Annotated in this window: 102 protein-coding genes, 1 tRNA gene and 7 pseudogenes (2 of these 110 running past the window's edge); 47 read left to right on the top strand and 63 right to left on the bottom strand. The window is 67.2% G+C overall.

Annotated features, from left to right (window positions below; all coding sequences use genetic code 11):
- The 3 genes from MF407_RS06915 to MF407_RS06905 all read right to left on the bottom strand — a co-directional run.
- Positions 1-1,177, bottom strand: partial view of an HAD-IIA family hydrolase gene (locus tag MF407_RS06915; protein WP_006590959.1) — the 5' portion only. 62 nt of this gene lie to the left of the window's left edge; 1,177 of the gene's 1,239 nt are visible here — the first part of the coding sequence; the start codon lies at positions 1,175-1,177; the stop codon falls past the left edge of the window.
- A gap of 290 nt (positions 1,178-1,467) precedes the next feature.
- On the bottom strand, positions 1,468-2,100 hold the full coding sequence (locus tag MF407_RS06910; RefSeq protein WP_017824194.1) for a recombinase family protein: 633 nt from the start codon (positions 2,098-2,100) through the stop codon (positions 1,468-1,470).
- Between the two features lie 99 nt (positions 2,101-2,199).
- Positions 2,200-3,414: a TniQ family protein gene (locus MF407_RS06905; protein WP_239701842.1), complete on the bottom strand. Its 1,215-nt coding sequence runs from the start codon at positions 3,412-3,414 to the stop codon at positions 2,200-2,202.
- Between the two features lie 10 nt (positions 3,415-3,424).
- Between MF407_RS06905 and MF407_RS06900 the strand changes: the two genes are divergently transcribed.
- The 3 genes from MF407_RS06900 to MF407_RS06890 are packed head-to-tail and all read left to right on the top strand — an operon-like array spanning position 3,425 to position 4,658.
- Complete coding sequence (locus tag MF407_RS06900) at positions 3,425-3,562, top strand: hypothetical protein (RefSeq protein ID WP_239701841.1); 138 nt, start codon at positions 3,425-3,427, stop codon at positions 3,560-3,562.
- Complete coding sequence (locus MF407_RS06895) at positions 3,559-4,314, top strand: cation transporter (protein ID WP_239701840.1); 756 nt, start codon at positions 3,559-3,561, stop codon at positions 4,312-4,314. Before MF407_RS06900 ends, MF407_RS06895 begins: the two co-directional genes overlap by 4 nt.
- Positions 4,311-4,658, top strand: a complete 348-nt coding sequence (locus tag MF407_RS06890; RefSeq protein ID WP_239701839.1) for a DUF3703 domain-containing protein — start codon at positions 4,311-4,313, stop codon at positions 4,656-4,658. The genes MF407_RS06895 and MF407_RS06890 overlap by 4 nt, the downstream gene beginning before the upstream one ends.
- 455 nt (positions 4,659-5,113) lie before the next feature.
- On the opposite strand, the gene MF407_RS06885 is transcribed toward MF407_RS06890, so the two are convergent.
- Together MF407_RS06885 and MF407_RS06880 are read right to left on the bottom strand one after the other, a co-directional pair.
- Complete coding sequence (locus tag MF407_RS06885; RefSeq protein ID WP_205744812.1) at positions 5,114-6,013, bottom strand: nucleotidyl transferase AbiEii/AbiGii toxin family protein; 900 nt, start codon at positions 6,011-6,013, stop codon at positions 5,114-5,116.
- Positions 6,010-6,597: a hypothetical protein gene (locus MF407_RS06880; protein ID WP_205744813.1), complete on the bottom strand. Its 588-nt coding sequence runs from the start codon at positions 6,595-6,597 to the stop codon at positions 6,010-6,012. The genes MF407_RS06885 and MF407_RS06880 overlap by 4 nt, the downstream gene beginning before the upstream one ends.
- Positions 6,598-7,002: 405 nt before the next feature.
- Between MF407_RS06880 and MF407_RS06875 the strand changes: the two are divergent.
- Positions 7,003-7,569 (top strand): annotated as a pseudogene (locus MF407_RS06875) (integrase core domain-containing protein); the annotation flags it as partial.
- 437 nt (positions 7,570-8,006) lie between these two features.
- On the opposite strand, the gene MF407_RS06870 reads toward MF407_RS06875, so the two are convergent.
- Both MF407_RS06870 and MF407_RS06865 read right to left on the bottom strand, forming a co-directional pair.
- Positions 8,007-8,672: a TrkA family potassium uptake protein gene (locus MF407_RS06870; protein ID WP_205744811.1), complete on the bottom strand. Its 666-nt coding sequence runs from the start codon at positions 8,670-8,672 to the stop codon at positions 8,007-8,009.
- Entirely contained in the window at positions 8,665-10,023 is a 1,359-nt protein-coding gene (locus tag MF407_RS06865; protein WP_129627508.1) for a potassium transporter TrkG, read from the bottom strand. Before MF407_RS06865 ends, MF407_RS06870 begins: the two co-directional genes overlap by 8 nt.
- 160 nt (positions 10,024-10,183) lie before the next feature.
- On the opposite strand from MF407_RS06865, the pseudogene MF407_RS06860 reads away from it, so the two are divergent.
- A pseudogene (locus MF407_RS06860) lies at positions 10,184-10,288 on the top strand (IS481 family transposase); the annotation flags it as partial.
- A gap of 57 nt (positions 10,289-10,345) precedes the next feature.
- Here the strand turns inward: MF407_RS06860 and MF407_RS06855 are convergent.
- A complete protein-coding gene (locus tag MF407_RS06855) occupies positions 10,346-10,786 on the bottom strand; it encodes a hypothetical protein (RefSeq protein ID WP_239701838.1) in 441 nt (146 codons plus the stop codon).
- Between the two features lie 66 nt (positions 10,787-10,852).
- Here MF407_RS06855 and MF407_RS06850 point away from each other — a divergent pair, with 66 nt between their 5' ends.
- From MF407_RS06850 to MF407_RS06840, 3 genes are read left to right on the top strand one after another with little or no spacing between them, the layout of a single operon-like run.
- Complete coding sequence (locus MF407_RS06850; RefSeq protein WP_239701837.1) at positions 10,853-11,410, top strand: hypothetical protein; 558 nt, start codon at positions 10,853-10,855, stop codon at positions 11,408-11,410.
- A gap of 45 nt (positions 11,411-11,455) precedes the next feature.
- Complete coding sequence (locus MF407_RS06845) at positions 11,456-11,602, top strand: hypothetical protein (protein ID WP_168990308.1); 147 nt, start codon at positions 11,456-11,458, stop codon at positions 11,600-11,602.
- A gap of 24 nt (positions 11,603-11,626) precedes the next feature.
- The gene (locus MF407_RS06840; protein ID WP_129627517.1) at positions 11,627-12,004 is read left to right on the top strand and encodes a WhiB family transcriptional regulator; all 378 of its coding nucleotides are present in this window, start codon (positions 11,627-11,629) and stop codon (positions 12,002-12,004) included.
- 141 nt (positions 12,005-12,145) lie between these two features.
- Here the strand turns inward: MF407_RS06840 and MF407_RS06835 are convergent.
- From MF407_RS06835 to MF407_RS06805, 7 genes are all read right to left on the bottom strand, one after another.
- Positions 12,146-12,230 (bottom strand) — tRNA-Leu (locus MF407_RS06835).
- A 427-nt stretch (positions 12,231-12,657) separates the two neighbouring features.
- Positions 12,658-13,599, bottom strand: coding sequence for a transglutaminase family protein (locus tag MF407_RS06830; protein WP_239701836.1), 942 nt, complete (start codon positions 13,597-13,599; stop codon positions 12,658-12,660).
- Positions 13,596-16,169, bottom strand: a complete 2,574-nt coding sequence (locus tag MF407_RS06825) for a circularly permuted type 2 ATP-grasp protein (RefSeq protein ID WP_239701835.1) — start codon at positions 16,167-16,169, stop codon at positions 13,596-13,598. Before MF407_RS06825 ends, MF407_RS06830 begins: the two co-directional genes overlap by 4 nt.
- A 34-nt stretch (positions 16,170-16,203) precedes the next feature.
- Positions 16,204-19,608: a transglutaminase family protein gene (locus tag MF407_RS06820; RefSeq protein ID WP_239701834.1), complete on the bottom strand. Its 3,405-nt coding sequence runs from the start codon at positions 19,606-19,608 to the stop codon at positions 16,204-16,206.
- A gap of 240 nt (positions 19,609-19,848) precedes the next feature.
- Entirely contained in the window at positions 19,849-21,183 is a 1,335-nt protein-coding gene (locus MF407_RS06815) for a DNA polymerase IV (RefSeq protein WP_129627529.1), read from the bottom strand.
- 44 nt (positions 21,184-21,227) lie between these two features.
- Positions 21,228-23,315, bottom strand: coding sequence for a DEAD/DEAH box helicase (locus MF407_RS06810; protein WP_239701833.1), 2,088 nt, complete (start codon positions 23,313-23,315; stop codon positions 21,228-21,230).
- 43 nt (positions 23,316-23,358) lie between these two features.
- Complete coding sequence (locus MF407_RS06805) at positions 23,359-24,153, bottom strand: lysophospholipid acyltransferase family protein (RefSeq protein WP_239701832.1); 795 nt, start codon at positions 24,151-24,153, stop codon at positions 23,359-23,361.
- Between the two features lie 58 nt (positions 24,154-24,211).
- On the opposite strand from MF407_RS06805, the gene MF407_RS06800 reads away from it, so the two are divergent.
- Together MF407_RS06800 and MF407_RS06795 are read left to right on the top strand one after the other, a co-directional pair.
- Entirely contained in the window at positions 24,212-24,976 is a 765-nt protein-coding gene (locus MF407_RS06800; RefSeq protein WP_239701831.1) for a HipA family kinase, read from the top strand.
- A complete protein-coding gene (locus tag MF407_RS06795; RefSeq protein WP_239701830.1) occupies positions 24,973-25,347 on the top strand; it encodes a DUF3037 domain-containing protein in 375 nt (124 codons plus the stop codon). The genes MF407_RS06800 and MF407_RS06795 overlap by 4 nt, the downstream gene beginning before the upstream one ends.
- A 100-nt stretch (positions 25,348-25,447) precedes the next feature.
- On the opposite strand, the gene MF407_RS06790 is transcribed toward MF407_RS06795, so the two are convergent.
- From MF407_RS06790 to MF407_RS06775, 4 genes and pseudogenes are all read right to left on the bottom strand, one after another.
- Positions 25,448-26,938 (bottom strand): hypothetical protein, encoded by a 1,491-nt coding sequence (locus tag MF407_RS06790; protein WP_239701829.1) that lies wholly within the window; start codon positions 26,936-26,938, stop codon positions 25,448-25,450.
- 126 nt (positions 26,939-27,064) lie between these two features.
- Entirely contained in the window at positions 27,065-27,874 is an 810-nt protein-coding gene (locus MF407_RS06785) for an RNA methyltransferase (protein ID WP_129627547.1), read from the bottom strand.
- A gap of 7 nt (positions 27,875-27,881) precedes the next feature.
- Positions 27,882-28,646, bottom strand: a complete 765-nt coding sequence (locus tag MF407_RS06780; RefSeq protein ID WP_129627550.1) for a sulfite exporter TauE/SafE family protein — start codon at positions 28,644-28,646, stop codon at positions 27,882-27,884.
- A gap of 43 nt (positions 28,647-28,689) precedes the next feature.
- Positions 28,690-29,483, bottom strand: a pseudogene (locus MF407_RS06775) (ABC transporter ATP-binding protein).
- A 42-nt stretch (positions 29,484-29,525) separates the two neighbouring features.
- Between MF407_RS06775 and MF407_RS06770 the strand changes: the two are divergent.
- Together MF407_RS06770 and MF407_RS06765 are read left to right on the top strand one after the other, a co-directional pair.
- Positions 29,526-30,281 carry a hypothetical protein gene (locus MF407_RS06770; RefSeq protein WP_239701828.1) on the top strand — a complete coding sequence of 252 codons (756 nt, stop codon included), beginning with the start codon at positions 29,526-29,528 and terminating at the stop codon, positions 30,279-30,281.
- 459 nt (positions 30,282-30,740) lie between these two features.
- Positions 30,741-31,862 (top strand): HNH endonuclease signature motif containing protein, encoded by a 1,122-nt coding sequence (locus MF407_RS06765; protein WP_239701827.1) that lies wholly within the window; start codon positions 30,741-30,743, stop codon positions 31,860-31,862.
- 146 nt (positions 31,863-32,008) lie between these two features.
- On the opposite strand, the gene MF407_RS06760 is transcribed toward MF407_RS06765, so the two are convergent.
- Together MF407_RS06760 and glgA are read right to left on the bottom strand one after the other, a co-directional pair.
- Positions 32,009-32,494, bottom strand: a complete 486-nt coding sequence (locus MF407_RS06760; RefSeq protein WP_129625142.1) for a GNAT family N-acetyltransferase — start codon at positions 32,492-32,494, stop codon at positions 32,009-32,011.
- 192 nt (positions 32,495-32,686) lie between these two features.
- Complete coding sequence (gene glgA, locus MF407_RS06755) at positions 32,687-33,904, bottom strand: glycogen synthase (protein ID WP_129625141.1); 1,218 nt, start codon at positions 33,902-33,904, stop codon at positions 32,687-32,689.
- A 96-nt stretch (positions 33,905-34,000) separates the two neighbouring features.
- Here glgA and glgC point away from each other — a divergent pair, with 96 nt between their 5' ends.
- From glgC to cphA, 4 genes are all read left to right on the top strand, one after another.
- Positions 34,001-35,248, top strand: a complete 1,248-nt coding sequence (gene glgC / locus MF407_RS06750; RefSeq protein WP_129625140.1) for a glucose-1-phosphate adenylyltransferase — start codon at positions 34,001-34,003, stop codon at positions 35,246-35,248.
- Positions 35,245-36,474 carry a phosphoserine phosphatase SerB gene (gene serB, locus MF407_RS06745; RefSeq protein WP_129625139.1) on the top strand — a complete coding sequence of 410 codons (1,230 nt, stop codon included), beginning with the start codon at positions 35,245-35,247 and terminating at the stop codon, positions 36,472-36,474. Before glgC ends, serB begins: the two co-directional genes overlap by 4 nt.
- Entirely contained in the window at positions 36,467-37,354 is an 888-nt protein-coding gene (locus tag MF407_RS06740) for a cyanophycinase (RefSeq protein WP_129625138.1), read from the top strand. The genes serB and MF407_RS06740 overlap by 8 nt, the downstream gene beginning before the upstream one ends.
- Before the next feature lie 96 nt (positions 37,355-37,450).
- Positions 37,451-40,309 carry a cyanophycin synthetase gene (cphA, locus tag MF407_RS06735; RefSeq protein WP_129625137.1) on the top strand — a complete coding sequence of 953 codons (2,859 nt, stop codon included), beginning with the start codon at positions 37,451-37,453 and terminating at the stop codon, positions 40,307-40,309.
- 86 nt (positions 40,310-40,395) lie between these two features.
- Here the strand turns inward: cphA and MF407_RS06730 are convergent, their stop codons facing one another.
- From MF407_RS06730 to fabG, 3 genes and pseudogenes are all read right to left on the bottom strand, one after another.
- Positions 40,396-42,570, bottom strand: coding sequence for a tetratricopeptide repeat protein (locus MF407_RS06730; RefSeq protein WP_239701826.1), 2,175 nt, complete (start codon positions 42,568-42,570; stop codon positions 40,396-40,398).
- 48 nt (positions 42,571-42,618) lie between these two features.
- Positions 42,619-43,379, bottom strand: a pseudogene (fabI, locus tag MF407_RS06725) (enoyl-ACP reductase FabI).
- Between the two features lie 44 nt (positions 43,380-43,423).
- Positions 43,424-44,149, bottom strand: coding sequence for a 3-oxoacyl-ACP reductase FabG (gene fabG / locus MF407_RS06720; RefSeq protein WP_239701825.1), 726 nt, complete (start codon positions 44,147-44,149; stop codon positions 43,424-43,426).
- Positions 44,150-44,263: 114 nt separating this feature from the next.
- Between fabG and MF407_RS06715 the strand changes: the two genes are divergently transcribed.
- Entirely contained in the window at positions 44,264-44,572 is a 309-nt protein-coding gene (locus tag MF407_RS06715) for a DUF3099 domain-containing protein (RefSeq protein ID WP_129625133.1), read from the top strand.
- Complete coding sequence (locus MF407_RS06710; protein ID WP_239701824.1) at positions 44,569-44,772, top strand: hypothetical protein; 204 nt, start codon at positions 44,569-44,571, stop codon at positions 44,770-44,772. The genes MF407_RS06715 and MF407_RS06710 overlap by 4 nt, the downstream gene beginning before the upstream one ends.
- A gap of 13 nt (positions 44,773-44,785) precedes the next feature.
- Here MF407_RS06710 and moaA read toward each other — a convergent pair whose 3' ends face one another.
- Entirely contained in the window at positions 44,786-45,787 is a 1,002-nt protein-coding gene (gene moaA, locus MF407_RS06705; RefSeq protein WP_239701823.1) for a GTP 3',8-cyclase MoaA, read from the bottom strand.
- A 110-nt stretch (positions 45,788-45,897) separates the two neighbouring features.
- Here moaA and MF407_RS06700 point away from each other — a divergent pair, with 110 nt between their 5' ends.
- Positions 45,898-46,695 carry an SURF1 family protein gene (locus MF407_RS06700; RefSeq protein WP_239701822.1) on the top strand — a complete coding sequence of 266 codons (798 nt, stop codon included), beginning with the start codon at positions 45,898-45,900 and terminating at the stop codon, positions 46,693-46,695.
- Positions 46,696-46,724: 29 nt separating this feature from the next.
- Here MF407_RS06700 and MF407_RS06695 read toward each other — a convergent pair whose 3' ends face one another.
- Entirely contained in the window at positions 46,725-48,578 is a 1,854-nt protein-coding gene (locus tag MF407_RS06695; protein WP_129625129.1) for an ABC transporter ATP-binding protein, read from the bottom strand.
- Positions 48,579-48,660: 82 nt separating this feature from the next.
- Positions 48,661-50,259 (bottom strand): ribosomal protection-like ABC-F family protein, encoded by a 1,599-nt coding sequence (gene abc-f / locus MF407_RS06690; RefSeq protein WP_239701821.1) that lies wholly within the window; start codon positions 50,257-50,259, stop codon positions 48,661-48,663.
- Between the two features lie 155 nt (positions 50,260-50,414).
- Between abc-f and MF407_RS06685 the strand changes: the two genes are divergently transcribed.
- Entirely contained in the window at positions 50,415-51,338 is a 924-nt protein-coding gene (locus MF407_RS06685) for a neutral zinc metallopeptidase (RefSeq protein ID WP_239701820.1), read from the top strand.
- A gap of 142 nt (positions 51,339-51,480) precedes the next feature.
- Here the strand turns inward: MF407_RS06685 and MF407_RS06680 are convergent, their stop codons facing one another.
- The 11 genes from MF407_RS06680 to MF407_RS06630 all read right to left on the bottom strand — a co-directional run bounded on the left by MF407_RS06680 (position 51,481) and on the right by MF407_RS06630 (position 60,124).
- Entirely contained in the window at positions 51,481-52,374 is an 894-nt protein-coding gene (locus tag MF407_RS06680) for an intradiol ring-cleavage dioxygenase (RefSeq protein WP_239701819.1), read from the bottom strand.
- Between the two features lie 26 nt (positions 52,375-52,400).
- Complete coding sequence (gene yidC, locus MF407_RS06675) at positions 52,401-53,156, bottom strand: membrane protein insertase YidC (protein WP_239701818.1); 756 nt, start codon at positions 53,154-53,156, stop codon at positions 52,401-52,403.
- A gap of 62 nt (positions 53,157-53,218) precedes the next feature.
- On the bottom strand, positions 53,219-53,506 hold the full coding sequence (locus MF407_RS06670) for a hypothetical protein (protein ID WP_239701817.1): 288 nt from the start codon (positions 53,504-53,506) through the stop codon (positions 53,219-53,221).
- A gap of 10 nt (positions 53,507-53,516) precedes the next feature.
- Positions 53,517-53,843: a metal-sulfur cluster assembly factor gene (locus MF407_RS06665; RefSeq protein ID WP_129625126.1), complete on the bottom strand. Its 327-nt coding sequence runs from the start codon at positions 53,841-53,843 to the stop codon at positions 53,517-53,519.
- On the bottom strand, positions 53,840-54,325 hold the full coding sequence (sufU, locus tag MF407_RS06660; RefSeq protein WP_239701816.1) for a Fe-S cluster assembly sulfur transfer protein SufU: 486 nt from the start codon (positions 54,323-54,325) through the stop codon (positions 53,840-53,842). Before sufU ends, MF407_RS06665 begins: the two co-directional genes overlap by 4 nt.
- The gene (locus tag MF407_RS06655; protein ID WP_239701815.1) at positions 54,325-55,635 is read right to left on the bottom strand and encodes a cysteine desulfurase; all 1,311 of its coding nucleotides are present in this window, start codon (positions 55,633-55,635) and stop codon (positions 54,325-54,327) included. Before MF407_RS06655 ends, sufU begins: the two co-directional genes overlap by 1 nt.
- A gap of 5 nt (positions 55,636-55,640) precedes the next feature.
- The gene (sufC, locus tag MF407_RS06650) at positions 55,641-56,399 is read right to left on the bottom strand and encodes a Fe-S cluster assembly ATPase SufC (RefSeq protein WP_239701814.1); all 759 of its coding nucleotides are present in this window, start codon (positions 56,397-56,399) and stop codon (positions 55,641-55,643) included.
- Between the two features lie 37 nt (positions 56,400-56,436).
- A complete protein-coding gene (locus tag MF407_RS06645) occupies positions 56,437-56,754 on the bottom strand; it encodes a non-heme iron oxygenase ferredoxin subunit (protein ID WP_239701813.1) in 318 nt (105 codons plus the stop codon).
- A complete protein-coding gene (sufD, locus tag MF407_RS06640; protein WP_239701812.1) occupies positions 56,751-57,935 on the bottom strand; it encodes a Fe-S cluster assembly protein SufD in 1,185 nt (394 codons plus the stop codon). Before sufD ends, MF407_RS06645 begins: the two co-directional genes overlap by 4 nt.
- Positions 57,936-57,983: 48 nt before the next feature.
- Complete coding sequence (gene sufB / locus MF407_RS06635) at positions 57,984-59,402, bottom strand: Fe-S cluster assembly protein SufB (protein WP_239701811.1); 1,419 nt, start codon at positions 59,400-59,402, stop codon at positions 57,984-57,986.
- Positions 59,399-60,124, bottom strand: coding sequence for a helix-turn-helix domain-containing protein (locus tag MF407_RS06630; RefSeq protein WP_239701810.1), 726 nt, complete (start codon positions 60,122-60,124; stop codon positions 59,399-59,401). The genes sufB and MF407_RS06630 overlap by 4 nt, the downstream gene beginning before the upstream one ends.
- 256 nt (positions 60,125-60,380) lie before the next feature.
- Between MF407_RS06630 and MF407_RS06625 the strand changes: the two genes are divergently transcribed.
- The 4 genes from MF407_RS06625 (at position 60,381) to MF407_RS06610 (ending at position 63,929) form a co-directional block, all read left to right on the top strand.
- Positions 60,381-61,100 (top strand): ABC transporter ATP-binding protein, encoded by a 720-nt coding sequence (locus MF407_RS06625; protein WP_141929519.1) that lies wholly within the window; start codon positions 60,381-60,383, stop codon positions 61,098-61,100.
- Positions 61,097-61,840 carry an ABC transporter permease gene (locus MF407_RS06620; protein ID WP_239701809.1) on the top strand — a complete coding sequence of 248 codons (744 nt, stop codon included), beginning with the start codon at positions 61,097-61,099 and terminating at the stop codon, positions 61,838-61,840. The genes MF407_RS06625 and MF407_RS06620 overlap by 4 nt, the downstream gene beginning before the upstream one ends.
- Before the next feature lie 30 nt (positions 61,841-61,870).
- On the top strand, positions 61,871-62,845 hold the full coding sequence (locus tag MF407_RS06615; RefSeq protein ID WP_239701808.1) for a COX15/CtaA family protein: 975 nt from the start codon (positions 61,871-61,873) through the stop codon (positions 62,843-62,845).
- A gap of 943 nt (positions 62,846-63,788) precedes the next feature.
- Complete coding sequence (locus MF407_RS06610; protein WP_239701807.1) at positions 63,789-63,929, top strand: hypothetical protein; 141 nt, start codon at positions 63,789-63,791, stop codon at positions 63,927-63,929.
- Between the two features lie 18 nt (positions 63,930-63,947).
- Here the strand turns inward: MF407_RS06610 and MF407_RS06605 are convergent, their stop codons facing one another.
- A complete protein-coding gene (locus MF407_RS06605) occupies positions 63,948-64,901 on the bottom strand; it encodes a heme o synthase (protein WP_345770882.1) in 954 nt (317 codons plus the stop codon).
- Positions 64,902-65,154: 253 nt separating this feature from the next.
- Between MF407_RS06605 and tkt the strand changes: the two genes are divergently transcribed.
- From tkt to pgl, 6 genes are read left to right on the top strand one after another with little or no spacing between them, the layout of a single operon-like run.
- On the top strand, positions 65,155-67,344 hold the full coding sequence (tkt, locus tag MF407_RS06600) for a transketolase (protein ID WP_239702863.1): 2,190 nt from the start codon (positions 65,155-65,157) through the stop codon (positions 67,342-67,344).
- 59 nt (positions 67,345-67,403) lie between these two features.
- Positions 67,404-68,519: a transaldolase gene (tal, locus tag MF407_RS06595; protein ID WP_239701806.1), complete on the top strand. Its 1,116-nt coding sequence runs from the start codon at positions 67,404-67,406 to the stop codon at positions 68,517-68,519.
- Complete coding sequence (locus MF407_RS06590; protein WP_239701805.1) at positions 68,516-70,153, top strand: glucose-6-phosphate isomerase; 1,638 nt, start codon at positions 68,516-68,518, stop codon at positions 70,151-70,153. Before tal ends, MF407_RS06590 begins: the two co-directional genes overlap by 4 nt.
- Entirely contained in the window at positions 70,150-71,694 is a 1,545-nt protein-coding gene (gene zwf / locus MF407_RS06585; RefSeq protein ID WP_129625111.1) for a glucose-6-phosphate dehydrogenase, read from the top strand. Before MF407_RS06590 ends, zwf begins: the two co-directional genes overlap by 4 nt.
- A complete protein-coding gene (locus MF407_RS06580; RefSeq protein ID WP_239701804.1) occupies positions 71,691-72,644 on the top strand; it encodes a glucose-6-phosphate dehydrogenase assembly protein OpcA in 954 nt (317 codons plus the stop codon). The genes zwf and MF407_RS06580 overlap by 4 nt, the downstream gene beginning before the upstream one ends.
- 32 nt (positions 72,645-72,676) lie before the next feature.
- Positions 72,677-73,441 carry a 6-phosphogluconolactonase gene (gene pgl, locus MF407_RS06575; protein WP_239701803.1) on the top strand — a complete coding sequence of 255 codons (765 nt, stop codon included), beginning with the start codon at positions 72,677-72,679 and terminating at the stop codon, positions 73,439-73,441.
- Between the two features lie 103 nt (positions 73,442-73,544).
- Here pgl and MF407_RS06570 read toward each other — a convergent pair whose 3' ends face one another.
- The 11 genes and pseudogenes from MF407_RS06570 to uvrA form a co-directional block, all read right to left on the bottom strand.
- Positions 73,545-73,895, bottom strand: a complete 351-nt coding sequence (locus MF407_RS06570) for an RNA polymerase-binding protein RbpA (RefSeq protein WP_129625108.1) — start codon at positions 73,893-73,895, stop codon at positions 73,545-73,547.
- A 20-nt stretch (positions 73,896-73,915) separates the two neighbouring features.
- Positions 73,916-74,161 carry a preprotein translocase subunit SecG gene (gene secG, locus MF407_RS06565; RefSeq protein ID WP_129625107.1) on the bottom strand — a complete coding sequence of 82 codons (246 nt, stop codon included), beginning with the start codon at positions 74,159-74,161 and terminating at the stop codon, positions 73,916-73,918.
- 154 nt (positions 74,162-74,315) lie between these two features.
- The gene (tpiA, locus tag MF407_RS06560; protein ID WP_129625106.1) at positions 74,316-75,116 is read right to left on the bottom strand and encodes a triose-phosphate isomerase; all 801 of its coding nucleotides are present in this window, start codon (positions 75,114-75,116) and stop codon (positions 74,316-74,318) included.
- Positions 75,117-75,193: 77 nt separating this feature from the next.
- A complete protein-coding gene (locus MF407_RS06555) occupies positions 75,194-76,393 on the bottom strand; it encodes a phosphoglycerate kinase (RefSeq protein ID WP_239701802.1) in 1,200 nt (399 codons plus the stop codon).
- Between the two features lie 4 nt (positions 76,394-76,397).
- Positions 76,398-77,405 (bottom strand): type I glyceraldehyde-3-phosphate dehydrogenase, encoded by a 1,008-nt coding sequence (gene gap / locus MF407_RS06550; RefSeq protein WP_141928654.1) that lies wholly within the window; start codon positions 77,403-77,405, stop codon positions 76,398-76,400.
- 175 nt (positions 77,406-77,580) lie between these two features.
- Positions 77,581-78,564 carry a DNA-binding protein WhiA gene (whiA, locus tag MF407_RS06545; RefSeq protein WP_129625103.1) on the bottom strand — a complete coding sequence of 328 codons (984 nt, stop codon included), beginning with the start codon at positions 78,562-78,564 and terminating at the stop codon, positions 77,581-77,583.
- A gap of 87 nt (positions 78,565-78,651) precedes the next feature.
- A pseudogene (gene yvcK, locus MF407_RS06540) lies at positions 78,652-79,589 on the bottom strand (uridine diphosphate-N-acetylglucosamine-binding protein YvcK).
- Complete coding sequence (gene rapZ, locus MF407_RS06535) at positions 79,586-80,512, bottom strand: RNase adapter RapZ (RefSeq protein WP_239701801.1); 927 nt, start codon at positions 80,510-80,512, stop codon at positions 79,586-79,588. Before rapZ ends, yvcK begins: the two are co-directional and overlap by 4 nt.
- A gap of 15 nt (positions 80,513-80,527) precedes the next feature.
- Positions 80,528-82,525, bottom strand: coding sequence for an excinuclease ABC subunit UvrC (gene uvrC / locus MF407_RS06530; RefSeq protein ID WP_239701800.1), 1,998 nt, complete (start codon positions 82,523-82,525; stop codon positions 80,528-80,530).
- Between the two features lie 90 nt (positions 82,526-82,615).
- Positions 82,616-83,098: a Rieske (2Fe-2S) protein gene (locus tag MF407_RS06525; protein WP_239701799.1), complete on the bottom strand. Its 483-nt coding sequence runs from the start codon at positions 83,096-83,098 to the stop codon at positions 82,616-82,618.
- A gap of 82 nt (positions 83,099-83,180) precedes the next feature.
- A complete protein-coding gene (gene uvrA / locus MF407_RS06520) occupies positions 83,181-86,234 on the bottom strand; it encodes an excinuclease ABC subunit UvrA (protein ID WP_345770881.1) in 3,054 nt (1,017 codons plus the stop codon).
- A gap of 254 nt (positions 86,235-86,488) precedes the next feature.
- On the opposite strand from uvrA, the gene MF407_RS06515 reads away from it, so the two are divergent.
- The 4 genes from MF407_RS06515 to MF407_RS06500 are packed head-to-tail and all read left to right on the top strand — an operon-like array spanning position 86,489 to position 90,676.
- On the top strand, positions 86,489-88,351 hold the full coding sequence (locus MF407_RS06515; RefSeq protein WP_129625099.1) for a glycoside hydrolase family 15 protein: 1,863 nt from the start codon (positions 86,489-86,491) through the stop codon (positions 88,349-88,351).
- A gap of 57 nt (positions 88,352-88,408) precedes the next feature.
- The gene (locus MF407_RS06510) at positions 88,409-89,071 is read left to right on the top strand and encodes an MBL fold metallo-hydrolase (protein WP_129625098.1); all 663 of its coding nucleotides are present in this window, start codon (positions 88,409-88,411) and stop codon (positions 89,069-89,071) included.
- Positions 89,061-89,789 (top strand): NlpC/P60 family protein, encoded by a 729-nt coding sequence (locus tag MF407_RS06505; protein ID WP_129625097.1) that lies wholly within the window; start codon positions 89,061-89,063, stop codon positions 89,787-89,789. Before MF407_RS06510 ends, MF407_RS06505 begins: the two co-directional genes overlap by 11 nt.
- Positions 89,786-90,676, top strand: a complete 891-nt coding sequence (locus MF407_RS06500) for an EamA family transporter (RefSeq protein WP_129625096.1) — start codon at positions 89,786-89,788, stop codon at positions 90,674-90,676. Before MF407_RS06505 ends, MF407_RS06500 begins: the two co-directional genes overlap by 4 nt.
- On the opposite strand, the gene MF407_RS06495 is transcribed toward MF407_RS06500, so the two are convergent.
- Positions 90,677-91,021, bottom strand: a complete 345-nt coding sequence (locus tag MF407_RS06495; RefSeq protein ID WP_129625095.1) for a DUF3817 domain-containing protein — start codon at positions 91,019-91,021, stop codon at positions 90,677-90,679. It abuts the gene before it with no gap.
- 425 nt (positions 91,022-91,446) lie between these two features.
- Here MF407_RS06495 and MF407_RS15825 point away from each other — a divergent pair.
- The 9 genes and pseudogenes from MF407_RS15825 to MF407_RS06450 all read left to right on the top strand — a co-directional run.
- Positions 91,447-91,863 (top strand): annotated as a pseudogene (locus MF407_RS15825) (MGMT family protein); the annotation flags it as partial.
- A gap of 226 nt (positions 91,864-92,089) precedes the next feature.
- Entirely contained in the window at positions 92,090-92,593 is a 504-nt protein-coding gene (locus MF407_RS06485; protein ID WP_129625094.1) for a sigma-70 family RNA polymerase sigma factor, read from the top strand.
- Positions 92,590-93,234 carry a methylated-DNA--[protein]-cysteine S-methyltransferase gene (locus MF407_RS06480; protein WP_239701798.1) on the top strand — a complete coding sequence of 215 codons (645 nt, stop codon included), beginning with the start codon at positions 92,590-92,592 and terminating at the stop codon, positions 93,232-93,234. The genes MF407_RS06485 and MF407_RS06480 overlap by 4 nt, the downstream gene beginning before the upstream one ends.
- 225 nt (positions 93,235-93,459) lie before the next feature.
- Positions 93,460-93,963, top strand: a complete 504-nt coding sequence (locus tag MF407_RS06475; RefSeq protein ID WP_239701797.1) for a 2OG-Fe(II) oxygenase — start codon at positions 93,460-93,462, stop codon at positions 93,961-93,963.
- An 8-nt stretch (positions 93,964-93,971) separates the two neighbouring features.
- Positions 93,972-94,244 (top strand): Ada metal-binding domain-containing protein, encoded by a 273-nt coding sequence (locus MF407_RS06470; RefSeq protein ID WP_129625092.1) that lies wholly within the window; start codon positions 93,972-93,974, stop codon positions 94,242-94,244.
- 527 nt (positions 94,245-94,771) lie between these two features.
- A complete protein-coding gene (locus MF407_RS06465) occupies positions 94,772-95,443 on the top strand; it encodes an alpha-ketoglutarate-dependent dioxygenase AlkB (protein WP_239702860.1) in 672 nt (223 codons plus the stop codon).
- 67 nt (positions 95,444-95,510) lie between these two features.
- Positions 95,511-96,146 carry a DNA-3-methyladenine glycosylase I gene (locus MF407_RS06460; RefSeq protein ID WP_239701796.1) on the top strand — a complete coding sequence of 212 codons (636 nt, stop codon included), beginning with the start codon at positions 95,511-95,513 and terminating at the stop codon, positions 96,144-96,146.
- Positions 96,143-97,003, top strand: coding sequence for an AlkA N-terminal domain-containing protein (locus MF407_RS06455; RefSeq protein ID WP_239701795.1), 861 nt, complete (start codon positions 96,143-96,145; stop codon positions 97,001-97,003). Before MF407_RS06460 ends, MF407_RS06455 begins: the two co-directional genes overlap by 4 nt.
- Before the next feature lie 180 nt (positions 97,004-97,183).
- A pseudogene (locus tag MF407_RS06450) lies at positions 97,184-97,441 on the top strand (IS481 family transposase); the annotation flags it as partial.
- Between the two features lie 17 nt (positions 97,442-97,458).
- Here the strand turns inward: MF407_RS06450 and uvrB are convergent.
- Positions 97,459-99,564 carry an excinuclease ABC subunit UvrB gene (gene uvrB / locus MF407_RS06445; protein WP_129625089.1) on the bottom strand — a complete coding sequence of 702 codons (2,106 nt, stop codon included), beginning with the start codon at positions 99,562-99,564 and terminating at the stop codon, positions 97,459-97,461.
- A 220-nt stretch (positions 99,565-99,784) separates the two neighbouring features.
- Between uvrB and MF407_RS06440 the strand changes: the two genes are divergently transcribed.
- On the top strand, positions 99,785-101,098 hold the full coding sequence (locus MF407_RS06440; protein ID WP_129625088.1) for a cation:proton antiporter: 1,314 nt from the start codon (positions 99,785-99,787) through the stop codon (positions 101,096-101,098).
- Here MF407_RS06440 and coaE read toward each other — a convergent pair.
- Positions 101,095-102,312: a dephospho-CoA kinase gene (gene coaE, locus MF407_RS06435; protein ID WP_129625087.1), complete on the bottom strand. Its 1,218-nt coding sequence runs from the start codon at positions 102,310-102,312 to the stop codon at positions 101,095-101,097. The two genes, MF407_RS06440 and coaE, sit on opposite strands and share 4 nt — an antisense overlap.
- A gap of 42 nt (positions 102,313-102,354) precedes the next feature.
- Here coaE and MF407_RS06430 point away from each other — a divergent pair, with 42 nt between their 5' ends.
- Positions 102,355-103,116: an SDR family oxidoreductase gene (locus MF407_RS06430; protein ID WP_129625086.1), complete on the top strand. Its 762-nt coding sequence runs from the start codon at positions 102,355-102,357 to the stop codon at positions 103,114-103,116.
- Positions 103,117-103,290: 174 nt separating this feature from the next.
- Here MF407_RS06430 and rpsA read toward each other — a convergent pair whose 3' ends face one another.
- Entirely contained in the window at positions 103,291-104,745 is a 1,455-nt protein-coding gene (rpsA, locus tag MF407_RS06425; RefSeq protein ID WP_129625085.1) for a 30S ribosomal protein S1, read from the bottom strand.
- A 164-nt stretch (positions 104,746-104,909) separates the two neighbouring features.
- Between rpsA and MF407_RS06420 the strand changes: the two genes are divergently transcribed.
- Complete coding sequence (locus MF407_RS06420) at positions 104,910-105,770, top strand: class I SAM-dependent methyltransferase (protein WP_129625084.1); 861 nt, start codon at positions 104,910-104,912, stop codon at positions 105,768-105,770.
- Positions 105,771-105,804: 34 nt separating this feature from the next.
- Here the strand turns inward: MF407_RS06420 and MF407_RS06415 are convergent, their stop codons facing one another.
- Genes MF407_RS06415 through MF407_RS06390 form a run of 6 tightly spaced genes read right to left on the bottom strand, consistent with a single transcriptional unit; the run spans position 105,805 to position 110,088 of the window.
- Positions 105,805-106,812, bottom strand: coding sequence for a UDP-glucuronic acid decarboxylase family protein (locus MF407_RS06415; RefSeq protein ID WP_141928666.1), 1,008 nt, complete (start codon positions 106,810-106,812; stop codon positions 105,805-105,807).
- A 1-nt stretch (position 106,813) separates the two neighbouring features.
- Positions 106,814-107,776 (bottom strand): DUF3068 domain-containing protein, encoded by a 963-nt coding sequence (locus MF407_RS06410; RefSeq protein ID WP_129625082.1) that lies wholly within the window; start codon positions 107,774-107,776, stop codon positions 106,814-106,816.
- A 60-nt stretch (positions 107,777-107,836) separates the two neighbouring features.
- Entirely contained in the window at positions 107,837-108,391 is a 555-nt protein-coding gene (locus tag MF407_RS06405) for an HAD-IIIA family hydrolase (RefSeq protein ID WP_168990174.1), read from the bottom strand.
- Positions 108,378-109,031, bottom strand: coding sequence for an SIS domain-containing protein (locus tag MF407_RS06400; RefSeq protein ID WP_129625080.1), 654 nt, complete (start codon positions 109,029-109,031; stop codon positions 108,378-108,380). The genes MF407_RS06405 and MF407_RS06400 overlap by 14 nt, the downstream gene beginning before the upstream one ends.
- Positions 109,013-109,204: a hypothetical protein gene (locus MF407_RS06395; RefSeq protein ID WP_239701794.1), complete on the bottom strand. Its 192-nt coding sequence runs from the start codon at positions 109,202-109,204 to the stop codon at positions 109,013-109,015. The genes MF407_RS06400 and MF407_RS06395 overlap by 19 nt, the downstream gene beginning before the upstream one ends.
- Entirely contained in the window at positions 109,162-110,088 is a 927-nt protein-coding gene (locus tag MF407_RS06390) for a GHMP kinase (RefSeq protein ID WP_239701793.1), read from the bottom strand. The genes MF407_RS06395 and MF407_RS06390 overlap by 43 nt, the downstream gene beginning before the upstream one ends.
- A gap of 90 nt (positions 110,089-110,178) precedes the next feature.
- On the opposite strand from MF407_RS06390, the gene MF407_RS06385 reads away from it, so the two are divergent.
- The gene (locus tag MF407_RS06385) at positions 110,179-111,324 is read left to right on the top strand and encodes an acyltransferase (RefSeq protein ID WP_141928670.1); all 1,146 of its coding nucleotides are present in this window, start codon (positions 110,179-110,181) and stop codon (positions 111,322-111,324) included.
- Here the strand turns inward: MF407_RS06385 and MF407_RS06380 are convergent.
- The 3 genes in view from MF407_RS06380 to MF407_RS06370 are tightly spaced (at most 26 nt apart) and all read right to left on the bottom strand, a layout consistent with a single transcriptional unit that may run on beyond the window.
- Positions 111,236-114,619: an alpha-(1->3)-arabinofuranosyltransferase family protein gene (locus tag MF407_RS06380; RefSeq protein WP_239701792.1), complete on the bottom strand. Its 3,384-nt coding sequence runs from the start codon at positions 114,617-114,619 to the stop codon at positions 111,236-111,238. The two genes, MF407_RS06385 and MF407_RS06380, sit on opposite strands and share 89 nt — an antisense overlap.
- The gene (locus MF407_RS06375) at positions 114,616-115,311 is read right to left on the bottom strand and encodes a class I SAM-dependent methyltransferase (protein WP_239701791.1); all 696 of its coding nucleotides are present in this window, start codon (positions 115,309-115,311) and stop codon (positions 114,616-114,618) included. The genes MF407_RS06380 and MF407_RS06375 overlap by 4 nt, the downstream gene beginning before the upstream one ends.
- A gap of 26 nt (positions 115,312-115,337) precedes the next feature.
- Positions 115,338-115,343 carry the 3' end of a class I SAM-dependent methyltransferase gene (locus MF407_RS06370; RefSeq protein WP_239701790.1) on the bottom strand. Its footprint extends 780 nt past the window's final position, so only the last 6 of its 786 coding nucleotides appear in the window; its start codon lies beyond the right edge, outside the window; its stop codon occupies positions 115,338-115,340.

Genomic DNA, 115,343 nt, shown 5'->3' with positions numbered 1-115,343 from the left:
GCAACGGTGCCGGAAGCTCATCCGGGGAGAAGAAACCCGCCTGTGAGGTCTCCACACCATCAGGGTGCATCTGACCGCCGCGCGGGAGGCAGGCGAAGGTGGTGGTGACGAACTGGGTCACTCTCCCGTCGGGATAGGCGAAAACCTGCGAGGCGGGGTCCGAGTACACCCCCACCAGCCGCTGCACTTGCACCTGCAAGCCGGTCTCTTCGGCGACCTCCCGCACCGCCGCCTGGGCGGCAGTCTCGCCCACCTCGACGTGTCCCGAAGGCAGTCCCCACAGCCCGTTGTCCAGCCTGCGCCCCAGTAGCACGCGCCCGGCCTCGTCGAAGACCACCGCGGCCACACCCGCCCGCACCTCGTCCGGCCACGGGTACGGCGACGGGCGCATCGGGCCGATGTCAAGGGCCGGATCAAACAGCCCGGCCAGGCCCGTGACCGTGGCCTCCGCAACGGTGGGATCACACTGCCGACGGCCGCTGCTCGGCGTCGCGGGAGCGACGAGGATCGCCGGCAGGCCCGCGCAGTGCGCCCCGACGACGTCCGTAGCCGGGGTGTCCCCCACGACCACCACTCTCGTCGTAGCAGGGAGCCCGCGCTGGGCCAGGCGGAACATCTCCGGTCCCGGCTTGCCCACCACGACCGGTCGGCGCCCACTGGCGGTCTGGATCGCTGCGACGACCGCGCCGGTGGCCGGCCACGGGCCGCTCGCTGTGGGGAACGTGGCGTCCACGTTCGTGGCCACGAACGGCACGCCGGTACGCAGGAGGGCGGTGGCCTGGGCGAGGTCCCGGTAGGTCACCGTCTCGTCGCAACCGACCACCACCGCCTCGGCCCCAGACCCCTCCACGGATTCCACGCCTTGGGCCGCGAGTTCGCCGCGGAGGCCATCACTGCCCACCACATAGGCGCGGGTAATGCCCTGCTGGCGCAGCCAGCACGCCGTAGCCCACCCGGAAGATACGATCTCCTCGACGGTGGCCCTCACGCCCAGGCGGCCCAGACGGTGGACGACGTCTTTGCGGGACGGGCGGGGATCGTTGGTCACGAACCGGACCACCCGGCCCCGACTCCGCAGGCTGGCCAAGGCTTCGGTCACGCCGGAAAGCAAGGTGTCTCCGACGTAAACCACGCCGTCAAGATCAAGCAGAAAAACATCGAACTGGTCAACGAGCACAACAACCTCCGAGGTCAAGGGACAGTCAGCGCGCATGCTGGCGCTGAGCCATCCCCCTCGGGCATTTTGTGCCAATAGGTGCCCTCCCGCCTGTTCGGCGGAAGCTGCAGCGCTCGGTCACAGACCCCCAGCCGGCTGGGGCGGAACCCTAGCTGCCTTCTCCCGGCTCGCCCACAATCCTAACCGACCCGACACGAAGTAGCTGAGCGGTGGAAGTCCCCCCGCGGGCGTGCGAGAGTCGCGGGAACGTACCCCGCTCATTGACGTTCGTAGGTTCCGGACAACAGAGGTTACCTGGCTACCTTGCTGCGGTCCTTGGCCAGGAGCTTGCGTCCGTCCTCGCGGAGTTCGCCGGTGGGTGAGACGTGGCGGTAGAGGGTCTGGCGGGTGATGCCGAGTTCCTTGCAGAGGTCACCGACGTTGGTACCGGGCTTTCCCATGGAGGCCATGGCGAGGCGGAGCTTGGCGGGGGTCATCTTGTAGGGGCGTCCGCCTTTGCGGCCGCGGGCCCGGGCGGCGGCTAGGCCGGCGATCGTGCGTTCGGAGATGAGTTCGCGTTCAAACTCGGCCAGGGCGGCGAAGATGCCGAAGACGAGCTTGCCGGATGCGGTGGTGGTGTCGAGGGCCGCGCCTTGCCCGGTGAGGACCTTCAGGCCGATGCCGCGTTGGGTGAGGTCGTGGACGATGTTGACCAGGTGACGCAGGTCGCGGCCGAGCCGGTCCAACTTCCACACCACCAGGGTGTCCCCGTGACGTAGGGACTTCAGGCACGCCGCAAGCTCGGGACGGTCCTCCTTCTTGCCCGAGGCCCTGTCCTCGTACAGAGCCTCCGGGTCGACGCCCTCAGCTAGGAGCGCATCCCGCTGCAGGTTCGTGGTCTGCGATCCGTCGGCCTTCGAGACGCGCATGTAGCCGACCAGCACGAGGTGCCTCCCATCTATCACTTATACGACCGTTTACGTGACAGCACCGGTGCCGCCAGCTCGCTGAGGGTCAATGCGTCACGTAACTAGTCACCTAATCTACGTTACGCGAAGGTGGTCCGCTGCTGAATAAGTGACAGTCGCGTCCGAGCCGGTCCGAGTCTTTGGTGGATGCGTCTCGGCCAGTGTCGGTGGAAGGTGGCCGTCGGGGATGCCGGCGGTGATCAGGTCCTCGCGGGTGCGCTGGAAGCTTGTCTCGCTGCGGGTCATGGAGGTGAGTCCGGTCAGCAGCTGCCGGCCGGCGGCGGGGTCGTGTCGGGCGAGGGAGATGGCCTCGTCCATCGCGTCTCTGGCTTCTTTCCAGTAGTCCCGCCGTGCGGGGGCCGGTGGGGTGCCGTCAGGAACGGGCCGATGAGGCTCGGGGGTCAGGAGCTGGGCGAGGGTGCCGTGGCCGAGGATGTCGCCGGTTTCGATTAGGTCCAGGGCGGTGGCGGCGGCGTCGAGGAACGTCTGCTGTTTTGGCCAAGGAAGTGCCTCGTAGCAGCGCCAGTGACCGACGAAACCGGCACGGACGGGGTGGCCGGCCCTCTGCCAGATGTGGTCCATGGTGCGCCGGGACCGGATGCGCAGCTTCGAGTACGGGGTGGACAGCTCGTCGATGAGCGTGCGCAGCAGACGGAACCAGACCCCGACGTGGACCGGTCGGCGCAGCAGAGTGAGCGTGCCCATGCGCAGGCCCTGGTGCGTGCGCCGATCCATGGCAAGGGCGGCTTCCGAGGGCGCGGAGGCCGTCATGTCCGCGGGTCCCCCGCCGAGGAACGTGCCGGCGGCACCGATGGTCGGCGTGAGTGTGCAGCCGTGCTCGGGGCAGCTGAGCGTCAACGGCAGCTGAGAGACCACAGTGAAGGCCGGCGCCGTCGTCATGCAGTGGCGGCAGGCGCGACGCAAGGGGCCGGAGGCCGGCAACCAGGCGCGCCAGCCGGGTACCGGGCGGTGGCGTCGTTCCTTGGCAGTCAGGAGCAGCGAGTCCTGATGGACGTAGGTGTCGAACGCCGCCCCGGGCTCCGGCTCTGGGCCGAGGGTATCCAGCAGCCAGGGCACCTGCCCGGCGATGGTCATCCGGCGCACGTCGCCGAGAGCAACGCCGGTGCGTTCTGACAGCGCCAGCAGCACTGAGGTCGGCGGGTCCCAGTCCAGATCGCCGCGCGTGCGGACGGGGTCGGTTCCGGGCGGGGCGAGGTCGTGCCGGAGCAGTTCCTCGACCTCCATGTCGTAGAGCGCGGCCAGCCGGTGCACCCAGGACGAGAGTGCCACCGCACACCTGATGACCAACACCGACACCGACGCCCACGCTGTCCTCGACCAGGCCGGGCAGCTGCTGCGAACCGAGTTCGGCGTCGAGCACGCCACCTTGCAGGTCGAGCCCACCACCCACACCCAGTGCAAGGAGATGACCTGGTGAGCACCTGGACCACCCTGGCCAGCCCGCAGCGGCGTGCCACCCTCATGCGGCGCGCGCAGCTGCTCGCCGCCGCATCGGTGGCGTACAACCTCGTCGAGGGCGCCATCGCCATCACCGCCGGCGACCTCGCCGGGTCCTCCGCCCTCGTCGGGTTCGGGCTGGACTCCCTGGTCGAGGTCTCCTCCGGCCTGGTCATCCTCTGGCAGTTCCGCCACGCCCTGCCCGAGTCCAGAGAACGGGCCGCGCAGCGGCTCATCGCGCTGTCCTTCTTCGCCCTCGCCGCCTACCTCACCATCGAGGCCGGCCACGCCCTGCTCACCGACGCACAACCCGAGGACAGCCCGGTCGGCATCGCCCTGGCCGTGGCGTCCCTGGCCGTCATGCCCTTGCTGAGCCGGTGGCAGCGCCGCACCGGCCGCGAGCTCGGCTCGGCCGCCGTCGAGGGCGACGGCACCCAGACGCTGCTGTGCACCTACCTGTCCGCGGTCCTGCTCGTCGGCCTGGTCCTGAACGCCACCCTCGGCTGGTCCTGGGCCGACCCGGTCGCCGCCTTGGTCATCGCCGCCATCGCCACCCGCGAGGGCTGGGAGAACTGGAACGGCGAGGACTGCTGCGCCCCTGCCGCGCTGACCGCCACTGGCCCCACCACCGCCGACGACGAGGGTGAGGCCGGAAGCTGCGCCGGCGACGCCTGCTGCACCCCGACCGCCCCGACCACGTCAGATGACCCGCAGAAGGAGGGCTCCCGATGAGCCGTCGCATGCCGGACACCGTCCGCGCCGCGTTCGAGACCGAGCTGGCCGCCGCGCGCGCCGCCATGACCGGCGAGCAGCGCTGGGCCGCGCTCGAGCGGGCCCACATCCTGTCCCAGCCGTGGGCGTGGCCGCACACCCGCGCGCACGCCGTCATGCTCGGGCTCGCATGGCGTGAGCACGACCGCCGCGAAGCCGCCGGCCAGGTGATCCGCCTCCTGGTCGCCGCGCCCGGCTCCGCGCTGGGCCGCTACCCCGAGGGCAACACCGGACGCGCCCGCGTGCCCCTGACGCAGCCGATGCCGATACCGGCCGACCTCGCCGACATCCTCGCCGCCCGCTGACGCACTCGTTGGTGGAACCAGCCCGACCCCCTTTCGTCCACCGAACCCCGCTTCCCCCGCAGCCCTCACCCTGCCGTCACCCCTGCCCTGGAGCTGACACCCCCGCGGCCCACGTCAAGCGCAAGCCGTTACCTTGGCGCTTGGAGCCGAGGGCAATGTTGCAGCAACTCGTAGCCACTTTGCCGCTCGCAAGCCGACGCTGACGACCGAGAGCGGCGAGCCGACCCCTCCCGGGTGGCCGGGAGGGGTCGGCTATTTCGATTCGGCGACACCGGTTGGCGGGCTGCCCCGACGATCGGTTAGCCACTGCCCGTCGGGTCTGACCTGCGTGTACCCGGCGCCCCCCGGTTGTCCGTCCCGCGCTAAGCCGATGTCGTCCCGTCTCCGTTGACGTCAGGCACCCTCCGGCGGTTTCCGCCAGTGGGGCGGCCCAAGTTGGCTCGCAGCACGTGCCCTCAGGCCGCCCAAGCTCTGGCTGATGGCACCCAGGTCATGTCAGTCACCTCGTCGGCGATGGCGGGGTCGGCGAAGGCGTAGACGTCCTCGAGCAGGTCGGCGAAGCGCTCAGGGAGCTGGTCCAGCTTCTGCTTGCGCCGCCACGCCGCCCACTTTGCCTGTGCGATGGCTGGGTAGCCGTCGAGCACGTCCCGCAGCAGCGACATGTCGGCATCGCGGTATGCCGCCACCTGCGTGATCGAGGTCCGCAGGGTGTTTCCGTCCACGGGGTGTCCGCCGGACAGGGTCCAGATGTCACCGAAGTCTCGCCACCGGGTGTTGGCCGTGCCCCGTTGGACAGCGGTCACGACCTTCTCCGCGTGCACCATCACAAGCGGGTAGCCGAGCAGGTGAAGCGGTTTCCCGCCGAGCAGTCGCGGAACCTCAACCTGGCCCGGCGCCGGCCAGACTGGGTCCCCTACGTTGAGGTCGATGTGAAAGCGGGTCCGGGCTGTGGCCAGCTCAACACCCATCGACACACGCACGCCGGAGTACTCGTCATCGTCGCGGATGACCTCGGCGGTAGCACTGTTGGCATCGAAGACCAAGCCGTCATCTTCCTGGGGCTTGCCGGCGGCGATGTCGCGCAGGACGGCAAGGACTTGTTGGGCGTCGTTGTCCAGGTCGCGGCCTGCGAAGTCGATGTCTTTGGTGGGGCGTCGCGTACCGAACGCGGCCAGCAGCACGCCGCCCTTGAGGACGAGCTGCTGCGCGTGGTCGCTCACCGCTACGCGTGCCAGGAACCCCTCGAGGACGTACAGCTGGATGAGTTCGTCGGTGAGCCGGGACTCGGCTCGCGCCTTGGCCTTGAGGTCCAAGTAGGCGCGACCGGCCGCTGTCGCCCTCGAGACGTCCTTCACAGCAGGACCTCCAGGGCGTGCCGCAGCGCTGGCGCTCCCTTGCTGAAGTGGGTGGACATGCGGAGCAATGTAGAGGGCTGACCGCCCCTGCGCAGCCAGCGGCGCAGCGCCTCGTTGCCCAGCTCAGGTCCTTCGGTCTCGCGCAGCCGGTACGCGTCGATGATGGACCGTTCGGGGCTGTAGAGCCCGATGGCTGTTGCGTCGTCCAGGGTGAGCGTCTCTCTGCCGATGTCGAAGGTGTCTGGGTCGAACTGGTGCCATGCGACGGGAGCGATGGTGTCCGCTGGACGGGTTCCGCGTGGCAGCGCGATGTCGAGCTCCGCCGGGATGTTGTCGATGAGGTCGTGACGTGCCAGGGCCGTGCGCAGGCAGAGCGTGGCCCGCGGCCGCTTCCCCGCGATGTCGATGAGGTCCTCGTCGCCGGCGGCGTCGGCCTTCCGGTAGAGGCCGTGGTTCACCCGGATGATGAGGTTGTGCGCCAGCAGCTCGCGGAACCTGCGCTCGTTGAGCAGGGTGCGTGCCTCGCTGTACCGGAAAGTCGTGGGAAGCAGGCGCAGCGCCTGCTGGTCCAGCTCGCTCGTCACGGCCCCTCCCAGGATGTAGGACTATGCAGTCAGTCGGCCTATAACTGTTCGCATTTTCCTACATTGTGCCACGGTAACCATGCTCTGCGGCCTGCTCAATCGCTCCCATCGGCACTGAAGCGTTCCGCCAGGTGCCCTCCACGAGCATCGACGCCCGCTGCTCATACCCGTACTCAATCGCTCGGGCGGTCCAACGACCAGCCGCCTGCGCCGTAGCGTGCGGCATTCGCAACGGGTCACGGGCAAGCAGGGACCGGTATGCAGGGTGATGCTGTCGAAACGAATCCCCTTCAACAGCGAAGAACCGTTCCTGCGGGTGGAAGTTCGCACGAGTGCGGATCGTGGCAACCGCCTGCGACCTGCTGCGTAATCACACCCCGTGTCCAAGATCCGGGGGTAGGGCCCAAGAAACTCGGGAAGATCCCCGACGGCGGTGGGTGGCGCATCACCGGACGCGGTTCGGCTCAGGACCGACGTGCCGGCGTGGCCCGTGACCGTGCCGCACGTCAGGGCGCATCATCCTCGCGTGGCTACGTCTACCTCCACCACGCCGTCGATGACCACTCCCGGCTGGCCTACTCAGAGATCCTCAGCGATGAACGCAAGGAGACAGCCGCAGCGTTCTGGAAGCGTGCCCAACAGTTCTTCGCTCGCCATGGCATCACCGTCAAAGCGGTCCTGACCGACAACGGCGCCTGCTACCGCAGCCGGTTATGGGCCAAGACGCTCGGCACGCGCATCAAACACCGCCGTACCCGCCCCTACCGGCCGCAAACCAACGGCAAGGTCGAACGCTTCAACCGGACCCTGCTGGAGGAATGGGCTTACGCGTGCGCTTACACCTCAGAAGCCGACCGCCGTGCGACCTACCCCGAATGGCTCCATCACTACAATCACCACCGCGGCCACACCAGCCTCAAGGGCCAATCACCCATCGACCGCGTGCCTAACCTCTCCGGACAGAACATCTAGGCCGATTATGAGCAGCAGTCCGCCCATACGGCATGGGCGATGCGGAAGACGTCGCCGCCGACCTGCGGGAAACCTGTCACTACCAGGTAGGCGCGATGGTCCCGCGCGTCGGTCGATACGAACTGTCGGACCTCACCTACGCTGCAGCCGGGATCTGTCCAGCTGACCGGTTCTGATGGCGTGAGCCGAACGTACTACGCGTACGATACGTCTTGCACATATGCGGTTCCAGCGGCTACCGCACGCGTCGTATGGCTACCTGGCTACCGGTTTCAGTCGCAGTGTTACGGCGTGTCGGATGCGAGTGGCGGGGTGCGCAATGGACGCCGGATCGCGACTGCCACGACAAATCAGCAGGTCACAGCACAGACACGGGCGTTTTCCTCATCGCCACCTGAGAAAAGACGTGATGTGCGAGGGTCCATTGTTCGCGGTCACTACTGGTTGGAGAACGCTTCGACCTTGCGGCGCTCGCCGGAGACGATGATGAGATGCCCGTCCTCGACCACCGTCTCGGCGGTCGCGTGGGTGAAGTCCTTGCCGGTGGCCTTGACGCCGACGACCGTGACGCCCCATTTCGAACGGACTGCTGCCTCCGCGAGAGTCTTGCCGAGAATGCTGCGCGGTGGGCGTGTACGAACGATGGCGAATCCATCGTCGAACTCGATGTAGTCCAGCATCTTGCCGCGCACGAGGTGAGCTGTACGACGGCCCATTTCATGTTCGGGGCGCACGACGTGCTCAACCCCGACCTGCTCGAGGATCTGCGCTTGGGCCTTGGTGGTTGCCTTGGCCCAGATATGCGGTACGTGCAGACCGCGCAGGACGAAGGCTGCGAGCACACTTGCCTCAAGGCTGGACCCGATGGCAACGACGGCCCGGTCGAACTCATGCACAGACAGCTGGCGCATGGCTTCTGCGTCGGTCGCGTCGGCCTGAACGACGTGGGTGAGCCTGCCTGCAACAGCTTGGACAGGGCGCGGGTCTGCGTCGATGCCCAGGACTTCGATGCCATCACTCTCGAGCTCCAGCGCAAGAGATTTGCCGAAACGGCCGAGTCCGATGACGACGACTCCGCCGCCAGCTCCGATGCGCTTAGCCAATGAGGGGCCATCCTTCCGGGTAGGTGTATCGGCGTCCGCGCTTGCGCAACGCCAGAGCCGACACTAGGGTCACCGGCCCCAACCTCCCCAGGAACATCAGGGCAGCCAATACAAACTGACCCGATTCCGGCACCTGGGCAGTGATTCCGGTGGACAACCCGACCGTCGAGAAGGCACTCGTCGTCTCGAAAAGCACGTCGCGGAAGGGCAGACCGGTGAGTTGAGTGAGGAGCATGGTCGATCCCACAACGGCAGCAACCCCCAGTAGAGCCACGGTGATGGCCTGCCGCACAGTGCGATCGCCGATCCGCCGGCCGAACGCGACCACATCATGCTCGCCACGAACCTCGGCAACGATGACGAAGAATAGGACGACGAACGTGGTGACCTTCAGTCCACCGGCGGTGCCGGCCGATCCACCTCCGACGAACATCAGCATGATTGTGCCGAGCAACGTCTCGTCGGTGGCCTGCCCGTAGTCCCAGGCATTGAAACCCGCGGTACGCGGCTGCACGGCGTGGACGAAGCCGGCCAGCAGCTTCTGCGCTGGATTCAGTGTTCCGATCGTCGCGTCATTACCCCATTCGCTGAGCGTCATGAACACGGTTCCGCCGACGAGAAGGATCGTGGTCATGAAAAGTGTGAGTTGGGTGTGCAACGACCAGTGCCTGCGTGCACGGCGACGCAGGAGTTCGAGCAGGACGGGGAATCCGAGGCCGCCGATGACGATGGCCACGACGATCGGGAGTTGAATCCAGGGGTCGGTGAGGTAACTCATGAGGCTGTCGCTGAACAGCGCGAACCCGGCGTTGTTGAAGGCCGACACTGCGTGGAATCCGCCGAGTCGCAGAGACTCCAAGAAGCCGAAGCCGTGGCCGAGCCAGAACCTGAGTGTCAGGGCAAGAGCGACGACTGCCTCGACGATGACGGTGATTCTGAAGACTCCCACTAGGACGGTGCGAACGTCGCCGACCCCGCTCTTTGTTTCGGCAGCCGCTGCGATTCGGCTGCGCAGACCTAGCCGCCGGCCGATGAACAGCACCAGCAAAGTGGTCATCGTCATGAATCCGAACCCGCCGACCTGGATGAGTCCGAGGATGACGGCCTGGCCGAAACCGGTCCAGTAGGTCGCTGTGTCCACGGTGACGAGGCCGGTGACACACACTGCACTTGTGGAGGTGAAAAGTGCGGTGACGAATGGTGCGCCTCCATCACCGGTTCGTGCCATCGGGAGCATGAGGAGCAGGGTGCCGATGGTGTTGCCCACCGCGAATGCCGCGACCACGGTCTGCGCGGGGTGACGCAAGAGTCGGGAGCGGGGGGTGGCCCGGGCACCGGTGTCGGAGAGCATCGTCGGTGAGAATGGCACAGCAGCCTGGCCTCCGTCCACTGGGCCCTCGTCCTGTTGAAGTAGCGCCCGATCTCCACAGGCCGAACGCGCCCATCCGCCTGGGATCCCGCGCTCAAGCCTGGCGGGGAGCAAGGCCGTGTTCTTGACGCGGGACACGACCTACCCCGAACGGCTCCATCACTACAATCACCACCGCGGCCACACCAGCCTCAAGGGCCAATCACCCATCGACCGCGTGCCTAACCTCTCCGGACAGAACATCTAGCGGTCGCCTGATCGTTGCCCGCCGAGTCCGCGACACCACAGACCTGTCCGCTGTTCGCTAGGCCGCTGCGTTCCTTGGCAAGGAAGCGACTCGCGTCGCCAGGCCGATGACCTTGACGTGCAAACCGGTCTTCCCATCGGTGTCGACATAGACCCTACGGATCTGCAGGTCGACGACGGACTGCTTGCTTGAGATGAGCCCACCGGCGACGATGCCGTCGAGGGCGTCCTCCATCAGATCCAGTGCCGAGTGCCCGTTCGTAGGGTAGGCCGGGCTCTTGGGAAAAACGCCGTGCGCCCCGTAGTGCATCGCCGGCCGCTTCACACCGTGCGTCAACTCAACCCGCACCGGCCCGATGACCGACCGCCCCTTGCGGTACTTCACGCAACTCGCAGCGATGTGCCCGCACCACGCTTCGCGGCTTTGCGGTTGACGCAGCGGAAGACGCGGGACACGGAAAGAGGCGGTGCGTAGCGGAATGACTGTGGCGTTTGACATGCCGCCCACGGTGCGACGCGGATGACGTCCCGAGGTACCGGCCCGGGGCTGTCGCACCGTGCTGATATGGAACAGGACAACACCTACATTCCGAAGCGCGCACGCAACCTCGTCGCGCTCTCGGTCACCCACAGTCCCCCGACCCCTCCGACCCTCGCCTTCTGCTCAGCCCAGTGGTTCGAGTCGTTCGACGGCGATCGTCTCGCTGATGCCATTGAGATGATCACCTTGCTGGAGACCCATGAGCTGCTCGTCACCTGGGGTGGACTCGCTCCGGTCAGGGATGCCGCTGAAGCCCACGGGATCGCGCACCCGTTCAGTCAGAAGAAGCCGACCGGCGAGATCGCCGTCAAGGCCCACTCCCGCGTGCTCGACCTGGCCGCAGCCACGGGCTCCGAACCGACCACGCAGGCACTGTGGTCGTACCTGGCCGCGAACGTCCGGGACGGAGTCATGGAGAACCTGGCGACCCGTCCGGAGGACCGGCGCACACCCGAAGCCGTGGCGGAAGCGATCCGCACCTCGGCCGTCGCGCATATTCTCAACGAGCGACCCGCTGCGCTGTCCTCCATGTCCGAAGGTATTAGCAGCGGGTCGCTCGCATCCGGAGACGGCGATGACTGACACCTCGATGTAGCCGTCACCGCAGCCACCGTCTCGACCGACGACGTGGTTCAGCCACCGGTGCTACGTGTACTCGACGGATCCGATCTGAATGAGGACCTCGACACCACGACCGAGCGCGGCATCTACGACTGGGAAGCCGAGGGCGACTTCGACCGCCGGCATCTGACCCTCGTTCCGACCGCGGACTGAACCGCGCGTCGCACCGTCACGAACATGGAACTTCGAACCGCTGCGCGCACCCTGCCTGGAACGACGCGCCCTGCCGCGTCGCCTTCGGTCGAGGAGCGCTGGCCGGACCGGCACGTCCCGGCCGAGGTCGCGCACATGCGCAGCAACGACCTGCAGTGGGCGTGCTCTGGTCATCCGCAGCCGGAGATCTTCTTCCCGAACACCAACCGCGACCTGTCCGCGGCCAAGAAGATCTGCTCGGACTGTCCGGCCAAGCTGATGTGTGGGCGCGCCGGCGTCAAGTCGCTCGAGTCCGGAGTCTGGGGAGGCACGCTGTTGCACAACGGTGTCCCGAACAATCGTCTCTTCACTCGGGAGTACCCCGGTGCAGGACGTAAGAAGGCCACAACACAGTCCGCCTGACCAGCACCGACGAAGCCGCTCAAGCCACGTGCTGAGCGGCTCTCTCGTTACGCAACCATCACCACCTAGAAGAATCCCGCGCCATCGCGCGGGATTCTTCGCCTAGACCCTGATCTCCGTAGAGAGGGGGTTTAAGGGTTGTGTCCGGAGGGGGACTTGAACCCCCACGCCCGTTAAAGGGCACTAGCACCTCAAGCTAGCGCGTCTGCCATTCCGCCACCCGGACGAGGTGAGTGGCCGGCCGATTTACCGGCTGGCCAACAGCCCGAAACATTAGCACGCGGACCCCGAAACTCCCGCATCGACCGTGCCCGGGCGGTCTTGCTGGACACCTGCTCGAGTGAACCTCATACTTCACGCAGGGCACACCTAGAGCTACCTCCACCAAGCCGGGGTTCTTTGTCAACATGGCGAAGTCGGAGTTCAACTTCGAAAAGATGATCGGCAAGACGATCGCAGAGCACAGCTCCGGTCCCCCGAAGCCACGCTGCGGGCAGACACCGACTGGTCGACCGGTTCAGGGCCGGCGGTCAAGGGCCCGTTGTTGTCCCTGTTGATGGCGATGACGGGCCGCGCCGCACACCTGGACGAACTTGCGGGCGACGGGCTCGCGGAACTTCGATCCCGCATCTGAGCCCACGCCCCGACTCGGCTCAGTCGGTCAGCGTCGGCTGGGCGCCGTTGCCGGTCAACGGAATCACGTCGACGGCGACATTGAGCTTGCTACCGCTGCCCTCGGCGAAGATGATTCCCTTGAGCGGGGACACGTCACGGAAGTCGCGGCCCCAGGCGGTCACGATGTACCGCGAATCTGCGAAGTGGTTGTTCGTCGGGTCGAGATCCACCCATCCGAGCGGAGTCCGGATCGACACCCACGCGTGGGTGGCGTCCGAGCCGGCGAGTTTGGGCCTGCCCTTCGGCGGAACGGTCTCGATGTACCCGCTCACGTACCGGGCCGGCAGACCCACGTGCCGGGCCATGCCGGCGGCGAGATGCGCGAAGTCCTGGCAGACACCTGCCTTGCCCTCGATGACCTCCTCCAGCGTGGTGGAGGTGGTCGTCGCGCCCTTCGCGTATTTGAACTCGCTGTAGATCAGCTCGTACAGGTGCACCAGAGCATCGCCCAACGGACGGTTGTCCGGAAGGTGCTCCTGTGCGTAGGCGGCGACTGTCGGAGTGACATCGACCAGCCGCGACGGCAGCAGGTAACGGGTGTGGTCGAGGTCGAACCCGCCGGAGGTGGCTTCCATCTCCCGGCGTGCCGACTGCACCGTCCAATTGTTGAGTGCTTCGACATCGGCCTTCGGCCAGGTGATCTCGACGTGGGAACGCTTGGTCACCGCGAACCTGGTGTGCCGCGTCCGGATCTCCAGATAGTGACTGAAGTTGCCGAAGAAGTCGGTGTGTTCGGACATGACGTGCGCGGACGGCGTGACCTCGATCACGTTCGACAGCACCTTTTGGTGTTCGGTCGACCGCGGCCGCAGGCACGCCCGGCTGTAGGAGGCCGTCACGAAGTCGTCGTACTGGTACTCGGTGGTGTGGCGGACCTCGTACCGGCGCGTGTTGTGCAGATCGGGGACCTGGTCGCTCACTGGCGCACTCCGACCTCGTGGATGGTGTTGACGCGACGGGGCGGCTCCGGCCGCACGAAGTAGCGGTGTGAGACCTGGTCGCTCAGGTCACGCAGCAACGAGGTCAGCTCGACGGAGAAATCCACGAGCCGGGACCGCTCGTTCATGCCGAGGTCCTCCGGCGAGACCGCTTCGAGCCGCTTGGTGAGCGCATCGACGGCTGCCCGCACGCCTTCGTCCTCGATGACCTGGGTGATGCCGGTGATGCGCTTGAACTGGAACTCGAGCGACCTGGGGTTGATCGGGTCACGCAGCAGCAACTGCAGCATGCCTGCCACCGGGGACGCCGGACCGGTGCCGGACGCGAGGCGCCGGCGGAACGTGATCACGCTGTCGCACGCCCGCAGCGTCGCCTCGGTGATCTGGCCGTCCGCCACGGGCGAGCGTTCGGTACCGATCGCCACCCGCAACAACGTCGACACCTGCAAGGAGCGCTCGACCCTTCGTCCCAGGTCCATGAAGGCCCATACCTCGTCGCGCACCGTGTTCTCCGACGCGAGGCCGGCAAGCCCGACGAGGCACTCGAGCACCTGCGCGAGGACACCCGGCAGTGGCTCGTCGTCGTCGACGGGACGATTGATCGCACTCTGCAATCGGCTCAGGATCAGCCACGTGTCGGGCGAAAGGAGTTCACGGACGGCGTACGCGGCACGCGACAGGTTGCTGACCGTGTAGGCGATGGTGCCGGGAGTGTTCTCGGCGAAGACGATCGTCCGGAGGAACTCGGAAGGGTGCGAATCGCCTTGTGGCGCAGCCACTCCGGTGACCTGGCTGAGCGCCTGCACCATTTCTCGCATGGCGACCTGCCCGGGTGAACCGGACCGGCCGTGGTGATCGGCGACGAGGTCATCGACCACCGTCGCCAGACGGGCGGTCGACTCCGCGCGCTCGGCGTAGCGTCCGAGCCAGAAAAGGTCGTCGGCAACGCGTGGGGCCAGAGACATCGAGTCGGGTTCGACGGTGAGCTTGAGGGTGTCGCGGTGACGTCCGCGCTCGGCCATCGCTACCTCGAACTCGGTCGGAGCCAGCACCCAGACGTCCTTGGCGATGCCACCGTGGGAGTTGGACACGTTCCAGCTCGTGCTGTTCGCCGCGACGCGACCCAAACCGCCCGGCAGGAAGCGGTATCCGTCGTTCGCCCCGACCCCGAAGGTGCGCAAGACCAGGCGCCGCGGTTCGAGCCCTTCGGCCGCGATCACCGGAGCGGTCGACATCGCGACCTGCTCCTGTGCCGCCCACTTCCACGGCTCGGCGTCGATCTGAACTCTGAGGTCGTCCAGTTCGCTCGACGACAGTTCCCAACCGTGCGTCGCCGGGTCTGCTTCTCCGCGACTGATCGGTTTGATGACGAGCTCATCGAGACGGTCCATCGCCTCGGCACGCTGCTCGCGGTCACCGAACCACCAGGTGCGGGCGTCCGGAAGCAACAGGTGCTCGCCGAGCAGTCGCTTCGCGGCCTGCGGCAGGAACGGCACGAGCGCCGGGTTCTCCAGCACACCGCTACCGAGCGGGTTCACCACGCTGATCATCCCCCGGCGCGCGGCCTCGGTGAGCCCGGTGACGCCCAGACGCGAGTCACCCCGCAGATCAAGCGGATCCGACCATGCGGCGTCCACGCGACGAACCAACACATCGACATGTTGTGGCTTGTGAGTCGTCTGTCGCCAGACCCGTCCGTCGCGCATGGTGAGGTCTTCGGCCTGCACGACCGGCAGCCCCAGCAGGCTCGCCAGGAAGGCCTGGTCGAAAGCGGTCTCACTCGCCGGTCCGGGTGACAGCAGCGCGATGTTCGGCTGATCGACTGCGACCGGGGCTGCGTCGAGCAACGCGTCGCTCATCTGGTCGAAGAAGCCGCGCAGTCGAGCGAGGGCGGTGTTGCGGTACAGCCTCGGCATCGTCCGAGCCACGATGCGTCGGTCAGCCATCGCGTAACCAGCTCCGGACGGCGCCTGGTTACGGTCGGCAAGCACCGTCCAGGTGCCGGACGCATCGCGGGCCAGGTCCACGCTGGTCATCACCAGTTGGCGATCGCCCGGCAACCGGATGCCGTCGGCCGCCGGCAGGAATCCGTCGTGCCCCACGACGGCAGCCGCCGGGATGACACCCTCGCTGATCATGCGACGCTCGCCGTAGAGGTCGCCGAGCAGGGCGTCCAGCAGCATCGCCCGTTGGGTGAGGCCGCGCTCGAGTCGCGCCCATTCGTCGTCCGACAGCACTACCGGCAACGGGTCGAGTTGCCAGGGACGCGCCCGGTCCTCACCGGAGACGGTGTAGGTGAGGCCGTCCTCCTTGATGTGCCGGGCAGTCGCCGCCTTGCGCGCCAGCAGGCCACCGATGCCGATCGACTCGACGATGTCGGTCAACTGCTGGTGCTGTTCGGTGCCGGCATCGCTGAGCCACTCGTCGACGCAGATGCCGCGGTGTTCGCCAGAGTCGCCGGCATGCTGCCCGGAGTGCTCCTCCGTGCTGCGTTCGACCCGTTCTCGATACCGGCTCAGCACACCGGAATTGGCCTGGGGTTGCGCCGTCATGAAGTCACCTTATGAAATCGTCCGCGCCCTCGGGTCATGCGCGCCGACCGGCCGAGAAGCGGCGCAGGTCGAGCGTGGACGGGTATTCACCGTTGCCGTGCCGCACCTGGGTTTCGTACGACGGCCAGCCGGACATGTCGACCGTGCCGGACGTGTGCCCGACCGCCTCGAAGCGGCTCCCACGGCGCGATTCGGCTTCGGCGGCGTTTACCGGGTAGGTGTCATAGGACCGGCCGCCGGGATGCACGACGTGATAGGTGAAACCGCCGAGCGACAGACCGTTCCAACGATCCACCAGGTCGAACACCAGCGGAGAGTGGACGCCGATCGTCGGGTGCAGCGCGGACGGCGGCGACCAGGCACGGAATCGCACCCCCCCAACAACCTTCGTGTCCGGCGCACCACCTGTGCCGGGAGTGCCTGTGCCCCAACCGGATCCAGCGACCGGCACCAGCGGTACCGGCACTCCGTTGCAGGTGATGACGTGACGTCCGTGTACGAGGCCGGTTGCCGCGACCTGCACCTTCTCCACCGAGGAGTCGACGTAGCGCGAGGTGCCCCCCTGGGTCACCTCTTCACCGAGGACGTGCCACGGCTCGACGGCCTGGCGCAGTTCGAGGTGGACGCCGGCGATGTCGGTCTCCCCCAGCCGCGGGAAACGGAACTCCAGGAACGGGTCGAGCCAGGACGGGTCGAACTGGTGTTCCGGCCCGAGATACCGGTTGATGTCGGAGACCACATCCCGCAGGTCGGCTGCAGCGAACGCGGGCAGCAGGAACCGGTCGTGCAGGCGTGAACCCCAGCGGATCAGCGAGCCGGAGTAGGGCTGGTCCCAGAAACGCGCGACCAGCGTACGCACCAGCAACGCTTGCACCAGCGACATCTGAGCGTGCGGCGGCATCTCGAAACCGCGCAGCTCCAGGATGCCGAGACGGCCGCGGTCGGTGTCGGGACTGTAGAGCTTGTCGACACAGAACTCGCTGCGGTGGGTGTTGCCGGTGATGTCGGTCAGCAAATGACGAAGCAACCTGTCGGTGATCCATGGACGCGGTTCACCATCGGATTCCTTTGTGGCGCGGTCGAGTTCGTGAAAGGCGATCTCGAGTTCGTAGAGCGTCTCGTGACGTCCTTCGTCAACGCGTGGCGACTGGCTGGTCGGGCCGATGAAGCGTCCGGAGAAGACATAGGACAACGCCGGGTGGTGCTGCCAGTAGGTGATCAGACTGCGCAGCAGGTCGGGGCGACGCAGCAACGGCGACTCGGCGGGCGTGGAACCACCGAGCGTGATGTGGTTGCCGCCGCCGGTGCCGGTGTGAGTGCCGTCGATGTCGAACTTCTCCGTCGCCAGACGAACCGACCGGGCGTCGTCGAAGAGCGTGGTCGTGAGGGTCTCCAGCTCGGCCCACGACGAGGTGGGTTGCACATTGACCTCGATGACACCGGGGTCGGGCGTCACGGTCAGCGAGGTGAGGCGGCCACCACCGCTCGGCGGCGCGTAGCCCTCCAGCACGACTGGCGTCCCGGTCGCCTTCGCGGCCTGTTCGATCGCCCCGAGCATGCGCAGCGCGTCGTCCAGCTCGGACAGCGGCGGCAGGAACACGAACAGGTGGCCCTCGCGTGCCTCGACGGTCAACGCCGTCCGCGGAGCCTCCTCGATGTCGTGCACCTGAGCGCTCGGGACCTCGGTTTCGAGGGATCCGGGATCGGGCAGGGTGCCGCTCGCCGCGAACGGCGAGGCGTCGGGGACGTACGGTGCCTCGGCCCAGGCGATCGAACCGAGCGGCAGGCGCAGGCCCATCGGCGAAGTGCCGGGCGTGAGGTAGAGGTGCTCGCGGCGGGTCTGCCAGACAGCCGTGCCCCAGCCTTCGCCGTCAGGTGCGGGGAAGACCGGCAGCACCCACCCGGTGGGCAGCTCGGGTGCGATCTGCTTCGATTCCAGCTTGCTGCGTCGATCGGGGTCGAGTGCACCGACGTCGTCACCGGGGCGGTCGCCGCTCGGCTGACGAATCTCGTTGTGCCAATCCGTGATCGGGTCTTCGTAGCCAGGTCGGACGACCTCGTCGGGCAAGCCGAGCCGGGTTGCGAGGTGCTGGGTGAAGTCGCGGACGACCATGGCACGCTCGTGGTCGTCGCCGGGCACGACGGCGTCGCCCCACGGGTCGTCGAGGAGTGACTGCTCCTGCCACATCGGCGAGCCGTCGGTACGCCAGATGAGACCGATCTGCCAGCGCGGCAACGGTTCTCCCGGGTACCACTTGCCCTGACCGTGGTGCGTGATCCCGCCCTTGCCGTAGCGCTTTCGCAGTTTGTCGGCCAACTCGACCGCCAGCTTTCGCTTCTCCGGACCGTCGGCGGCGGTCTCCCATTGCGGAGTCGAGGTGTCGTCGGCCGACACGAACGTGGGCTCGCCACCCATCGTGAGCCGGACGTCGCCGGCCTGCATCAGTTCATCGACGTGCTCGCCGAGTGCGCGCACCTTCGACCACTGGTCGTCGGTGTAAGGCTTGGTGACCCGCGGGTCCTCGAAGACCCGGGTGACGGTGTTCGCGAAGTCGAACTCGACGTTGACCGGCGCCGTCGCACCGCTGATCGGTGCTGCCGCTGACGGGTGCGGCGTCGCGCAGAGCGGGATGTGACCCTCCCCGGCGAAGAGGCCGCTGGTTGCGTCCATGCCGATCCACCCGGCACCCGGTACGAAGACCTCTGCCCAGGCATGCAGATCGGTGAAGTCCTCCTTCGGACCGCTCGGGCCGTCGAGCGCTTCCTGGTCGGCGGTCAGCTGGACGAGGTAACCGGACACGAATCGAGCCGCCAAACCGGCGCGGCGCAGCGCCGCGATCAGCAGCCAGGCGCTGTCACGACAGGACCCGATGCCGCGATCGAGGGTCTCCCGCGGGCTCTGCACTCCGTGCTCCATCCGCACGGAGTACGAAACCGCCCGGTTCACAGCCTGATTCATCGCGACCAGGAAGTTGACGATGCCCGGGTTCTGATCGCCCGGTTGCGCATCGGCGATCGCCTGGTCGATCCAGGACTGCGTCTGCTCGCTGAGTCCGCTGCCTTCGTCGGCGTCGTCGACGACTCGCAGGTACGGGTCGAGGTCGGCGCGCAGATCGTCGGGATAGGTGAACGGGTAGTGCTCGGCGTATTCCTCGACGAAGAAGTCGAACGGGTTGATCACCGTCATGTCGGCGACCAGATCGACCGTGACCTCCAACTTGTCGACCCGCTCGGGGAAGACGAGGCGCGCGAGGTAGTTGCCGAACGGATCCTGCTGCCAGTTGATGAAGTGATTGCTCGGAGAGACCGTCAGCGAGTACGCGGTGATCGGGGTGCGACTGTGCGGCGCCGGGCGCAGCCGGACGACGTGCGGGTGAACCGTCACCGGTTCGTCGAAGGTGTAGGTCGTGCGGTGATGGAGGGCTACCCGGATCGTCACCCGCCCCACCCTAGCCATCCGAAGCGGTGCGTCAGGGGCTGCTCACCAGCCGGTACCGCGCACTTTCACCTGGCTGTGATGAGCATCCGCGTCATCGAAGAAATCGAGCAGGGAAGCCGCCAGCCAAGCGCGTCGTTCAACGGCATCCGATGACCCTGAGGTGCCGCCGGCGCGGTCGTCGAAGACGGGTGTTGCTGCATCTGATTCATCCCGTGCGCCTTCACAGCGCACAGGTAAGCATCAATTCCACTCCGGCGGTGCGGCGTGCTCCAGTTGCGGATCATCGGCCTTGAAGGTGCGGACCGGTCCGGGTTCGGTGGTCGGGCCCTCGAATCGAACGGTGACTCGGCCCAGGCCGCTCCCCCACACCCAACCGGCACCGTGCTCGGCGTGCCGGACGTCGGCGCCCGGTGTCCAGGTCTGCGGGTTGCGGCCCCAGCCGTCGTCGACATCATGCGCGGTGACCGCGGCTTCCGGGGACGGTTGCTCGACCTCCTCCTGCTCGAAGGACATCCGTTCCTGGGCGTGCGGCGACATGCCGGACACCCCGAAACCGAGCAACCGCAGGCCCGCTGCGGTGTCCGCACCGACGAGCAATCTGCGGGCTACCGACAGGATCGTTGCGAGGTCGCCGGTCGGGTGCAGCGTGCTTTCCGATCGGGTGAAGGTGGAAAAGTCGCCGTGCCGCACCTTGATCGTCATCGTCCGGGCGAAGTGTCCGTGCTCCTGCAAGCGCGCAGTGACCCGCTCCACCAGCTTCACCAACTCACGATCGAGAACGGTGCTGTCCGCGACGTCGACCGGGAAGGTCTCCTCGGCCGAGATGCTCTTGGCCTCACGCTCGGTGACGATCGGGCGATCGTCCCTCGCGAAGGCCATCTCGTGCAACCCTCGTCCGTGGGACTCACCGAAGATGCTCACCAGGTCGGTCACCGACATTCGTTGCAGGTCGGCAACGGTCTCGACGCCGAACGAGCGCAGCCGCTCGCCCGTCACCGGACCCACGCCACCGAGCACTCGAACCGGTAGTGGACCGAGTACCTCGTTCTCGTGGCCGGCCGGGACGATCACCAAACCGTTCGGCTTGTCCAGGTCCGACCCGATCTTCGCGATCTGCTTCGAAGTGCCGATCCCGACACTCGCCGTCAATCCCCCTGTGCGCTCGGTGATCTCGCCGAGCAGGCGTTGAATCCGGTTGTGCAGCGCGTCGACCGCGAAGTCGGTGATATCGCCGTGTGCGAGGTCGACGTAAGCCTCGTCCACGGAGACCTGCTCGACCGTGGGCGACAGGTCGTGCAGCAGTTCCATGACGATCGCGCTGGAGGCTCGGTACGCGGCGCCGCGCGGACTGAGGAAGGCCGTGCCGGGCGGGCACAGTCGGCGCGCCTGAGCGGTAGGCATCGCCGACCGGGCTCCGAACTTACGCGCCTCGTAGGAGGCGGTCGCCACGACGCCTCGTCCACCCGTCCCGCCGACCACCACGGGTTTGCCGCGCAGGCTGGGTTTGTCGCGTTGCTCGACCGCGGCGAAGAAGGCGTCGAGGTCGAGGTGCAACACACTCGGACGGCTTCTCACCGTTCCATTGTCGCCTGTCGGACGCAGCCCGCGACCGTCGGTGTTCAGCCGACGCTGCGATGGATCACCAGCGGCAGGACGCGGGCCGCTCCTCGCTCGCGCAGCGCAGCGGCAGCCACCGTGGCCGCCCAGCCGGACGACGTCCGGTCGATCACCAGCAGAACCGTATGGCCGTCGACGTTCGCGTCCGGGCCGGCGTCGAGGCAATCACGAAGGACGGCGGCCTCGTCGGCGCTCGGCAGATCCGTCGGGACGCGATCGGTCGCCCAGACCGCGTGCGGGAGCCGGCCGGCGTTCGCCAGGTGCTCGGCGACCGAACCCGCCAGATCCGGCATGCCGCCCGGAGCCACGGCAATCATGCAGGTCGGCCGGTCCACCCACTGCTTGCTCCAGTCGGCGAGGGTGTGCACCGCGTGTTCGAGCAGTTCAGGATCGGCTGCCGCTCCCGTCTGCAGGCAACCGGCGAGCGAGTCGGCCCACTCCGGCGCGTCGGCATGGACGAGTACCCGTCCGGGGTCAGCCGCCTGGGCGACCGGGATCTTGCCGCGGGTGCCATACGCTCCCCCGGGCCACATCTTGCGTGGTTCCAGCACGTGGCGCTCGGTGCGCAGCACCCGTCGCACACCGCGCATCGTCTCCGAATTCGCCTCTGCGGCAAGACCTTCCGGTAAGCCGCCGATACAGACCGAGCAGCGACCGCACGGTGCAGCGGACGGGTCGTCCAAGGACTCCTGGAGCAACTGCATGAGGCAGCCCTGGCCACGTACGTAGCGACGCATGATCTCCGCTTCACGGCGACGCGTCGCCAACACCGAGTCGTAGTGCTCCTGGTCGTAACTCCAGTCCTTGCCGGTGGACGACCACCCGTCGGTGGTGCGGACCACGATGTCGTCAACAGCCAACTGCTTCAACAGCAGTTCGACCCGCGTGCGCCGCACTCCGGACTCGGCCTCGAGCGCCACCACGGACAGCGGCGACACTGCCTGACCCAGGAGTTCGAGGATCCGCTCGACCTCCTTCGGCTTGGGAATGGTGGCCGTGGCGAAGTACTCCCAGACAGCCTCGTCCGAAGCAGACGGAAGCAAGGTGACCAGAGCATGGTCGATCGCGCGGCCGGCACGTCCGACCTGTTGGTAGTAGGACACCGGTGACGGCGGAGCCCCGACGTGCACCACAAACCCCAGGTCCGGCTTGTCGTATCCCATGCCGAGGGCGGACGTCGCAACCAACGCCTTGAGTTCGTTACGCCGCAGCGCGTCTTCGAGTCGCTCGCGTTCGGCGCCGTCGAGTTGCCCGGTGTAGGCGGCGACCTGAAGGGACGGATCGCCGGAGTACTTGGTGCGCAGCACCTCGGCCAGACGTTGAGCATCGGCCACGGTCAGCGTGTAGATGATGCCCGAACCGGGCAGCGTCGGCAGGTGATCGGCCACCCACGCGAAGCGGGCGAGCGGATCCATCTGGGCTGCAACCGCGAGCGTCAAACTGGACCGGGCGAGTGGTCCACGAAGCACCAGGGTGTCCGAACCCAGTTGTGCCGCAACGTCTTCCACCACGCGCGCATTGGCGGTGGCGGTCGTGGCCAGGACGGGTGTCTGCGGGTTCAGGCGTCCGAGCACGTCGACCACACGTCGGTAATCCGGACGGAAATCGTGGCCCCAGTCGCTGACCGCGTGTGCTTCGTCGACGACCACCATGCCGAGGCGTCCGGTCAACGCATCGAGCACTCGTGCACCGAACCCCGGGTTGGCCAGACGCTCCGGTGACACCAGCAGAACGTCGAGACGATCGGCCGCGAGGTCGGCCTCGATCCGGGACCAGTCGTCGATGTTCGAGGAGTTCAAGGTCGCCGCGACCAGGCCCGCTCGTTCGGCCGCCTGCACCTGGTCGCGCATCAACGACAGCAGCGGCGAGACGACCAGCGTCGGTCCGTCACCGCGGTCGCGCATCATCGTCGTGGCGATCCAGTAGACCGCCGACTTGCCCCACCCGGTCGCCTGGACGACCAGCACGCGGGACCCGGGCTGCGAGAGCGTCTCGAGTGCCTCACCCTGCCCGTCGCGCAAGGTGGCGTCGGGACCGGCGAGGGCACCCAGCACCCGACTGACGGCGTTCTGCAGAAGTTCGGTCGACATGCCTCGACCTTTTCACGGGGTACCGACAACGCGGGCCGGAGACCTAAGGCTGTGCAGAACCCTTCTTCTTGGCGGCCTTCGCCGCCTTCTCCGCCTTGCGTGCCGCACGCCGCTGACGTTCCTGCTCCTCCATCTCGGCCGCCTCGTCCACCGTGGGAGCCGTTCCGCCGAGCGCCTTCGGAAGGAAAGCGAGGTCCTCACCGGTCATCGGCGGGTACTGCGCCTTGGCCCGGTCGAGCATCTGCTTCATCTCGGCCTTGAGCTGTTCGGTGAGCTGCGCCGGGTCGGCGTCGGCAGGCGCTTCGATCGGGCGGCCGACGGTCACGATGATCGGAACACCGGTACGGCCCAGCTTCTTCGGGTGGTCCTTGGTCCAGATCCGCTGCGAGCCCCAGACGATCGTGGGGATGATCGGGACGCCGGCTTCCTGAGCCATCCGCACCGCGCCGGTCTTGAACTCCTTGAGTTCGAAGGAGCGCGAGATGGTGGCCTCCGGGAACACGCCGATCAATTCGCCGCGCTGCAGAGCCGCGACCGCTTCGCGGTACGCACCGGCGCCCGCCGATCGGTCGACCGGGATGTGCTTCATCCCTCGCATCAGCGAGCCGACGCCCTTCATGTCGAACACTTCCTTCTTCGCCATGAAGCGCACCAGACGTCCGACGTCCTTGAAGGCGTACCCCGCGAGGGCGAAGTCGAGGTATCCGATGTGGTTGATCGCGACGACACCCCCACCGGTCTGCGGAATGGCCTCCTGGCCGGTGCGCTGGAAGCGCAGCCCCTGCGCGGCGAACAACCCGCGGGCGAAGTGAACGACGGGTGTGTAGACCGGCTCCATGCGGGCAACCCTATCGACGAGTCGGCCTGCTCGTGCGCACGCTCACTAGAGTGGCCGTGTGCTGCCCATCGTCAACGCCCTGCGCTACGTGGTCCCGCTGCGCGAGGGTGGTTCGCTGCCCGGTGTGATGGAGGCGGACGACGAGGGCACCTGGGTGGTCAAGTACCGCGGCGCCGGTCAGGGTGTGAAGGTGCTCGTGGCTGAGATCATCGTTGCCGGCCTCGCTCGCGCCCTCGGCATCCGCGTCCCCGATCTGAGGCTCGTCGACATGCCGGAGCAGATCGCGAAATACGAGGCCGACGAAGAGGTGCAGGACCTTCTCACCGCGTCCGTCGGTTTGAACCTCGGGATGGACTTCCTACCCGGCGCGTTCAACTACGACGGCTCGACTCCCCCGCCGCCGGACGAAGCCTCGGCGATTCTCTGGCTCGACGCCTGTGTCGCCAACATCGACCGCACCCCGCACAACCCGAATCTGTTGCGTTGGGGCAAGAACCTGTGGGCGATCGATCACGGCGCCGCCCTCTACTTTCATCACTCCTGGCCCTCGAGGGAACCCGACCCTGCGCGGTTCGCCGCCGCACGCTTCGACGACTCCTCGCACATCCTGCGCGAGGTCGCAGATGACGTCAGTGCCGTCCATGAACGCGCCACCGCGATCCTCAGCCGGGAGCTCATCGCTCGCGTCCTCGACGACGTGCCGGACGAGTGGCTGGAGTCGACGGCCGATCTGCCGGGCCCGGAAGCGGTCCGCGCGATGTACGTGGAGCACCTCGTCGAACGCCTCGCTCGTCCGGACGCGTGGATGCCGAGGAACGCATGATCGGTTACCAGTACGCCGTCCTGCGGTTCGTGCCGGCAGTGGAGCGTGAAGAGTTCGTCAACATCGGTGTTGTCGTCTACGCACAGATGGCCGACCACCTGAGCGTCGAGTGGCTTGTTCGTTCCGACCTGGTGCGAGCACTTGCACCCGAAGTCGATCTGAGCGAGATCGAGACTGCGCTGGCGTCGTTGCGTGCTTGTGCCGCAGGCGAATCCGCGCCCGGAAAGCCTTCGATCCGCTCGCTCGGAGCACGCTTCGGTTGGCTGGTCGCGCCGCGGAGCACAGCGATCCAGCCGGGGCCGGTGCACGGCGGGCTCACCGACGACCCGGCGGCAGAGGCACGAAGGCTGCTCGACCGACTCGTCGGGTGAACGCCGGACGCTCCCCTCGCCGTAGCGAGAGGAGCGCCCTTCGTGCTGGTTCCGTCCGCGCGACCCACTCAACGAGTCAGCCGCGCGGACCGGAGCTCATTTACTTGCCGTCGCGGCCGCGCACGTCGTCCCGCAGGGAACGAATGCGGTCACCGATCGACTTGTGGTCGCCGTCCGCGTCGCGGTTGACGTCCTGGACGCCGTCGCCGACACGGTCGTCCCGGATGCCGTCGTGCCCGGCCTGGACGTCACGCTGGTCGCCCGAGGTGTGCCAGTCGGCGCCGTCCTGCAGGTTGCCGGTGTCCCCGGAACGAACCGCGTCGTCACGACCCACGCCGTAACCGCCGACCGCCGTGGAGCCACCGGCCGTGCCTGCGCCGACCTGGTTCGGCTGACCGCCGAAGTCCGCAGAGCGGTTCTCGAAGCCGCCGGTCTCGCGGGACTGGTCGTTCCAGTTCTGCTGTCCGGCAGTCTGGTCGGCGTCATAGCCAGGCTGCTGGGCGTCATGCTGCTGCGCCCAGCCCGCGGACGACTCGTCGGCGTACCCGCCCTGGTCGAGCTGACGCGGGCTACGGTCGTTCTGGCCCAAGTGCTGTCCGTCCAGGCCACCCTCGTGCTGGTAACCCGGCTCGTTGCCGCGATCAAGGGTCCGGCCGTCGTCGTAGGAGTGACCGCCGAGGCCACCTTCGCGGTCGCCGTCGCGCAGCGTGCCCTCGTGGCCACGCGGACTGTTGCCCGCCAGGCCGTCGCCGAAGTGCGTGTCGGTCCGACCCTGCTCGTCGTAGCCACCGTGGTGAGCGTCGCCGGCGACATCGCCCATCGTGCTGGTCTGACCGATGCGGTCGGCGTCACGGTCGCCGAAGTGGTCACCGTCGTTGTCACGGTCACGCAGGTCCATGCCCGAGTCACGACCATCGTTGTCACCGAGGGGGTCGGCGTCGTGGTCGCCGAGGCGGTTGCCGTCGTTGTCCCGGTCACGCAGGTCCATGCCTGAGTCACGCCTGTCATTGTCACGGCCCTGGTACGCGACGCCACCAGCGCCCGCGGCACCCAGACCACCGGCGGTTGCGCCAGTGCCCCAACCCGGCCCGTCACCGTCCCGCTGGTCAGCAGCACGTCGGTCGGCGTCGTGGTCACCGAAGCGGTCACCGTCGTTGTCCCGGTCACGCAGGTCCATGCCCGAGTCACTGTCGTCGTGTCCGCCGGGGCGCGAACCGTCGAGACGGTTGCCGTCCTTGTCGGTCTCGACGTCGGGGTCGAGCAGGTCGGCCTGGCGCTGCTTCTCGTCGTAGTCGTCGCGCACGCTCTGCGCGTCGTTCACCTTCGCCGACGCAGCCTGCTCAGCCTTGCGCGCCTGCGCAGCGGCACGGTCGGCCTGCTCGCGGCGCTGGCCTGCTTCACGCGCGGCGAGGTCGGCCTCGCGCTCGCGCTCCTTCAGCTGCATCTCCTGGGCGGCGGCGTTGTCGCGCAGCTGTGCTGCTTCCTCGCGCTGCCGTTCCTTCTTCTTCTTGTTGTTCATCATCGCGACGAGCGCGATGATGGCGAGCACCACCACCGCGGCGATGATGATCCAGAGGATCCGGTTGTCCATTACGACTCTCCTGCCTTCGTGAGATCGAATAGGTCCACCCCGGTAGGTGGTTCGACAACCGAACGTACGCGCTAACGGGCGTCCGTTGGTCTGTCCCGCCTGATGAACGTTCGGACGGGAGTCGGTTCAGTCTCTCGTTGCCCAGAGTGCGACGGCGGACGCCGCCGCCACGTTGAGCGAGTCGACGCCGCCGGCCATCGGTATGCAGACGGTGCGAGTGCTCAGTGCCATCGTGCGGCGCGACAGTCCGTCACCTTCCGTGCCGACGACAAGACACAGCCGGTCGTGATCGGCTGCGGCGAGTTCGTCCAACGTTTGGGCCTCGTCGTCCAGCGCGAGCGCTGCGACGTACCAACCGGATTCGCGCATTTCCTCGATTGCGGACGGCCATGGCTCGATCCGCGTCCACGGCACCTGGAACACCGTGCCCATCGACACCCGCACAGCCCGTCGGTAGAGGGGGTCGGCGCACCGGGGCGTGATGAGGACGGCGTCCGCAGCCATCGCTGCGGCCGAGCGGAAGATCGCCCCGACGTTCGTGTGGTCGACGACGTCCTCGATCACCAGAATGCGCCGCGCGTCGGCGACCACGTGCTGCCACGCAGGCAACACCGGTCGATGCATCGAGGCCAGGGCTCCACGGTGCAGATGGAAGCCGGTCATCGCCTCGATCACGGCGGGCTCCGCCACGAAGACCGGAGTGTCGTCTCGTTCGGCATCGGCCACGAGGTCTGCCAGATCGTCGAGCCAACGCTGCGCCATCAGGAACGAGCGCGGACGGTGGCCCGCGGCGAGCGCTCGACGGATGACCTTCTCGCTCTCGGCCAGATAGAGACCCTCGGCGGGTTCGAGGACGCGGCGCAGCGCGACGTCGGTCAGGCCGAAGTAATCGCGGACCCTCGCGTCGGACGGGTCGTCGATCCGGATCACGGTCATCGCCGACTCAGTTCACCAGGAGGTTGACGATGGCAACGATGCCCACGACCACAATGAATCCTCGCAGGACGTTGGGTGGGAGCTTGCGACCGACCGAGCCGCCGACGAAGCCTCCGATAAGTGCGCCGGCCGCGATGAGTCCGGCGATCTTCCAGTCCACGTGTTCGCGGGAGACGAGGATGAAGGTGAGGGCGGCGACCGCGTTGACGATCGTGCCCAGGACGTTCTTGATCCCGTTGAGCTTCTGCAGCGGTTGTGCGAGCAGGACGCTCATCACTCCCATCAACAGAACCCCTTGTGCCGCACCGAAGTACCCGCCGTACACTCCGGCGACGAAGATCCCGACACCGAGCAGCACCCGCCGTCCGGGCGACTCGTGATCGGGGTGATTCTCGGCGGCCCATTTCTGGATGCGCGGACCGAAGATCACCAGTAGGACGCCGACCAGGATGAGCGCTGGGACGATCGCGTCGAAGGCCTCGGCCGGCAACGTGATGAGCAGCAGAGCGCCGACGATCGCACCGAGCAAGGACATCGGTGCCAGACGCTTGAGCTGGTCGGCGGTCGAGCGCACCTCGCGCCGGTAGCCCCAGGTGCCGCTGAGGCCCCCGGCCACAAGACCGATCGTGTTGGACACGTTGGCGGTGACCGCCGGTACGCCGAATGCGAGCAGCGTCGGGAACGTGACCAGGGTGCCCGAACCGACGATGGTGTTGATCGTTCCTGCAGCCATTCCGGCAAGCAGGATCAGCAGGGCTTCGGTCCAGGGCATTGCTGCAGATTAGCCAAGGGCTGTCGACGTCATCGGCGCAGTCTCAGGTTGCGCGTGCGCTCCAACGGTCACCGTTCGGACCTTCGTGCCGATCGAGCACGAGCGGCACCCCGAAAGCGTCCGAGAGGTTCTCGGCGGTCAATGTCGATTCGATGGGGCCGGCAGCAACCACACGTCCTCCCCGCAGCATCAACACGTCGGTGAATCCCGGCGGGATCTCCTCGACGTGATGGGTCACCAGGACCATTGCGGGCGCATAGACGTCCTCGGCCAACTCACCCAGACGGCGGACGAGGTCCTCGCGGCCACCCAGGTCGAGACCCGCGGCGGGCTCGTCGAGCAACATGAGTTCCGGGTCAGCCATGAGGGCGCGCGCGATCTGGACGCGCTTGCGCTCCCCTCGCTCAAGGTGCCGAAGCGGCGGTCGATCAGGTGGTCGGCACCGATGGTGGCCAGGAGTTCCTTCGCACGCTCATGGTCGAGTTCGTCGTACTGCTCGCGCCAGCGTCCGACCATTCCGTAGGACGCGGTGACGACGACGTCGCCGACCCGCTCCTCGCGCGGAACCCGGTCGGCGATCGCGGCCGAGGCCAGACCGATGCGGGGGCGCAGTTCGAAGACGTTCACCGCGCCGAGTACCTCCGACAGCACGCCGGCAACACCCGATGACGGGTGCATCCGCGCTGCGGCGATCTGCAGCAGGGTCGTCTTACCCGCACCGTTCGGGCCGAGCACCACCCAGCGCTCGCCCTCCTCGACCTCCCAGGTCACGTCGTCGAGCAACTTCTTGTCGCCTCGGACGACGGTCACTCCGGCGAACGCCAACACATCGCTCATGGCCCAAACCTATCCGGCAGGTGGAACATCTACGGTGGCCGGATGGGCACTCTCCCGGCATCGGTCCGACTGGCGCTGTGGGCGACGGCCGCTTGGAACGGTCAGGCGCTCGGCGCGTCGGTGATCGAGCGGTCCTTCCCCGACGTCGACGACGTGAGCGGCGACCTCGACCGATTGCAACTGTGGGGTGAACTCGGTGAGCGGGTGATGCCGTGTGCCCTGCCACATCCCGGTCACGCGCAGTCGGTGCCTCAAGGTTCGACGAGTCTGATGGCCGAGACTTTGGACGCGGGTGAGTGCGCATACGTGCCGATGATCGGCGGCGCCCTGGTGCCGTTGATCGAACCGTATGGACCCGAACAGGACCAGGGCTGGCGGGCCGAACTTCGTGCCTTCGACTGCTCCCCCACGCCGACCCACCGCATCGAAATGCTGACCGGCTCGTCCATCGAACGACGGCTGCAGTCCGAAATCGCCTCTGCGACGGCGGAACTCGTGGACATCGACCTCGTCCCGTGGCAGCGATCGAGCGAACGGGACGAAGCTGCGGGGCATCTCTCGGGTGCCTTCGGGCTGCCTGCCGGGATGCCTGCACGGTTGGCCCGGACGATCTGGAGCGCGGCCACCGTGTCGACCGCAGCCGAGGCGGCGCTCGACCATGACCCGATCGTCGGTGCATCGGCACACAGCCAGCGGCACGAGGTGCTCCGGCGGCTGATGATCGAGTGCGACCAGGTCCTCGCGGACGCGACAAACCTCGCCGCCCTCACCATGGCCGGCGTAGTCCCCGACCGCTGACCCGAGCTCCTGGGACGGCGTGAACCGTCAGCCGAGTACCTGCGCTTGTCCTGAACCGATCACGGTGGTCGAGTAGTGAGGGAGCTCTAGCGACCGAGCGCGATCGAGACCCCCCGACGAGACAGGCCCACGCCCGCTGACTCAACCACCCCAACCCCTCGACGAAACCTGACCACGCCCCGCTGGTTGAGCCCGACGGATGAGGAACGAACCCGTCGGTGCCGAAACCACCCCAACCCCTCGACACAAACCGGACCACTCCCGCTGGTTGAGCCCGACGGATGAGGAACGAACCCGTCGGTGCCGAAACCACCCCAACCCCTCGACACAAACCGGACCACTCCCGCTGGTTGAGCCCGACGGATGAGGAACGAGTCCGTCGGTGCCGAAACCACGCCGAACCCTCGACGCAAACCGGACCATTCGGAGGTTGTCAGTGCTCGATGGTTGACTCTTCGTATGAGGGAGAATGAAGCAGTCGACACCACGGAAACGGTTGAACCCGAACCGTTTTCGTCGAAGGCTGTGCTCGACAAAGCGGACGATTTCGACCCGGCGTACGTGGCGAGGTACGACCTGGAACGCGTCGCCGGTGCCCTCACCGGCGCGTACGCCGACCTCATCACCGTGATGCGCGAATCCCTCACCGAACAGCACTGGGCTGTCTCCGGGATCCGGTCCCCGGAACACTGGTTGACATGCTTCGCCGAGCAAGTGTTGAACGAAGCCAAGAACGCGCTGTTCCAGCAAACCCGTCACACCGACAGTGATGGCGACAACGACTGCGAGCGGGGCGGCGGCCAGGAGTCCGCAGTCGAGTCCGACCAAGACACCACGGCTCAACGGATTCCGGCCGCGTTCGGCGGGCCCGACCCCGGCACCGACCGCGCCCCCGATCTTGGCGCCGACCTTGGCACGGACCTGGGTGACGGTCTGGACGCGGCCGGGAAACCACGGATCACTCTGGCGGACGCGTTCCTCGAAGCCATGCTCCGCTCGCTTCACGCCGGCACCGGCGGGGTGCCGGGTCGGGCGGACACCTACCGGGTGCTGTTCCACCTCGACGCCCACGGACACGGCTGGTCGGGCGGTGCCGGAGCCCTCCCACCCGCACTCCGCGAGAAACTCTCGTGTGACGGGCTGATCGTGCCGATCATCGAGAAGAACGGGTACCCCGTCGACGTCGGACGCACCCAACGCATCGTCCCTAGACGAACCCGCCGCCTCGTGCACGACCGGGACCACGGCTGCCGCTTCCCAGGGTGCGGAACCCACCGGTACGTCGAAGTGCACCACGTCATCCACTGGTCCAAAGGTGGCAACACCGACCTGGGCAACCTGATCAGCCTCTGTCCCTTCCATCACGACCGTTTACACGCCGCCGACTTCACCATCACCGCTCTCACCCCAGGGTTCTTCGTGTTCCGAGGCCGGTACGGCGACCGCTTCGGCTACCGACCGCCCGACCCAGCAACCCCACCCGGCGCGCGCTCCACGCCGACGAAGCCGGCGAAACCGTATGAGCGACAATCCTGGGAACCCCTCAACCTGCACTGGATCGAATTCCACAACACCGGCTGACCGAGTCGCGGCGCGACGAACAGGGCATTGAACCTCGGCTCAGACATCCGCAGCGTCTTGTCGCTGGGGTCCGCGAATGAGTGGCTGCTCGACCTGGCCACCACGTAGGCACTTTGCTGCATTGCAGAGGGTAAGCCCGCGACCTCTTATCCCACGCGGCCGACCCAGCGCGTTTCACCGTCCTCCGTGATCTGGGTAGGTTGCAATCCCAGATGACGCGCGATGCGCTGGGACGCCTCGTGATTCGGGTGGATGTGAGCGACGATCTCCTCCATTCCTCGCGCGCGCAGTTCCTCGAGGAGTAACGAGGCCGCCCGGGTCGCGTAGCCGTGACGCTGCCACGGTCGGCCGATGACCCAAGCAATCTCGGCCGGCCCCCCACCTGCTGGAACGGTCGCCTGCACGTAACCCACAGCCGCCTGCTGTCCACCGGCGACGACGACGTGGTTGATCCATACTTCGGTTCCGTCCGCAGAATGCCCACGGACCTGGGCGGCGTAACGCCTCTCCAGCTCGGACCGGCTCGGCGGTTCACCGCCGGTGAACTCGTAGAGGTCGCGATCGGCGAGAACGATGGCCATTTCGCCGGCGTCGGTCACGCGGAGCGGACGGATGCTGACAGTTTCGGTCATGGGCTCAGTCCACCGGAACCGCTGTTCAGCCACAACCGATTTCGACGAGCGCGGGTCATGACCCACCTCACCGACGGCGTTTCCCGCTACGAGGAACCACTCAGAGAGCTGGACGCGCAGATGCGGGCCGGTCGTCCGTTCGTGGCGCACTCGACACGCCACCTCATCGAAGCCACCGCCCGATCTGAGCGTTCAGTCCCTCTTGGAGGACTGAGCGACGATCTCCTCGTATGCAGCCTTGGTCTTCTCGGCGATCGCGTCCCAGCCGAACTTCTCCACGGCACGCTCGCGACCGGCGCGGCCACGACGCTCGGCTTCCTCCCGATCCGAGACGGCTTCGTTCAGTGTCGCGGCCAGGTCGGCGACGAACTTGTCGGGGTCGACCGGGGTGCCGGTGCCGTCGGAGACCTGTTCGATAGGGACCAACCAACCGGTCTCGCCGTCCGCAACGACTTCGGGGATGCCACCGGTCGCCGTTCCCACGACCGCGGCCTCGCAGGCCATTGCCTCGAGGTTCACGATGCCGAGCGGCTCGTACACCGATGGGCAGACGAAAACCGTTGCAGCAGAGAGCAGTGCGATGACTTCCTTGCGCGGAAGCATCTCGTCGATCCAGATGACGGGTGCGGTGCGGTTGTCGCGCAGCTCGTCGACGAGGCCCTTGACCTCCTGCAGGATCTCCGGGGTGTCCGGCGCCCCGGCACACAGGATGAGCTGGACCTCGTCCGGCAGTTCGCGGCAGGCGCGCAGCAGGTAGGGCATGCCCTTCTGGCGAGTGATGCGTCCGACGAACACGACGGACGGCTTGTCGGGGTCGGCGCCGTGCTTTCGCACGATCTCCTTGCCCTCGTCCGACGAATCCCGCTGCCACAGTTCGGAGTCGATGCCGTTGTGGATGACTCGCACCTTGTCGGGATCGATGTCGGGGTAACACCGCAGCACGTCCTTGCGCATGCCGTCGCTCACCGCGATGATCGCCGCCGCGTGCTCGTACGCGGTGCGCTCGACGTACGACGAAACCTGGTAGCCGCCGCCGAGTTGCTCGGCCTTCCACGGACGCAGCGGCTCCAGGCTATGTGCGCTGATCACGTGTGGGATGCCGTAGAGCATCGAGGCCAGGTGACCGGCCATGTTCGCGTACCAGGTGTGCGAATGCACCAGGTCGGCCTCACCGCAGTCCTGCGCGATCGTGAGATCGACGCCGAGCGTCTTGAGCGCACCGTTCGCGTCCGCCAACTCCGGCAGATCGGGATAGCCGTAAGTATCCGGCTCGTCCTGCGGTTTGCCGAACGCTCGCACCGCCACCTCCTGCCCGATGCCGCGCAACGCCCGGACGAGCTCGGCGACGTGAACACCGGCCCCGCCGTAGATGTTGGGTGGGTACTCCTTGGTCAGCACGTCCACTCGCATGCTCGAAACGCTACCGCTGCCCAGGGTGCGAGATGTCTGCGGACGTCGACCGGACGTTCCCCGCACCGACGACCTCGAACGTCATAGGTTGGACCCATGGTTTCCAAGGGTCCGAAAGTGCTGGCCATCGTCCTCGCCGGAGGCGAAGGCAAACGTCTGATGCCGCTGACGCAGGATCGTGCGAAGCCGGCCGTCCCGTTCGGCGGCATCTACCGCCTCATCGACTTCGCGTTGTCGAACCTGGTGAACAGCGGTTACCTGAAGATCGTCGTCCTCACCCAGTACAAGTCGCACAGCCTCGACCGGCACGTCACGAAGACCTGGCGCATGTCCACGATGCTCGACAACTATGTCGCTCCCGTGCCCGCGCAGCAGCGCGTCGGCAAACATTGGTTCGCCGGCTCGGCCGACGCGATCTTCCAGAGCCTCAACCTGATTCATGACGAGCGGCCCGAGTACGTCGTGGTCGTCGGCGCCGACCACGTCTACCGTATGGACTTCAGCCAGATGCTCAGCCGGCATATCGAGTCCGGGGCGGCCGCTACCGTCGCCGCGATACGCCAGCCCATCTCGCTGGCGAACCAGTTCGGCGTCATCGACCTCGACCCGCAGACACCGGGCAAGGTGCGTGCGTTCCTGGAGAAGCCGTCCGACCCGGAGGGCCTGGCGGACAGCCCGGACGAAGTGCTCGCCTCGATGGGCAACTACATCTTCACCACCAGGGACCTCGTCGACGCAGTCACCGCCGACGCCCACAACGAGTCCAGCGATCACGACATGGGTGGCGACATCGTCCCTTGGTTCGTCGACCGCGGTGAGGCCTACGTCTACGACTTCAAGGACAATGAGGTGCCCGGCGCGACCGAGCGCGACTTCGGCTACTGGCGTGACGTCGGCACCATCGACTCCTACTACGAGTCGCACATGGACCTCACCTCGATCCACCCGATCTTCAACGTCTACAACTACGACTGGCCGATCCGCACGAGCCCAGGCAACTTCCCGCCGGCGAAGTTCACCACGGGCGCTTCGGACATCGCCGGCTACGCGGTGGGGTCGATCGTGTCGCAGGGGTGCATCGTCAGCGGATCGACGATCCGAAACTCGGTACTGTCCCCTAACGTCCGCACGCACAGCTTCTCCGAGGTCAGCGACTCGGTGGTCTTGAACAACGTTGAGATCGGCCGCAACTGCCGCATCCGGCGCGCGATCATCGACAAGGATGTCGTGGTGCCGGCGGGTACGAACATCGGCATCGATCATGCGCACGACCGCGACCGTGGGTTCACCGTCTCAGAGTCCGGCATCGTCGTCGTCGGCAAGGGGACGGTCATCCTCCCGTGACCGGGGCCGCTGTTCCGTCGGCTTCGGTCGACACCCTCCTGCTGACGGTTTCCGCAGTCGACCAGCCGGGCATTACCAACGCTCTGTTGCGCCAATTGCCCTCCGATGCACCGGTGTTGGACCTCGAGCAAGTCGTGGTGCGTGGCCGACTCACGCTGTGCGCCCTGCTCGGCAACGCCGAGAGCGTGTTGCACGCCAGGCCGCGACTGGACGCCTGGGCGCACGAACACGAACTCGACCTTCACCTCGTCGAGGGCCACGGCGACAACGCACCCCGGCGTCCTGGACGCGCGTACGTCGTCGTGCTCGGTGATCGGTTGTCGGTCAAGGCGGTCGGCGCGGTCACCGATCGCATCACTGCATCCGGCGCCAACATCGACCGCATCCGCCGGCTGGCACGCACGCCGGTCACGGCCATGGAATTCGATGCGTCCGGCGCCGATGTCGCCGAACTCAAGCGTGAACTCGCAATGGTTGCAGCGCAGTTCGGTATCGACATCGCTGTAGCCGCGGGCGGCTTGGCGCGCCGTGGACGCCGCCTGCTGGTGATGGATGTCGACAGCACGTTGATCCAGGACGAGGTGATCGAGTTGCTCGCCCGGCACGCCGGACGCGAACAGGAAGTTGCCGCCGTCACCGAACGGGCGATGCGCGGTGAGATCGACTTCACCGAGAGCCTGCACGCCCGGGTCGAGGCACTGGCCGGTCTGCCGGTGAGTGTGCTGGACGAGGTACGTGACCAGGTGCGCCTGACACCCGGCGCCCGCACGTTGGTGCGCACGGTCCGGCGTCTCGGATACACCGTGGGGGTCGTGTCCGGCGGTTTCATCGAGATCGTCGGGCCGCTGGCGGCTGAACTCGGCATCGACCACGCTCGCGCCAACGCCCTCGAAATCGAGGACGGCCGGCTGACCGGACGCGTTGCCGGGCCGGTGATCGATCGCGCCGAGAAAGCCCGCACCCTGCGCGAGTGGGCTGACCTCGCCGGACTCCCCCTCGAACGCACCGTCGCTGTCGGTGACGGCGCCAACGATCTCGACATGCTCGCGACCGCCGGCATCGGCATCGCCTTCAACGCCAAACCAGTCGTTCAGCAGCAAGCTGACACCACCGTCAACGTGCCCTACCTGGACTCAGTGCTGTTCCTGCTCGGCATTTCCCGCGACGATGTGGAGGAAGCAGACACCGTGGAAACCACCGCTGCCTACAATCCCCACCATGCGTAAACCAGGTTCTCGTTCCCTGCTCATCATCGGCGGCGCCGAGGACAAGGTCGGACGCGTCACGATCCTGCGTCGCTTCGTCCGGCTGGCCGGTGGACGCAAGGCGAAACTCGTCGTCATTCCCACCGCGTCGTCCGTGCCCGACGAGGTTGTCGAGGTCTACTCGACGGTCTTCAGCCGACTGGGCTGCGAGTCGATCGACGAGGTCAACCCGCGCAACCGGATCGCCAGTAACGACGAGGAACTCATCCGACGCGTCGACGAGTCCACCGGCATCTTCATCTCTGGGGGCAACCAGCTGAAGCTGAGCCAGTTGATCGTCGGGACGCCGCTCGGCGCCGCACTGTTGCGCGCTTATCAACGTGGGGCAGTGATCGCCGGCACGTCCGCGGGTGCGTCGATCATGAGCCAGTTCATGATCTCGATGGGCGAGGAAGGCGTGACCCCGCGGCAGCGGTCGTCGCAGCTCACCGCCGGGCTCGGCCTGCTGCCCGGCGTCATCGTCGACCAACACTTCGACCAGCGCGCCCGGTACGGACGCCTGCTGTCTCTGGTCGCCGGATCGCCGTCACTGCTGGGCATGGGCATCGACGAGGACACCGCCGCAGAGATCACCGACGAAACTGAGCTGACCGTCGTCGGCAGCGGCGCGGTGTTCGTGGTCGACGCCCGCAAGGCGATCACCGACGCCCACGAAGCACGGCGCGATGCACCGCTGCTGGTCACCGGCGCCGTTGTCCACACGTTGCCGTTCGGTGCCACCTTCGACCTGGAGACCGCCACGCTTGTCGACTTCGTCGAGAAGTACGCCGATGTCGCCGTCCAGTCCGGCCGCGACCAGCACGACACCGCCACGGCCGCAGCCGCGTTGCGGCACCACTGATCCCAGCACTGAACCAGCACTGAACCAGCACGGAAACAGCACGGAACCAGCACGGAACCAGCACGGGGCTACCGAGCCTGAACCGGAAGTGAGCACATGACCCAAACGCCTTCGCAGACCCCGACCGAACCCGCGGCCCCGGAGCTCACCATCCGTTCGACACGCGTGTACCGGGGTCCGAACGTGTGGTCGTACGAGCAGGCCATCCACTTGGTCGTCGACCTCGGCGTGTTGGAGCAGTACCCGACCAACCTGTTACCCGGTTTCACCGACCAGCTGGTCGAGTTGCTGCCGAACATCGAAGCCCACACGTGTTCCCGCGGCCAACGGGGCGGTTTCGTCGAGCGGCTGCGCGAGGGCACGTGGCTGGGCCATGTCGCCGAGCACATCGCCCTGCAACTGCAGCAGGAGGCCGGCCACGACATGCGGCGCGGCAAGACCCGAGCCGTACGCGACGAGGTGGGTGTCTACAACGTCATCTACGGCTTCATGGACGAGCGGGTGGGCCTGGCGGCGGGCGAACTCGCGGTGCGACTGGTCAACCATCTTGTGCAGCCCGAGGAAGGCTTCGACTTCACCACCGCCCTCGACGAGTTCCTGGTACGCGCCGGACGCACCGCGTTCGGGCCGTCCACCGGCGCCATCATCGAAGAGGCTGTCAGCCGCGACATTCCCTGGACCCGCCTGAACGAGCACTCGCTCGTCCAGCTGGGTCAGGGCGTGCACGCCCAGCGCATCCGCGCCACGATGACCTCGCAGACCTCCGCACTCGCTGTCGACATCGCCGGCGACAAGAACCTCACCACCAGGCTGCTCGCCTCTGCCGGGCTGCCGGTGCCCAAGGCGGAGACCGTGCGCACCGCCGATGGCGCCGTGTCCGCCGCTCGACGCGTGGGCTTCCCGGTGGTCGTCAAGCCGCTCGACGGCAACCACGGACGCGGCGTCGTCCTGAACCTCACCTCCGACGAGGAGGTGCGGGACGCATTCGTGATCGCGCAGGCGCAGTCGCGGCGCGGCGTCGTCCAGGTGGAGTCGTTCATCACCGGCAAGGACTACCGCTGCCTGATCATCGGCGGACGCATGGCGGCGATCGCCGAGCGCGTCCCCGCGCACGTTGTCGGCGACGGCGAGCACACCGTGCAAGAACTCGTCGACATCACCAACTCCGACCCGCGACGCGGTGTCGGTCACGAGAAGGTACTCACCCGGATCAAGGTGGACGACGCCGCGATCGAGCTCGTCCGCGAGCAGGGCTTCGGCATGGACGAGGTTCCGCCCGCGGACAAGATGGTGAAGCTGGCCCTGACCGGCAACATGTCGACCGGAGGCATCAGCGTCGACCGCACGTTCGACGCCCACCCCGACAACATCGAGATCGCCGAGGAAGCCGCCCGGATGATCGGGTTGGACGTCGCCGGCATCGACTTCATCTGCCCCGACATCACCGCCCCGGTGCGCGAGACCGGTGGGGCCATCTGCGAGGTGAACGCCGCTCCCGGCTTCCGGATGCACACGCACCCGACCGTCGGCGAACCACAGTTCATCGCCAAGCCGGTCGTCGACCTGCTTTTCCCGCCCGGTGCCCCGTCGCGTGTACCGATCGTCGCGGTCACCGGCACGAACGGCAAGACGACCACATCGCGCATGCTCGCCCACATCATGAAGGGCCTCGGCCGCAAGGTCGGGATGACCTCTACCGACGGCATCGTCATCGACGAGCGTCTGGTGATCAAGGCGGACGCGTCCGGGCCCCGTTCGGCTCGTATGGTGCTGCAGAACCCGCGCGTCGATTTCGCGATCATGGAGGTCGCCCGCGGGGGCATCCTGCGTGAAGGACTCGGCTACGACCGCAACGACATCGCGGTCGTGACCAACATCCAGGCCGACCACCTCGGCCTGCGCGGCGTCGATTCGCTCGAAGACCTCGCCGCGGTGAAATCCGTTGTGGTCGAGGCGGTTCCGCGCGATGGGTATGCCGTGCTCAACGCAGACGACCCGCTGGTGCGCAAGATGCGACGCCGCTGCAGCGGCACGATCGTGTGGTTCTCGATGGAGCCCCCCGGCTCCGAGGTGCGCGACTTCATCGACGAGCGTTGCCGGCGCGGTGCGCGCGCCGTCGTGCTCGAATCGTCCGAGCGCGGCGAGATGATCGTGCTGAAGCAGGGTCGCCGGTCGATGCCACTGGCGTGGACCCACCTGCTGCCGTCGACCTTCAACGGTGCGGCCCGCATGAACGTCGCCAACGCGCTGGCCGCCGCAGGTGCCGCGTTCGCCGCCGGCGCGCCGCTGCACGACATCCGCCAGGGGCTGCGCACCTTCGACACCTCTTACTACCTGTCCCCCGGACGTCTGAACCGCCTCGAGGTCAACAACGCCGAGGTGTTCGTCGACTACTGCCACAACCCGCCCGGCATGGAACGACTGGGCGAGTTCGTGGAAGCGTACGTCGGCCAGCGGCAGGGTTCGACCGACCACCGCATCTCGCGCATCGGCATGATCGGTGCTGCCGGCGACCGCCGCGACGAGGACGTCCGCGAATTGGCGCGGGTCGCTGCCGAGCACTTCGACGTGCTGATCATGCGCGAGGACGACAACCTGCGCCGGCGTCCCGCCGGTGAGGCTGCCGCGCTGTTGGTCGAGGGTGCTCGCGAAGCACAGGCCGGCGGTGCGCGCGTCCGACAGATCGAAACCGTGCTCGACGAACACGACGCGGTGCGTCATGCGGTGCTGCGCGCCAACCCTGGCGACGTGGTCGTGCTGTGCGTCGACCAGCACGCGAAGGTGCTGAACGAACTGGAGTCGTTCAGCCAGAAGGCGCAGGCCGGTTCACGCTTCAGCGACGAGCAGCCCGGCGACCCCGACCTCGACCCGCAGGAACTCGCGGCCGAGGCGGAGTCGGCGATGGCCAAGGACGACATCGAGGTCCGCGAAGCGATGGAGCGTCCGCAGAACTGACCTCGCGAATCCACTACTTGCGTGCGAACCCACTAGGTGTACTGGTGGGTTCGCACGCGATCAGTAGGTTCGCGGAGACCCGGGGGTCAGGAGATGTCGCCAGTGAAGCGGGTCAGCGAACGCCGGTAGCGGTCCACGTCCACGTCGGTGGAGTGCTGCAGCAGCATCAGCAGCACATCGTGCAGTGCTGCCGCGTCCAGACCGCGGTCGTGCATGGTCATCGCACGGAACGCGGCGATCGCCTCGTTGTCCGGCCATGCCGCGGCGAGCTCGTCGAGGATCTCCTGGGACTCCTCCAGCCTGCGCAGGTGACGCAGCGTGGACGCCTTCTGGATCAGTGCCCGCCGGCGGAAGGGCTCGCGAAGGCCCGCGTCCAGGGCGCGGTCGTAGGCCTCGAGCGCGGGCTCCTCCTCGCCGGCGCTGTCGAACGTGCCGGCGTACTCGTAAAGCACCCGCGCGTCGCCCGGGTAGTCGTCCCGCAGCCGGGTGCCGACGACTATCCGCTCCTGCGGGTCCTCGATCTCCCACAGCGCAGTGATGCGCGCCTCCGCCTCGTGCTCACCGCGCGCCCGAATCACCTTGTGTCGTACAGCTTCTGGCGTGTCTTCGGTGGCCCCCTGCTGCAGCAGCCAGTCGTGCAACTCCGCCCGGTCGGCGTGCGTCATCAGCGCCAACACATCACCGCCGTGCGCGTCGTCCAACAGCGCCTGCAGGCCGTCCATCTCGGTCGGTGAGCTCGAGATCGGCGTGACCCCGACGCGGTTGAGCCCTTCGATGAGCTTCGCCTCGAGGTCGTCCATCGAACGCTCGCGCAGGTACTTCTCCTTGTGCGCGATGTGGACGCGGTCTGCTTCCAGGCCCGCCATCTCGCCCAGGTTGCGCAGGATCTCGTCGGTGCGGTCGCCGCCCGTGCCGAGGCCCAGCAGCAACGACGAACCCGACTCGCACAGACCGCGGCCGACGCGCAGCAGCGCCTCGAGGCCGCCTTCGTTGTGCGCCATGTCGAGGATGACCGTGACGTCGCCGTCGTCGGTCGGCAACGAGTAGATGTTCATCCGGCCGGCGTTGTGAGCGGCGTCCGGCACGAAGGTGCGCAGCCCCTCGACAACTGATTCCCTGGGGAGTCCCGCCGCCAGCCCCGCGGCTGCCCCGGCGAGAGCGTTCGCGAGGTTGTGCTCGGACAGCCCGCACAAGGTCATCGGCACGTCGAGCACATCGATCAAGGGCTCCGGGCCGTGCCCCGGTTCGAGGACGACGATGTGTCCGTCGTCGACGGTGATTCCTCGTCCGTCGCTGTCGCGCGACTCCCGCAGCGACGGCGATTCGGGGTCGAGGGAGAAGCACCACACCGGTGCGCTCGCCCGGTTGCGCATCGCCCACACGCGCGGATCGTCGCCATTGAGCACCACCCAACCGGACGGCTTGGTGACGCGGGTGATGATCGCCTTCACCTCGGCGAGCTGGTCGACGGTGTCGATACCGTTCTGCCCCAGGTGATCTGCGCTGACGTTCGTAACGACGCTGACGTCGTTGTATGCGGTGCCGAGGCCCTTCAACAGCATCCCGCCGCGCGCGGTCTCGAGGACTGCGAAGTCGACGTCGTCGCGCAGGGCAGCCCTGGCGCCGGCTGGCCCGGAGTAGTCGCCGTGTTCGATCTGCTCGCCCTGCACCAGGACCCCGTCGGTGGAACTCCATCCGGTCGTGCGGCCGGCGGCCATCGCCAGGTGCGCGATGAGACGGGTTGTCGTGGTCTTTCCGTTGGTGCCGGTGATCGCGACGATCGGCACTTTCGGACGCAGCGGCTTGAGCCGGGCGCCCTGGTCGCCACCCCGGACAAGTGCTGCCGCCTGCGACAGCGTCGTGGTGACGTCAGCGCCGTCGAGCAGATCGGGCAATGCCCCGCCGAGGGCGTCGGCCAACAGTTGAGCCCGTCCACGGTGGCGCAAGGCGAACGCGACGACCAGGCAGTCGTCCCCCGTCTGGCGCACTCTCAGACCGAGGCGTGCGATACCCGCTTCGCGGGCTATCGACCGGACGATGCGCTCCACCAGGGACGCGACGTACTGGCGTCGTTCGACACTGCCAGGTTCGCCCGCCGACCGGCGGCGGATCGACAGCGCAGCACCCAACTGCTGCAACGATTCCCGCTCGGCAAGGTGATAGCCGGGCAGTTCGATCGAGATCTTTCCTGCCGGGCGGGGGAAGTACAGATTCGGCCCTTCCAGGACCCGCACCTCGGTGATCTCGACCGGTGAATTCATGCCGACCAGCCTAGGGCTCCGACCGTCGATCGTTGTCGTCGCGGGGGCTCACTGTCCCATCGCGTGCACGCCGCCGTCGACGTGGACGATCTCACCCGTGGTCGCTGGGAACCAGTCCGACATCAGCGCGACGCAGGCCTTCGCGGCCGGCTCGGGGTCGCGGACGTCCCAGCCGAGCGGTGCTCGCTCGTTCCAGGTGTTCTCGAAGGTCTCGAACCCCGGGATCGACTTGGCCGCGGTGGTGCGAATCGGACCCGCCGACACCAGGTTGCAGCGGATGTTCTTCGGGCCGAGGTCGCGAGCCAGGTACCGGTTGGTCGACTCGAACGCAGCCTTCGCCACGCCCATCCAGTCGTACACCGGCCAGGCGAACTTGGCGTCGAAGGTCAATCCGACCACCGAGCCGCCGTCGGTCATCATCGGCGCGGTCGCAGCGGCCAGAGCCTTCAGCGAGTACGCCGACACGTGGACGGCTGTGGCGACGTCGTCCCATTCCCCCTCCATGAAGTTGAAGGCGCCGGGGGTGCGAAACCGATCGAGTGCAGGACCGCGTCCAGCCCGTCGAGGTGTTCGCCGAGACGCTCGGTGAGCGAGTCGAGATGCTCCTTGTCGGTCACGTCGAGTTCGATCACCTGGGGCGTGGTGGGCAGGCGCTTCGCGATCGTCTGAGTGATCTTCATCATGCGCCCGAAGCTGGTGAGTACCACCGTCGCGCCCTCCTGCTGCGCCAGCTTGGCGACATGGAATGCGATCGAAGAGTCCATCAGGACACCGGTGATCAGCAGCTTCTTACCTTCGAGGATGCCCATTCTCGTTCTCTCTGTTGGTGATTCGTGTGTGGTGACGGCTGGGGTCAGTGACCCATGCCAAGGCCACCGTCGACCGGGATGACCGCACCGCTGATGTAACCGGCTTCGGGTGAAGCGATGAATCGCACGACCTCGGCGACCTCGTCCGGCTGGGCGAAGCGACCGGCGGGGATCGCGGCGAGGTACTGCTGCTGCTGCGCCTCGGGCAGGGACCGGGTCATGTCGGTGTCGATGAACCCAGGAGCGACGACATTGGCGGTGATGTTGCGCTTGCCGAGTTCGCGGGTGATCGATCGGGCCAGTCCGACGAGACCGGCCTTGCTGGACGCGTAGTTCGCCTGGCCCGGCGCTCCGTACAGGCCGACCACGCTGGAGATGAAGATCAACCGGCCGCGCTTGAGCTTGAGCATCCCCTTGCTCGCGCGCCGTGCGCATCGGAAGGCGCCGGCGAGGTTCGTGTCGAGCACCTGGTCGAACTCCTCGTCGGTCATCCGCATCAGCAAGGTGTCCTTGGTGATGCCGGCGTTGGCGACCACGATCTCGACCGGACCACCGAGCTTCTCCTCGGCCTCGCCGAACGCGGCGTCGACGCTTGCACTGTCGGTGACATCGGCCGCGATCGCAATCGCGCCCTCGGGCCCGGAACCGTCCCGCGAGGTGATCGCGACGTTGTCTCCGGCATCGAGGAAGGCCTGCGCGATGGCCGCGCCGATACCGCGGTTTCCACCGGTCACCAGGACATTGCGCGGGCTGGTGGTGGGCTCAGTCATTGACTCTCCTTGCATAGGGTGGATCGACCGTATCCACTACTTTTCGGTAAGCCCGAAACGAACCGTCCACAGCGGCCGCGAGCACCGGGCCGGCACAGGCGTACGGTGGAGTTCATGGCTCGGCGCACGCTTCCCCACGACGAGGTCCCCTCGGCAACCAATCTGCCCAAGCCCGTCAAGGACGACCGCGACACCCGTATCCGCAATTACCTGATCTCGATGAGCCTGCGCACGGTCTGCTTCGTGCTCGCGGTCGTGCTGTGGGGCCCGTTGCGGTGGGCGTCCGTGATCTGCATGGTGGGCGCGGTGCTGCTCCCCTACTTCGCGGTCGTGCTGGCCAACGCGACGAACAAGCGACGCATCGACGTGCTGGGTTCGGTGCGTCCGTCCGACCCGATCTCGCACCTGGACAAACCCAAGTGAGCGGGCAGCCCCTGCGCTGCAGCGCGAAGGGCTGTCCGGCGGACGCGGTGTGGGGCATCCGGTGGCGCAACCCCAAGATCCACGACGAGTCGCGACGCAAGACCTGGCTCGCCTGCGACGAGCATCGAGTGACGCTGACCGAGTTCCTCGCCCTACGTACGTTCCCGATGGACGTCGTCCCGGTGGCCGACCTCGACTGAGCAGCAGCCGTTCTCAGCCGCCGATGGCGGACATCGGGCGATCCGGTTGCTGGAAGTTCCGCGTGCCGATGCCGTGGCCGGGGGCCTTGCCCCACATGTTCAACCGGATCAGGTCGGTCAACTCCTCGTCCGAGGCGCCCGCACGCATCGGACCGCGAAGGTCGTTCTCATCACGGGCGAACAAACAGTTGCGCACTTGTCCGTCGGCGGTGAGCCGGACGCGGTCACACGCGCCGCAGAACGGCGCGGTCACACTGGCGATGACACCGACGGTGGCGGGTCCGCCGTTGACGTAGAAGCGCTCGGCGGGAGCAGATCCGCGCTGCTCCACCGGGCTCAGCCGGAATCGCGCGCCGAGGGCGTCCAGCAGGTCCTGGCGGCTCATCATCGTGGAGCGATCCCAGGAGTGCTGTGCATCCAGCGGCATCTGCTCGATGAACCGCAACTCATACCCGCGGTCGAGGCACCAGGCGAGCAGATCGGACGGGTCCTCGCCCGGCATCGCGACGGCGTTCACCTTGACCGGTGTCAGTCCGGCATCGGCGGCAGCCTTCAGACCCCGCTCGACGTCGGCGAAGCGGTCACGCCGGGTGAGCTCGATGAACCGCTGCGAGGAGACGGTGTCCAGCGACACGTTGATCCGGTCCAGGCCGGCGTCGGCCAGGGGTTGCGCCAAGCGATCGAGACCGATCCCGTTGGTGGTCAACGCCATTCGCGGACGGTTGGGCAATTCGCACACTCGTCGCACAACATCGATCAGCGAACGGCGCAGCAGCGGTTCGCCGCCGGTGAACCGCACCTGGTCGATGCCGAGGGCCACGAACAATCGGATCAACCGGACCATCTCGTCGTCGTCCAGCATCTCCGGTTTCGCCATCCACGGCAGTCCCTCGGCCGGCATGCAATAGGTGCATCGAAGATTGCACCGATCGGTCACCGAGACCCGCAGATCCGAGGCGACACGACCGAACGTGTCGACGAGCGGGCCGGCGGTGGGAACAGACATGCTCTCCATGCTAAGCCGCCGAGCGGTAGGCGTCATGGGACGTTCGTCCCGTAGAAGGTCGCCCCGCCTGAACCACGGGCGAAAATCAGCGCCGGTCAGGGGGCGAGTACGGTGACGGGGTGCTTCGCCAGTTGATGACCCGCCGCTGGCTGGGTTGGTTGGCTGCGGCACTCGTCGTCGCCCTTGCCTGCACTCTGCTCGGGCGCTGGCAGTTCGGCCGGTACGAGGATCGGATCGCCACCGAGCGACACCTCGAGGCCAACTACAACGGCGAACCGGCCGACATCCGGCAGGCCCACCCCGATCCTGCGGTCGCCCCGACGGCCGATCAGCAATGGCGTCAGGTGCGGATGACCGGCGACTACCTCGACCCGGATCGCGTGCTGGTGCGCAACCGTCCGCTGAACAAGAACTATGGGTTCGAGGTACTGGTGCCGTTCCGCACGACGCGCGGTGAGGTCGTTTTCGTCGACCGCGGCTGGATACCCAACGGTCGTACCGCAGCGGGCCCCGACTCCGTTCCGGCGACGCCGACGGGGCGGGTCGAGGTGATCGGGTGGTTGCGATCCGGCGAGCCGAATCTCGAGCGTGCCGGCGTTCAGGGTCAGGCCGCGTCCATCAACATCGCGCAGTTGCGTCAGTTGACCGGTCAGGCCGGCGCCGCCGACGGCTACGTCCTGATGCGTTCCGAATCCGGCCCCGGGGTCCCCCAGGCTCGCCCGCAAGCGCTGCCCAAGCCTGATCCGGGCGGCTCGGCGTGGATCAATTTCTCCTACGCCTTCCAGTGGTGGCTGGCGGCCGCCGGTGTCATCGCCTTCGTGCTGCTGCGCGCCCGCCGGGAGCATCTCGACGCAACCGGACGGGCTGAACCTCCGAAACCGACCAAGCAGCGGATCTGGGACGAGGAAGACGACTGATCCACCAACCTGGTTTCGGCCGTCTGCGCTCAGGCCTGATCGACCTGAGCGGTGTCGTCGGAGAACTGCGTGCGATACAGGTCGGCGTACAGGCCACCGGCGGCGAGCAGTTCCTGGTGCTTGCCGCGCTGCACGACTCGACCGCTGTCGATCACCAGGATCTGGTCGGCATTGCGCACCGTCGACAGGCGGTGGGCGATGACGACCGCGGTGCGTCCGGCGAGGGCGTTGTCGAGGGCTCGCTGCACGAGCACCTCGCTCTCGCTGTCGAGGTGCGCGGTCGCCTCGTCCAGGATCACGACGGACGGCGCCTTGAGCAGCAGCCGGGCGATCGCCAGGCGTTGCTTCTCCCCACCTGACAACCGGTGGCCGCGGTCACCGACCACCGTCTCCAGACCGTGCGGCAACCGCTCGATCAGCCCCCACACGTTCGCGGCGCGCAGGGCGTCCTGGAGTTGTGCGTCGGTCGCGTCGGGCTTGGCGTACAGCAGGTTGCCGCGGATCGAGTCGTGGAACATGTGCGCTTCCTGGGTGACCACACCTACGCGGTCGCGCAGCGACTCGAAGCTGACATCGCGCAGGTCCTCGCCGCCGACGCGGACGGTGCCGCTGGTCGGGTCGTACAGGCGAGCGACCATGCCGGTGATCGTCGTCTTGCCGGCGCCGGAAGGACCGACGAGCGCGACGACTTCTCCGGCCTTGGCGTACAGTGAAATGTCTTGCAGCACAGCCGAACCGCCGCCCTTGTCGGCACTTTGCATCTCCAGCGACTCCAGCGACACCTTGTCGGACGTCGGGTAGGCGAAGGTCACGTCCTGCAGTTCGACGTCGAGCGCGCCGGACGGCAGTTCTCGGGGGTTCTCGGCTTCTTCGACCAGGGGCTTCAAATCGAGGATCTCGAAGACCCGCTCGAAGGAGACCAGCGCCGTCATCACGTCGACGCGGACGTTCGACAATGCGGTGAGCGGTGTATACAGGCGTCCGAGCAGCGCGGCCAGAGCGAGCAAGGTGCCGATCGTGAGGGCACCCTCGACGGCCATGACACCACCGATGCCGTAAACCATCGCGGTGGCCAACGACGCCAGCAAGGTGAGGCCGATGAGCAGGATGGCGCGCTGGACGGCGATGCTCACGCCGATGTCGCGCACCTTCGCCGCGCGTTCCGCGTACTCCTCGTCCTCCGTGGCCGGGCGGCCGAACAGCTTGACCAGCAATGCGCCGGCGACGTTGAAGCGCTCGGTCATCCGAGCACCGAGATCGGCGTTCTCGGCCATCTGCGAGCGGGTGAGTCCCGCCAACCGGCGACCCATGATGCGGGTCGGGATGAGGAAGAAGGGCACGAGCACAAGGGCACCGAGCGTGAGCTGCCAGGACAGCAGCGCCATCGCGATGATGATGACGACGAGACTGACGGCGTTCGAGACCACATTCGACATCACGGACGTGAACGCCTGCTGGGCGCCGATGACGTCGGAGTTCAGTCGGGTGACCAGCGCACCGGTCTGGGCGCGGGTGAAGAACGCGATCGGCTGACGCAGCACGTGCCCGAACACCTCACGGCGCAGGTCGTAGATCAGTCCCTCGCCGAGCCCGGCCGACAACCAGCGTTGGACGATCCCGAGCGCGGCGTCCAGGACCGCCACCACGGCGGCCGCGACCGCCAGCCAAACGATCAGCTCCTTGTCCTGCGGCACCACGCCCTTGTCGATGATCTCCTTGAGGATCAACGGCGTTGCGATCACCAGCAAGGCGTCGAGCACCACAAGGACGAGGAACACCGCGATCCGTCGCTTGTACGGAGTCGCGTACGACAGCACCCGCTGCGTGGTGCCCTTCTTGAGCTTGTTGCCCTTCACCGACGAGTCCTTCGTCAGCGACTGCATGACCTGCCAGTTTCCGGTCACCGTGAGCCTCTCTCGATCGCCACTTGCGCCAACCCGATCGGTCGGCGTTCTATGCCCGGGGTCAGGCGAGAGTGACCAGGTCGAGGTAGTCCGGACCCCAGTGGTCCTCCACCCCGTCCGGCAACAGCAGGACCCGCTCGGGTTGCAGCGCGTCCACGGCTCCCTCGTCGTGCGTCACCAGGACGACGGCGCCCTCGTAGCCGTTCAGCGCACCGAGGATCTCCGCTCGGGATGCCGGATCGAGGTTGTTGGTCGGTTCGTCGAGCAGCAGCACGTTCGCCGCGGAGACGACCAGCATCGCCAGCGACAGACGCGTCTTCTCCCCGCCGGACAGCACTCCGGCCGGTTTGTCGACGTCGTCGCCGCTGAACAGGAACGAACCCAACACCTTGCGCACCTCGGTCTCGCCGAGGTCCGGCGCTGCCGACTTCATGTTGGCCAGCACACTGCGCTCGACGTCGAGGTTCTCGTGCTCCTGCGCGTAGTAACCGAGCTTGAGTCCGTGGCCCGGCTGCACCTCACCGGTGTCGGGCGTGTCCACACCGGCCAGCAGACGCAGCAAGGTCGTCTTGCCGGCACCGTTCAGACCGAGGACGACGACCTTGCTCCCCCGGTCGATCGCCAGGTCGACATCGGTGAAGATCTCCAGGGATCCGTACGACCTCGACAGTCCTTCGGCCCGCAGCGGCGTCCTGCCACAGGCGGCCGGGGTCGGGAAGCGCAGCTTGGCGACCTTGTCGTGCTGACGCTCGCCCTCGACACTGGCCAACAGCCGTTCGGCGCGTCGCGCCATGTTCTGCGCAGCGGTCGCCTTCGTGGCCTTTGCGCGCATCTTGTCGGCCTGGGTCAGCAACGCAGCCGCCTTCTTCTGCGCGTTCTGCAGCTCGCGCTTGCGGCGCTTCTCGTCGGTCTCGCGCTGCTGCAGATAGGGCTTCCAGCCGACGTTGTAGATGTCGAGCTCGGCCCGGTTGGCGTCCAGATGGAAGACGCGGGTGACGACGGTGTCGAGCATCTCCACGTCGTGGCTGATGATGATCAGGCCGCCCCGGTACGCCTTCAGGTAGTCGCGCAGCCAGATGATCGAGTCGGCGTCCAAGTGGTTGGTCGGCTCGTCGAGCAGCAGGGTCTGCGCACCGCTGAACAGGATGCGGGAGAGTTCCACGCGGCGACGCTGACCTCCCGAGAGCGTCTTCAACGGCTGGTCCAGTACCCGCTCCGGCAGGCTGAGGCTGGAGGCGATGGACGCCGCTTCGGACTCGGCGGCGTACCCGCCCTGCGCGGTGAACTCGGCGTCCAGCCGGGAGTAACGACGCATCGCCTTCTCGCGCAACTCCTCGTCCTCGTCCGCCATACCTGCCTCGGCCTTGCGCAGGTCGCGGATGATCGAATCGAGGCCACGCGCCGAAAGGATGCGGTCCCGGGCCAGGATCTCCAGGTCGCCGGTGCGCGGGTCCTGCGGCAGGTAGCCCACCTCGCCGGAACTCGTGACCGTGCCGGCGGCCGGAATGCCTTGTCCGGCAAGGACTTTGGTGAGCGTCGTCTTGCCGGCACCGTTGCGTCCGACCAGGCCCACCCGGTCTCCGGGAGCGACGCGGAAGGTGGCATTCTCCACCAGGAGGCGGGAGCCGGCGCGCAGCTCGATGCCTTGAGCGGTGATCATCTTCAGAAGTCCTTCGGACAGATCGCGGGTGCACTGCGGATCGACCGCGGCAACTGGATGGCGCGCATGCGACGAGTGGCGCGCGCGACTGGATAGTCTACGCAGGCAGTAGAGCGGCGACCTGACCAGGGCGCCGACGGACACGGAGGTCCCAAGTGACGTTCAACGACAATGCCCAGCTCGACACCTCACAGGTGGAGGGTGGCGGCGGTATGGCGCCCGGTGGCATCGCCGTCGGCGGTGTCGGCGGTCTCATCCTGATGGTCATCATGGTCCTGCTGAACGGCCTCGGTGGAGGCGGCGGTGGCGGGACCGGTGGTGGAGGTGCCAACCCGTGGGACATGGGCACCCAGAACGTCGCCGGCAGCAACAGCTCGGTCGACCAGTCGATCTCCCAGTGCAAGACCGGCGCAGACGCCAACCGCGACGACACCTGCCGCGTGATCGGCACGGTCAACAGTGCCCAGGACTTCTGGACCAACTACCTGCCCCAGTACGGCAAGCAGTACGAGCCCGCGAAGACCGTCCTGTACAGCGGCTCCACCCAGACCGCGTGCGGTACCGGTAGCTCGGCGATGGGCCCGTTCTACTGCCCGCTGGACCAGAAGGTCTACATCGACGTCTCCTTCTTCCAGGAGCTGTCGAGCAAGTACGGCGCCGACGGCGGCAACCTCGCGCAGATGTACGTCGTCGCGCACGAGTACGGCCACCACGTGCAGAACCTGCTCGGCATCCTCGGCCGCTCGCAGCAGGACCCGAAGGGTCCGAACTCCGCCGCGGTTCGCACCGAACTGCAGGCCGACTGCTACGGCGGGCTGTGGGTGCACCACGCGGCCAACACCAAGGACGCGAACGGCAACACGCTCCTGCAGAAGCCGACCGAGCAGGACATCAAGTCCGCGCTGTCAGCTGCCGCAGCTGTCGGTGACGACCGGATCCAGGAGAAGTCCCAGGGGCGTGTGACCCCGGAGAACTGGACCCACGGCTCCGCAGCCGCTCGCCAGAAGTGGTTCATGGTCGGGTACGAAAGCGGAGACATCCGCCAGTGCGACACTTTCGCGCCGGCCACTGTGGAGTAGTCCTAGCACCACCTAACAACGAGTGGGGTCCGGCCGATCGGTCGGACCCCACTCGTTGTTGGGTGGCATCCCCGAAGCTACGGGTGGGTCCAGCCACCATCGCGTCCTCAGACCACCGAGGATCCGGCGTTGCAGACCTGGATCACCGACCCGTAGCGCCACCGGAAGGGGCGGTGCGCGTGTCGACCGGAACGGTCAGTGCGACCTGGTAGCCGACACTCGGACTGCCTGTGGTCGTGGCGATCTGTGACTTGCCGCCGTCGTCCCCGAACACGTTGTCGCTGTCCAGGCTCAGCTGGGCAAGGTTGGTGACCGACCGCTCGTACCCCGAGGTGGCGTACACCGCATCGCAGACGTTCTTCGGCAACGCGACCTGGGAGGTGGCGATGACCTTCGACGAGTCGGTGATGGCGTCCTGGTCTGGGTACACCTCGAAGTGGATGTGCGGCCAGCGCCCCGAGTAGCAGGCGGGAAAGATCGAGGTGAAGGTGACCTTGCCGTCGGCGTCGGCGATCTGCACGCCGCGCAGGTAGTTCTCGTTCTCGACCCCGGAGCTGTTGCCGTCTCGGTCGCAGTGCCAGGCGTAGACGGCGGCGTTCTTGAACGCGGCGCCGGAGTCGGCCATGTCGAGCACGGTGAGCTCCAGAGTCATCGGCACGCCCTGCGCGGTGCCACTGGCCGAACCGATGCTGCTGCGGATGTCACGGCGCACGACGCCGGACTCCTGCAGGATGTCCGGTCCGTTGGAGCCGTCACCGGGGTACGGCCCGGCGGTCTCGTCCGGGATCTCGGACAGACTCGCGGACGACGTGGCGGCGCTGCCCGAGGAGTCGGTTGCACTGCTCGTCGACGCACCGGTTGAGTCACCGCCCGAACCGCAGGCTGCCAGTACCGCAGTGCCTGCACCGAAGCCGAACACCTTGAGCGCGCGACGGCGGCTGAGCGTGGTCAAGTCGAACTGCAACCCCTGATCCACGACCTCCTCGTCCTGCTTCGGCAGCACGCGGCCCTCGTAGGTGCGCAGTCGGTCGGTCATGGTCTTCTCCCTCGTTGACATGACCGTCAGTCGACACTTGCTTGCCAGCGTCGTCCTGTCGGGTCACTGTGCACTGTCTGTGAGCGCCGGTCGGTCACGTGCCGCTTATCACCGGGCCTGAGAGGTCTGCCGAAAGGGCACCGACGGGTCATCTTCGGACTGACCGGCTCGTGCTCCGTCCGGACCGGCTCCGGTCCGCCCCACGAGTGCTTTACGCGTTGTCGGGAATCATCGGTGACGCCAGCGGCGCGTCCTGGCCGTACTTGCGCACCAGGACGGCCTGCTGGCCGAGCGTCCACAGATTGGAGAACATCCAGTACAGGACCAGGCCCGCCGGAACGAAGAAGGCTCGCTGATCCGACCGCCTGGTTGCTCAAGGCGCCGACCCGCTTGCCGTCGGTCACCTTCATGATCAGGTGGTACAGGGAGAGGAAGACCGGCATCTGCAGCAGCACCGGCAGGCAGCCTGCGGCCGACATGCCGTGCTCGGCCTGGATGGCCTTGCGCTCCTGCATCATCGCCTTGATGCTCTCCTGGTCCCGCTTGCCGGCGTACTTCGCCTGCAACTCGCGCATGGCGGGTGCGGCCTTCGCCGCGGCCCGGGCGTGTTTGGCCCCGGAGATGGCCAGCGGGAGCAGGACCAGACGGACTGCACAGGTGAGCAGCGCGATCGCCACCACCCAGTCGGCAGCGCCGGACAGACCGATGGTGGTGGCCAACGCGTGGGCGCCGGCCAGGAGTGTGCCCAGCAGGGCGGTCAGGGGTGAGAAGAAGTCAGGCATGGCAAGGTGCTCCGTTTCCCTACACAGGGGATTCGTTCGGGTCGAGTCTGAGTTGTGCGGGCTCAGACCAGCCCGGGAGCGCGTGGCTGGATCGGGTGCCGCAGCACGATCTGTGCCACCGAGCATCGTGTCGGGGCGGTGAGCACGGACGCCGGAGCGTGCAGACCTGCGGTCGCGCGCGGGCCGTACGAGCGTTGACCAGCAGCGACCGCGACGACGCCGACGAGCACCGCCAGCACGGCAGGCAGCACGCCACCGTCGGGTAGCCCGGCCAGACAGACCACCGCGACAACGACAACGACCGGCCAGCCGACCACCCACAGGGCGCCAGCTCGCCGGTCGTCACTCATGCGGTCCAGGCTAGACGTTGAAGCCGAGGGCGCGAAGCTGCTCGCGCCCGTCGTCGGTGATCTTGTCCGGGCCCCACGGCGGCATCCAGACCCAGTTGATCCGGGCCGAGGAGACGAGCCCCTCAAGCGCCTGGTGGGTCTGGTCCTCGATGACGTCGGTCAGCGGGCAGGCCGCCGAGGTCAACGTCATGTCAATGACGGTGTTGTTGTCGCCGTCGACGGTGATGCCGTAGACGAGGCCGAGGTCGACGACATTGATGCCGAGCTCGGGGTCGACGACGTCGCGCATCGCCTCTTCCACGTCCGCCACGTTGGGCGGGGTCTGTACGTCGGTCATGAGTTGCCTCCCTGAGATCGGGCCTGCGAAGAAGTACTTGAGATGTCGGCGCCGGCTCGTGCCAGCGCGTCGGTGTAGGCGGTCCAGCCCAGCAGCGCACACTTCACCCGGGCCGGGTACTTGGAGACACCGGCAAGGGCGACGCCGTCACCGATCATCTCCTCGTCTCCCGGGTCCTGGCCACGGCTGGTGAGCATGGAACGCATCGCCTCGAAGGTTTCCAGGCTCTCGGTCACACTGTGGCCGATCACCTCCTCGGCCAGGATCGAGGTCGAGGCGACAGAGATCGAGCAACCGATAGAGTCGTAGGAAACATCGGCGACGTTGGCGTCCGAACCCTCACCCTCGAGGTGAACTCGAAGGGTTACCTCGTCGCCGCACGAGGTATTGACGTGGTGTGTCTCGGCGTCGAACGGCTCGCGCAGGCCCGCGTGCTGCGGGTGCTTGGAGTGGTCGAGGATCAACTGCTGGTACAGGTCCATCAGGAGGCCTCCGCCTTCGCATCGGGCGCCTGTGCGATCTCGGCATCGAGACCGAACACTGCCGGCACGCGATCGAGAGCGTTCAGGAACGCGTCCACCTCGTCCAGCGTGTTGTACACCCCGAAGCTGACGCGCGTCGAGGCCGGCACCTTGAACGCCCGGTGCAACGGCCACGCGCAGTGGTGACCGGTACGGACGGCGACCCCGGAGTCGTCCAGGATCTGGCCGACGTCGTGCGGGTGCACGCCCTCGACGACGAACGCGACCGCACCGGCTCGCGAGGCGGCGTCGAGCGGACCCAGCACCCGGACCCACGGACGCTTCGCCAGACCGTCGAGCGTGGCCTGGACGAGTTCACGGTCGTGGGCGGCGGCGACGTCCATGCCGATGTCGCACAGGTAGTCGCAGGCGACGCCGAGACCGACGGCCTGAGCGGCCATCGGGACACCGGCCTCGAACCGCTGCGGCGGGGCCGCGTAGGTCGAGTGGTCCATGTAGACGGTCTCGATCATCGAGCCACCGGTGATGAACGGCGGCATGGCTTCGAGCAGTTCTGCCCGTCCCCATAACACACCGATGCCCATCGGACCGAGCATCTTGTGGCCGCTGAACGCCAGAAAGTCGACACCGAGAGCGGTCACGTTGACCGGGATGTGCGGCACCGACTGGCACGCGTCCAGCACGACCAGGGCGCCGACGGCGTGTGCCCGGTCAGCGATCTCGCGCACCGGATTGATCGTGCCCAGCACGTTGGACACGTGCGTGAAGGCGACGACCTTGGTGCGTTCGGTGAGCAACTCGTCCAGATTCGACAGGTCGAGAAGGCCGCCCGGCGTCATCCCGATCCAGCGCAGGGTCGCGCCGGTACGACGGCACAGCTCCTGCCAGGGGACGAGGTTGGCGTGGTGCTCCATCTCGGTGACGAGCACCTCGTCACCCGGACCGATCTCGAAGCGTTCACTGCCCTCGATCCGCGGATGCGGCGAGGTGGCGAACGCGTTGGTCACCAGGTTGATCGACTCGGTCGCGTTCTTGGTGAACACGATCTCGTCGACCGAACTACCGATGAACGCGGCGATCTTGGCCCGCGCCTGCTCGTAGGCGTCCGTGGCCTCTTCGGCCAGCTGATGTGCACCGCGGTGGACGGCGGAGTTCTGCTGCTCGTAGTAGCTGCGCTCCGCGTCCAGCACGGTGAGCGGCTTCTGCGACGTCGCACCGGAGTCGAGGTAGACCAGTGACTGGTCACCTCGCACGGTACGGCGCAGCAGCGGGAAGTCCTCCCGCAGCCGCTGCACGTCGAAAGAAGTCATCCGGCTCAGGCCTTGGCAGTCAGGTAACGGTCGTAGCCCTCGGCCTCGAGGCGCTCGGCCAGCTCCGGGCCACCCTCCTCGGCGACCTTGCCGTCGACGAAGACGTGCACGAAGTCGGGCTTGATGTAGTTGAGGATGCGCGTGTAGTGGGTGATCAGCAGCACGCCCACCTCCGAGGTCTCCTTGGCGCGGTTGACGCCCTCGGAGACGATGCGCAGCGCGTCGACGTCGAGGCCGGAGTCGGTCTCGTCGAGCACGGCGATCTTCGGCTGCAGCAATTCCATCTGCAGGATCTCGTGACGCTTCTTCTCACCACCGGAGAAGCCCTCGTTGACGTTGCGCTCGGCGAACGCGGGGTCCATGCGCAGGTTCTCCATGGCGCCCTTGACGTCCTTGACCCAGGTGCGCAGCTTCGGCGCCTCGCCGTCGATGGCGGTCTTGGCGGTACGCAGGAAGTTCGAGACGGTCACGCCCGGAACCTCGACCGGGTACTGCATCGCCAGGAAGATGCCGGCGCGAGCGCGCTCGTCGACCTCCATGTCGAGGACGTTCTCGCCGTCCAGCAGCACCTCACCGGAGGTGATCGTGTACTTCGGGTGCCCGGCGATCGAGTACGCCAGGGTCGACTTGCCGGAGCCGTTCGGGCCCATGATCGCGTGGGTCTCACCCGACTTGATGGTCAGGTTCACGCCCTTGAGGATCTCCTTCTCGCCGTGCTCGGTGTCGACCGAGACGTGCAGATCCTTGATCTCGAGAGTCGTCATATCAGTGTTCTCTTTCCTTGAAGCAGGTTCGAAAAGTTCAGTTGTTCAGGGCGACGTTGACGTCGGAGCCGACGATCTTCACGAAGTGGACGACGACCGGGACGGTGGCCGGCAGGCCAGTCGGCGCCCCGGTGTTGAGGTCGAAACGGGAGCCGTGCAGCCAGCACTCGATGGTGCAGCCCTCGACCTCACCCTCAGCCAACGAGACGTTCGCGTGGGTGCAGGTGTCGTCGATCGCGTGCACCTCGCCGAGGCTGTCGCGCACGATGGCGACCCGGCGACCGTCGAAATCGGCGACCACTGCGCCGACATCGGGCAGGTCGTCCAGGGTGCAGACCTTGACGTACTCGCTCACTGCTCGGTCGCCGCCAGTTCGTCCTCGATGGCTTCCATCAGGCCGTCGACGACCTCGGGAACACCGATCTTGGCGATGATGTCGGCGAAGAAGCCGCGCACGACCAGGCGACGGGCCTCGGCCTCGGGAATGCCGCGAGCCTGCAGGTAGAACAACTGCTCGTCGTCGAAGCGGCCGGTCGAGGACGCGTGCCCCGCCCCCTCGATGTCGCCGGTCTCGATCTCAAGGTTCGGCACCGAGTCGGCGCGCGCCCCGTCGGTGAGCACCAGGTTGCGGTTGAGCTCGTAGGTCTCGATCCCCTCGGCCTCGGCGCGGATCAACACGTCGCCCACCCAGACGGTGCGGGCGGTGTCGCCCTGCAGCGCACCCTTGTAGGTGACCAGCGACCGGCAGCGCGGCGCGTTGTGGTCGACGAAGGAGCGGTGCTCCAGGTGCTGACCGGCGTCGGCGAAGTAGACACCGAGCAGCGTCGCGTCGCCGCCGGGGCCGGCGTACTTCACGTTGCTGTTCAACCGCACGACGTTGCCTCCCAGCGTCACGACGATGTGACGGTAGGTGGCGTCGCGTCCGACCATCGCGTCGTGCTGACCGAGGTGATTGGCGTCGTCGTCCCACTGCTGCAGCGAGACGACCGTGAGGTTGGCGCCGTCACCGACGACGACCTCGAGGTTGCCGGTGTGGTCGGCCGACCCGGTGTGCTCCAGAATCACCAGAGCCTTCGAGTGCCGTCCGGCCTCGATGACGTAGTGCGCGTTGGAACGACGTCCGGCACCCTCACCGTGCACGCGGACGCGCAGCGGCTCCGCGTACTCGGTGTCGTCGTCCAGCTTCAGGTGCAGCGCCTGCTCGGTGTTGGCCGAGGCAACCACCGCCGCCCGATCGGCCGGCGTGAGCACGGTGCCGCGCGGGGCCTCACCGATGTCCAGCGGGTCGGCCACGACCGCCTGCGCACCGCTGACGTCGACGGTGACCGCACCGTCGTCGCCCGCGGCGTCGCTGAACAGGTTGGTCAGCGTGTCGATCGGGGTGAAGCGCCACTCCTCCTCGCGGCCGTGCGGCACGGGGAAGTCGGCCGGCTCGAACGAGGTCTTGCGCTCGGCGCGCGACTGGTCGGGCACGAAGGCCGCAGACGAGTCGGTGTGCCCCTGGGCCTGGTTGCGCTCTGGCGTGATGAGCGTCATGAAAGTTGAATCTCCTTGTCGTTGATGGATTTGCGGGTGCGTCGGGGGTTATCCGACGGCACCTTCCATCTGCAGCTCGATCAGGCGGTTGAGTTCGAGCGCGTACTCCATCGGCAGCTCACGGGCGATCGGCTCGACGAAGCCGCGCACGATCATCGCCATGGCCTCCTCCTCCGACAGACCGCGCGAGCGCAGGTAGAACAGCTGGTCCTCGCTGACCTTGGACACCGTGGCCTCGTGGCCCATCTGCACGTCGTCCTCGCGGACGTCGACGTACGGGTAGGTGTCGCTGCGGCTGATCTGGTCGACCAGCAGCGCGTCGCAGACCACGCTCGACTTGGAACCGCTGGCGCCCTCGAGGATCTGCACGAGACCGCGGTAGGAGGTGCGGCCACCGCCACGGGCCACCGACTTCGACACGATCGTCGAGGAGGTGTTCGGCGCGGCGTGCACCATCTTCGAGCCGGCGTCCTGATGCTGGCCCTCGCCGGCGAACGCGATCGACAGGGTCTCGCCCTTGGCGTGCTCGCCGAGCAGGAAGACCGCCGGGTACTTCATGGTGACCTTGGAGCCGATGTTGCCGTCGATCCACTCCATCGTCGCGCCCTCGTCGCAGGTGGCGCGCTTGGTGACCAGGTTGTACACGTTGTTCGACCAGTTCTGGATGGTCGTGTACCGGACGCGGGCGTTCTTCTTCACGATGATCTCGACGACGGCGGAGTGCAGGGAGTCGGACTTGTAGATCGGCGCGGTGCAGCCCTCGACGTAGTGGACGTAGGAGTCCTCGTCGGCGATGATCAGCGTCCGCTCGAACTGGCCCATGTTCTCGGTGTTGATGCGGAAGTAGGCCTGCAGCGGGATGTCGACGTGGACGCCCTTGGGCACGTAGATGAACGAGCCACCCGACCACACGGCCGTGTTCAGCGCCGCGAACTTGTTGTCGCCGCTGGGGATGACCGAACCGAAGTACTCCTTGAAGAGTTCCTCGTGCTCGCGCAGACCGGTGTCGGTGTCGACGAAGATGACACCCTTCTCCTCCAGGTCTTCGCGGATCTGGTGGTAGACGACCTCGGACTCGTACTGGGCGGCGACGCCGGCGACCAGGCGCTGCTTCTCCGCCTCGGGGATGCCGAGTCGGTCGTAGGTGTTCTTGATGTCCTCGGGCAGGTCCTCCCAGCTGGTGGCCTGCTTCTCGGTGGACTTCACGAAGTACTTGATGTTCTGGAAGTCGATGCCGGTGAGATCGGAGCCCCACTGCGGCATGGGCTTCTTGTAGAACAGGTTGAGCGCCTTGAGACGCCGCTCCTTCATCCAGGCCGGCTCGCTCTTGCGGTCGGAGATGTCGTGGACGACCTCGTCGTTCAGGCCGCGGCGAGCGCTGGCGCCCGCGGTGTCACTGTCGGCCCAGCCGTATTCGTAACGGCCGATGTCCTTCAGTCCCGGGTTGAGCTCTTCGATGGTGCTCATCGCGGATCCCTTCTCTTCTGTGGCGAATTGGCAAGTTGGTTGGCGGGGATGAACGTCGTGCAGACGTGGTCGCCGTATGCGAGCGACGCAAGCCTTTGGACGTGTGCTCCGAGCAGGTCGGAGAAGACTTCGGTCTCGGCTTCGCAGAACTGCGGGAACTCGGCGGCCACATGTTGCACCGGGCAGTGCCCTTGACACAGTTGAACGCCTGCGAGTGGCGTTCCCTTCCCGACCGGCCGGGACGATGCGGCGTAGCCCTCAATACGCAACGCTTCGGCGAGTGCCGCGGCGCGCGCCTCCGGGTCGTCGCCCGCCGCCTCGACGGCGGGGCGGATCTGCTCGGCGAGCTTCAGGGCTCGCGCACGCGCGAAGGCACCCACGGCCTCCTCGCCCTGGTTGTCACGCAGGAAGCGCAGCACCGAGGTGGCGAGTTCGTCGTAGTCGCCGCGCAGGCTCTGGTGGCCCCGTTCGGTCAGCACATATGCGCGGGCCGGACGTCCCCGCTTACGGGCGCCGGCCAGCACGTGATCGGATTCCTCGACCGCGCCTTCCTCGGCGAGCACGTCGAGGTGACGTCGGACGCCGGCAGTGGTCAGACCGAGAATCTCGGCGACTTGCGCAGCGGTGATCGGACCCCGCTCGCTGACCAGCGTGAGCACGCGGCGACGCGTGCCGGACTCGGCACGGTCGGCTGCGGGCACAGCACGGTCAGCAATAAACACAACATCAGTATGTCCTTATTCGAAAAGCCTTGGAAACTCAGGTTGACCTAACCCGCTCACGTGCCTCCGGCGAGGCCTCGGCGATCAGGCGGACATGCCGTCGATCCCGTCCGACAACCACGTCCGCAGCCGCCGGCTCGCGCGTTCCCGTCCGGCGTCCCTGGCGATCGAGCGGCGCGTGCCGGACTCCCAGACGTCGGCCTGAGCTGACGACGGCTGTCATCGCCGTCCGGAGAGCAACCTAGACTGGGTGACCGTGAAGTCTCCGGCGGTCGCGTTCGATCAGGTGACGCACCGATACGGCACCAACACCGCTCTCGATGCGCTCACCTTCACAGCCGACGCCGGACGGGTGACCTGCGTCCTCGGGCCAAACGGAGCCGGTAAGACCACCGCGATGGAACTCGCCGAGGGCCTCAAGCAGCCGCAGACCGGCTCGGTCCGCGTGCTCGGCCACTCCCCCTGGCGCGCCGACGATCGGCACCGCAGCCGGGTCGGTGTCATGTTGCAGGATGGCGGGCTTCCGGGTGCAGTCGGCGCACGACGCTTCCTGCAGCACGTGGCGACTCTCGTCGACGGACGTGTTCGCCTCGACGAACTCGCGAATCGGCTTGATCTGCAAGCTTTCTGGGACACCTCGATGCGCCGGCTGTCCGGCGGCCAACGGCAGCGCGTCGCCCTGACCGCCGCGCTGCTCGGCACTCCCGAGGTGGCTTTCCTCGACGAACCGACGGCCGGCCTCGACCCGCATGCACGCCTGGACGTGTGGGACCTCATCCGTGACGAACGCGACCGGGGCTGCGCGGTCGTGGTGACCACGCACTCGTTCGAGGAGGCCGAACGCCTGGCGGACGACATCGTCGTGATCGCTCACGGGCAGGTCCGCGCAGCGGGCACGCTCGCGGAGGTGGCCGGCACCACCGGCCTGGAGGCGCGCTACTTCGAACTGACCCGCCGTACCGAGGCGACCCGATGAGTTCCACAACCGCTGTCCGCGTCCGGGCCCAGGCGGGGTACGAGACCCGCACCCTGCTCTCCAACGGCGAGCAGCTGCTCGTCTCCCTGGTGCTCCCCGCGCTGGCATTGCTTGCGCTGGTCCTCACCGACGTCCCCGACCTCGGAGCCGGACGGCGGATCGACCTGATCGTCCCGGGCGTACTGGCCCTCGCCGTCGTGTCGACCGGGTTCACCGGGCAGGCCATCGCCACTGGTTTCGACCGCCGCTACGGGGTGCTGCGCTTCCTCGGCACCACTCCCCTGGGTCGCTCAGGACTGTTGTGGGGCAAAGCAATCGGAGTCCTCGCGGTCGTCGGCATTCAAACCGTCGTGCTCGGTGGACTCGGCCTCGCACTCGGCTGGCGTCCCTCGGTCGGGGGCCTGCCGGTGGCGCTGCTCTTACTCGTGATCGGCACCTGGACCTGGGTCGCCCTCGCTCTCCTGCTCGCCGGGTCGCTGCGCGCCGAAGGAGTCCTCGCGGTCGCCAACCTGATCTGGGTACTGGTCGCAGGACTCGGGGGCCTGCTGCTCCCGTCCGACCGGCTGCCCGGAGTGCTCGGCTCCGTCGTCGCGTGGTTGCCGTCGGGCGCTCTCGGCGACGGTCTGCGTCATGCGCTGACCGGTCACGTCGGCGACGCACTCCTGCCTCTCCTCGTCCTGGCTGCATGGGGAGCCCTGGCTTCCGTGCTCGCCATGGGCACCTTCGACTGGAGCGACTGAAGCAACGAATGACGACGAATGGCACCTGACATGACGAGCACCCGGACCGACCACGACCTGCGCACCTGCGAGGCGGCGGGTTCAGCCGGACGCGGGCTCCTCCTGCCCACACTCTCCTCGCGTCCCCTTCCCCGCTGGCTGACGACGCTGTTCTGGTTGAACCTCGCCTGCCAGATCGGCATCGTGGTGACGGGTGGACTGGTCCGCCTCACCGGCAGCGGTCTCGGATGTCCCGAATGGCCGCAGTGCGTGGAGGGGTCGATCACGCCCACGCGCTACCAGGAACAGTCGTGGCACAAGTACGTCGAGTTCGGCAACCGCACACTGACCGGCCTGCTGAGCATCGTGGCTCTCGCCCTGCTGATCGGGATCATCAAGGGCGCACCGCAGCGCAAGGGGCTGCGACTGCCGACCGCGATGGTGCTGTTCGGTATCGCGCTGCAGGCGATCGTCGGCGGCATCACGGTGTTGACCGGCCTCAACCCGGCGATCGTCGCCGCGCACTTCATGATCTCGATGCTGCTGGTCGCAGCCTCCGCCTGGCTGGTGTGGCGCGGCCGGGAAGGTGACGCGCCCGCGCGACTCATCGTCCGGCCGGGCATCTGGCGCCTTGCTCAAGGCGTCGCCGCGTTCACCGCGGTCGTGCTCCTTCTCGGCACCCTGGTCACCGGCTCGGGTCCGCACTCCGGGGACGCCGACGAACCCGTCCGTCTCGGACTCGACCCGCGCACGATCTCCTGGTTGCACGCCGATGCCGTCATGCTCTTCGTCGGACTCGTGATCGGCGTGCTGGTCGCCGTCCGCCTCACTGCACCCGGCACCAACGCCCCGCGCGCCTGGACCGCACTACTGATCGTGACCCTGCTGCAGGGACTGATCGGGTACGTGCAGTACTTCACCGACCTGCCCTGGGTGCTCGTGCTGCTGCACATGCTCGGTGCGTCGCTGCTCGTGGCGAGCGTGACCTGGGCGCTGCTGTCGCTTCGGGTCCGCGAGGACGTGTAGCCGCTCGCCGGACGCATCGTCACGATTCGGCGTACGCAGCAGACAGAGCGCCGCCGGCGGGCCATGCTGTGATTCATCACACACCAGGGGGAATCATGAGCGCTCGTCTCGTCCGGACAGCGGTTATCGCCACCGGACTTCTCGTCATCAGCGGTTGCGGAAGCGAGAAGGTCGCTGGTTCGTCGCCGCCCGGGTCCACTGCTGCGCCATCGTCGACATCGTCCACCGGTTCGACGAGCAGCCCGACGACACCGCCCGTGAAGACCGCCACGTGCCCGGCACGGGCGCAGCAGTCACCGACGTGGGTACCGCAGCCGGCGACACTGGCAGGGACGTCCGATTCCCTTGTGCCGCCGGGTGTCCCGACAAGTGCCGTCATCTGCAGCTACCCGGCCGGCACCAATATGGACCAGCAGGTGGCAGGGAAGACCTTCCCCCTCGCCACATCGACGACCCTCGCCGCCGGGCTCGACCGGATCCCGAACGATCTCGGGTACCAGATGAGAGCCCGTTCGTCCGTTCGGGCATGCACCGCCGCGGGTGGCCCAGTCACCAACCAGCTGCTCGGACTCACCTACCCGACCGGGACGGTCTGGGTGGCGGCTCAGGACGACCCGAACAACTGCTCCACCACGTCGAACGGCACGTTCACGGCGGACCCCGCATTCGGCCGCGTGCTGACTGATTCGGCGAAGCAGGCCAGATGGGTGGCTCCGCCGCGGGACGGGGGTGTTCGCGTGGGACGGGACGAGTCGGAAGCGACCGTGACCTCATCCCGGGTGACCCGATCGGATTCACCGTCTGCGACGCGAGCAACGCCATGCGCCCACCCTCTACAGCGCTGCGCACCGAGGTCATTCGTGTCCTGGGGGCCCTACCGACGACCACAGCACAAGGTTGGAGTTCATGCGGCCGGGCGCCGAAACCCCAGCAGCACCGATCGTTGGTCTTCGACTATGCCTCCGGTCCTGCTGTGTCGATCGACGTCTCCGTCGGATGTACGCCGGAGTTGATGGGTGCAGGTCGGCAGGCGAAGAGCGCTGCGCCGATCGTCGCGCTGCTGCGGGAGAACGGCTACCTGTGAGGCGGTCGCCGCTGGCAACTACAGACCTGGGAGGGCGGCGTACAGGATCGGGTCGAGGGCGACACCGAGGAAGACCAGCGTCAGGTAGCTGATCGAGTAGTGGAACAGCCGCATCGGCTTCAGCACCGAGTACGGCACTCCCTGCTTGGCGCGCGCCTGCAGCTTGTGCGCCTCGACCAGGAACAGTGCGCCGGACAGCACGGCGAGCACGGTGTAGATCCATCCCATCGGGGCGACCGGGATCAGCACCAGCGTGGTCAGCACGGTCACCCAGGAGTAGATGACGATCTGCCTGGCGACCGCGGTGTCCTGCGCGACGACCGGGAGCATCGGCACACCGGCGTTGGCATACTCGTCCTTGAAACGCATCGACAACGGCCAGTAGTGCGGCGGCGTCCAGAAGAACACGACCAGGAACAGCACGAGCGCCGACCACGACAGCGAGTCGGTGACGCTGGACCAGCCGATCAGCACCGGCATGCAGCCGGCGACGCCGCCCCAGACGATGTTCTGGGAGGTGCGACGCTTCAGCAGCATCGTGTAGAAGCCGACGTAGAGCACGATCGCGCCCACCGACAGTGCAGCCGACAGCCAGTTGACCAGCAGGCCGAGCCACAGCGTCGAGGCCACACCGAGCACGGACGCGAAGATCAGCGCGTTGCGCGGGCAGATCGCGCCGGTGACCAGCGGGCGACCCTCGGTCCGGTGCATCAGCTTGTCGATATCACGGTCGAGGTAGCAGTTGAACGCGTTCGCGGAACCGGCCGACAACGAGCCGCCGACAAGGGTGGCCAGGATCAGCCAGACATTCGGGATACCGCGCTCGGCCAGGAACATCACCGGGAAGGTGGTCACCAAAAGGAGTTCGATGATCCGCGGTTTGGTGAGGGCGACGTAGTCGGCAATCACCTGGCGGGTGGAGCGATCGGTCGATCCGGCGTCGTTCGTACGGCTGGCCGTACGCGGCTCGATCGTGGTCACGATGCTCCTTGACGATGGTTCGTGCGGTGAACGCGCACGAACTCGAGTCTATCCCTTCGGTTCCGGCCGCCCGAACGCTCACCCGATGTGCCGGCGTCCGACGCGAGTGAGACTCGCCACCCCACGGCGCCCCAGTCGACCCGCACGCAGCCGACACCGACGCGTGCGTCAGGTCTAGGCTCGAACACGAACCCAATCCTCCGTTTCGAAGGAGCCCTCACACGTGACCACGGACGCCTCCCCCATCGCCGGTCGAGACGACAGCCTGACCCTGCCGAAGGCCGACGCGGTCGGCTGGACCGACCTCGACGTCCGCGCAGTCGACACCGCGCGCATCCTCGCGGCCGACGCGGTGCAGAAGACCGGCAACGGTCACCCCGGCACCGCGATCAGCCTCGCGCCGGCGGCGTACCTGCTCTACCAGAACGTGATGACCCACGACCCGTCCGACCCGCACTGGTTGGGTCGGGACCGGTTCGTGCTGTCGGCCGGACACTCCAGCCTGACCCAGTACATCCAGCTCTACTTCAGCGGCTACGGCATGGAGCTGTCCGACCTGGAGGCGCTGCGCACCTGGGAGTCGGCGACGCCCGGCCACCCGGAAACCACGCATACCACCGGTGTCGAGATCACGACCGGTCCGCTCGGCTCGGGCTTCGCGTCCGCGGTCGGCATGGCGATGGCCCAGCGCCGTCAGCGCGGTCTGCTTGACCCCGACGCACCGCAGGGCGAGAGCCCGTTCGACCACCACATCTATGTCGTCGCCGGTGACGGCTGCCTGATGGAGGGCGTCAGCGGCGAGGCCAGCTCGCTCGCCGGCACCCAGAAGCTCGGCAACCTGATCGCGATCTACGACCAGAACCAGATCTCCATCGAGGACGACACCGACGTCTCCTTCACCGAAGACGTCAAGGGCCGTTACGAGTCCTACGGTTGGGAGGTCATCGAGGTCCCGTGGCGCAAGCAGCACGGCACCACCGACCCCGGTTACGTCGAGGACGTCGACGCCCTCTACGCCGCTTTGCTGAAGGCCAAGACGCAGGCCGACAAGCCGAGCCTGATCATCCTGCGCACGGTCATCGCCTGGCCATCGCCCACCAAACAGGGCACGGGCAAGTCGCACGGTTCGGCACTCGGCGACGAAGAGGTCACCGGTCTGAAGACGCTGCTCGGCTTCGACGGCCGCAAGACCTTCGAGGTCAGCGACGCCGTGATCGACCACGCCCGCGGTGTCGTGCAGCGCGGCAAGAAGGCGCGCGCCGATTGGGACGCCAAGTACGAAGCGTGGCGCAAGGCCAACCCGGACAACGCGACGTTGCTCGACCGCCTGGTCGACCGCAAGCTGCCCGAAGGTTTCGAGAAGGCGCTCCCCACCTTCGAGGCCGACGAGAAGGGCATCGCCACCCGTGCGGCGTCCGGCAAGATCCTCACCGCGCTGGCCGACGTCATGCCGGAGCTGTGGGGCGGTTCGGCCGACCTCGCCGAGTCGAACAACACCACGATGGGCGGCCAGCCCTCGTTCATCCCGGCCGATCGGCAGACCGAGGAGTGGAAGGGCAACCCGTACGGACGCACACTGCACTTCGGTGTTCGTGAATTCGCAATGGGCCTGGCCCTCAACGGAATCGCCCTCGAGGGATTGACCCGTCCGTACGGCGGCACCTTCCTGGTGTTCTCCGACTACATGCGTCCGGCGGTGCGCCTGGCTGCCCTGCAGAACATCCCGGTCACGTTCGTCTGGACCCACGACTCCGTCGGTCTGGGCGAAGACGGTCCGACCCACCAGCCGATCGAGCACCTCGCCGCGTTGCGCGCGATCCCGATGCTGGACGTCGTCCGCCCGGCCGACGCCAACGAGACCGCCGTCGCATGGCGCACGATCCTGGAGACCACCGACCACCCCGCCGGTCTGGCGCTGTCGCGTCAGGCGCTGCCGACGATCGACCGCAGCGAGTACGCGTCTGCCGACAACGTCGCCAAGGGTGCGTACGTGCTGGCCGACACCGACGGCACGCCGGACGTGATCCTCATTGCCACCGGCTCCGAGGTGTCCGTGGCCATCCAGGCGCGAAAGGCGTTGGAGGGCAAGGGCGTTGCTGCCCGAGTCGTCTCCGCTCCGTGCCTCGAATGGTTCGAGAAGCAGCCGAAGAGCTACCGCGACCAGGTGCTTCCGCCGTCCGTCAAGGCGCGCGTCAGCGTCGAGGCCGGGATCTCGATGCCCTGGCACCGCTACGTCGGTGACGCCGGCCGCTGCGTGTCGATCGAGCACTTCGGTTCGTCCGCCGACGGCGCACTGGTGCTGAAGAACTTCGGCATCACTCCCGACCACGTCGTCTCGGCGGCGCAGGAGTCGATCAAGGACGCCACGAGCGGTGACGCTGTCCCCGGCGTCGACGTCGAGGTGCCCGTCTGGCCGCTGTCGAAGCGGCACTGAGCGCCGCCTGAACTTCGCTCCGTCACAAGCACATACAGCTGATTCCCGAGAGGAATGACATGACCAACAGCAACACCAAGGCACTGTCCGAGGTCGGAGTCTCGATCTGGCTGGACGACCTGAACCGCACGATGCTCGAGCAGAACGAGTTGGCCAAGCTGGTCGAGGAGAAGAACGTCGTCGGTGTCACCACCAACCCGACGATCTTCGCCACCGCACTGTCGGACGGCGCTGCCTACGACGAGCAGGTGAAACTGCTCGCTGCCGACGGAGCAGATGTCGACGAGGCGGTCTTCCTGATCACCACCGACGACGTCCGCAACGCGTGCGACCAGTTGATGTCGGTCTACGACAGCACCGACGGCAAGGACGGACGCGTGTCGATCGAGGTCGACCCGCGACTGGCCAAGGACACCGACGGCACCATCGAGAGCGCGAAGAAGCTCTGGAAGAGCGTCGACCGCCCGAACGCGATGATCAAGATCCCTGCGACGCAGGCAGGCCTGCCGGCCATCACCGCCGTTCTGGCCGAGGGCATCAGCGTCAACGTGACGTTGATCTTCTCCCTCGATCGCTACCGCGCGGTCATGAACGCCTATCTCGAGGGTCTGGAGCAGGCCGACAAGAACGGACACGACCTGTCCAAGATCCGTTCGGTCGCGTCCTTCTTCGTCAGCCGCGTCGACTCCGAGATCGACAAGCGCCTCGACGAGATCGGTACGGACGAGGCCAAGGCGCTCAAGGGCAAGGCCGGTGTGGCGAACGCCCGGCTGGCCTACCAGGCCTTCGAAGAGGTCTTCTCGACCCCGCGTTGGCAGTCGCTCGCCGACGACGGCGCTCACGTCCAGCGCCCGTTGTGGGCCTCGACCGGTGTGAAGAACCCGGAGTACAAGGACACCATGTACGTCGTCGACCTCGCCGTCGCCGACACGGTCAACACGATGCCGCCCAAGACGCTCGACGCGCTCGCCGACCACGGTGAGGTCGCGGGCGACCAGGTGACCGGTGGCTACGACGGTGCCCGCGAAGTGCTCGCCCAGCTCGACACCGTGGGCGTCGACTACAACGACGTCGTGAAGGTGCTCGAGGACGAAGGCGTCAGCAAGTTCGAGGGCTCCTGGGGCGAGCTGCTCGACTCGGTGAAGGGCGAGCTCGACAAGGCGGCCGCCAAGTGAGCAACGTCGAGGTACTGCCGGTAGGCGCTGCCGCCGACGCGATCGAACGGCACCTGCCCGAACTCGTCCAGGACAATGTCGCGAGCCGCCTGTTCGCGCAGGACGCGACGCTCTGGGGCAAGGACGCCGAGAGCGAATCGGCCAAGCGACTGGCCTGGGTAGGGCTCGCCGAGTCCTCGCGTCCGCTGGTCGCCGAGATCGAGGACCTGCGAAAGTCGCTGCAGGACAAGGGCGTCAGTCGAGTCGTGCTGTGTGGCATGGGCGGATCGTCGCTGGCTCCCGAGGTCATCTGCGCAACCGCCGGGGTGCCGATCACCGTTCTGGACAGTTCGCAGCCGGACATGGTGCGCGCGTCCGTCCAGGAGCAGCTCGACCAGACCGTCGTCGTCGTGTCGTCGAAGTCGGGCGGCACGGTCGAGACCGACTCCCAGCGCCGGGCGTTCGTCGACGCGTTCGAGAAGGCGGGCATCGACCCGACCGAACGCATCGTCGTGGTCACCGACCCGGGCAGCCCGCTCGACGAGCAGTCCCGCAAGGACGGCTACCGGGTGTTCAACGCCGACCCGGACGTCGGAGGTCGCTACTCGGCTCTCACCGCGTTCGGACTGGTGCCGAGCGGTCTGGCCGGTGCCGACATCTCAACACTGCTGGACGAAGCTGCTTCTGCCACAGAGGAATTGGGTGCCGACGACGACTCGAACCCGGGCCTGCGTCTGGGCGCCGCGATCGGTGGCACGCAGCCGTTGCGCGACAAGCTGGTCTTCGTCGACGCCGGTACCGAAGCCGTCGGGTTCGGCGACTGGGTCGAGCAGTTGATCGCCGAGAGCACCGGCAAGCAGGGGAAGGGTCTGCTTCCGGTGGTCGCCGGTCAGGCATCGGTCGACACCGACGAGCAGACGGACGACGAGTTGGTAGTCCACCTCACCTCCGGTGACCCCGGCACGCTGAGCGGCGACGCCGTCGCCGTCTCGGGCACGCTCGGCGCCACGTTCCTGTTGTGGGAGGTCGCCACGGCGGTTGCCGGGCGGTTGCTCGGCATCAACCCGTTCGACCAGCCCGATGTGGAATCGGCGAAGGAAGCGGCCCGCTCGATGCTCGAGTCGGGCACCGGTGCGGCGGACGACCCGGCGTTCACCGACGGTTCCATCGAGGTGCGCGCTTCGGGCGACTTCCTGGGTAGCGCTTCGACGGCAGCGGACGCGATCGCAGCCTTGTTGCGCGAGGTGCCGAAGGACGGCTACCTGGCGATCATGGCCTACCTCGACCGCATCGCCGACCGGTCGCTGGCCGACGTCCGGCAACTGTTCGTCCGTTCGTTGCACCGTCCGGTCACGTTCGGCTGGGGCCCGCGCTTCCTGCACTCCACCGGTCAGTACCACAAGGGCGGACCGGAGTTCGGTGTGTACCTGCAGATCACCACCGAGCCCCGCGAGGATCTGTCGGTGCCCGGCCGCGACTTCACCTTCGGTGACTTCGTCGCAGCGCAGGCCGCCGGCGACGCCAAGGTGCTGGCCGACAAGGGACGTCCGGTGCTGCGTGTGCACCTCACCGACACCGAGCAGGGCATGAGCGATCTCACCCAGGCGATCCGCACCGCGACCAGTTCGCACGCGGGTTCGCAGGGCGACTCGTGACCACTGCTCGCGTCGCACGCGGGATCAACCCGTTGCGGGAGGCGGCCGACCGCCGCCTCCCGCGCATCGCGGGTCCGTGCAGTCTGGTGATGTTCGGTGTCACCGGAGACCTCGCCCGCAAGAAGCTGCTGCCCTCGATCTACGACCTCTACAACCGCGGTCTGCTGTCCCCCAGCTTCTCCCTCGTCGGCTTCGCCCGGCGCGACTGGGAGGACCAGGACTTCGGACGCATCGTCAAGGCCGCGGTCAAGGAGGGCGCCCGCACGGGCTTCTCCGAGGACGTCTGGCGTGACCTGTCGAAGGGCCTGCGATTCGTGCCCGGTGCCTTCGACGACGACGAAGCCTTCGACGAGTTGGCCCGCACCGTGGAGGAACTCGACCAGGAGCGCGGTACGGGCGGCAACCACGCGTTCTACCTGTCGATCCCACCGGCCGCGTTCGGCACCGTCTGCCAGCAACTCGAACGCTCCGGCCTGTCGACGCCCAAGCCGGACACTTGGCGTCGCGTGGTCATCGAGAAGCCGTTCGGTCACGACCGCGAGAGCGCCCGGAAGCTGAACGAGATCGTGGGTGCGGTCTTCCCCACCGACTCTGTCTTCCGGATCGACCACTACCTGGGCAAGGAGACCGTCCAGAACATCCTGGCGCTGCGCTTCGCCAACCAGTTGTTCGAACCGGTCTGGAACGGCAACTACGTCGACCACGTACAGATCACGATGGCCGAGGACATCGGCATCGGAGGTCGCGCCGGCTACTACGACGGCATCGGCGCCGCCCGCGACGTCATCCAGAACCACCTGCTGCAGTTGCTCGCAATCACCGCGATGGAGCAGCCGAACTCGTTCTCCGCCAAGGCTCTTCGCACCGAGAAGGAGAAGATCCTCGCCGCGGTGAAGCTGCCCGCCGACATCGGCAAGCACACCGCGCGGGGTCAGTACACCGCGGGCTGGCAGGGCTCGGAGAAGGTCATCGGCTATCTCGACGAGGACGGCATCGCGAAGAGTTCCACTACCGAGACGTACGCCGCGATGAAGCTCGAACTGGCCACCCGACGCTGGGCGGGCGTGCCGTTCTATCTGCGCGCCGGCAAGCGACTCGGCAAGCGGGTGACCGAGATCGCCGTCGTGTTCAAGCGTGCCCCGCACCTACCCTTCAACGAGAACTCGACCGAGGAACTCGGCCAGAACGCGATCGTCATCCGTGTGCAGCCCGACGAGGGCGTCACCATCCGCTTCGGGTCGAAGGTGCCCGGCGCGGGCTCGATGGAACTGCGCGACGTCACGATGGACTTCGGCTACGGCACCGCGTTCACCGAGTCGAGCCCCGAGGCTTACGAACGACTCATCCTCGACGTCCTGCTCGGCGACCCGCCGCTGTTCCCGCGACACGAGGAGGTCGACCTGTCCTGGCAGATCCTCGACCCGGTGGAGCGGTACTGGGAACGGCATGGCAAGCCCGCACCGTACGAGGCCGGTACGTGGGGACCGACGACGGCCGACACGATGATGAAACTCGACGGCCGCTCCTGGAGGATCCCGTGATCGTCGACCTGCCCAGCTGCAACACCCGCGACATCTCCAAGCAACTCCTCAGGCTGCGTTCGCAGGTCGGTGCAGTGACTCTCGGTCGGGTGATGACGCTCATCGTCGTCACCGACGAGGCCCACGCGGACGCCGCGATCGACGCCGCCGCGGAGGCCAGCAGGGAGCACCCGAGCCGCATCCTCGCTCTGGTCAGCGGACACCGTCGCGCGGCCAGCCGGCTGGATGCGCAGGTGCGCGTCGGCGGCGAGGCCGGTGTCAGCGAGCTCGTGGTGATGCGGATGTACGGCGAACTCGCTCGACACGGCGGCAGCATCGTCACTCCGCTCCTGCTGCCCGACTCGGCGGTCGTCGCGTGGTGGCCGGGTGCCGGGGAGACCGAACTGGCCGGCTCGTCCGTCGGCTCGCTGGCCGGACGACGGATCACCGATGTGTCCTTGGACAAGAACCCACGTCGGGCATTGGCCCGTCGAGCCGAAAACTACACGCCCGGTGACACCGACATGGCGTGGTCGCGCACGACCAGGTGGCGAGCGCTGCTCGCGACGGCATTGGACCAGTCTCCGTTCGAATCGGTCGATTCGGTGACGGTGACGGGTGCGTCCGATTCAGCCAGTGCCGACCTGCTCGGTGGGTGGCTCGCCGTCCGGTTGCGTTGCCCGGTCCGACGGGTGTCTGCTGCGGCCGGTCGCGGGTTGGTCAGCGTCCGGATGGAGCGTGAGAGTGGACCGATCGTGTTGGAACGCGCGACCGACGACCAGGCGACGCTCACCCAGCCGGGTCACCAACCGCGTCCGTTCCCGTTGCCCCGGCCGACCACGGCCCAGGCGCTCAGCGAGGAGCTGCGGCATCTGGACAAGGACGAGGTCTACCGACTCGCGCTGCAGAACATCGGGCTGATGAGAACAACTTCGGCGGCGAAGCAGACATCATCGAGCAAGAGCACGTAACCCTCTCCCCCGCACGCACAACGAGGAGCGCCGTGAGCGACCGCACGATCGAGATCCGTCCCGACAAGAATGAACTGGCAGCGGCGATCGCCGAAGCCCTCGAGCAGGCGGTCGACGCGGCACTGCGACGCGGACGGAACGCGCACATCGCGCTGACCGGCGGCTCCATGGGCCAGGAACTCATGAAGGCCTGGGTCGCCCGCGCCGACGACGAGCGCGACTGGACGCGCGTGCACATCTGGTGGGGCGACGAACGTTTCGTGCCCGCCGGCGACGACGACCGCAACGACAAGCAGGCGGACGACGCGGGTCTGAAGAAGCTGGGCGTCCCGGCGAACAACGTGCACCGCATGCCCTCGAGCGATGACGGTGACGTTGCCGCGGGAGCCGAGGCATACGCTCAGGAGCTGGCGGAGTTCACCGACGTGACTGCGGTCGGTCTGCCGGAGAAGCCTCAGATGCCGACCTTCGACGTCCTGATGCTCGGCGTCGGACCGGACGGTCACGTCGCGTCCTTGTTCCCCGGCCACCGCGACCAGTTGGTCGACCGGGTCACTGTCGTTGCGGTGCAGGATGCCCCGAAGCCGCCGCCCACTCGCCTCAGCCTCACTTTCCCCGCGCTCGCGGAGGCGCGCGAGGTCTGGCTCATGGTGGCCGGCGAAGACAAGGCGGACGCCGTCGCGACTGCCTTCAGTTCCAGCGACCCGATGGAGTGCCCGGCCTCCGTCGTCGGCGGCCAGGTGAGCACGACCTGGTGGCTCGACACCGCAGCAGCCTCGAAGGTCGAGCAAAGCTGATCCCGGGGGTCGAGTAGGTGCGCCGGCGCTGCAACCGGTCATGAGAGGCCCCGGAAACGACGATGCCGCCCGAACCGTGGTTCGGGCGGCATCGTCGTTCGAGCTACTTGATCAGACCGCGGTTGCGCAAGGTCTCCAGCGCCTCGTCCAGGATGACGGCGCCTTCGGCGTCGCTACGACGCTCCTTCACGTAGGCCAGGTGTGTCTTGTACGGCTCGGCTTTCGGCGGAGAAGGAGGGTTCTCTTGGTCCTGACCGGCCGGGAAACCGCAGCGCGGGCAGTCCCACTGCTCCGGCACGACCATGCCCGGCTCCTGCGCGAAGCTCGGCTTGGTCTCGTGCCCGTTGGAGCACCAGTACGAGATGACGACTCGGGGTGCGGACTCGCCGCGCTCCGCTTCGCCCATGGGTCCGGCGCCGACTCGGCTACCCCGGATTGCGTTTCCACCTGCCACGATCGTTCTCCTTCTGGTGCTTAGGCGCTGAAGCGCGCGACGAGCCCCAGCCCGACGATCGCCGTGATCCAGGTCAGACCGGCGATCACCGTGAGGCGATTGAGGTTCTTCTCGGCGACCGAGGAGCCGCCGAGGTTGCTGCTGACACCGCCGCCGAACATGTCGGACAGGCCACCGCCCTTGCCCTTGTGCATGAGGATCAACAGCACCAGGAACAGGCTGCTGAGCACGACCACTGCCTGCAACGCGATCCGCACCGCATCCACGTCGGGAACTCACCTTCGTCGGGAACATTCGGCAGTCGCCGAACGGCGACAACCCGTCCAACTTTACGGCATGGACCAGGCCGCTCCGAGCAGCCGTACGCCGACCCGCCGTGATGGCCGGGTCGGCGTACGCGTTACCGCAGGCCGACGGTGCTCAGTTGCCGCCGCCGTGGTGCTGCTTGTACCGGCAGATGGTGGCGAACTCGACCGGGTCGGTGCTTGCGCCGCCGACGAGCGCACCGTCGACATCGGCCTCCGCCATGATCGAGGCGACATTGCCCGATTTCACCGAGCCGCCGTAAAGGACGCGGACGCCGTCGGCCAGCTTCTGGTCGTACAGCTTCGCTAGCTCACCACGGATCGCCGAGCAGACCTCCTGGGCGTCGGCCGGGGTCGCGACCTCGCCGGTGCCGATCGCCCATACGGGTTCGTAGGCGATGACGATCGACTGGGCGGACGTCGCGGCCAGCCCGTCGAGGGCGGCACGCACCTGCCCGAGAACGAACTCGACCTGCTCGCCGGCCTTGCGGGTCTCGAGCTTCTCGCCGACGCACAGGATCGGGGTCAGATCGTTCTTGTAGGCAGCCTTCACCTTTGCTGCCACGACCTCGTCGGTCTCGTCGTGGTACTCACGACGCTCGGAGTGGCCCACGACCACGTAGGTGCAGCTGAGCTTCTTCAGGAACACCCCGGCGATGTCGCCGGTGTAGGCGCCTTCGTCGTGCGGGCTGAGATCCTGTGCCCCGAGCTTCAGCTTGAGCTTGTCGCCGTCGATCAGCGTCTGCACCGAGCGCAGGTCGGTGAACGGCGGGATGATCGCGACCTCGACCTCGTCGTAGTTGTGCTTGCCGTCGCGCAGCGTCCAATCCAGCTTCTGCACCAGCACGGTGCCCTGCTGGTGGTCGAGGTTCATCTTCCAGTTGCCGGCGATGAGCGGAGTGCGGGTATCTGCCACTTCGATTCCTTCGGTAGAAGCGTGAGGCGGCGAACGATCGAATCGCCCACCGCCTCAGGCGTTTTGGTTCGGGTTCCTCAGCTTTCGAGCACGGACAGGCCGGGCAGTTCCTTGCCCTCGAGGTACTCCAGGCTCGCGCCACCACCGGTGGAGATGTGCGTGAAGTCGGAGTCCTCGAAACCGAGCTGACGGACGGCAGCCGCAGAGTCGCCGCCACCGACGACGGTGAGCGCGCCGTTCTTGGTCGCCTCGACGAGCGCGCCCGCGAGCTCCTTGGTGCCGGCCGCGTACGGCTCCATCTCGAACGCGCCCATCGGGCCGTTCCAGAAGACCGTCTTGGCCGACTTCACCTTCTCGGCGAAGGCCTTCGCCGACTCCGGTCCGATGTCCAGCCCCATTCGGTCGGACGGGATCGCGTCAGCAGCGACGACCTCGTGGTCGGCGTCCGCCGAGAACTCGGTGGCCGCGACGACGTCGGTGGGCAGCACGATCTCGACGCCGTCCTTCTGCGCCTGCTCCAGGTAGCCCTTCACGGTGTCGATCTGGTCCTTCTCCAGCAGGCTCTTGCCGACCTCGTGACCCTGGGCCGCGAGGAAGGTGAAGACCATGCCACCACCGATGACGAGCATGTCGGCGGTCTTGAGCAAGTTGTCGATCACGCCGAGCTTGTCGCTGACCTTGGCGCCACCGAGCACGACCGCGTACGGCTTCTCGGGGTCCTTGGTGAGACGCTCGAGCACCTTCACCTCGTCCTGCACCAGGTCGCCGGCGCCGTGCGGCAGCTTCTGCGCCACGTCGTAGACGGACGCCTGCTTGCGGTGCACCACACCGAACCCATCGCTGACGAAAACGTCTGCGAGGCAAGCGAGTTCGTCGGCGAACTTGCCGCGCTCAGCATCGTTCTTGCTGGTCTCACCCGCATTGAAGCGCAGGTTCTCCAGCAGGACGACGTCGCCGTCCTTCATCGCGTCGACCTTCTCCTTCGCCGACTCCTGCACCGTGTCGGTGGCGAATTCGACGGAGCTGCCGAGCAATTCGGCGAGGCGCTCGGCGACGGGTGCGAGCGAGTACTTGTCCTCCGGCTCGCCCTTCGGGCGGCCGAGGTGCGCGCACACGATGACCTGAGCGCCCTGCTCGGTCAGCTTCTTGATCGTCGGGACCGAGGCGCGGATGCGTCCGTCGTCGCCGATCTTCTTGCCGTCCAGCGGGACGTTGAGGTCGCTGCGCAGCAGCACCTTCTTGCCCGAGAGGTCGCCCAGGTCATCGATCGTGCGCATCGGCTCAGAGGTCCTTGCCGACGAGCTCGACGAGGTCGACGAGGCGGTTGGAGTAGCCCCACTCGTTGTCGTACCAGCCGACGACCTTGACCATGTTGCCGGTGACCTTGGTCAGGCCGGCGTCGAAGATGCAGGACGCCGGGTCGGTCTCGATGTCCTTGGAGACGATCTCGTCCTCGGTGTAGACCAGGTAACCCTTGAGCGGGCCTTCCTCGGCGGCCTTCTTCACCGCAGCGTTGACCTCCTCGACGGTGACCTCCTTGGAAGCCTCGAAGGTGAGGTCGGTGGCCGAGCCGGTCGGGGTCGGCACGCGCATCGCGTAACCGTCCAGCTTGCCCTTCAGTTCCGGCAGCACCAGGGCGACGGCCTTGGCCGCACCCGTGGTGGTCGGCACCATGTTCAGGGCTGCCGCGCGGCTGCGGCGCAGGTCCTTGTGCGGGCCGTCCTGCAGGTTCTGGTCCTGGGTGTAGGCGTGGATGGTGGTCATCAGGCCCTTCTCGATACCGATCGAGTCGTTCAGGGCCTTCGCCATCGGCGCCAGGCAGTTGGTGGTGCAGGACGCGTTGCTGATGATGTTGTGCGACTTCGGGTCGTACTTGTCGTCGTTCACACCCATCACGATCGTGATGTCCTCGTTCTTCGCCGGGGCGGAGATGATGACCTTCTTGGCGCCTGCGTCCAGGTGCGCCTTGGCCTTCTCGGCGTCGGTGAAGAAACCGGTGGACTCGACGACGACGTCGACTCCGAGGTCCTTCCACGGCAGGTTGGCCGGGTCCTTCTCGGCGAAGGCACGGATCTTCTTGCCATCGGCGGTGATCGACTCGTCGTCGTAGGTCACCTCGCCGTCGAAGCGTCCGAGGATCGAGTCGTACTTGAGCAGGTGGGCGAGCGTCTTGTTGTCGGTGAGGTCGTTGACGGCCACCACCTCGACGTCAGCACCCGAGGCCACCACGGCCCGGAAGAAGTTGCGGCCGATGCGGCCGAAGCCATTGATTCCTACGCGGACGGTCACAGTGAAACATCCCTTTCTGGGAGGCGGTATCCGAACTTACGGACGGGCTCCCCGAGAGGATCCAGCGATGCGAGAACCTCACGAGGTGTCACCTTCGACCCTATGGGATGACCGGGAAGTAACTGCAATCAGGCCGCACCGGAGATCAGCAGGCGGAACGAGTCGTGAGACGCACTCACTCGCCGTCGAGCATGTCCGGGGTCAAGCCGGCCTCGGTGCCCTCGATGCCCATCTCCTCGGCCTTCTTGTCGGCCATGGCCAGCAGACGGCGGATGCGTCCGGCGACGGCGTCCTTGGTCATCGTGGGCTGGGACAGTTGGCCCAACTCCTCGAGACTGGCCTGCTTGTGCTCCAGCCGCAGTCGGCCCGCATGCGCGAGATGTTCGGGCACCTCGTCGCCGAGGATCTCCAGCGCCCGCTCCACCCGTGCCCCGGCGGCGACCGCGGCACGCGCCGAGCGACGCAGGTTGGCATCGTCGAAGTTGGCCAGGCGGTTGGCGGTCGCGCGCACCTCGCGGCGCATCCGGCGCTCCTCCCAGGACAGCACACAGTCGTGCGCGCCCAGGCGGGTGAGAAGTTGGCTGATCGCGTCGCCGTCGCGGATCACCACACGGTCGACGCCGCGCACCTCGCGTGCCTTGCTGGCGATACCCAGCCGGCGAGCGGCCCCGACGAGCGCCAGCGCGGCCTCCGGCCCGGGGCAGGTGACCTCGAGCGCCGATGAGCGTCCGGGTTCGGTAAGCGAACCGTGAGCCAGGAACGCCCCGCGCCACGCCGCCTCGGCGTCGCAGATCGCGCCGTTGACCACGCGCGGCGGCAGGCCCCGGACGGGGCGGCCCCGGTTGTCGATGAGCCCCGTCTGGCGGGCCAGGGCCTCACCGTCATGGCTGACCCGGACCACGTAGCGGCTGGTGCGCCGGATGCCGCCGGCGCTCATCACGACGACGTCGGGCACCTGCCCGTAGAGGTCGGCGATGTCGCGGCGCAACCGGCGGGCGGCATTCGCGGTGTCGAGCTCCGCCTCGATGACGATGCGACCACCGACGATGTGCAGACCTCCCGCGAAACGCAGGATCGCGGAGACCTCCGCTTTGCGGCAACAGGTCTTCGTGACCGGCAACCGGCTCAGTTCGTCCTTGACCGCGGATGTCATCGCCATGGCGGCAATCCTCTCACCGCTGTCCAGACCGGCTCGTGGCCGAACTGGGCAGCGTCCCTCAGGTTCGATTCAGGTCCGTCGGCAAAGTCAGCCGAGGATGTCTCGATAGGCAGCAGCGAGCAACAGTACGTCGTGTGTGCTCGAGTGGTGACGGTTGGCAACCGATTTGAGGATCAGTTCCGCCCCGACGGACTCGGCCGCGCGGCGTAGGAGGTCTTCCTGACCCCCCACCGCCTCGGCGTCGGCGAGCACGGCGTCGAAGTGGAGTTCGGGGGCGTGAGCGACCATCACCTCGAGGTGGTTGGCGGCGGTGAAGCCCTCGGTCTCACCACTGTTGACGACGTTGAGGGTCAGCAACCGGCGGGCGCGGGTCTGTACCAGCGCCTCGCGCAGATCGGGCACCGCGAGGTGCGGCATCACAGAGGTGAACCAGGAGCCCGGACCGAGCACCACCCAGTCCGCGTCATGGACGGCGTCGAGCGACTCGCGGCACGCCAGCGGGGGTCGGGCAACAGCCGGATCGACTGAACGCGTCCCGGTGTCGTGGCGACCTGCACCTGACCGACGACCTCGGTGACCTCGTCCGAACCCGGCTCGGCGCCCTGCACCATCGCGCGGATCTCGAGGGGCTCGGTCGACATCGGCAGCACGCGGCCACGCGCTCCCAGCAGGCGACCGACGAAATCGAGACCGGAGACCGGGTCGCCGCGCAAATCCCACAGCGAGGCGATGATCAGGTTGCCGAGGGCATGCCCGCCGAGCGGACCGTCGCCGGCGAACCGGTGCTGCAACGCGTCCCGCCACTGCAGGCCCCACTCGGTGGAGTCACACAAGGCAGTGAGTGCCATGCGCAGGTCACCGGGCGGAAGGATGTCGAACTCCTCGCGCAAGCGTCCGCTCGAGCCACCGTTGTCGGCGACCGTCACGATCGCGGTGATCCGGTCGGTGACCAGTTGCAGCGCCTGCAGCGAAGCCGACAGGCCGTGGCCCCCGCCGAGTGCGGCGACCCTGGGGCGGCCGCTCACTCGCGCCCCAGATCGCGGTGCACCGCCACGGCACGCAGCCCGGGGACGTCGTCCAACCGGCCGCGCAACGCCTCGGCCATCGCGACCGAACGGTGTTTTCCGCCGGTGCAGCCGAACGCGATCGTCACATAGCTGCGTCCCTCTCGCAGGTAGCCCTGCAGCATCGGCTCGAGCATCGCCTCCGCGCGGTCGAGGAACTCGGCGGCACCCGGCTGGGACAGCACGAAGTCGGAGACGACCGCGTCCTGACCGGTGAACGGCCGCAGGTCGGGGTTCCAGAACGGGTTGGGCAGGAAGCGCATGTCCAGGACGATGTCGGCATCCAGCGGGATGCCGTACTTGAACCCGAAAGACAGGACGGCCACGCGCATCCTGACCTCGGTGCCGTCCGGACCGAGGAACTGCTTCACCTTCGCAGTCAGCTGGTGCACGTTGAGGCCGCTGGTGTCGATCAGAACGTCGGAGGTGGCGCGCAACTCCCCCAGCGCCTCACGCTCGGACTGGATGGCGTCGAGCAGACGTCCCTCCCCTTGCAACGGGTGGGGACGGCGTACCGACTCGAAGCGGCGCACGAGCGCCTCGTCGGTCGCGTCGAGGAAGATCACCGTCGGACGCCATCCGCCGTCGCGCAGCCGGTCGAGCCCGTCTCGGAAATCGGTGAAGAAGGTGCGGGCTCGGATGTCGACCACGGCCGCCAGCTTGGCCGGCTTGCGGGCCTGACCGCCGGCCAGGAGCTCGGCCATCGCGGACAGCATCTGCGGCGGGAGGTTGTCGATGACGTACCAGCCGGCGTCCTCCAGGACGTTCGCCGCGGAGGTGCGTCCTGCGCCGCTCATGCCGGTGAGAATCAGGAACTCGTTCTTGTCGGCAAGGCTCTCGCCGACGTCGTCGTGGTCGGCCGTGGGTGCGGTCGAGTCAGTCATGCGTTCCTACTGCTCCTAGTCCAGGACTTCGCCCGTGGTCACGTTGACCGACGGCGCACTCTCATCTTGGCGCAGACGGGAGGAGATTGCCTCCGCAAGTCGAGGACCGATCCCCTCGACCTGTTCGATCTCGGCGGTGGTGGCCGCACGGATCTTCTTCACCGACCCGAACCTCTTCAGCAACGCCTTGCGTTTCACTTCACCGAGCCCGGGAATCTCATCGAGCGCGGAGACGGTCATCGACTTGCTGCGACGTTGCCGGTGGAAGCTGATCGCGAACCGGTGAGCCTCGTCGCGGACCCGTTGCAGCAGGTAGAGACCCTCGCTGGTGCGCGGCAGGATGACCGGGAAGTCATCGCCTTCGACCCAGACCTCCTCCAGTCGTTTGGCCAACCCGACCACCGGGATGTCGTCGATGCCGAGGGCGCGCAGGGCGCGGACGGCCGCGGTCACCTGCGGCTTGCCGCCGTCGACGACCACGAGTTGGGGCGGGTAGGCGAACCGTCGCGGTCTGCCGGTCGTCTCGTCGATCGGACCGGAGGTCATTTCCTCGTCGTCCACGTCACCGAGCTCGACGTCGCCGGCATCCTGCCGATCGGACAGGTAACGCTTGAAGCGGCGGGTGAGCACCTCGTCCATGGCGGCGGTGTCGTCGAGGCGGAGTTCGCCGGACTCGGTGGGCGTGCCGCGCACCAGGAACTTGCGGTACTCCCCCTTTCGCGGCAGACCGTCCTCGAACACGACCATGCCGGCGACGACGTTCGTGCCCTGGACGTGGCTGATGTCGTAACACTCGATGCGCAGCGGCGCCTGACCGAGATCGAGGTACTCCTGCAACTCCTCCAGCGCCTTGCTGCGCGCGGTGAGATCGCCGGCGCGCGCGACCTTGTGCCTGGCCAGCGATTGGGTGGCGTTGCGGGTGACCGTCTCCATCAGCGTCTTCTTGTCGCCACGCTGCGGCACCCGCAGGGAGACCTGCGCGCCGCGTCGTTCGGTGAGCCATTCGCTCATCGCGTCGGCATCGGTCGGCAACACCGGCACGAGCACCTCGCGCGGAAGACCTTGGCCGCTCTCCTCGCCGTACACCTGCTGCAGCAGGCGCTCGACGACGTCCGCGAGCCCCACATCGCCCTCGGCCTCCTTGTCGACGACCCAGCCGCGCTGGCCGCGGACGCGACCACCACGCACGTGGAAGACCTGGACGGCTGCTTCGAGGTCGTCGTCGGCCATGCCGAAGACGTCGGTGTCGGTGGAGTCGCCGAGCACAACCGCGCTGTGCTCCAACGACTTTCGCAACGCCACGATGTCGTCGCGGCGCCGCGCGGCGGTCTCGTAGTCGAGGTCGGCGGACGCCTGGTTCATCTGTTGCTCGAGGCGTTTGACGAAGCGCGTGGTGTTGCCGTCCATGAAGTCGCAGAACTCTTCCGCGATCTCCCGGTGTTCTTCGGCGCTGACGTCGCCGACACACGGCGCCGAGCACTTCTCGATGTAACCCAGCAGGCACGGACGACCCACCTGGCCGGCTCGCTTGAACACACCGCTGCTGCAGGTGCGGATCGGAAAGACCCGCAGCAGCTGGTCGAGGGTCTCCCGGATCGCCCAGGCGTGGGCGTACGGACCGAAGTAGCGAGTGCCCTTGCGTTTGGCGCCGCGCATCACCTGAGCACGCGGGAACTCCTCGCCCATCGTCACCGCGAGATAGGGGTAGGACTTGTCGTCGCGGTACTTGACGTTGAACCGCGGGTCGAACTCCTTGATCCAGGAGTACTCAAGTTGCAGGGCCTCGACCTCGTTGCGGACGACCGTCCACTCAACCGATGCGCCGGTGGTGACCATCGTCCGGGTACGCGGGTGAAGGGCGGTGATGTCCTGGAAGTAGGAGGACAGCCTGCTGCGCAGAGACTTCGCCTTGCCGACGTAGATGACCCGTCCGTCCTTGTCGCGGAAGCGGTAGACACCCGGGTCGATCGGAATGTCGCCCGGTTTCGGTCGGTAGGAGGAGGGGTTGGCCACGTACCCACTCTAAGGAGGGCCACCGACATCGCAGACCACCCCACCGAGGCGTCTGCGCGTCGGTGGGGTGGTCTGCCGAACAAGGAGGTCTCAGGTCACCTTGAGGTTGTCGCCCTCCACGCTGACCTTCTTCTCGTCCAACGGCTTCTCGGCCGGACCGTTCTTCACCGAGCCGTCGGCCAGGGAGAACGCGCTGCCGTGGCAGGCGCATTTGATCTGGTCACCGTCGATCTTGGTCATCGGGCACTTCTGGTGCGTGCAGATGTTGCTGAACGCCTTGAACTGGCCTTCGGTCGGCTGACTGACGACGACCAACTTCGCCTTGTCGACGAATCCGGAGCCGACCGGCACCTGCGACTTCGGGATCACCGCTGCGTCGGCGACGACCGAGGACGCGCTCTGCGAAACCTCTCCGGCGCCGGAACTCGCCTTCGCGCCGAGATCGGACGCGGTGGCCTTCGCCGCCTCCTGGTCCTCCTTGCTGCACGCGGCCAGGCCGCCGGTTGCAGCCACGATGCTCATACCGCGAAGAACCGAGCGTCGGTCCGCGTCGAAGGGCTTCTTGTCGGTCATCGCTACCTCCAGTCGTCGGAGTGTTCGCCCATCCTGACAAAAGGGTTGACCGGGCAACAGCCCGCGCGACCTGTGAATTCGCCTACTTCTTCGAGGTGGCCTTCGTGGTCGTCCTCTTCGTGGCCGCCTTCTTCACCGGTGACTTCTTGGGCGCAGCCTTCTTCGTCGCCGGCTTGGTCAAGACCTTGCTCGAGGAACTGGCCGACCGGGTCTGCGACGGACGAGCAGCGCCGGACGCGGCGAGCAGCGGCTTGAGGAATCGGCCGGTGTGGCTCTCGGCGACCTCGGCGACGTCCTCGGGCGTGCCCTCGGCGACGACGGTGCCACCGCGGAAACCGCCCTCGGGACCCATGTCGACGAGCCAGTCGGCCGACTTGATGACGTCGAGGTTGTGCTCGATGACCACCACCGTGTTGCCCTTGTCGACCAGACCCTGCAGCACGAGCAGCAGCTTGCGGATGTCCTCGAAGTGCAGACCGGTGGTCGGCTCGTCGAGCACGTAGATCGTGCGGCCGGTCGATCGCTTCTGCAGTTCGGAGGCGAGCTTCACGCGCTGTGCTTCACCGCCGGACAGCGTCGGCGCCGGCTGTCCGAGACGGACATAACCGAGTCCCACGTCGACCAGCGTGTTCATGTGCCGGGCAATGGCGGGCACCGCAGCGAAGAAGTCCTTCGCCTCCTCGATCGGCATGTCGAGCACCTCGGCGATCGTCTTGCCCTTGAAGTGCACCTCGAGCGTCTCGCGGTTGTACCGCGCCCCGTGGCAGACCTCGCACGGCACGTAGACGTCGGGCAGGAAGTTCATCTCGATCTTGAGCGTGCCGTCACCCGAGCAAGCCTCGCAGCGACCGCCCTTGACGTTGAAGGAGAACCGGCCGGGCATGTAGCCGCGCACCTTGGCTTCGGTGGTCTCGGCGAACAGTTTGCGGATGTTGTCGAACACACCGGTGTAGGTGGCCGGGTTGCTGCGCGGCGTGCGGCCGATCGGGCTCTGGTCGACGTGTACCACTTTGTCGAGTTCGTCCAGGCCCTCGACCGTGCGGTGACGCCCCGGGACGTGGCGCGCTCCGTTGAGTTGGTTGGCCAGGACGTTGTAGAGGATCTCGTTGACCAACGTGGACTTGCCGGAGCCCGAAACGCCTGTGACAGCAACGAGATTGCCGAGCGGGATCGACACGTCGACGTTCTGCAGATTGTGCTCGCGGGCGCCGCGGACGACGACCGTGCGGCCGTCCTGCGGACGACGCACTGCGGGCGTCTCGATCTGGCGGCGACCGGCCAGGTAGTCGCCGGTGATCGACTTCTTGTTGGCGAGCAGATCCTTGACCGATCCGGCGTGCACGACCTCGCCGCCGTGCTCGCCCGCGCCCGGACCGATGTCGATGACCCAGTCGGCGGTGGCGATCGTGTCCTCGTCGTGTTCCACCACGATCAGCGTGTTGCCGAGATCGCGTAGGCGGGTGAGCGTCTCGATCAACCGGTGGTTGTCGCGCTGGTGCAGACCGATGGACGGCTCGTCGAGCACGTACAGCACCCCGACCAGACCGGATCCGATCTGCGTGGCGAGCCGAATTCGTTGTGCCTCACCCCCGCTCAGCGTCGCGGCAGGACGGTCGAGCGACAGGTAGTCGAGTCCGACGTCCAGCAGGAAGCCCAGCCGCGCGTTGATCTCCTTGATCACCTGCTCGGCGATCTGCCGCTCGCGGGGCGTGAAGTCGACGCTCTCGAGGAAGGTCGCGGACTGCGAGATCGGCAGCGCACACACCTCGGCGATGGAATGCCCGCCGATGGTGACCGCAAGCGTCTCGGGCTTGAGGCGCGACCCCTTGCACGTCGGGCACGGGACCTCACGCATGTAACCCTCGTACTTGTCGCGGCTCCAGTCGGATTCGGTCTCACTGTGCCGGCGCTTGATGAACGGGACGACGCCCTCGAACCCGGTCGTGTACGAGCGCTCGCGGCCGTAGCGGTTCCGGAACTTCACGTGCACCTTGTAGTTCTGGCCGTGCAGCAGCGCTTCCTGCGCCCGCTGGGGCAACGCGCGCCAGGGCGTGTCCAGGGAGAACCCGAGATCCTTGCCCAGCGCGCCGATCACTCGGGTGAAGTAGTCGCTCGACGTGCCGCTGGTCGTCCACGGCAGGATCGCGCCCTCGGCGATCGACTTGTCCTCGTCGGGCACGACCAGTTCGGGGTCGACCTCGAGTTCGGTGCCCAGACCGGTGCACGCAGGGCAGGCACCGAACGGGCTGTTGAAGGAGAACGACCGCGGCTCGATCTCGTCCATGCCGAGCGGGTGGTTGTTCGGGCACGCCATCTTCTCGGAGAAGCGGCGTTCACGCTCCGGGTCGCCGGCCTCCTTGTCGACGAACTCGATGAGCACGATGCCGCCGGCGAGACCGAGTGCGGTCTCGATGGAGTCGGTGAGTCGCTGCTTACCGGTGCGGTCGTCCGGTCCCTTGGCGACCAAGCGGTCGACGACGACATCGATGGAGTGCTTCTTCTGCTTCTCCAGCTTCGGCGCCTCGGAGAGGGTGACCACCTCGCCGTCGACCCGGGCGCGCGAGTAGCCCTTGGCCTGCAGTTCGGCGAACAGGTCGAGGTACTCGCCCTTGCGCTCGCGCACCACCGGCGCCAACACCTGGAACTTGGTGCGGTCGGGCAGCTGCATCAACTGGTCGACGATCTGCTGCGGGGTCTGGCGACCGACCGGCTCGCCGCAGATCGGGCAGTGCGGGCGACCGGCACGCGCATACAGCAGACGCAGGTAGTCGTAGACCTCGGTGATGGTGCCGACCGTCGAGCGCGGGTTGCGGTTGGTGGACTTCTGATCGATCGACACCGCGGGCGACAGGCCCTCGATGAAATCGACGTCCGGCTTGTCCATCTGGCCGAGGAACTGGCGCGCGTACGCCGACAGGGACTCGACATAGCGGCGCTGGCCCTCGGCAAAGATCGTGTCGAAGGCCAGCGACGACTTGCCCGAGCCGGACAGGCCGGTGAACACGACGAGACTGTCGCGGGGCAGGTCGACACTGATGTTCTTGAGGTTGTGCTCGCGCGCACCACTGATCCGAAGATGATCGTGCGTGGGGCGGGCGGAAGCGTTCGAAGGGGTCTGTGCAGGCACGACCGCAATGCTAAGCCGCGCCACCGACAACCTCCGATTCGCGAGCCGAACGACTGCGTCACGTTCTCACCGATGGCGCCGCGCTGTGTTTGCGCTCCGCTGTGAACCCCGGGCGACTCCTGGCGCAGCAGTACGGATTGGCCATCACCGATGTCACCTGCGGTGCGGCCAAGACCCAGGACTTCGCGGGCCTCGGCTGACGAGCACGAACAGGCAGCGGCGCGGTTCCCGAGCCAGCCGCGCCGTTGATCTAGTCTGGCGCGATGCTCGAAGACCTGCCAGTGGGCGTCGAACGCGCTCGCGAACCCGCTCACACCCCGATCGAGGACTACGCGATCATCGGCGACACCGAGACCGCCGCACTGGTGAGCCGGTTCGGTTCGATCGACTGGCTCTGCCTCCCCCGGTTCGACAGCGGCTCCTGCTTCACCAATCTGCTCGGCACCCCCGAACACGGTCGTTGGCTGTTGCGACCGTTCGGTCCGTCCGAGGCCACACGTCGGTACGTCGGCAACACCTCGATCCTCGAGACCACACACCGCACTGCGACCGGGATCGTCAAGATCACCGACCTCATGCCGCTCGGCATGGAACGCGCCGACCTCGTCCGGATCGTCGACTGCATCGAGGGCGAGGTCGAGATGCAGCACGAGTGGATCGTCCGCTTCAACTACGGACGCACCCGCCCCTGGGTGTCGCACCACCCCAACCTCGAACCCGACCAGGACGCGCTCATCGCGATCGCCGGCCCCGACATGCTGGTGCTGCGCAGTTCGCGCGGCCCACAGGCCGAGGACGGCACGCACCGCGACCGGTGGACGATGCGGGCCGGTGGCCGCGAGGAGTTCGTCATGAACTGGCACGCGTCGTGGAAGCCGATCCCGCCCCCGACCGATGTCGAAGAGCGGGTCGCGAAGACCTTCGCCACCTCCGAGGCGTGGGCCTCGGCCTGCACCTACGAGGGCCCGTACGAAGACGCGGTCGTGCGATCGCTGCTCGTCCTTCGGCTGCTCACCGATACCCGTCGCGGTGGCATCGTGGCCGCTCCGACGACGAGCCTGCCGGAGGACTTCGGCGGGGTACGCAACTGGGATTACCGCTACTGCTGGCTGCGCGACGCAGCGCTCACGCTGGAGGCACTGCTCGCCGCCGGTTTCGTCGAGGCCACCGACCTGTGGCGCGATTGGCTGATCCGCGCGATCGCCGGTGACCCCGAGGACATGCAGATCATGTACGCGGTCGACGGCGGACGTGAACTCCCCGAGCGAAAACTCGACCACCTGCCCGGTTATGCAGACTCCAAACCGGTACGGATCGGCAACGGCGCGGTCGACCAACGTCAGACGGATGTCCTGGGCGAGGTAATGATCGCGCTGGAGGACGCCCGGACGATGGGCCTGACGGAGTCCGAACGATCCTGGGCAGTCCAGCGCGCTCTGGTGGAGAACCTCGCCGAACACTGGGACCAGGCCGACAACGGGCTGTGGGAGATCCGCGGTCCGCTACGGCACTTCACTCACTCGCGGGTGATGGTCTGGGCGGCGTTCGACCGTGCGATCAGTGCGGTCGAGGACCACGGCACCGATGGCCCGGTGGAACACTGGCGCGAACTGCGCGACCGTGTTCGTGCCGAGATCATGGAGCGCGGGTTCAACAGCGACATCAACTCCTTCGTGCAGCACTACGGCACCACCGAGGTCGACGCGAGCCTGCTGCTGATCCCGTTGGTGGGCTTCCTGCCGGGCGACGACCCGAAGGTGCTCGGCACCATCGAGCGCATCGAGCAGGACCTGATGCGGGATGGACTGTTGTTGCGCTACCGCACCGAAGCCGGCGTCGACGGACTCCCCGGCGACGAACACCCGTTCCTGGCCTGCTCCTTCTGGCTGGTGTCGGCGTACGCCAAGTCGGGACGCCTGGACGACGCACACCGATTGATGCAGCGACTGGTCGGCCTCTGCAACGACGTCGGTCTGCTCGCCGAGGAGTACGACGTCGACAACGACCGGATGGTCGGCAACTTCCCGCAGGCATTCAGTCACCTCACCCTCGTCGGCGCCGCCGTCGAACTCGCCCGGGCGGAGAAGGAGGCTGCGGCCACAACGGCAGGCACGCGTCCGGCATAGTGTGATCGCGAGCGGCCCGGGGCAGTGCCGTTCGATCGACAGCAAGCGAAGGAAACGATGACCCGTTACGACGGCAAGGTACAGCCGGGCGGCAACGTCCAGATCCGAGATGTCGGCAATGCTCGCATCCACAAACGCAACGTCGGATCGATGGGCAACAACGCCTATGTGATCGAGTCGAAAGCGACGGGCGACGCCCTGCTCATCGACGCCGCAGCCGACTGGCCCAAGCTGCAGCAGATGGTGTCAGGGGTCAACGTCGTCGGTATTGCGACCACCCACCGTCACAAGGACCACACCGGGGCCTTGGCGGACGCCGTCGACGCACTCGATGTCCCGACCTACGCCGGCGCCGACGATGCGGATGCGATCGAACAACCCACGACGACCCGTCTGTCGGACGGCGACACGATCGAGGTCGGCGACCTGAGGATCGACTGCGCCCACCTGCGTGGGCACACCCCTGGGTCGATCGCCTTCTCGTTCACCGATGCCGACGGACACAGCCACCTCTTCTCCGGCGACACGCTGTTCCCGGGTGGGGTCGGGGCGACGAATCACTATGACTATCAGTCATTCCCGCAGTTGATCGACGACGTCGAGGAGCGTTTGTTCGGACGCTTCGACGACGAGACGTGGGTATACCCCGGTCACGGTGACGACACCACGATCGGCACCGAGCGGCCGTCCCTGGACGAGTGGAGGAACCGTGGCTGGTGAAGCATGGGTGGCCGTCCCGGTCGCCGGGCTGTGGCGTTCGCCGGAGGCACCCAGAGCTGTGGACACCCCTGCGCTGCAGGACGATCCGGACCACACCGGCTGGCTCGCCGCGATGGATCAGCACCCGGTCGACCATCACGACAGTCGCGTCGGGCTGTTGGACCGACTCGACTCCGAAGTGCTGCACGGTGAACCGGTCGAGGTTCGCGAGGAACTCGACGGGTGGGTGCGGGTGACCTGTCCGCTCCAACCGGCAGGCAAGTCGCTGCAGCCTTACGAGGGCTGGGTACGGCGCGCGCACCTGAGCCACGACGCCCCGCAGCAGCCGCAAACGGCGTCCCCTGACCTTCTCGATGCGAAGGAGTTCGTCGCCGAGGCGCGTAAGTACCTCGGCCTGGGCTACCTCTGGGGTGGCCTGTCCCCCGCCGGCCTCGACTGCTCGGGTCTGGTGCATTTCAGCGCGCGCAGCCTCGGTGTCGTCGTGCCCCGTGACGCCGGCGACCAGCAACTCGCGGCCGAACCGGTCGAACTGGATCAGGTGCGCGAGGGTGACCTCTACTTCTTCGCCCACCCCGGCGAGCACGTCCACCACGTGGGCATCGTGATCCGGCCCGGCGTCATGTTGCACGCCCCCGAGTCGGGTGCCCGCGTGGTCGAGGAGGACCTCGGCGAGGATCGCTTGCGGACCCTCGTCGGAGCCGGACGCATCACCCGTTGAGCCGAACGTCCATCGGCTCGTCCGTCGATCGGGTGCCCCCGGTCGTCCTGGTCCTCTCCGCGGTCGTGTCGGTGCAGTTCGGCGGCGCGCTCGCCGCGACGCTCGTCCCGCAGGTGGGAGCACCGGGCACGGTTGCGCTCCGCATGGTGATCTCGGCACTGGTGCTGTGGCCTGTGGTGCGCCCACGCTTGCGCGGACGCACGGCATCCGATTGGCGCATCGTCGGCGTGTACGCGGCCGCACTCGCGTTGATGAACCTCAGTTTCTACGAGTCGCTGGCCCGGTTGCCGATCGGTGTGGCGGTGACGATCGAGTTCGTCGGACCGCTCGTGCTGGCGGCGGTGCTGTCCCGCGAGGGCCGCGATCTGATCGCCGTCCTGGCCGCCGCGATCGGAGTCGTCCTGATCTCGGGAGCCTTGTGGACGCCATGGTCGGAACTCGACCTCGTCGGCATCGTGTTCGCATTGCTCGCCGGCGCTATGTGGGCGCTGTACATCCTGGCCGGCGGACGCACGGCCGCGCGCTTCGCACAGTTGGACGGACTGGCCATCGCGCTGGCGCTCGGGAGCGTCGTGCTGCTGCCCCTCGGCTTCGCCACGGCCGGCACGACGTTGTTGGAGCCGGCAATCCTGCTCAAGGGTCTGGGCATCGCGATGCTCTCGTCACTGATCGCGTACAGCCTCGAGCTCCTGGCTCTCGGCCGGATGTCGGCCGGGGTGTTCGGAGTGTTGCTGAGCCTCGAACCCGCCGTCGCTGCGCTCGCCGGTCTGGTGGTGTTGTCGCAGACGCTCAGCCCGATCCAACTCGTCGGGATGTCGCTCGTCGTGCTCGCGAGCGTGACGGTGATGAGTCGCCGTCGCTCCGCCGAGCCTCAGGACGGCGGTTGATCAGACCCGAGGGGTGTCGGCTGCGGCGCCGCCCAGCAGGCCGTGACGCTCGGCGTGTTTCTCGAACCAGAGCGTCATCAGCGGCGGTACGGCGCTCACCAGGCCGAGGAGCAGGTGCTTGGGCGTCCACTTGTGCACCATCGCCACCCACAGGCAGCTGATCACGTAGAGCACGAACATCCCACCGTGGATCGGTCCCATGATCTGCACGCCCTTCTCGGTGGTCTCGAGGATCCACTTGAAGAACATCCCGGTCAGTAGACCGATCCAGGACAGTGCTTCGAGGACGGCTGCGACCTTGAAGAGTTTGGCGGAGGGGTGCGTGGTGGTGAGGTTCTCGGACACGGTCTCACCCTATGAAATCGTGCCACCCGCGCGGTCCATGGGGTCGCCGGCGTAGCTCCCCCGCCAGCTGACGACCTCAGCAGAAACCCGACCTAGCTGTACTGACCGGACACGTTGATCGAGCGATCTGGCATTCTCTGGCTGCCCGAACCCCTCGCATCGTGTTCCGCTGTCGTCCGCATGGGAGGGCCTCAGGAGCTGACTCCGTCCCCGGTCTCCGTCGCCGACGACGACCGAGTGCAGCAAGTATTCGTAGCCCTTGCCCGAGGACATGACCCGGATCGTCATCACCACGACGGCCCCTCCCCGAGACGGGCTCAGGAGGAGCCGTCTCAGGGGTCAGGTGGGCGCCCGGCACCCTGGTGCCAGACGTGTGGGGGGAATCATGGGGCTAGGTATCCGGCGCCAGCGCGGACGTCGCCCTCATGAGACGCGTTCAACAGCAGGGGATCTCACGTTTGCCGCTGCTGGCACGTCTTCATCGTGAACGAGGAGAGGTGAGAGGCATGAACGACACGAGACATACAACGGTCGAGTTGGCGCTGGGCGATGTGACTCTGGTTGCCGAAGGTGATGAGTTGACTGGGTTGTACTTTCCTGGCCACTGGCATCTGCCGGACGCGTCGGTGTTCGGTGCTCGGGTGGAGGCCGATGCGGACGAGGTATTCGTGTGGGCGAAGGCCGAACTGGAGGCGTATCTGGCGGGTGAGCGGGAGTCGTTCGATGTGCCGCTGCGCGCCAGCGGGGATGACTTTTCCGAGCGGGTGTGGTCGTTGCTGCGGTCGATTCCGTATGGTCAGACCACGAGTTACGGGGTGCTCGCTGAGCAGCTGGGTGACCGGCGTCTGGCGCAGCGCGTGGGGCAGGCGGTCGGGCGGAACCCACTGTGCGTGGTTCATCCCGTGCCATCGCGTCGGCGGTGCGGACGGGTCGCTGACGGGATACGCGGGCGGGCTGGAGCGCAAGCGGTGGCTGCTGGAGCTGGAAGAGCCCGCCGAGGCGACCGGATCGCGACTGTTCTAGAAAACCGGATCTCACGTTTCGCGCCGCTGGTGCGTCTACCGTGTGATGAAGGCGAAACACCCATTCGAACAGGCCGTGCAGCGGCACGGGGAGACCGTGCTGCGGGTCTGCCGCGCCGTGCTCGGGCCGGGGCCGGATGCCGACGATGCCTGGTCGGAGACGTTCCTGGCCGCGCTGCGATCGTGGCCGGACCTTCCCGAGGACACGAATACGGAGGCGTGGCTGGTGCGCGTCGCTCGCCGAAAGGCGATCGACATCACCAGGGCACGTGCACGGCATGCGATCCCCACCGACGATCTCCCCGAACAGGTCTCACCGCTGGGTAACCACGACGGTGACGAGTACGGGGTGTGGGCGGCGGTCGCGGCGCTCCCGGAGCGGCAGCGCCTCGCTGTCGCGTATCACTATCTCGGCGGGCTGCCGCACGTCGAGACCGCCGAACTCATCGGCGGCAGCACGGATGCGGTGCGCCGAGCGGCGGCGGACGGCATCAAGAGTTTGAGACAGACCTATCACGCGGGCCAGCACACGAAAGGAGCATCCCGATGACCGACATCACTCCATCCGGGATCAGCCGTCCGACGGGTGACGGCACGGGAGCCGAGCACGCCGCCCTCTTCCCGATCGACCCAGGCGCGATGGCCGCCTTGCACACGCGGCTGGCCGAACTCGCCGGTGAGCACGGCCTGCTCGATGTCGCCTACCGCACGATCGACACCCCGGTCGGTCCGCTGCTGCTGGCCGCGACCGAGAAGGGTCTGGTGCGCGTCGCGTTCGAGCGCGAAGACTTCGACATGGTGCTGGAGTCGCTGGCGCGGAAGATCAGCCCGCGGGTGCTGGAGGCCCCCCGCCGTCTCGACGCGGTGGCCGCTGAGATCGACGAATACTTCGCAGGTAAGCGGCACGCGTTCGACGTGCCCTTGGACTACGCGATGTCCTCGGGGTTCCGGCAGATCGTGCAGCGCTACCTGCCGCACATCGGCTACGGACGCACACAGTCCTACAAGGAGGTCGCCGAACTCGTCGGCAACCCGAAGGCGGTACGCGCCGTCGGTACGGCGTGCGCGACCAACCCGCTGCCGGTCGTGGTGCCCTGCCACCGGGTGCTGCGCACCGACGGCAGCCTGGGCGGGTACATCGGCGGCCCGGACGCGAAGACGACGCTACTGACACTGGAGAAGGCAGCATGAACGCGACGAAGAACGATCCGGACGTGTATGCGCAGCGCGTGGACTCCGGCGAATGGGAATCGATCACCGAGGAGGTCAACGAGTACGGCGGTGCGCTGTTGCCGCAGTTGCTCGCTCCGGAGGAGGCCGAGGAGATCCGTGGCCTCTACGACGTGGATGACGCGTTCCGGCAGACGGTCAACATGGGCCGTGTGCGTTTCGGGGAGGGCCAGTACAAGTATTTCCATGCCCCCCTACCCGGAGCCGATCGAGCGGCTGAAGCAGGCCCTGTACCCGCGTCTTCTGCCGATCGCCCGCGACTGGTGGGGAAAACTCGGCCGCGAGGCGATCTGGCCCGACACCCTGGACGAATGGCTGGACATGTGCCATCAGGCCGGGCAGGACAAGTCCACCGCGATCTTGTTGAAGTACGGCGAGAAGGACTGGAATGCGCTGCACCGCGATCTCTACGGCGATCTCGTGTTCCCCTTGCAGGTGGTCATCAACCTCAACAACCCCGGCGTGGATCACACCGGCGGCGAGTTCCTGCTCCTGGAGCAGCGCCCCAGGGCGCAATCCAGGGGCACCGCGTTCCTGTTGCCGCAGGGTCACGGGTATGTGTTCACCACGCGGGATCGCCCGGTGGAGTCCAAGCGCGGCTGGTCGGCGGCCCCGGTCAGGCACGGTGTCTCCGCGATCCGTTCGGGTGAACGGTTCACGCTCGCGCTGGTCTTCCACGACGCCGCGTGAGGGCACGCATGGTCGGCAAGACGTACACGCTCCTCGGCGCGGATCGGAAGCCGTATGAGAGCACAACTGCGGGCACGCTCGGCGGACACTGGGCCGGGCGCATCTACGGGCGCATGGACTGCCCGGCGGCGCTGCGTGCGATCGCGAAGGGCGGCTACGTGAAGAACCGGGTGTTCTTCGCCGATGAAGCCACTGCGATCGCCGCAGGGTTGCGGCCCTGCGGCCCGTGCCTGCCAGAGGAATACGCCGCATGGAAGCAATTGCAACAGGAGGCCCGATGACGCACAGCCCCCGCCTGTCCACACCGCTGGCTGTGCGCGACACCTTGCCGGAACCGGCGACCGATGCGGAGGTCGACGCTCTGGTCGATCTCGCGGACCGCCTCGACGTACAGAGTGTCGTGATCGGGCACGGCCGCGATGACGTCTCGCGTCAGAACGCGGCCCGCTTCGTCGCCCGCTGGGAGGCGGGCGACGGGGAGGTGCTTGTACGGGTGTCGTGGCCCGAGGAAGCTGCGTCGTGGCTGCGACAGTCCCGCAGGCTCACTGGACCGGAACCGGATCTGTGGGTACTCGGCGGAGCCGCTGCGGGGCTGGCGCAGGTGACCCGCAGGCTCGCGTGGTCGACGCTGTGGCAGCCGCGCCGCACCCTGGCCCTCGGCAGCAGCACCGTGCGCGAGACGCTGCGTCTGGCCGGGGCCGCGTGTGCTGGAAGGAATGCGCGGCGCTCACCCGGACGGGGCGCTGTGGCAGATCCGAGACGATGCCGTGGGGTGTCTGCATCCCGCCGAGATCGAGAGGAGCATCCGTTGAGCACCCTGTTCGGAGACGACATGATCGATCGGCCTGCGCCGGCGCTTCCCGAGGGTGCACACTACGTACCAGGCTGGTTGACCCTGGAACAGCAGCGCTGGATCGTCGGCCGTTTCCACGAGTGGACGAACGGGCCCGTCCCGATCAGGGCGGCCAAGGTGCGCGGCCACGAGATGAGCGTGCGCACCGTCTGTCTCGGCTGGCACTGGCGGCCCTACGAGTACACCCGCGAAGCCGTGGACGTGAACGGCAACCGGGTGCTCGACTTCCCCGACTGGATGGTGCGCCTGGGACGCACAGCCCTCGTTGCCACGACCGGAGACCCTCACGCGGGCGACGACTACACACCCGACACGGCGCTGGTGAACTTCTACGACGACGCCGCTCGGATGGGGATGCACCAGGATAAGGACGAACGCTCCCTCGCCCCGGTGGTGTCGCTGTCGATCGGGGACACCTGTAGGTTCCGGTTTGGCAACACCGAAACCCGGAACAAGCCCTACCAGGACATCGACCTCGCCTCCGGCGACCTGTTCGTCTTCGGAGGCCCCTCCCGGCTCGCCTATCACGGCATCCCCAAGGTCTATCCCGGCACCGCACCGCACGGGTGCGGTCTGGAGGCCGGGCGGATCAACATCACCATGCGCGTCACCGGACTCGACGGCTGACAACTCGCCCCTGCCGCCGCGACCTCGCCGAACGAGCACCGCACCGAGCGAACGAAGGATTTCAGGTTTGACCCCCACGACTCCCACCGAAGCCCCCACTGCGAGGGACGATCCGGGCATCGTCATCGGTGAAGACGGACTCGCACGCCCTGCCTGGGCGAGTGTCGATCCGATGCTGCGCGACTACTACGACACCGAATGGGGCACGCCCGTGCGCGACGAGCAAGGCATGTACGAGCGCATCAGTCTCGAAGCGTTCCAGGCGGGTCTGTCGTGGGCGACGATCCTGCGCAAGCGGTCCGCGTTCCGTGCAGCGTTCGACGGCTTTGACCCCGAGCGGGTCGCCCGCTACGGGGAGGCGGAGATCGATCGGCTCATGGCCGATGCGGGGATCGTGCGGAACCGGGCGAAGATCCTCGCCGCGATCACGAACGCGAACGCGACGATCCGGCTGCGCGACAAGGGAGGGCTGGCCGAGTTCGTTTGGTCGTTTCAGCCGTCCGAGACGCCCGCGCCGCGCACGTTCGCCGAGATCCCCTCGAAGTCCCCCGAATCTTTGGCGCTGTCCAAGGCGCTGCGCAAGGAGGGGTTCGCGTTCGTCGGCCCCACGACGATGTACGCGTTGATGGAGGCGATTGGGATCATCGACACCCACCTCGTCGGCTCTCACCGTCGTGGTTCCTCCGGCGTCTGGACCGCATGAGCGACGTCTTGCAGATCAGGATCGACGCCAACGGCCCATTGGACCGTGACACGGCTCTCGGCACACTCGCCGCGCACGCCGTCGATGGCCTGCACCGGCTCGACCCCGACACAGCGGAACTGACCCGCTGGATCGACATCCACGGCGAGCCGTACCAGATCGTGGTGCGTCTCGACCCGGACGGCGCGACCGTCTCGACAGCGACCCACGACGCGGGCATCAATACTGAGATCACCAGACGGGTGCGGCACTGGTTCGACCTCGACACCGACCTCACCCATGTCAACGCCCATCTCGGCGCGGACCCTTTGTTCGCTGAGCAGATCGAGTGGCGGCCGGGCATCAGGATCACCCGGTTCCATGCCCCGTTCGAAGCGGTCATCCTCACCGTGCTCGGGCAGCAGGTCTCCCTCGCCGCCGGGCGACGGTTCGCGGCACGGCTCGTCGCCGCCTACGGTGTCCATCCGGCCGCGGGCCACCAGAATTCCGGGCTCCGATGTTTCCCGGCACCAGCAGTCCTCGCCGCCACGCCGATCGACGAGTTGCGTGCGGCGGTCGGGCTCACCGGTGCACGAGCGCGCACCGTGCACGAGGTCGCCGTGCTCTTCGCCGAGGCAGACGACAGCGCGGCACTGCCAGCGCGGACGGATCTGCACGCTGTCTTTGGTGTCGGGCCGTGGACGCTGGACTATCTCGCGATCCGCGCAGGCACAGATCCGGATGCGCTCCCCGCGACGGACGCCGTGCTGCGCCGCACCCTCACAGCCGCCAGTCCGGACGCCGATGCTGCACGCGTCGAGTCCTGGAGCCCGTATCGCAGTTATGCGGCGTCACGGCTCTGGGCACAATCTCTCTGATCCCGGATCTCACGTTTGCTCTTGCTGGGGCGTCTACATGGTGAGGCCGAGATTCGGCCCGGAAGGAGATGACCATGCCTGACACCAGAACACAGCAGGATCTGGCGAAGCGAGTCCGTGACCTCCACGACGACTTCCTGATTCTCCCCAACGCCTGGGACGCAGGCAGCGCACACCTCATCGCGCAGACCGGAGCCGCTGCCATTGCGACGTCGGGAAGGGCCGGTGCAATTGGCTTGCCGGCTCGGCATCGCGCCGTCGACGGTCCACCGCATCCTCACGGATGCCCATCTCAACCGGCTTTCTCGCGTCGACCGCGCCACCGGAGAACCCGTCCGCCGCTACAAGCATGACCATCCCGGTGCGATGCTGCACGTCGACGCGAAGAAGCTCGGCAACATTCCCGACGGCGGCGGCTGGCGCCGGGTCGGCCGAAAGAGTCATCATCATCGACTTCAGCTGGTCGCGGCCGTCATCTGGCGCAGTTCTTTCTTGAGGTCGGACAGTTCGTCTCGCAGCCGTGCGGCCAGCTCGAAGTGCAGGTCGGAGGCTGCCTGGTGCATCTGCTCGGTCAGTTCCTGGATCAATTGCGCCAACTCCGCCGCCGGCATGTTCGCCGCCTTGCCTGCACCGGCGACCTCGGCGTCGGCGGCCGCAGCACCGCGACCACCGCGGCCCTTGCCCCGCGACTGAGTACGCCCGCTGCCGAGTAAAGCATCGGTGTCGGCGTCCTCTCGCTGCAGCATGTCGGTGATGTCGGCGATCTTCTTCCGCAACGGAGTCGGGTCGATTCCGTGTTCCTTGTTGTAGGCGACCTGCTTGTCGCGCCGTCGCTGGGTCTCGTCGATGGCGTCCTGCATCGACGGAGTGATCTTGTCGGCGTACATGTGCACCTGGCCCGACACGTTGCGAGCTGCGCGACCGATCGTCTGGATCAGTGAGCGTGTCGACCGCAGGAAGCCCTCCTTGTCGGCGTCCAGGATGCTGACCAGCGAGACCTCCGGAAGGTCGAGGCCCTCACGGAGCAGGTTGATACCCACCAGCACGTCGAACTCACCCAGTCGCAGCTCGCGCAGCAACTCCACGCGCCGCAGCGTGTCGACCTCGGAGTGCAGGTACCGCACCCGGACGTCCTTCTCCAGCAGGTAGTCGGTGAGGTCCTCGGCCATCTTCTTGGTCAACGTCGTCACCAGCACGCGTTCGTTCTTTGCCGTGCGCTCACGAATCTCGTGCAGCAGGTCGTCGATCTGGCCCTTGGTGGGCTTGAGGATGATCTGCGGGTCGACCAATCCGGTCGGTCGGATCACCTGCTCGACGTAACCGTCAGACTTCGCCATCTCGTAGTCACCCGGCGTCGCCGACAGGTAGACGGTCTGTCCGATGCGCTCCAGAAACTCCTCCCACTTCAGCGGACGGTTGTCCATCGCGCTGGGCAGCCGGAAGCCGTGGTCGACCAGCATGCGCTTGCGCGACATGTCGCCCTCGAACATCGCACCGATCTGCGGCACCGTCTGGTGCGACTCGTCGATGACCAGCAGGAAGTCCTCGGGAAAGTAGTCGAGCAAGGTGTTCGGCGCGGTTCCCGGCGCACGGCCGTCGATGTGCCGGGAGTAGTTCTCGATACCGGAGCACGAACCGACCTGCCGCATCATCTCGATGTCGTAGGTGGTGCGCATCCGAAGTCGTTGCGCCTCGAGCAGTTTGCCCTGCTTCTCGAACTGCGCCAGGCGTTGTTCGAGTTCGCTCTCAATCGTGCCGATCGCGCGCTCCATCCGCTGCGGTCCGGCGACGTAGTGCGAAGCCGGGAAGACGTACATCTCGTCCTCTTCGCGCATCACCTCGCCGGTGAGCGGATGCAGCGTGTACAGCCGCTCGATCTCGTCGCCGAAGAACTCGATGCGCACCGCGAGCTCCTCGTAGACCGGGATGATCTCGACGGTGTCCCCACGCACCCGGAACGTGCCACGGCTGAACGCGAGGTCGTTGCGCGTGTACTGCATCTGCACGAACCGTCGCAGCAGGTCGTCACGGTCGAGTTGCTGACCCACCTTGAGCCGGGCCATGCGATCGACGTATTCCTGTGGAGTGCCCAGACCGTAGATGCAGGAGACGGACGCGACCACGACGACGTCGCGACGCGTCAGCAGCGAGTTGGTAGCGCTGTGCCGCAACCGCTCGACCTCGTCGTTGATCGAGGAGTCCTTCTCGATGTAGGTATCGGTCTGCGGGATGTAGGCCTCAGGTTGGTAGTAGTCGTAGTACGACACGAAGTACTCGACTGCGTTGTGCGGCAACAGTTCTCGGAATTCGTTGGCCAACTGCGCGGCGAGCGTCTTGTTCGGTGCCATCACCAACGTCGGCCGTTGCACCTGCTCGATCAACCAGGCGGTGGTGGCCGACTTACCGGTGCCCGTCGCACCCAGCAGGACGACGTCCTGCTCCCCAGCGTTGATCCGCTTGGTGAGGTCTGCGATCGCGGTCGGCTGGTCACCGCTCGGGGAGAACTCGGAGACGACTTCGAACGGGGCGACTCTGCGTTGCAGATCGGTGGTCGGGCGCATGGAACAACCGTACGACGCGGCACCGACAAGCAGGATGACAACGTCCTGAGCACCGACCTCACCATCCACCTGATGGCCCACCGAGCGTCGCCCGGATGACGGCAGAAGAGCTCGCACCGCCCCCCACCCTAAGGCGTGCACCGGTTTGCTCGCTCCGTTCGAACGGACGCAGGAGGCATACCTGACAGACTGATCCAATGACCGATCAGCTGCGTCCCGCATGAGTGCGTCCACCTACATCGCAGCTGCATATCTGATCATCGGAATCGCCCTCTTCGTCGGTCTGCTGCTCCCCCGCATCACGGCCAACCGGGCGATCTCCAGCCCGATCGTGTTGCTCACGATCGGGCTGGCCGCCGGGATGCTCCCGCTGCCGGACGGCGTGAGTCTGGACCCGATGAAGCACCCGGCGCTGACCGAACAGATCACCACGATCACGATCGTCATCGCACTCACCGGCGTGGGCCTGGCCCTCGACCGCCCGTTGCAGCGCAGTCGTGAGACGTGGAAGAGGTGGAACAGCACCTGGCGGTTGATCTTCATCGCCATGCCACTGGCGATCGCGGTCACGGCCGTCCTGGGCTGGTGGCTCGCCGGTCTCGTGCCGGGCGCCGCGCTCGTGCTCGCCGCCGCACTTGCACCCACCGACCCGGTGTTGGCTTCGGACGTTCAGGTCGAAGGTCCGACGGTCGACGTCGACGACGAGGCACGTCTGGACGAGGACGACGAGATGCGCTTCGCGCTTACGTCCGAGGCCGGCCTGAACGACGGTGCCGCCTTCCCGTTCGTCGTCGCCGGACTCTACCTGCTCGGGGCGGGGTCGGTCTGGTCATGGGCGCCGTCCTGGATCGCGTGGGAACTGGTGGGGCGAACGCTCATCGGAGTGTTCGTGGGATGGGTCGTCGGCACGCTGCTCGGCCAGTTGGCCTTTCGGGCACCGCGAAGCGTCCGATTCGCCGACATCGGTGATCCGCTGCTGATCGTCGCCGCCCCACTGATCGCGTACGGCCTGGGCGAACTGGTGCACGGCTGGGCCTTTCTTTCGGTCTTCGTGTGCGCGCTGTGCATGCGCGCGAGCGAACGAACGCACGAGTACCACCAACACATGCACGGCGTAATCGACCGGCTGGAACACCTGTTCACGTTGCTCGTGCTGCTGATGCTGGGGGCCGCACTGACTGACGGGATGTTGGCGCACCTGACCTGGGCCGGGGCGCTCGTCGGGGTGCTGCTCATCTTCGTCATCCGGCCGGTGACCGCCTGGGTAGCGCTGTGGAGTCCGCACAAGGTCGATCGAGCGGGCGACGGGGTGCTCGGGCCGCGCGAACGATTGGCCACTGCCTTTCTCGGCGTGCGAGGCATCGGCACGCTCTACTACCTCGCCTACGCGTCTTCGCACGCCAAGGTCGACAACGGGGCCGAACTCTGGTCGATCGCCGGCTTCACGGTGGCTCTGTCGGTGATCGTGCACGGCATGGCGGCCACGCCGATCGTGCAGTGGCTCGACCGCACGCGGCGCGCCAAGGCGGCTTAGCCGGGCATCCTCCATCCGGACGTCTGCGCCCACGCCCGCGCCTTCGGCAGTGCTTCGGCGAACCACGGTTCCTTGGCCTGGACGTAGTCCTGCTTGGTCTCCTGCGTGCCGCCTGGGTGTTCAGCGGCCACGGCTCGCTTCATCTCGGCGTACGCGTCCCGCTCCTCGTCGTTCGCGCGGAGCCAGTCACGGAACTGCAAGGCCGCCGTCGCAGCAGGACCGCCGTTGGTCCTGATATGGACGTGCACGACCTGCTCCGGGTCGGCGCCGTTGGCGTAGAACTTGCGCCACTGCTCGGGATCCGGCGCCCACGGTTGGGGCGCATCGTGGTTCGAACGCACCTCGACGACGCCTGCTCCCCAGAGTGCTCCAACGAACGAATCGCTCTGTGCCACAGCAAGATCGGGCACCTGGATCTGAAGATCGATGACGTCCTTCGCGGCCAGCCCGGGCACCGACGTCGACCCGATGTGATCGACCTGCACCTCGCTCATCCCTGCTGCCGAAAGTTGGTGCGCGAGGCGGGCGCACCAGCGGCGCCCCTGCTCGGCCCATTCGGGATCCGGTTCGCGGATGGTGACGCTGTCCGGACGCCGCACGCCGCGTACGGCGGTGAGGTTGTCTGCGTAGGGCCGAATCCGGTTCTCCCACAGCGAATTCACGGACGTGTGCAGCTCCTCGGGGGAACCGGAGTTGTCGAGCAACACGTCCGCCGCCGCGCGACGCTGCGCATCGGTGGCCTGCGCGTCGACCCGGGCTTGCGCGTCCTCGCGATTCATCCCACGCTGCTCCACCAGCCGGTCCAGTCGGACCTCCTCGGGCACGTCGACGATCACCATCAGGTGATAGCCGTCCGTCTGACCGAGTTCGACCAACAGCGGCATATCGTGGACGACCACCGCACCCGCCGGCGCTCGGGCGAACAGCTCGGCGGTCCGTTCCGCGATGAGCGGGTGCGTGATGGCCTCCAGGGCTCGACGCCGTTCGCTGTCGGCGAACACGATCGCGCCGAGCGCAGGACGGTCGAGTACCCCGTCCGCAGTGATGACTTCGTCCCCGAACTCTTCACGGATCAGGCCCAGCCCCGGTGTCCCCGGCTCGACCACCTCGCGAGCGATCGCGTCGGCGTCGACGATCACGGCACCATGTTCCGCGAGCAGATTCGACACCGTCGATTTACCCGATCCGATCCCGCCGGTCAGCCCGATTCGCATGGGCCGAGGCTATCGGCGCCGTTCAGGTTCTAGGTTGGTGGCATGACTTCTGGCTCGTCTCGACGCATCGTCATCACCGGTGGAGGCACCGGCATCGGCAAGGCCATCGCGCAGCGCTTCCTGCAGGAGGATCCCGACCTCGTGCTCGTGGGACGCCGCGCAGAACCTCTGGACGCGGCCGCAGCCGAACTGCGATCTGCCGCACCCAGAGCGCGCATCGCGACCCGCACCTGCGATCTGACTGTTCCCGAACAGGTCGAGCAGCTCGCGGACGAACTGAAGACCGGAGCACCGATCGGCGTGCTGGTCGCGAACGCCGGCGGCAACTACGGGCTCGGCGCGAAGACCCTCACCGAGACCGCACAGGCGTGGCGGGCCGACTTCGACGGCAACGTCCTTTCCGCCGTCCTGATCACCCAAGCGCTCCTCGACCACATGCCGCGTCCAGGGGGACGGATCATCGCGATGAGTTCCATTGCCGCACTTCGAGGTTCGGGTGCGTATGGCGCTGCCAAGGCCGCTGTCAACGCCTGGGTGCTGAGCCTGGCGGCGCAGGTCGCAGCCGACGGAATCACCGTGAACTCGGTCGCGCCCGGGTTCGTTCCCGGAACGCCGTTCTGGGCCGGACGCATCGCCCGCGATCCCGACATCGTGCAGAACCGCACCGCCCCGATCCCGATGAGGCGCCCGGGAACTCCCGAGGAGGTGGCCGAGGCTGTCGCCTACCTGGCCTCCCCCAACTCCGGGTGGACCACGGGACAGATCCTCCAGGTCAACGGCGGCACCCTCTTCGGCCGCGGCTGACCCCGAAAGTCCGCAGGACGCGCGGGTAAGCGCCGCCATCGCGCGGGCACCCGCCATCGACTGTCCGCGAAACTCGCGGGTCAGCTCGACAAGGTTGCGGACTTCCGGGGAAGGCGAAGGCCCGCCCACCGAAACGGTGAGCGGGCCTTCGTGGCTTCCAGCTGTTGATCAGCCTCAGTTGCCGGTGAGCTTCTCGCGCAGAGCAGCAAGTGCTTCGTCCGAAGCAAGCGTGCCCTCGGCCGGAACCTCGGCCTGCTCGCCACCGGAGGAGTACGAGGTCGGCGCGGTCTGCGCGGTGGCGACAGCCTCCGCGTCGGCCTTGCGTGCAGCCTCGATCTGAGCCTGGTGAGCCTCGTAGCGAGCGTGGGCGTCGGCGTACTGCGCCTCCCAGGTCTCGCGCTGGCTCTCGTAGCCCTCGAGCCACTCGTTGGTCTCCGGGTCGAAGCCCTCGGGGTACTTGTAGTTGCCCTGGTCGTCGTACTCGGCGGCCATGCCGTACAGCGTCGGGTCGAAGTCGTTCGCACCGGCGGCGTCGTCGTTGGCCTGCTTGAGCGACAGCGAGATGCGGCGGCGCTCCAGGTCGACGTCGATGACCTTGACGAACAACTCGGTGCCGACGGTGACGACCTGCTCCGGCAGCTCCACGTGGCGCTCGGCCAGCTCGGAGATGTGGACCAGACCCTCGATGCCGTCCTCGACGCGCACGAACGCACCGAACGGAACGAGCTTGGTGACCTTGCCCGGGACGACCTGACCGATCGCGTGGGTGCGGGCGAAGTGCTGCCACGGGTCTTCCTGGGTCGCCTTCAGCGACAGCGAGACGCGCTCGCGGTCCATGTCGACGTCGAGCACCTCGACGGTGACTTCCTGACCGACCTCGACAACCTCGGACGGGTGGTCGATGTGCTTCCAGGACAGTTCCGAGACGTGCACCAGACCGTCGACGCCACCGAGGTCGACGAACGCACCGAAGTTGACGATCGAGGACACGACGCCCGAGCGGACCTGGCCCTTCTGCAGTTCCTTGAGGAACGTGGTGCGGACCTCGGACTGGGTCTGCTCCAGCCAGGCGCGGCGCGACAGAACGACATTGTTGCGGTTCTTGTCGAGCTCGATGATCTTGGCCTCGACCTCCTTGCCGACGTACGGCTGCAGGTCGCGGACACGACGCATCTCGACCAGCGAGGCGGGCAGGAAGCCGCGCAGGCCGATGTCGAGGATGAGGCCACCCTTGACGACCTCGATGACGGTACCGGTGACGACGCCGTCCTCTTCCTTGATCTTCTCGATCGTGCCCCAGGCGCGCTCGTACTGCGCACGCTTCTTGGACAGGATCAGACGGCCTTCCTTGTCCTCCTTCTGGAGAACGAGAGCCTCGACCTCATCGCCCACGGAAACGACCTCGGTCGGGTCGACGTCGTGCTTGATGGAGAGTTCGCGCGAGGGAATGACGCCCTCGGTCTTGTAACCGATATCGAGGAGAACCTCGTCACGGTCGACCTTGACGATGACACCTTCGACGATGTCGCCGTCATTGAAGTGCTTGATCGTCGCGTCGATCGCGGCGAGCAGCTCCTCCTCGGATCCGATGTCGTTGATCGCGATCTGGGAGGTGGTGGCGGTAGTCATGTAGTAGGAAACCTTTGATGGACGGTTGAGTTGGACAATGATTGGATCCCTGGCCGCTCACCAAGGCGAGCGAACAGGTCGAGCACGCACAAGAAAGTGCGTCTCTACCCTACCGGCTGTGCAAGAAGTGGGCAAAACCACAGATTTCGACTCCGAAAGGACCCATGAGCAGCAACGACCCGACCGACGACCGGACCAACACAGACGACGCCACGACGTCCGAGGCGGCGGGCCGCGACGGCACCCGGACGGTCGATGACCGGGAGAGCGCCCGCGCCCAACGTGCCTGGTGGGACGGCGAAGCGGACGACTACTACCGCGAGCACGGGGCCTTCCTGCGCGACGAACACCTCGTCTGGGGACCGGAGGGCTGGACCGAGGAGGAACTTCGGATCATCGGTCCCGTGGACGGGCTCGACGTCCTGGAGTTCGGGGCCGGCGCCGCGCAGGGCGGGCGGTGGATGCACGACCAGGGCGCCCGCGTCGTGGCCTCTGACATCTCCCTGGGCATGCTCGAGGTCGGCCGCCGGATCGACGAACGTCAGGAGCGCGCACTCCCCCTCGTCCAGGCCGATGCGGCTCGACTTCCCTTCGCGGACGCGTCCTTCGACCTGGCGTTCTCCGCCTACGGCGCGGTGCCGTTCATCAGCGACACCGCCGCGCTCATGGTCGAACTGGCGCGCGTGCTGCGGCCCGGCGGCCGACTGGTGTTCTCCACCACGCACCCGACCCGCTGGGCCTTCCCCGACGTCCCGGACGAGGCCGGCCTGGTCGCGCAGTACGACTACTTCGACACCGCGCCGTACGTCGAGCGTGCCGGCGGCCTGGTGACCTATGTCGAACACCACCGCACCTTGGGCGGACGGATACGTGAACTGGTCGCCGCCGGCCTCCAGGTGCAGGACGTGGTCGAACCCACCTGGCCGGAACGCAACGATCAGAACTGGGGTGGATGGAGCCCCACCCGTGGACGCGTCATCCCGGGCACCGCGATCTACGTCGCGAAGAAGGCCGGGACCGCCTGACGCACAAGAGATCCGGCCTTCGACGAGGTGAGACTCAGCGAACGGGTCGCGGCACCGTGTGACCGGTGGCGATGATCTCCTCGGTCGCCTCCGGCGACAACGGCGGCACTTCACCGTCGTGTCCGCGGAACCAGGCGATGGTGCGGTGCAGGGCGTCCTCGATCGGGACGATCGGCGCCCAGCCGAGCTCGCGCTGGGCGATCGTCGTGTCCGGACGGCGCACCGTGGGATCGTCCACCGGACGGTCGATGTGCACGATCGGCGAATCCGAGCCGACCAGCCGGACGATCCACTGTGCGAGGTCGAGCATCGAGATCTCGTGCGGGTTGCCGATGTTGATCGGGCCGCTGTGATCGCTCGCCGCCATTGCGAGGATGCCCGCGACGAGGTCGTCGACGTAACAGATCGAACGAGTCTGCAGACCGTGGCCGGCGACAGTGACTGGCTCCCCCATCAGCGCTTGGCGGATGAAGTTCGGGATGGCACGCCCGTCGTTCGGACGCATCCGCGGGCCGAAGGTGTTGAAGATTCGGACGATGCCGGTGTCGACCCCGTACGCCTGCCGGTAGGCCAGCGTGAGCGCTTCACCGAAACGCTTCGCCTCGTCGTACACGCCGCGCGGACCGACCGGGTTCACATTGCCCCAGTACGACTCCGGCTGCGGGTGCACCAGCGGGTCGCCGTACACCTCGGAGGTCGAAGCGACGACGAACCGCGCGTCCTTGGCATGTGCGAGATCGAGCGCGTGGGTGGTGCCCTGCGAGCCGACCTGCAAGGTCTCGATCGGCATCCGCAGGTAGTCCACGGGGGACGCCGGGCTGGCGAAGTGCAGCACCAGGTCCACGTCGCCCTCGATGCGCAACCCCTCGGTGACATCGGCCTGCACGAGCCGGAACCGTCCGGTGTCGTGCAGGTGCGCGACGTTGTCCGGGCTGCCGGTGCAGAAGTTGTCGACGGCGACGACCGTATGCCCCTGTCGAAGCAGGGTCTCGCACAGGTGCGAGCCGAGGAATCCGGCCCCGCCGGTGACGACAGCCCTCATGTCAGTGGCGCGGTTGGCGCCGGCTCTTGCTCATGACGGCCATGATCGCGCCGAGAACCAGCAGGATCAGACCGAGCGGCATCAGCACCCACGGAGCGACCGAGAGGGCGTTCAGCGACTTGCCCTTGCTGCTGTAGTCGTCGACGTTCTTCTTGATCGTGTCGTCGGTGAACACCGAGGTGGTGTCCATGACGGTGATCGGCTCGCGGTTGGGCACCGTGAGCTTCTGCACCTGGTGCTGCTCCATCTTCATGAACACGCCGGTGATCGGGTCGGCCCACACGGTGATTTGGTTGCCGTACGAGCGGTCGGCGTTCTGGGCCGGCGACTCCTTCGGCAGACCGAAGAGCGATCCGGGAACTTCCTGCTTGGTGAAGACGGTGTCGGGAATGACGACCTGGAACTTGTAGGTCTCCATGTCGCGGACCTTCTCCTCGCCCTTGAACTCCAGGTTCACCGGCTTGGCCAGCGTGGTGTCGAAGTAGGGGTAGGTCTTCTTCTCGACGTTGAACGGCAGCTTGATCGTGTAGGAGCCCTGGTAGTCGACCTTCTCACCGTTCAGCTCGGTGCCGTCCCACTTCAGCGTCTTACCGGTCTTGCGGTCGATCGCGTACCGCTGGACCGTCGCCGAGATCGGCGGGTTCTTGGTCTTGTCGCCCTGCTGCTTCTTGGCGTTCTCGACGCTGTCGGTGTACTGCCACTGGTTGAGCACCAGCGCGTCGTCCGAGATGCCCTTCGCCGCCTTCTCGTCGGCGACGACCGTCGCGGTCGTCTGGATCGGCGAGTCCTTCTTGAAGGACAGCGAGGCGACGTCGAGGAAGTTCGCCTTCTCGTCGACGAGGGTCTGCGACGTGTTCTGGTCCTTCGGGATCACCGCAAGTCGCGGGTACGCGTAGAACTTCAAGAGCAGAGCGAGGGTCAGGAAAAAGGCTCCGAACGCGATGACGATGGCGGATTTCCGCACGCTGGCCTCCCAGTGGTGAGCAAGGTCTACCGGAGAGTAGCAGCTTGGATGCGGCGTAGGTCACACCTTCAGAAGACGTGTCATGGAGTTTTTGTCGAGCAACCGTTCCCTGCCGTCGACCTTGACAACTGCCATACCCAGACCGAGCGCGGGCTGCAGGTCCGAATCGCTGTCACCCACCATCACGCAGCGGCGCGGATCGGCCCACGGCGCACGGTCCAGAATGTGGCGGAACAAGCCGTCCGCGGGCTTTCGGCAGGCGCACGTGCCGGCCAGGTGCGGGCACACCGCGAACGCGTCGATGCGACCCGGTTGCAGGCCCTCGATCAGCGCCCGATGCACCGCGACGAGCGCTGCGGCGTCCATCAGTCCCTTGCCGACGCCCTGCTGGTTGGTGACGATCGCGACCGGGATTCCATGGTCGTTCAGCGAGCGGACCGCGGCGGCCGCCCCCGACAGCACCTGCAGATCCTCGGGACGCTCGATGTAACCGGGGCGGTGGACGTTCAGCGTGCCGTCGCGGTCGAGCAGGACAAGATCCCAACGCCCGCGGGCAGAGGGTTGCGGAATCCCTGCGGTGCCCGCGCCGAGCAGTTCGGCGTCAGACAGATGCATCGCGGGACAGTACGTCGACGGCCTCGCACCACACATGTGCCCACAGCATGTGGACCTCCTGGATGCGCGGCGTCGAGCGCGAGGGCACGACGAGCAGGTGATCGACCGATTCGGCCAGGTGTGCCCCGCCTTCCCCCACCATCGCGATGGTTAGCAGACCACGACGTCGTGCCTCGGCCAGCGCCGCCACGACGTTCGGACTCGTGCCGCTGGTGCTCATGGCCAGCAACACATCGCCCTCCTGGCCGTGCGCGGCGACACCGCGGGTGAAGACCTTGTCGTAGCCGTAGTCGTTGCCTACCGCGGTGATCGACGAGAGCGACTCGGCCAGGTTGATCGCCGGCAGCGGGTCGCGGTCGTGGATGCACTTGCCGATGAACTCGGCCGCGACATGGGACGCGATTGCGGCCGACCCGCCGTTGCCGGCGACCAGCAGCGTCCGTCCCGCGACGAGGGCCGCGATGAGTTCCTCACCGGCGGTTCGAACCGCATCCGCCAACTCCGGATCGGCGAGGGCACGGGCCAGCTCCGCCCAATCGTTGATCCCATCGGCGAGTTGCCGGTGCACGGCCGCGGTCGCATCCCCGGGGGTCGTGCCGTGCAGCGGGTGAGTGTCCGGGTTCACTTCTGGGCTCGCCATGAGACGACACCTTCCTTGCTGAACGTCACCTCGGACACCACGAGCCCCATGTCGATGAGTCGCTGAGCCACCAGGTGGCGCCTCTCGAACTCGCAGACGAAGACCATGTGACCGCCGCCGCCGGCACCGGTCACTTTCCCGCCGAGCGCACCGCACCGGCCGGCTTCCTCCACGGCCTCAAGGATGAGGGGGTGGCGATGCGCGAGGACATCTTCTGCTTCTCCTGCCAGGCCTGACCCAGAAGTCGGCCGACGGTGTCGACCTCGCCCCGCACCAGCGCGATCTTCATCGCCGCAGCGAGGTCCTTCTGTGCGCGCAGACCGGCCAGGGCCTGGCTGTCGCCGGTCTCGTACCGGGAACGCTGGTCCTCGATGATGTGGTCACTCACCCGCGTCGCCCCGGTGAACGCGAGCAGCATGTTGTGTTCGAGTTCGTGCACGGTTGCCGGGCGGATCCGGAGCGGGTTGACGATCACCTGCTCCTTCTCGAACTCGATGAAGTTGAAGCCACCGAAAGCTGCTGCGTATTGATCCTGGGAACCGCCGGGGATCCCGAGGTCCTCGCGCTCGAGCTTGTAGGCCAACTCGGCGATCTCGTACGGCGTGAGGTCGACATTGCAGTGCTGGGCCACCAGGCCGATCACCGACACCATGACCGCACTGGAGGAACCGAGTCCGGAGCCGGGGGGCGCCTGGGTGTGCAGGAACAGGTCGAAGCCGCCGGACGGCGTTGCTCCTTCGAAGTCACGCACGCGGGCGATCGCCGCCTTGGGCAGGTCGAGTTGTCCGTCGTACTCCACCGGCTGGTCGATGTCGAAGCCGATCGACTTGCCGAAGTCCTGCGACTGGACGGTGACCTTGCCGTCCGTGCGCGGACGCAACGTGGAGAAGGCGAACGCGGAGATCGTGCTCGACAGAACACACCCGCCCTCGCGCTCCGGGAACGGCGACACATCCGTACCGCCACCGGCGAACGAGATCCGCAATGGCGCCCGGGCCCGTAGCACTGGGCGGCGGTGATCGATGACAGAAGGATCGGTCGGCTGCGTGAACGTCATCGGGACGGCTAACCTCCACCACGTCGAACCGATTTCCCAGCAGGTCGATGAGAAACTTACTGCACAGTAGCCAGGAGTCGGGAGAGAGGTATGCGCAGATTCCCGATGCTTGACGGGCTGCGGTTGCTGGCTGCAGGTCTGGTGCTGGTCTCCCACGTGGCCTTCTGGACGGGAGCGTCCGGGATCGATGTCAGCGGCCCGTTGCTGGCGCGGGGCGACAGCGGAGTCGCGGTGTTCTTCGCCATCTCGGCATTCCTGCTGCTGCGCCCCTACTTCGGGCGCGACGTCGACCTGCGTCGGTACGTCGTGCACCGCGCGGCACGGATCCTGCCGGCATACTTCGTCGCGCTGGCCGCCGTCTGGCTGGTGCTGTTCCTGCGGACGGGCTCGGTCGGCGGCGCGATCGATGTCGTGGCGCACCTGTTCCTCCTGCAGGGTTACACAGGCGCCGACTACCAGGCGTTCACCCAGACCTGGAGCCTGACTACCGAGGTCACGTTCTACGCGCTCGTGCCGTTCGTCGGACCGGTGCTGGCGCGTCTCGCACGACGCGACGTCCGGCGAACGCTTCTCCTTCTCGCTGCGGTCGCCCTCGTCGGCGTGCTCGCTCAGGCACTCGCGACGGCCGGCACGGCGGCACGCGCCACCACGTGGCCGGGAGTCCTGGCCACCAGCGTGATCGGTCACGCCTCGTGGTTCGCCGCCGGTGCAACGCTGGCCGTACTGATGTCCGGAGCCGGACGAACGTGGCTCGCCGGTCGCGTCCCGGCGCCGTCCGCGAGCATGTTGTTCTCGACCGCAGCGCTGACCTATCTCCTCGCGTCCCTCCCGTGGGCCGGACCGGTCGACCTCACGGCGCCGACGGTGTCACAGGCGATCGTGAAGGAATTGCTCTACACCGCGTTCGCGTTTCTGGCGCTCGCGGCCGCGACCCGCCCGGCCGGCGACGAAGCTGCCGAGCGAGTGCATCGCTCCCCCGCGCTGCGCCTGGCAGGCGATCTGTCGTATGCCGTGTTCCTCTGGCACGTCCTGGTGCTGCAGGTGCTCTACCTGGTAGCAGGATGGCCTTTGTTCGCAGGCGGATTCGGCTGGATGTTGTTCGCTGTAGTCACCGTGACGGGCATGATCGCCTATGCCTCGGCCCTACTCATCGAACAGCCGGTGATGAAACGGTGGGCCTCGAAACCGACGACTGCCCCGGACGACGGAACGGTACTTCCGTCGCGATCACGGTGAGCGTGAGCGTACCCAGCACCTGGCCGGCTGCCGCTCCCCAGGAACGCTGATCCACCACTCCCCCGAACGCGAGCGCCAGCCCGGCGAGAGTCATGGCGAGCGCCGCGACGAGCGGTCGCAGACGCCGGGGTGACGCCGCTGCACCGAGGCCGACGAGGACGCCCACCGGACCGGCGGCGAGGCCACCGACAACAGCGCCGAGCAGCGCGCTGCGAACCGGGCCGGCTCTGTGTGTTTCAGGCTCGTCCTCGACGCCGTCGAACGAAGACGTCGCGTCCACCCGTCGGGTGATGAAGGCGACCGCTGCCAGGAGCAGGACGCACAGGAGTCCGACCAGCAGCCCTGCGCGATGCCAGGCGGTCGGAGCGAACATCTCCCGCACGGCACCCTCACCCGGGGCGTACGCCTGCCGCCAGCCGTCCACCGTCAGGCTGGTTCTCCCCCGCGCGGTCCAACCCGGGTTGGCACCGTGCGTCGTGACGAACAGCGGTTGCTGTTCACCGCGGGGTGGGGATCCGAGGAACAGGTGCTCGACCTGCGCACCCTCGGCGGGATCGACCCGGATGTCCAGTCCGCCGGGCGGCACGTCGACCCGCTCCGAGAAGCACGGGACGGCACGACGCAGCGTCCCGGTCGCTCCTGCGGCGAAGCGGAGCGGGAGCTTCGAAGCACCCAGGGTCACGGATCCGGCGGCGCCACAACCTGATCCACCGGCTTCGGCAGTCCGCACCCACACGGACAACGGCACTCGGCCACCCGCCTCGATGCGCACGCGCCGACGGAGCACCTCTTCCTCGCCCGCACGGGAGGGCACCGTCGCAGCGGTCACGTCGGCTCCGAGCAGCAGCGCGCCTGTCCGCAGATCGACCCCGTCCGGGACGACGACGATCGAGCCGATGGCAACGCCGTCGAGCGAAACCTCGTTCAAGCCCATCACCGGTTTCGCAGCACCGTCCGGTGCCCGCAGGGACACCCGGATCGTGGTCGTGCCCCGGGCGATGGAGAAGTCCGCGTGTTGCGCTGCCGGGTGTCGTGACTGACCGTTCACCGTGATCTGCGCCGGCACGGTCAACCCTTGTCCGGTGGCCACGCCGACTCGCATCCGCCCACCGTCGGAGGGTGCGTCGAGTTCAAGGTCGTAGGTGGCCGTCGTCTCGTGATCGCCGGTGAGCCAGGTCGTCCGCGGGTCACCGTCGATCGCCGCGTACTGCGAATGCGCAACCGAGACAGGGGCTTTCGCGAACGGGTCCGCCGCACTGGAACTGGCGGCAAGGGCTCGCAGGCCGATGAGTTGACGATGCGGTCGCGCCTGGGCCGGCACCGGCGGTGGGAGGTCCTTGGATCCCGCCACGCCCGGAGACGGGTCGGATGCCGGCAGGGTCGGACCGTAGGCGAGTTGAGCGGGCGCGCCGTTGTGATAGACCCGCCAGCCGCCGGAGTCGGTGACGAGGCCGGCCGGCTCACGCGTGTCGGCCGACAGCACGGTCGCGATGTCACGGGTGATCGCTCCGGTGGCAAGAGCGGCGGGCAGCGCTTCGGATCCACCGGACATCACCACCCGCGCCGCGGTTCGCTCGACCGGCGTGGGTGCGACCCGCCAGATGGAGCGGTGCTTGTCGCGCTCCCCCGCCACCTCGGCCAGTCCGGGTGACGCGGCGAGGGTTTTCTCGACGTTCTCCCATGAGCCGGCCCCGGCATTGCCCGCAAGATCACGCCGGACGACGACGGTGCGGATCCCCATGCGCGCCAACGATTCTGCGAGCGCGGGCTGCGATTCACCGGACGCAGCCAGCGCGTCGATTGCGTCCAACATCCTCGTCGCCACCGGATGACCCAGCGGTGCGGAGGCGCGCACTACAACCGGACTGTTGGCCATCGCGGACAGCGGTTCGTCGGTGGACCGTCCCCAGGTGTAGGACGCCGTACGCGACGACGGGAGCAACAGCGTGGACCCCTCATCGCCGGACAGCCGGTCCACGGTCTTGGCGGCTCGCTGCCAGGACGCGGGTACGGCGCTGTACGACGCGTCGGAACCGACCCGTCCTTGCCACAGGGGTACGAGAGCGAGCAGCGTGACCGCCGCGACGGCACCGGCACGTATCCTGCGCTCGAACAGGTCGCGTCCGCGCAGGTGTGCCGACGAGCCCACCAGACCCGCCAGCCCGAGCGCCAGGGGCAGGCGGATGAGCAGGTCGATCTTGTGGACATTGCGGAACACGACCAGGGGTCCGTCGAGCAAGCCGCGGACGGCGTCCGCGAAGGGTGCGCCGGCGAAGCCCGGGTGACCGACGACCATGACCAGCGTGCCGAGGACAACGCTGACCAGCGCGAACCGGCGCACCACCCCCCGTAGGCGCAGTACCCCCACCACCCCGAGCGCCGCGACCAGACTCGTCAGGACGATCGCGGTGAGAGACTGCGCGACGATCCACCCGCCCTGCCAGGACGGGTGGCCCTCGGCGTCCAGGATGTAGGCGATCCAGTTGTTCGCACCACGCAGCGTGTTGGGCACCGAGGTGACCGCGGTCGTGATCGAGGCCGTCTCGATGTAGTCAAGGAACGGATAGGCATAGCCGCCCAGCACGAACAGCGGCAACACCCACCACAGACCGCCGAGCGCGGCGGCGAGCAGCAGCAACAGTATTCGCCGTCGGCCCACCGGATGGACGGCCAGCAGGATGAGGGCCGGCACCACCGCCACCGCGGACGCTGTCGCGTTCACCCCGCCGAGTGCTGCGACCAGGAGCCCGAGTCGCGCAACCGGCGCGAGAAGCGCACGGCCGCGAATCCGCGGGTCGCAGAACCCGCCGGCCGCCAGTAACAACCAGGGCGCGACGGCCCCCGGCCAGGCCTCGACCGAGTGATCGGACAACAAGGTGAGCACCCGGGGTGAGAGCGCGTACGCGGTCGCGCCGACCAGCGATGCCGTCGGCCCGGCGATTTCCCAGCGACGGATCAGTGCTCTGACGCCGGTGAACGCGACGACGATCAGCAGGGTCCACCAGATCCGTTGGACGACCCACGTCGGCAGACCGAGCGAATGCCCGACGCCGAAGACCGGCCCCATCGGGAAGAGGTACCCGTAGGCCTGGTTCTGCAACTCCCCGAGCCCGTTGTGCCCGTTCCATGCGTCCAACGAGCGTCCGAGGTAAGCCCAGGGGGCGATCGTGAGGTCGACCTTGGTGTCGGGCTGGATGCGGCCGGGTTGGACGAGCCACGGGATGAGCGCGATCGCGAGGAGCCAGACCCGATCGTAGAAGCGAGCCCTCGTTGCACGCTCCGTCCGAACGCTCATCGGTGGTCCGGTCGCCGCCGAAGGATCAACAACAGGTTCCAGGTCAACACTTCGCGCACGCCGGGCACCGTCACCAGGTGCGCCGCCCAGTCCGGAAGATAGCGCGGACGGGCGGCCAGCACCTCGAGGTCCGGGTGCGACTGCGCCCAGTCCAGTCCCTGCCGGACGCTGACCCGGAACAGAGTGTCGTCGACCAGGTTCTTGGGTCGGTGGCCGTGCTTGCGCTCGTACCGGCGCGCTGCGCGGTCACCGCCGAGCCAGTGCCAAGGAGACGTCTCGTGTCCGCCCCAGGGTGACAACCAGTTGGTGTACGACAGCAGAATCGTCCCGCCGGGTTTGGTCACCCGGACCAGTTCGTCGGCGACCCGTTCCGGTTCCGCGACGTGTTCCCAGACGTTGCTGCTGAACACGACATCGGCGGTGCCGTCGGCGAACGGCAGGGCGGCAGCAGTCGCGACGACCCCACCGTCGTGCACCGAGGGAACGTTCACGTCATGATCGATGGGCACGTATCTGGCTCCGGCAGCACGGAATTCACGCGCGAACTCGGCCGGTCCGGCCCCCACGTCGAGGACGAGGACGTCGTCGAATTTCACCCACTCGTCCAACAACTGCACGGAGTCCTGAGCCAGGGCGCCGTAGAACACTTCGGGGCGGGTCTGCTCGAGTCGGAAGGCGCGGAACAAACGCACCGACCGCCGAAGGCCACGCCGTGTTGTCATCG

Origin of the sequence: Yimella sp. NH-Cas1 (assembly GCF_022359705.1) — a bacterium.
GTDB lineage: Bacteria > Actinomycetota > Actinomycetes > Actinomycetales > Dermatophilaceae > Yimella > Yimella lutea.
Note: the sequence above shows the minus strand (reverse complement) of the source record. Positions and strands in the feature narration are given on the sequence as shown.

Bases quoted from the DNA above. Each gene is read 5' to 3' on its own strand.
- MF407_RS06900 (WP_239701841.1), top strand. From the start codon at position 3,425: ATGACCAACACCGACACCGACGCCCACGCTGTCCTCGACCAGGCCGGG.
- MF407_RS06890 (WP_239701839.1), top strand. From the start codon at position 4,311: ATGAGCCGTCGCATGCCGGACACCGTCCGCGCCGCGTTCGAGACCGAG.
- MF407_RS06865 (WP_129627508.1), bottom strand. From the start codon at position 10,023: ATGCTCTCCGACACCGGTGCCCGGGCCACCCCCCGCTCCCGACTCTTG.
- MF407_RS06855 (WP_239701838.1), bottom strand. From the start codon at position 10,786: ATGTCAAACGCCACAGTCATTCCGCTACGCACCGCCTCTTTCCGTGTC.
- MF407_RS06850 (WP_239701837.1), top strand. From the start codon at position 10,853: ATGGAACAGGACAACACCTACATTCCGAAGCGCGCACGCAACCTCGTC.
- MF407_RS06840 (WP_129627517.1), top strand. From the start codon at position 11,627: ATGGAACTTCGAACCGCTGCGCGCACCCTGCCTGGAACGACGCGCCCT.
- MF407_RS06825 (WP_239701835.1), bottom strand. From the start codon at position 16,169: ATGACGGCGCAACCCCAGGCCAATTCCGGTGTGCTGAGCCGGTATCGA.
- MF407_RS06810 (WP_239701833.1), bottom strand. From the start codon at position 23,315: ATGTCGACCGAACTTCTGCAGAACGCCGTCAGTCGGGTGCTGGGTGCC.
- MF407_RS06805 (WP_239701832.1), bottom strand. From the start codon at position 24,153: ATGGAGCCGGTCTACACACCCGTCGTTCACTTCGCCCGCGGGTTGTTC.
- MF407_RS06795 (WP_239701830.1), top strand. From the start codon at position 24,973: ATGATCGGTTACCAGTACGCCGTCCTGCGGTTCGTGCCGGCAGTGGAG.
- MF407_RS06790 (WP_239701829.1), bottom strand. From the start codon at position 26,938: ATGGACAACCGGATCCTCTGGATCATCATCGCCGCGGTGGTGGTGCTC.
- MF407_RS06785 (WP_129627547.1), bottom strand. From the start codon at position 27,874: ATGACCGTGATCCGGATCGACGACCCGTCCGACGCGAGGGTCCGCGAT.
- MF407_RS06780 (WP_129627550.1), bottom strand. From the start codon at position 28,646: ATGCCCTGGACCGAAGCCCTGCTGATCCTGCTTGCCGGAATGGCTGCA.
- MF407_RS06770 (WP_239701828.1), top strand. From the start codon at position 29,526: ATGGGCACTCTCCCGGCATCGGTCCGACTGGCGCTGTGGGCGACGGCC.
- MF407_RS06765 (WP_239701827.1), top strand. From the start codon at position 30,741: ATGAGGGAGAATGAAGCAGTCGACACCACGGAAACGGTTGAACCCGAA.
- MF407_RS06760 (WP_129625142.1), bottom strand. From the start codon at position 32,494: ATGACCGAAACTGTCAGCATCCGTCCGCTCCGCGTGACCGACGCCGGC.
- glgA (WP_129625141.1), bottom strand. From the start codon at position 33,904: ATGCGAGTGGACGTGCTGACCAAGGAGTACCCACCCAACATCTACGGC.
- glgC (WP_129625140.1), top strand. From the start codon at position 34,001: ATGGTTTCCAAGGGTCCGAAAGTGCTGGCCATCGTCCTCGCCGGAGGC.
- MF407_RS06740 (WP_129625138.1), top strand. From the start codon at position 36,467: ATGCGTAAACCAGGTTCTCGTTCCCTGCTCATCATCGGCGGCGCCGAG.
- cphA (WP_129625137.1), top strand. From the start codon at position 37,451: ATGACCCAAACGCCTTCGCAGACCCCGACCGAACCCGCGGCCCCGGAG.
- MF407_RS06730 (WP_239701826.1), bottom strand. From the start codon at position 42,570: ATGAATTCACCGGTCGAGATCACCGAGGTGCGGGTCCTGGAAGGGCCG.
- fabG (WP_239701825.1), bottom strand. From the start codon at position 44,149: ATGACTGAGCCCACCACCAGCCCGCGCAATGTCCTGGTGACCGGTGGA.
- MF407_RS06715 (WP_129625133.1), top strand. From the start codon at position 44,264: ATGGCTCGGCGCACGCTTCCCCACGACGAGGTCCCCTCGGCAACCAAT.
- moaA (WP_239701823.1), bottom strand. From the start codon at position 45,787: ATGGAGAGCATGTCTGTTCCCACCGCCGGCCCGCTCGTCGACACGTTC.
- MF407_RS06695 (WP_129625129.1), bottom strand. From the start codon at position 48,578: ATGCAGTCGCTGACGAAGGACTCGTCGGTGAAGGGCAACAAGCTCAAG.
- abc-f (WP_239701821.1), bottom strand. From the start codon at position 50,259: ATGATCACCGCTCAAGGCATCGAGCTGCGCGCCGGCTCCCGCCTCCTG.
- MF407_RS06680 (WP_239701819.1), bottom strand. From the start codon at position 52,374: ATGACCGACCGACTGCGCACCTACGAGGGCCGCGTGCTGCCGAAGCAG.
- yidC (WP_239701818.1), bottom strand. From the start codon at position 53,156: ATGCCTGACTTCTTCTCACCCCTGACCGCCCTGCTGGGCACACTCCTG.
- MF407_RS06670 (WP_239701817.1), bottom strand. From the start codon at position 53,506: ATGAGTGACGACCGGCGAGCTGGCGCCCTGTGGGTGGTCGGCTGGCCG.
- MF407_RS06665 (WP_129625126.1), bottom strand. From the start codon at position 53,843: ATGACCGACGTACAGACCCCGCCCAACGTGGCGGACGTGGAAGAGGCG.
- sufU (WP_239701816.1), bottom strand. From the start codon at position 54,325: ATGGACCTGTACCAGCAGTTGATCCTCGACCACTCCAAGCACCCGCAG.
- MF407_RS06655 (WP_239701815.1), bottom strand. From the start codon at position 55,635: ATGACTTCTTTCGACGTGCAGCGGCTGCGGGAGGACTTCCCGCTGCTG.
- sufC (WP_239701814.1), bottom strand. From the start codon at position 56,399: ATGACGACTCTCGAGATCAAGGATCTGCACGTCTCGGTCGACACCGAG.
- sufD (WP_239701812.1), bottom strand. From the start codon at position 57,935: ATGACGCTCATCACGCCAGAGCGCAACCAGGCCCAGGGGCACACCGAC.
- sufB (WP_239701811.1), bottom strand. From the start codon at position 59,402: ATGAGCACCATCGAAGAGCTCAACCCGGGACTGAAGGACATCGGCCGT.
- MF407_RS06620 (WP_239701809.1), top strand. From the start codon at position 61,097: ATGAGTTCCACAACCGCTGTCCGCGTCCGGGCCCAGGCGGGGTACGAG.
- MF407_RS06615 (WP_239701808.1), top strand. From the start codon at position 61,871: ATGACGAGCACCCGGACCGACCACGACCTGCGCACCTGCGAGGCGGCG.
- tal (WP_239701806.1), top strand. From the start codon at position 67,404: ATGACCAACAGCAACACCAAGGCACTGTCCGAGGTCGGAGTCTCGATC.
- MF407_RS06555 (WP_239701802.1), bottom strand. From the start codon at position 76,393: ATGCGCACGATCGATGACCTGGGCGACCTCTCGGGCAAGAAGGTGCTG.
- whiA (WP_129625103.1), bottom strand. From the start codon at position 78,564: ATGGCGATGACATCCGCGGTCAAGGACGAACTGAGCCGGTTGCCGGTC.
- rapZ (WP_239701801.1), bottom strand. From the start codon at position 80,512: ATGACTGACTCGACCGCACCCACGGCCGACCACGACGACGTCGGCGAG.
- MF407_RS06525 (WP_239701799.1), bottom strand. From the start codon at position 83,098: ATGACCGACAAGAAGCCCTTCGACGCGGACCGACGCTCGGTTCTTCGC.
- MF407_RS06515 (WP_129625099.1), top strand. From the start codon at position 86,489: ATGCTCGAAGACCTGCCAGTGGGCGTCGAACGCGCTCGCGAACCCGCT.
- MF407_RS06510 (WP_129625098.1), top strand. From the start codon at position 88,409: ATGACCCGTTACGACGGCAAGGTACAGCCGGGCGGCAACGTCCAGATC.
- MF407_RS06485 (WP_129625094.1), top strand. From the start codon at position 92,090: ATGAAGGCGAAACACCCATTCGAACAGGCCGTGCAGCGGCACGGGGAG.
- MF407_RS06480 (WP_239701798.1), top strand. From the start codon at position 92,590: ATGACCGACATCACTCCATCCGGGATCAGCCGTCCGACGGGTGACGGC.
- MF407_RS06475 (WP_239701797.1), top strand. From the start codon at position 93,460: ATGCCCCCCTACCCGGAGCCGATCGAGCGGCTGAAGCAGGCCCTGTAC.
- MF407_RS06470 (WP_129625092.1), top strand. From the start codon at position 93,972: ATGGTCGGCAAGACGTACACGCTCCTCGGCGCGGATCGGAAGCCGTAT.
- MF407_RS06455 (WP_239701795.1), top strand. From the start codon at position 96,143: ATGAGCGACGTCTTGCAGATCAGGATCGACGCCAACGGCCCATTGGAC.
- uvrB (WP_129625089.1), bottom strand. From the start codon at position 99,564: ATGCGCCCGACCACCGATCTGCAACGCAGAGTCGCCCCGTTCGAAGTC.
- MF407_RS06440 (WP_129625088.1), top strand. From the start codon at position 99,785: ATGAGTGCGTCCACCTACATCGCAGCTGCATATCTGATCATCGGAATC.
- coaE (WP_129625087.1), bottom strand. From the start codon at position 102,312: ATGCGAATCGGGCTGACCGGCGGGATCGGATCGGGTAAATCGACGGTG.
- MF407_RS06430 (WP_129625086.1), top strand. From the start codon at position 102,355: ATGACTTCTGGCTCGTCTCGACGCATCGTCATCACCGGTGGAGGCACC.
- rpsA (WP_129625085.1), bottom strand. From the start codon at position 104,745: ATGACTACCGCCACCACCTCCCAGATCGCGATCAACGACATCGGATCC.
- MF407_RS06420 (WP_129625084.1), top strand. From the start codon at position 104,910: ATGAGCAGCAACGACCCGACCGACGACCGGACCAACACAGACGACGCC.
- MF407_RS06415 (WP_141928666.1), bottom strand. From the start codon at position 106,812: ATGAGGGCTGTCGTCACCGGCGGGGCCGGATTCCTCGGCTCGCACCTG.
- MF407_RS06405 (WP_168990174.1), bottom strand. From the start codon at position 108,391: ATGCATCTGTCTGACGCCGAACTGCTCGGCGCGGGCACCGCAGGGATT.
- MF407_RS06400 (WP_129625080.1), bottom strand. From the start codon at position 109,031: ATGGCGAGCCCAGAAGTGAACCCGGACACTCACCCGCTGCACGGCACG.
- MF407_RS06390 (WP_239701793.1), bottom strand. From the start codon at position 110,088: ATGACGTTCACGCAGCCGACCGATCCTTCTGTCATCGATCACCGCCGC.
- MF407_RS06385 (WP_141928670.1), top strand. From the start codon at position 110,179: ATGCGCAGATTCCCGATGCTTGACGGGCTGCGGTTGCTGGCTGCAGGT.
- MF407_RS06380 (WP_239701792.1), bottom strand. From the start codon at position 114,619: ATGAGCGTTCGGACGGAGCGTGCAACGAGGGCTCGCTTCTACGATCGG.